The sequence below is a fragment of the Aestuariibaculum marinum genome (assembly GCF_014596975.1).
Classification (GTDB): domain Bacteria; phylum Bacteroidota; class Bacteroidia; order Flavobacteriales; family Flavobacteriaceae; genus Aestuariibaculum; species Aestuariibaculum marinum.
Window position 1 is genome coordinate 57672 of sequence record NZ_JACVXD010000007.1, and the last position, 101838, is coordinate 159509.

81 protein-coding genes and 2 tRNA genes (1 of these 83 cut by a window edge) are annotated in these 101838 nt (G+C 35.9%); 52 read left to right on the forward strand and 31 right to left on the reverse strand.

Annotated features, from left to right (window positions below):
* From ICJ85_RS12165 to ICJ85_RS12190, 6 genes are all read right to left on the reverse strand, one after another.
* Positions 1 to 489: the 5' end (the start) of a chloride channel protein gene (locus tag ICJ85_RS12165; protein ID WP_188224071.1), read on the reverse strand. 1305 nt of this gene lie to the left of the window's left edge; 489 of the gene's 1794 nt are visible here — the first part of the coding sequence; the start codon lies at positions 487 to 489; the stop codon falls past the left edge of the window.
* Positions 490 to 533: 44 nt separating this feature from the next.
* Entirely contained in the window at positions 534 to 2288 is a 1755-nt protein-coding gene (gene aspS, locus ICJ85_RS12170; RefSeq protein WP_188224072.1) for an aspartate--tRNA ligase, read from the reverse strand.
* Between the two features lie 114 nt (positions 2289 to 2402).
* Entirely contained in the window at positions 2403 to 5921 is a 3519-nt protein-coding gene (locus ICJ85_RS12175) for an efflux RND transporter permease subunit (RefSeq protein WP_188224073.1), read from the reverse strand.
* A 12-nt stretch (positions 5922 to 5933) separates the two neighbouring features.
* Positions 5934 to 7106, reverse strand: a complete 1173-nt coding sequence (locus tag ICJ85_RS12180; RefSeq protein ID WP_188224074.1) for an efflux RND transporter periplasmic adaptor subunit — start codon at positions 7104 to 7106, stop codon at positions 5934 to 5936.
* Between the two features lie 27 nt (positions 7107 to 7133).
* Entirely contained in the window at positions 7134 to 8480 is a 1347-nt protein-coding gene (locus ICJ85_RS12185) for a TolC family protein (protein WP_188224075.1), read from the reverse strand.
* A gap of 1 nt (position 8481) precedes the next feature.
* A complete protein-coding gene (locus ICJ85_RS12190) occupies positions 8482 to 9087 on the reverse strand; it encodes a TetR/AcrR family transcriptional regulator (protein ID WP_188224076.1) in 606 nt (201 codons plus the stop codon).
* 122 nt (positions 9088 to 9209) lie between these two features.
* On the opposite strand from ICJ85_RS12190, the gene ICJ85_RS12195 reads away from it, so the two are divergent.
* A complete protein-coding gene (locus ICJ85_RS12195; RefSeq protein ID WP_188224077.1) occupies positions 9210 to 10184 on the forward strand; it encodes a polyprenyl synthetase family protein in 975 nt (324 codons plus the stop codon).
* Positions 10184 to 10534, forward strand: coding sequence for a hypothetical protein (locus ICJ85_RS12200; RefSeq protein WP_188224078.1), 351 nt, complete (start codon positions 10184 to 10186; stop codon positions 10532 to 10534). The genes ICJ85_RS12195 and ICJ85_RS12200 overlap by 1 nt, the downstream gene beginning before the upstream one ends.
* Before the next feature lie 117 nt (positions 10535 to 10651).
* Here the strand turns inward: ICJ85_RS12200 and ICJ85_RS12205 are convergent, their stop codons facing one another.
* The 4 genes from ICJ85_RS12205 to ICJ85_RS12220 all read right to left on the reverse strand — a co-directional run bounded on the left by ICJ85_RS12205 (position 10652) and on the right by ICJ85_RS12220 (position 14703).
* Positions 10652 to 12649, reverse strand: coding sequence for a TonB-dependent receptor domain-containing protein (locus ICJ85_RS12205; protein WP_188224079.1), 1998 nt, complete (start codon positions 12647 to 12649; stop codon positions 10652 to 10654).
* Positions 12650 to 12705: 56 nt separating this feature from the next.
* Positions 12706 to 13548, reverse strand: a complete 843-nt coding sequence (locus tag ICJ85_RS12210; protein ID WP_188224080.1) for a hypothetical protein — start codon at positions 13546 to 13548, stop codon at positions 12706 to 12708.
* 142 nt (positions 13549 to 13690) lie between these two features.
* Complete coding sequence (locus tag ICJ85_RS12215) at positions 13691 to 14074, reverse strand: hypothetical protein (protein WP_188224081.1); 384 nt, start codon at positions 14072 to 14074, stop codon at positions 13691 to 13693.
* 104 nt (positions 14075 to 14178) lie between these two features.
* Positions 14179 to 14703, reverse strand: coding sequence for an alpha-ketoglutarate decarboxylase (locus ICJ85_RS12220; protein ID WP_188224082.1), 525 nt, complete (start codon positions 14701 to 14703; stop codon positions 14179 to 14181).
* Between the two features lie 163 nt (positions 14704 to 14866).
* On the opposite strand from ICJ85_RS12220, the gene ICJ85_RS12225 reads away from it, so the two are divergent.
* Positions 14867 to 17608 carry a 2-oxoglutarate dehydrogenase E1 component gene (locus ICJ85_RS12225; protein WP_188224083.1) on the forward strand — a complete coding sequence of 914 codons (2742 nt, stop codon included), beginning with the start codon at positions 14867 to 14869 and terminating at the stop codon, positions 17606 to 17608.
* 41 nt (positions 17609 to 17649) lie between these two features.
* Positions 17650 to 18861 (forward strand): 2-oxoglutarate dehydrogenase complex dihydrolipoyllysine-residue succinyltransferase, encoded by a 1212-nt coding sequence (gene odhB, locus ICJ85_RS12230; protein WP_188224084.1) that lies wholly within the window; start codon positions 17650 to 17652, stop codon positions 18859 to 18861.
* A gap of 779 nt (positions 18862 to 19640) precedes the next feature.
* Here the strand turns inward: odhB and ICJ85_RS12235 are convergent.
* Positions 19641 to 20273 (reverse strand): response regulator, encoded by a 633-nt coding sequence (locus tag ICJ85_RS12235; protein ID WP_188224085.1) that lies wholly within the window; start codon positions 20271 to 20273, stop codon positions 19641 to 19643.
* A gap of 48 nt (positions 20274 to 20321) precedes the next feature.
* On the reverse strand, positions 20322 to 20771 hold the full coding sequence (locus ICJ85_RS12240; RefSeq protein WP_188224086.1) for a retropepsin-like aspartic protease: 450 nt from the start codon (positions 20769 to 20771) through the stop codon (positions 20322 to 20324).
* A gap of 149 nt (positions 20772 to 20920) precedes the next feature.
* On the opposite strand from ICJ85_RS12240, the gene ICJ85_RS12245 reads away from it, so the two are divergent.
* The 8 genes from ICJ85_RS12245 to ICJ85_RS12280 all read left to right on the forward strand — a co-directional run bounded on the left by ICJ85_RS12245 (position 20921) and on the right by ICJ85_RS12280 (position 26260).
* A complete protein-coding gene (locus ICJ85_RS12245) occupies positions 20921 to 21688 on the forward strand; it encodes a TatD family hydrolase (RefSeq protein WP_188224087.1) in 768 nt (255 codons plus the stop codon).
* Between the two features lie 18 nt (positions 21689 to 21706).
* Positions 21707 to 22738: an asparaginase gene (locus tag ICJ85_RS12250; protein WP_188224088.1), complete on the forward strand. Its 1032-nt coding sequence runs from the start codon at positions 21707 to 21709 to the stop codon at positions 22736 to 22738.
* A gap of 229 nt (positions 22739 to 22967) precedes the next feature.
* Positions 22968 to 23055, forward strand: a tRNA-Ser gene (locus tag ICJ85_RS12255).
* A 72-nt stretch (positions 23056 to 23127) separates the two neighbouring features.
* Positions 23128 to 23901 (forward strand): MotA/TolQ/ExbB proton channel family protein, encoded by a 774-nt coding sequence (locus ICJ85_RS12260; protein WP_188224089.1) that lies wholly within the window; start codon positions 23128 to 23130, stop codon positions 23899 to 23901.
* A gap of 21 nt (positions 23902 to 23922) precedes the next feature.
* Positions 23923 to 24345, forward strand: coding sequence for a hypothetical protein (locus ICJ85_RS12265; RefSeq protein WP_188224090.1), 423 nt, complete (start codon positions 23923 to 23925; stop codon positions 24343 to 24345).
* An 11-nt stretch (positions 24346 to 24356) separates the two neighbouring features.
* Positions 24357 to 24947 (forward strand): ExbD/TolR family protein, encoded by a 591-nt coding sequence (locus tag ICJ85_RS12270; protein WP_188224091.1) that lies wholly within the window; start codon positions 24357 to 24359, stop codon positions 24945 to 24947.
* Between the two features lie 18 nt (positions 24948 to 24965).
* Positions 24966 to 25442 (forward strand): ExbD/TolR family protein, encoded by a 477-nt coding sequence (locus tag ICJ85_RS12275; protein WP_188224092.1) that lies wholly within the window; start codon positions 24966 to 24968, stop codon positions 25440 to 25442.
* 122 nt (positions 25443 to 25564) lie between these two features.
* Positions 25565 to 26260 (forward strand): porin family protein, encoded by a 696-nt coding sequence (locus ICJ85_RS12280; protein WP_188224093.1) that lies wholly within the window; start codon positions 25565 to 25567, stop codon positions 26258 to 26260.
* Here ICJ85_RS12280 and ICJ85_RS12285 read toward each other — a convergent pair.
* From ICJ85_RS12285 to rplM, 11 genes are all read right to left on the reverse strand, one after another.
* Positions 26255 to 26650 carry a hypothetical protein gene (locus ICJ85_RS12285; RefSeq protein ID WP_241739542.1) on the reverse strand — a complete coding sequence of 132 codons (396 nt, stop codon included), beginning with the start codon at positions 26648 to 26650 and terminating at the stop codon, positions 26255 to 26257. The genes ICJ85_RS12280 and ICJ85_RS12285 overlap by 6 nt on opposite strands.
* A 209-nt stretch (positions 26651 to 26859) precedes the next feature.
* Positions 26860 to 28320: an RNA polymerase factor sigma-54 gene (rpoN, locus tag ICJ85_RS12290; RefSeq protein WP_188224094.1), complete on the reverse strand. Its 1461-nt coding sequence runs from the start codon at positions 28318 to 28320 to the stop codon at positions 26860 to 26862.
* 68 nt (positions 28321 to 28388) lie between these two features.
* On the reverse strand, positions 28389 to 29825 hold the full coding sequence (gene asnS, locus ICJ85_RS12295) for an asparagine--tRNA ligase (protein WP_188224095.1): 1437 nt from the start codon (positions 29823 to 29825) through the stop codon (positions 28389 to 28391).
* Positions 29826 to 29890: 65 nt separating this feature from the next.
* Positions 29891 to 32281 carry an efflux RND transporter permease subunit gene (locus ICJ85_RS12300; protein ID WP_188224096.1) on the reverse strand — a complete coding sequence of 797 codons (2391 nt, stop codon included), beginning with the start codon at positions 32279 to 32281 and terminating at the stop codon, positions 29891 to 29893.
* Positions 32282 to 32328: 47 nt separating this feature from the next.
* On the reverse strand, positions 32329 to 33555 hold the full coding sequence (locus ICJ85_RS12305) for a hypothetical protein (protein WP_241739543.1): 1227 nt from the start codon (positions 33553 to 33555) through the stop codon (positions 32329 to 32331).
* Positions 33556 to 33659: 104 nt separating this feature from the next.
* The gene (frr, locus tag ICJ85_RS12310; protein WP_188224098.1) at positions 33660 to 34217 is read right to left on the reverse strand and encodes a ribosome recycling factor; all 558 of its coding nucleotides are present in this window, start codon (positions 34215 to 34217) and stop codon (positions 33660 to 33662) included.
* A gap of 48 nt (positions 34218 to 34265) precedes the next feature.
* Positions 34266 to 34973 (reverse strand): UMP kinase, encoded by a 708-nt coding sequence (gene pyrH, locus ICJ85_RS12315; protein WP_188224099.1) that lies wholly within the window; start codon positions 34971 to 34973, stop codon positions 34266 to 34268.
* Positions 34974 to 35123: 150 nt separating this feature from the next.
* Positions 35124 to 36098: a translation elongation factor Ts gene (gene tsf, locus ICJ85_RS12320; RefSeq protein ID WP_188224100.1), complete on the reverse strand. Its 975-nt coding sequence runs from the start codon at positions 36096 to 36098 to the stop codon at positions 35124 to 35126.
* A gap of 85 nt (positions 36099 to 36183) precedes the next feature.
* The gene (gene rpsB / locus ICJ85_RS12325; protein WP_188224101.1) at positions 36184 to 36945 is read right to left on the reverse strand and encodes a 30S ribosomal protein S2; all 762 of its coding nucleotides are present in this window, start codon (positions 36943 to 36945) and stop codon (positions 36184 to 36186) included.
* Positions 36946 to 37089: 144 nt separating this feature from the next.
* On the reverse strand, positions 37090 to 37476 hold the full coding sequence (gene rpsI / locus ICJ85_RS12330; RefSeq protein ID WP_188224102.1) for a 30S ribosomal protein S9: 387 nt from the start codon (positions 37474 to 37476) through the stop codon (positions 37090 to 37092).
* Positions 37476 to 37931 (reverse strand): 50S ribosomal protein L13, encoded by a 456-nt coding sequence (gene rplM, locus ICJ85_RS12335; protein ID WP_188217125.1) that lies wholly within the window; start codon positions 37929 to 37931, stop codon positions 37476 to 37478. Before rplM ends, rpsI begins: the two co-directional genes overlap by 1 nt.
* Positions 37932 to 38254: 323 nt before the next feature.
* Between rplM and ICJ85_RS12340 the strand changes: the two genes are divergently transcribed.
* Complete coding sequence (locus ICJ85_RS12340; RefSeq protein ID WP_188224103.1) at positions 38255 to 40201, forward strand: YgiQ family radical SAM protein; 1947 nt, start codon at positions 38255 to 38257, stop codon at positions 40199 to 40201.
* A 66-nt stretch (positions 40202 to 40267) separates the two neighbouring features.
* Here ICJ85_RS12340 and ICJ85_RS12345 read toward each other — a convergent pair whose 3' ends face one another.
* Entirely contained in the window at positions 40268 to 43057 is a 2790-nt protein-coding gene (locus tag ICJ85_RS12345; RefSeq protein WP_188224104.1) for an alpha/beta hydrolase family protein, read from the reverse strand.
* 161 nt (positions 43058 to 43218) lie between these two features.
* Complete coding sequence (polA, locus tag ICJ85_RS12350; RefSeq protein WP_188224105.1) at positions 43219 to 46071, reverse strand: DNA polymerase I; 2853 nt, start codon at positions 46069 to 46071, stop codon at positions 43219 to 43221.
* 146 nt (positions 46072 to 46217) lie between these two features.
* Here polA and ICJ85_RS12355 point away from each other — a divergent pair, with 146 nt between their 5' ends.
* The 3 genes from ICJ85_RS12355 (at position 46218) to ICJ85_RS12365 (ending at position 48775) form a co-directional block, all read left to right on the forward strand.
* On the forward strand, positions 46218 to 46949 hold the full coding sequence (locus ICJ85_RS12355) for a copper homeostasis protein CutC (RefSeq protein WP_188224106.1): 732 nt from the start codon (positions 46218 to 46220) through the stop codon (positions 46947 to 46949).
* Positions 46950 to 47049: 100 nt separating this feature from the next.
* Positions 47050 to 48285: a metallophosphoesterase gene (locus ICJ85_RS12360; RefSeq protein ID WP_188224107.1), complete on the forward strand. Its 1236-nt coding sequence runs from the start codon at positions 47050 to 47052 to the stop codon at positions 48283 to 48285.
* Between the two features lie 193 nt (positions 48286 to 48478).
* A complete protein-coding gene (locus ICJ85_RS12365) occupies positions 48479 to 48775 on the forward strand; it encodes a thioredoxin family protein (protein WP_188224108.1) in 297 nt (98 codons plus the stop codon).
* On the opposite strand, the gene ICJ85_RS12370 is transcribed toward ICJ85_RS12365, so the two are convergent.
* The gene (locus tag ICJ85_RS12370) at positions 48772 to 49425 is read right to left on the reverse strand and encodes a polysaccharide deacetylase family protein (RefSeq protein WP_188224109.1); all 654 of its coding nucleotides are present in this window, start codon (positions 49423 to 49425) and stop codon (positions 48772 to 48774) included. The genes ICJ85_RS12365 and ICJ85_RS12370 overlap by 4 nt on opposite strands.
* 3 nt (positions 49426 to 49428) lie before the next feature.
* Complete coding sequence (locus ICJ85_RS12375; protein ID WP_188224110.1) at positions 49429 to 52740, reverse strand: DUF2723 domain-containing protein; 3312 nt, start codon at positions 52738 to 52740, stop codon at positions 49429 to 49431.
* Positions 52741 to 52892: 152 nt separating this feature from the next.
* Here ICJ85_RS12375 and ICJ85_RS12380 point away from each other — a divergent pair.
* Positions 52893 to 52965 (forward strand) — tRNA-Gln (locus ICJ85_RS12380).
* A gap of 69 nt (positions 52966 to 53034) precedes the next feature.
* Here the strand turns inward: ICJ85_RS12380 and ICJ85_RS12385 are convergent.
* The gene (locus ICJ85_RS12385; RefSeq protein ID WP_188224111.1) at positions 53035 to 53865 is read right to left on the reverse strand and encodes a universal stress protein; all 831 of its coding nucleotides are present in this window, start codon (positions 53863 to 53865) and stop codon (positions 53035 to 53037) included.
* Between the two features lie 219 nt (positions 53866 to 54084).
* Here ICJ85_RS12385 and rimP point away from each other — a divergent pair, with 219 nt between their 5' ends.
* From rimP to infB, 3 genes are read left to right on the forward strand one after another with little or no spacing between them, the layout of a single operon-like run.
* Entirely contained in the window at positions 54085 to 54546 is a 462-nt protein-coding gene (gene rimP / locus ICJ85_RS12390; RefSeq protein ID WP_188224112.1) for a ribosome assembly cofactor RimP, read from the forward strand.
* Between the two features lie 13 nt (positions 54547 to 54559).
* Entirely contained in the window at positions 54560 to 55792 is a 1233-nt protein-coding gene (nusA, locus tag ICJ85_RS12395; protein WP_188224113.1) for a transcription termination factor NusA, read from the forward strand.
* Positions 55793 to 55823: 31 nt separating this feature from the next.
* On the forward strand, positions 55824 to 58649 hold the full coding sequence (infB, locus tag ICJ85_RS12400; RefSeq protein WP_188224114.1) for a translation initiation factor IF-2: 2826 nt from the start codon (positions 55824 to 55826) through the stop codon (positions 58647 to 58649).
* A 132-nt stretch (positions 58650 to 58781) separates the two neighbouring features.
* Here the strand turns inward: infB and ICJ85_RS12405 are convergent, their stop codons facing one another.
* On the reverse strand, positions 58782 to 59177 hold the full coding sequence (locus ICJ85_RS12405) for an SPOR domain-containing protein (RefSeq protein WP_188224115.1): 396 nt from the start codon (positions 59175 to 59177) through the stop codon (positions 58782 to 58784).
* Between the two features lie 215 nt (positions 59178 to 59392).
* On the opposite strand from ICJ85_RS12405, the gene ICJ85_RS12410 reads away from it, so the two are divergent.
* The 18 genes from ICJ85_RS12410 to ICJ85_RS12495 all read left to right on the forward strand — a co-directional run bounded on the left by ICJ85_RS12410 (position 59393) and on the right by ICJ85_RS12495 (position 87881).
* Positions 59393 to 60688 carry a c-type cytochrome gene (locus ICJ85_RS12410; protein WP_188224151.1) on the forward strand — a complete coding sequence of 432 codons (1296 nt, stop codon included), beginning with the start codon at positions 59393 to 59395 and terminating at the stop codon, positions 60686 to 60688.
* 34 nt (positions 60689 to 60722) lie between these two features.
* The gene (locus ICJ85_RS12415) at positions 60723 to 63830 is read left to right on the forward strand and encodes a TAT-variant-translocated molybdopterin oxidoreductase (RefSeq protein WP_188224116.1); all 3108 of its coding nucleotides are present in this window, start codon (positions 60723 to 60725) and stop codon (positions 63828 to 63830) included.
* Between the two features lie 28 nt (positions 63831 to 63858).
* A complete protein-coding gene (gene nrfD, locus ICJ85_RS12420; protein WP_188224117.1) occupies positions 63859 to 65307 on the forward strand; it encodes an NrfD/PsrC family molybdoenzyme membrane anchor subunit in 1449 nt (482 codons plus the stop codon).
* A gap of 9 nt (positions 65308 to 65316) precedes the next feature.
* The gene (locus ICJ85_RS12425) at positions 65317 to 65847 is read left to right on the forward strand and encodes a DUF3341 domain-containing protein (protein ID WP_188224118.1); all 531 of its coding nucleotides are present in this window, start codon (positions 65317 to 65319) and stop codon (positions 65845 to 65847) included.
* A gap of 7 nt (positions 65848 to 65854) precedes the next feature.
* On the forward strand, positions 65855 to 66403 hold the full coding sequence (locus tag ICJ85_RS12430) for a c-type cytochrome (RefSeq protein WP_188224119.1): 549 nt from the start codon (positions 65855 to 65857) through the stop codon (positions 66401 to 66403).
* Between the two features lie 20 nt (positions 66404 to 66423).
* The gene (locus tag ICJ85_RS12435) at positions 66424 to 67785 is read left to right on the forward strand and encodes a quinol:cytochrome C oxidoreductase (RefSeq protein ID WP_188224120.1); all 1362 of its coding nucleotides are present in this window, start codon (positions 66424 to 66426) and stop codon (positions 67783 to 67785) included.
* Positions 67786 to 67815: 30 nt separating this feature from the next.
* Positions 67816 to 68880, forward strand: a complete 1065-nt coding sequence (locus ICJ85_RS12440; RefSeq protein ID WP_188224121.1) for a cytochrome c oxidase subunit II — start codon at positions 67816 to 67818, stop codon at positions 68878 to 68880.
* Between the two features lie 34 nt (positions 68881 to 68914).
* Positions 68915 to 70705, forward strand: coding sequence for a cytochrome c oxidase subunit I (locus ICJ85_RS12445; RefSeq protein WP_188224122.1), 1791 nt, complete (start codon positions 68915 to 68917; stop codon positions 70703 to 70705).
* A 111-nt stretch (positions 70706 to 70816) separates the two neighbouring features.
* Positions 70817 to 71842, forward strand: a complete 1026-nt coding sequence (gene ruvB / locus ICJ85_RS12450; RefSeq protein WP_188224123.1) for a Holliday junction branch migration DNA helicase RuvB — start codon at positions 70817 to 70819, stop codon at positions 71840 to 71842.
* Between the two features lie 38 nt (positions 71843 to 71880).
* A complete protein-coding gene (gene queG, locus ICJ85_RS12455; RefSeq protein ID WP_188224124.1) occupies positions 71881 to 72804 on the forward strand; it encodes a tRNA epoxyqueuosine(34) reductase QueG in 924 nt (307 codons plus the stop codon).
* 120 nt (positions 72805 to 72924) lie between these two features.
* Complete coding sequence (locus ICJ85_RS12460; protein WP_188224125.1) at positions 72925 to 75222, forward strand: NADP-dependent malic enzyme; 2298 nt, start codon at positions 72925 to 72927, stop codon at positions 75220 to 75222.
* 53 nt (positions 75223 to 75275) lie between these two features.
* Entirely contained in the window at positions 75276 to 75857 is a 582-nt protein-coding gene (gene ruvA, locus ICJ85_RS12465) for a Holliday junction branch migration protein RuvA (protein WP_188224126.1), read from the forward strand.
* Positions 75858 to 75864: 7 nt separating this feature from the next.
* Complete coding sequence (gene sov, locus ICJ85_RS12470; RefSeq protein WP_194420848.1) at positions 75865 to 83130, forward strand: T9SS outer membrane translocon Sov/SprA; 7266 nt, start codon at positions 75865 to 75867, stop codon at positions 83128 to 83130.
* A gap of 69 nt (positions 83131 to 83199) precedes the next feature.
* Positions 83200 to 83580: a glycine cleavage system protein GcvH gene (gene gcvH / locus ICJ85_RS12475; RefSeq protein WP_188224127.1), complete on the forward strand. Its 381-nt coding sequence runs from the start codon at positions 83200 to 83202 to the stop codon at positions 83578 to 83580.
* Between the two features lie 58 nt (positions 83581 to 83638).
* On the forward strand, positions 83639 to 83950 hold the full coding sequence (locus tag ICJ85_RS12480; RefSeq protein WP_188224128.1) for a VanZ family protein: 312 nt from the start codon (positions 83639 to 83641) through the stop codon (positions 83948 to 83950).
* 62 nt (positions 83951 to 84012) lie between these two features.
* Positions 84013 to 84738, forward strand: coding sequence for an energy transducer TonB (locus ICJ85_RS12485; protein ID WP_188224129.1), 726 nt, complete (start codon positions 84013 to 84015; stop codon positions 84736 to 84738).
* Between the two features lie 175 nt (positions 84739 to 84913).
* Positions 84914 to 85663, forward strand: a complete 750-nt coding sequence (locus tag ICJ85_RS16695) for an energy transducer TonB (protein ID WP_188224130.1) — start codon at positions 84914 to 84916, stop codon at positions 85661 to 85663.
* Between the two features lie 118 nt (positions 85664 to 85781).
* Positions 85782 to 87881 (forward strand): gliding motility protein RemB, encoded by a 2100-nt coding sequence (locus ICJ85_RS12495; protein WP_188224131.1) that lies wholly within the window; start codon positions 85782 to 85784, stop codon positions 87879 to 87881.
* Between the two features lie 35 nt (positions 87882 to 87916).
* Here the strand turns inward: ICJ85_RS12495 and ICJ85_RS12500 are convergent, their stop codons facing one another.
* The gene (locus tag ICJ85_RS12500) at positions 87917 to 88423 is read right to left on the reverse strand and encodes a hypothetical protein (protein ID WP_188224132.1); all 507 of its coding nucleotides are present in this window, start codon (positions 88421 to 88423) and stop codon (positions 87917 to 87919) included.
* A 283-nt stretch (positions 88424 to 88706) separates the two neighbouring features.
* Here ICJ85_RS12500 and cyoE point away from each other — a divergent pair, with 283 nt between their 5' ends.
* From cyoE to tsaB, 14 genes are all read left to right on the forward strand, one after another.
* Entirely contained in the window at positions 88707 to 89600 is an 894-nt protein-coding gene (cyoE, locus tag ICJ85_RS12505) for a heme o synthase (RefSeq protein ID WP_188224133.1), read from the forward strand.
* Positions 89601 to 89603: 3 nt separating this feature from the next.
* Positions 89604 to 90185 (forward strand): cytochrome c oxidase subunit 3, encoded by a 582-nt coding sequence (locus ICJ85_RS12510; RefSeq protein ID WP_188224134.1) that lies wholly within the window; start codon positions 89604 to 89606, stop codon positions 90183 to 90185.
* Positions 90186 to 90323: 138 nt separating this feature from the next.
* On the forward strand, positions 90324 to 91304 hold the full coding sequence (locus ICJ85_RS12515) for a cytochrome c oxidase subunit 3 (RefSeq protein WP_188224135.1): 981 nt from the start codon (positions 90324 to 90326) through the stop codon (positions 91302 to 91304).
* Between the two features lie 19 nt (positions 91305 to 91323).
* Complete coding sequence (locus ICJ85_RS12520) at positions 91324 to 91704, forward strand: cytochrome C oxidase subunit IV family protein (protein WP_188224136.1); 381 nt, start codon at positions 91324 to 91326, stop codon at positions 91702 to 91704.
* A gap of 88 nt (positions 91705 to 91792) precedes the next feature.
* Positions 91793 to 92515, forward strand: a complete 723-nt coding sequence (locus ICJ85_RS12525; RefSeq protein WP_188224137.1) for a hypothetical protein — start codon at positions 91793 to 91795, stop codon at positions 92513 to 92515.
* Complete coding sequence (locus ICJ85_RS12530; RefSeq protein ID WP_188224138.1) at positions 92502 to 93245, forward strand: SCO family protein; 744 nt, start codon at positions 92502 to 92504, stop codon at positions 93243 to 93245. Before ICJ85_RS12525 ends, ICJ85_RS12530 begins: the two co-directional genes overlap by 14 nt.
* On the forward strand, positions 93238 to 93771 hold the full coding sequence (locus tag ICJ85_RS12535; protein WP_188224139.1) for a DUF420 domain-containing protein: 534 nt from the start codon (positions 93238 to 93240) through the stop codon (positions 93769 to 93771). Before ICJ85_RS12530 ends, ICJ85_RS12535 begins: the two co-directional genes overlap by 8 nt.
* A complete protein-coding gene (locus ICJ85_RS12540) occupies positions 93764 to 93994 on the forward strand; it encodes a hypothetical protein (protein WP_188224140.1) in 231 nt (76 codons plus the stop codon). Before ICJ85_RS12535 ends, ICJ85_RS12540 begins: the two co-directional genes overlap by 8 nt.
* Before the next feature lie 90 nt (positions 93995 to 94084).
* Positions 94085 to 94786: an ABC transporter ATP-binding protein gene (locus ICJ85_RS12545; protein WP_188224141.1), complete on the forward strand. Its 702-nt coding sequence runs from the start codon at positions 94085 to 94087 to the stop codon at positions 94784 to 94786.
* Entirely contained in the window at positions 94779 to 96008 is a 1230-nt protein-coding gene (locus ICJ85_RS12550; RefSeq protein ID WP_188224142.1) for an ABC transporter permease, read from the forward strand. Before ICJ85_RS12545 ends, ICJ85_RS12550 begins: the two co-directional genes overlap by 8 nt.
* A 1-nt stretch (position 96009) precedes the next feature.
* Entirely contained in the window at positions 96010 to 97254 is a 1245-nt protein-coding gene (locus tag ICJ85_RS12555) for an ABC transporter permease (protein ID WP_188224143.1), read from the forward strand.
* Between the two features lie 16 nt (positions 97255 to 97270).
* A complete protein-coding gene (locus ICJ85_RS12560) occupies positions 97271 to 98404 on the forward strand; it encodes an efflux RND transporter periplasmic adaptor subunit (protein WP_188224144.1) in 1134 nt (377 codons plus the stop codon).
* A 14-nt stretch (positions 98405 to 98418) separates the two neighbouring features.
* The gene (locus ICJ85_RS12565) at positions 98419 to 99747 is read left to right on the forward strand and encodes a TolC family protein (RefSeq protein ID WP_188224145.1); all 1329 of its coding nucleotides are present in this window, start codon (positions 98419 to 98421) and stop codon (positions 99745 to 99747) included.
* A 2-nt stretch (positions 99748 to 99749) separates the two neighbouring features.
* Positions 99750 to 100427: a tRNA (adenosine(37)-N6)-threonylcarbamoyltransferase complex dimerization subunit type 1 TsaB gene (tsaB, locus tag ICJ85_RS12570; RefSeq protein ID WP_188224146.1), complete on the forward strand. Its 678-nt coding sequence runs from the start codon at positions 99750 to 99752 to the stop codon at positions 100425 to 100427.
* Here the strand turns inward: tsaB and ICJ85_RS12575 are convergent.
* A complete protein-coding gene (locus ICJ85_RS12575; protein WP_188224147.1) occupies positions 100424 to 101254 on the reverse strand; it encodes a mechanosensitive ion channel family protein in 831 nt (276 codons plus the stop codon). The two genes, tsaB and ICJ85_RS12575, sit on opposite strands and share 4 nt — an antisense overlap.
* Positions 101255 to 101838: the final 584 nt, after the last annotated feature.

Here is a 101838-nt window from a genome sequence, read left to right on the forward strand (position 1 = left end):
ACAACCAATAAGAAGATTTCTCGAGGTTTGATTCATGTGAAACATCCTCGAAATGTTAGATCCAAGCGCAGCACCTGTTGCCACTGTTGGCCCCTCTAAACCTATCGACCCTCCAAAACCAACGGTAAGTGGAGCCGTTAAAATAGAGCCAAACATTTGATAGCGTTTCATAATACCTTTACGCTTGGCCATAGCGTAAAGGGTAGAAGGGATACCATGGCTCACTTTGTTCCTTATAACATATTTAATAATTAAATACACTAGGGCTAAACCAATGATAGGGAATAAGAAATAAAAAGCATGATGATAATCTGCGATAAGTTTCCCTTCTAATAAGTGCTGAATAAAGTGCGTTAAGTTTTTTAATACAACGGCGCCAACTCCAGATGTGAAACCTATTATAATACTTAGAATATAAATAAACTGCCTGTGAGAAATGTATTTGGCTCTCCAGATTAAAATCTGTTTTAAAATGGTTTTTTTGGGCATAGTATTATAAGCTATCAAAAAATCCTGCAAAAGCAGGATTTAGATTATTGATTTATATTTAGTTTTAAATTAAGCTCTGATAATTGTGTATCGTCAATTGGCGCAGGGGCATCGATCATCACATCGCGACCTGCATTGTTTTTAGGGAATGCGATAAAATCGCGAATGGTTTCTTGTCCGCCTAAAATAGACACCAATCTATCCAGACCAAAAGCTAACCCTCCGTGTGGTGGTGCGCCATATTGAAAGGCATCCATTAAGAAGCCGAACTGCGCTTTCGCTTCTTCAGGGGTAAATCCTAAATAGTCGAACATTAACGATTGGGTTTCTTTATCGTGAATACGAATAGAACCTCCACCGATTTCGTTTCCATTTAATACTAAATCGTAAGCATTAGCTTTTACAGCTCCTGGGTCGGTTTTTAATAATTCTAACTGACCAGGTTTAGGCGATGTGAACGGGTGGTGCATGGCGTGGTAACGCTCAGTATCTTCATCCCATTCTAATAACGGGAAGTCCATTACCCAAAGCGGAGCGAACTCATCTGGGTTACGTAAACCTAAACGTTCTGCTAATTCCATACGTAAGGCACTTAATTGCGCACGTACTTTATTTTTATCACCAGAAAGCACACAAATTAAATCGCCGGCTTTAGCTCCGGTAACTTCAGCCCATTTTGCTAAATCATCCTGATCGTAGAATTTATCTACTGAGGATTTAAATGTGCCATCTTCGTTACAACGACAGTAAACCATACCTAAAGCACCTACTTGAGGGCGTTTTACCCAATCGATTAATTTATCGATTTCTTTTCTGGTATAACTATTTCCTCCTGGAACAGCAATACCTACAACTAATTCGGCACTATTAAACACACCGAAATCTTTATGTTGAGCAACGTCGTTTAATTCGCCAAACTCCATACCAAAGCGAATGTCTGGTTTATCGTTTCCGTATAAACGCATGGCATCATCGTATTGTATTCTCGGGAATTTATCAATCTCAATACCTTTTACTTCTTTCAATAAGTGGCGTGTTAACCCTTCAAAAGCATTTAAAATATCTTCCTGCTCAATAAATGCCATCTCACAGTCAATCTGTGTAAACTCAGGCTGTCTGTCGGCACGTAAATCTTCATCTCTAAAACATTTTACAATCTGGAAATATTTATCCATACCACCTACCATAAGCAATTGCTTAAAGGTTTGTGGCGATTGCGGAAGGGCGTAAAACTGACCTTCGTTCATACGTGAAGGGACTACGAAATCACGTGCACCTTCAGGGGTTGATTTTATCAAGTAAGGGGTTTCTACTTCTATAAACCCTTCTTGAGATAAATAGTTACGAACCTCCTGTGTTACTTTATGTCTGAAAATTAAATTATTTTTTACCGGATTACGACGAATATCTAAATAGCGGTATTTCATGCGTAAATCTTCACCACCATCGGTTTTGTCTTCAATAGTAAACGGTGGTAATTTAGCTTCATTTAAAATGTTTAATTCTGAAACTAATATTTCAATATCTCCGGTTGGAATATTCGGGTTTTTAGAAGCGCGTTCAATAACGGTTCCTTTTACTTGAATAACAAATTCGCGACCAAGGTTTTGTGCCTGCTCCATCATGTCTTTCGATGTGCGCTCCTCATCAAATACCAATTGGGTAATACCATAGCGGTCTCTTAAATCTACCCAAACTATAAATCCTTTATCTCTAGACTTTTGAACCCAACCTGCAAGGGTTACTTCTTTATTAATATGCGATGCGTTTAACTCACCACAATTATGACTTCTGTACATAATGAAATTTTAGAGTTGCAAATTTAATGAAGTTTACTGATTAACAACAAAAAAAGCCCCGACATTTGTCGGGGCTTTTCTGCTATTAATTAAGGCTTAGAAATAAAACTTTAATTAATCTTCAATTTGAGTGTTAGTCACCACATTAAATTGCTCGTTAATATCTTCTGAACGCATTTTTTTGTGGAACCACATTTTAAGCTTCATACTTAAGAAGAATAAAACAGGAACTACAATTAGGGTTAAGAACGTAGCTACAAATAATCCGTAAATTACTGTCCAAGCTAATGGTCCCCAGAATACCACGTTATCACCTCCCATGTAAATATGTGGGTTGAATTCGCTAAATAAGGTAAAGAAGTTAATGTTTAATCCGATAGCTAATGGAACTAATCCAAAAATTGTTGTTATAGCGGTTAATAGTACCGGACGTAAACGTGCTTTACCTGCTTTTACAAGGCTTTCGTATAAATCTTCGGTTTGCAGATAATCTTTTTTATCGATATCTAGATCGTGTTTTTTTCTGTCAATTAAAAGTTGCGCGTAATCGAGGAGTACCACACCGTTGTTTACTACAATTCCAGCAAGCGAGATAATACCTACCATAGTCATCATAATAACGAAAGCGCTTCCTGTAATTACCAATCCTCCAAAAACACCTATTAAACTCAAGAATATCGCTAACATAATTATTGCAGGTTTTGATACTGAGTTAAACTGGAAAATTAAAATAAAGAAGATTAATCCAAGACCAGTAAAAAACGCGCCCATCAAAAAGGCCATCTGCTTATTTTGTTCTTCAATTTGCCCAGTATAATCTATTTTAATGTTTTCAGGTAAGCCTTCGTAACTCTTCATTTCGTTTTGAATTTGAGTTACAATAGCACCAGCATCTGTATAACCAGGTGATAATGCCGAGTAAACAGTAACAATTCGTTTGGTATCTTTATGTTTTATGGCACTAAACCCTGAGGTATTTTCATGACTTGCAACAGCCGATAATGGTATTTCCTTAAGCTGACCTGTATTGGTTCGGAATGTGATGTTTTGATTGAATAAAGCACTCGTGTTATATCTATTAGCTTCGTTGAAACGTACATAGATATCATAATCATCACCTCCTTCTTTATAAATACCAGCTTTAGATCCAAAAATAGAATTTCGTAACTGTTGGCCAATTTGAGCTGCGCTGATGCCTAATTCTCCGGCTTTTTTTCTGTCTATAACTACTTTCATTGATGGTTTATCTTTATTTACATCAATTTTAAGCTCGTCGATACCAGCAATGTTTTTACCATTAATAAACTGGCGCATACTTTCGGCAGTTGCGATTAATTCATTGTAATCGTCACCTTCAATTTCAATATTAATAGGAGCTCCAGCAGGTGGGCCATTGGCATCCTTTTCGACAGATATTAAGACACCAGGGAAAATTCCAACTAAATCTTCCTGTACTTTTTGACGTAGCAATTCACTGTCGGCACCACGGCGGTATTTGTATTCGCGCATGGAGGCTGTAATTTTGGCTTTGTGTGGCATTTCTGCCGAAGATCCTCCATCGGTTTGTGGGTTTCCGGCACCTTCACCAACTTGAGAAACAGCACTTTCTACAAGAAAGTTATAGTCGCCATCTTTATATTGGTTTTGGTCTAAAACTTTGTAAACTCGCTTTTCAATTTCTTTGGTTATTGCATTAGTTTTTTCAATGGCTGTACCTTGCGGATATTCTATGTAAATAATAATTTGATTTGGTCTATTGTCTGGGAAAAATTCCACTTTTGTACGTTGCGTTGCCAATGAAGCACCAAAAGCTATAAATGAAAGTATTAATGTTGCAAATGTACCAATACTTATAAAGTAAGGTTTTTTTCCAGAAAGAGCCCAACGTAATTGGCGTTCATACATGCGCTCTAATTTTGCCAATGTATGGTTTTGGAAGTGATTAGCAGCTTTACGTAAAAACAAGCGATAAATCCATAGTAAAAAGGCTGTTACAATCATTAGCGTGCCTAAACCTTTGTAATCGCCACCCACAATTAACACAATAATACCAGATACAACCATTATAGCTGTCATGGTGATAATACGTTTTAGAGGCATGTCTTTATCTTCTATGGTCATAAATTCGGATACCATTACCGAGTTAAAAAAGATAGCAACAAATAAAGATGAACCTAAGACTACCGAAAGTGTAATTGGTAAAATTTTCATGAATTCTCCCATAATTCCAGGCCATAATCCTAACGGAATAAAAGCGGCTACTGTTGTTGCTGTAGAAATTATAATAGGGAATGCAATTTCGCCAATACCTTCTTTGGCAGCTCGTATGCGGCTCATGCCTTCTTCGTCCATTAAACGATACACGTTTTCAACAACCACAATACCGTTGTCTACAAGCATACCAAGTCCCATGATTAAACCAAAAAGTACCATGGTATTTAAGCTGTAACCTATAAAGTTTAAAATCATTAAAGACATGAACATGGACATAGGGATGGCAAAACCTACAAAAATAGCGTTTTTAAACCCTAAGAAGAACATTAAAACGGTAACTACTAAAAGGACTCCAAAAATAATGTTGTTTACTAAATCGTCTACCTGACCAATAGTTTTTTCAGACTGGTCGTTAGTGATAGAAACGTTTAAGTCTGCAGGGAATACATTTTCAATAGCATCTTTTACAATAACCTGAATTTGCTCTGAAGCCGCTACCATGTTTTTGCCGGCACGTTTTTTAACGTCAAGCATGACTACAGGAGCGCCAAATTCTCTTGCAAAAGTGGTTTTGTCTTCTTCCTTAAATTTAACGACTGCTACATCTTTTAAATATATGGCGTGGCCGTTTTCAGATTTAACTACAAAGTTTTCAAGTTCTGAAGGTTTTTCAATCTCACCAATAATACGAATGGTTCTACGTTGACCACTGGCTTTTAAGTTTCCGGCAGACATGGTCATGTTCCCATTATTAATGGTATTGATGATGTCGCTAAAAGTTACTTTGGCCGCCATCATTTTATAAATGTCTACCGCAACTTCAACTTCTTTTTCCTGAGCACCGCGAATATCAGCTTTTTTAATCTCTGCTAAATCTTCAATTTCATCCTGCAGGTATTCGCCGAATTCTTTTAATTTTTCAATAGGGTAATCTCCCGAAATATTAATGTTAAGAATTGGCATTTCTTCCGAAAGGCTCAACTCAAAAACATCGGGCTCGACTTTGGCACCGTTAAAGGTTGGCCAGTCTTCGCTTGATGTTTCCTGATCTATTTCATCTTTTACCTTTTGTTTTGCGGCTTCAACCGAAATATTTTCATCGAATTCCACCATTAACATCCCGTAATCTTCCTGAGATGTTGAGGTAATTTCTACCACATTACTTACCGTTTTTAAGCGGTCTTCCAGTGGGTCGGTAATTAGTTTTTCTATGTCTTCGGCTGTGTTTCCAGGGAAAACAGAGCTGACGTAAATTTTAGTTTCATTAACCTCAGGGAAACTTTCTCGAGGCATATCGAAAAAGGCTGCAACTCCTAAATAGAAAATGACAAGAATAAGCACGTACATCGTGGTCTTATTGTTTATCGCCCAAGAAGAGAAACCAAATTCTTTATAGATGCTTTTTTTGTTTTTTGACATTATAGGTTTGGTTTAGTAGTTAATGATTTGAACCGATTGCCCGTCTTTAACGCTACGAGCACCTTCCTGAACAATTTCAGTTCCGTTTTCTATACCGCTTAATACTTCAATAACATCGCCTTGAGTTTTACCGGTAGTGATAATAACACGATTAGCGACGCCAATATTTTTATCGCTTTTATTAGAAATTACATAAACATATTGTTCGCCGTTAGCATTTTCTGAAATGATGCTTTGAGGAATTAATAAGGCGTTTTCGTTAGTGTAATCGTTAATTTTAAGTCTTGCTGTTAAGTTAGGCTTAATAGATTTATCCTTATTTGGAATACCAATTTCTACTTTAAACGTACGGTTATTAGGGTTGATATAATCGCCTGCCTGACGTATTTTGGTTTCAACAGTTGTGCCTAAAATAGGAAAATCTACAACCACGTTTTTGCCTTTGGTAACATCGGCAATGTAGCGTTCTGGGATGTCGGTTTCAATATACATGTCATCCAGATTTACCAAACGCATTAATTGCGATTGTCCAGCAGCAACAACACTTCCTTGTTCTGTAATTACATCATCAATAGTTCCCGAAAATGGAGCGGTTACCTTTGTTTTAGCAACTTGCTGCTCTAATTGGTTTACTGCTTCCTCTTGAGATTCGTAAGTGGATTTAGCTTGTAAAAATTGAATTTCGCTACCAATGTTTTGCTCCCATAAACGTTTTTGGCGCTCGAACGTGGTTTTAGCTAAATCGGTTTGAATTTTAAGTTGCGCTAATTGTTGGCTTAAACCACCATCGTCAATTTTAGCGAGTAACTGCCCTTTACTAACTTTTTGTCCTTCTTTAACGTAAACGTTTGTTAAAATACCATTGTATTCTGGGGTAATTACTAATAAGTTTTTAGTGGTAACATTACCTTGAATTTCTAATGTATGATTAAAAACTTCAGTTTTAGCTTTAAAAGCTGTAATTAAAGGGACATGTTTTACGGTATCTAATTTTGAAATAGCTTCGTCTAAAAGTTTAATTTTAGAGTTTAAAGTTTGCTGGTCACTAACCAACTCCGCACGTTTTGCACGAATTGTAGTTAGATTATTGCTCTCTAAAACTTTTTCAACAGAGTTTCTTTTCTTCTCGCCTCCACAAGAGACCAACAGAATACTTACTATGAATAATGAATATATGTTTTTCATTGGAAATTGAAATTTTCTTTTGATTGATTAATTGATTTGAACGGTGTTTAAGATGGTTTCTAACTCTGCTTTGGTATTTATTACGTCAAGCATGGCTTGTAGAAATTCTTGTTGTGCGTTGTATAATTGAGTTTGCGCCTGACGTAAATCGAAACTAGAGCCAATACCTTCAAAAAATTTGGTTTGGTTTTTACTTTCAATGCGTTCGGCAAGATTTAAGTTCAGTTTTTTGTTTTCATAATCTTCAATAGCGAACTGGTATTCACTTTTGGCAGAGGCGATTTGAAGTTTTAACTGCTGCTCGGTTTCCTTTAAGTCATTTTCAGCTTTTTCAAGATCGATTTTTACGCGCGCCGTAGCTGCAGTTCTTCCAAGTGAGCTAAAAATAGGAATGTTTAAACTCACTCCAAATAATGAAGAACCAAACCATCTTTGATCTTTATTGGTAAAGGTAAAAGAATCTGAAAATCCCGAGTATCCGCCGTTTAAAAAGGCATTAAGTGTTGGCAAAGCTTTACTTTTCTCAAGTTTTAAAAGTAATTCCTGCGAGACTTTAGAGTTTTCAGCAATTTTATAATCGATGTTGTTTTCAATATTTTCATCGGTGCTTAACAGTTCTAAACTGATGTTTTGAGCGGTTAGCATTTCTAACTTATCGGTTAACGTCGTGTTGGCGTTTATGTCTAAACCAAGTGTAATGTTTAGCATTTGGTAGGCTAACACTTTTAAACGTTCGGTTTTGTTTAAACTACTCATTAAACCCGATAAGGTAATTTGTAATTGCTCAACGCTTTCTTCTTCCTCTAAACCATTTTCAAACATTTTAGAAGTATCGTTAACGTTGTCTTCTAAAATTTTACGGTCTTTATTTAAAAGCGTTAAGCTTTCTTCGGCTAGAAGTACATTGCCGTAGGCGTTGATTACTGCTTTTCTGATTTCTAAATCGGTTTTTTGTTTGGCGTTTTTAGAAATATCTAAATACACTTTAGCCGATTGTAATCCCACAATATACGAACCATCGAATATTTTTTGTGTGATGGTTGCGGTTGCGGTCATGTTTTGTTTCGTACCAAAAACCACCTCTTCAAACTCTCCGGGATTTCCACCAAAAGCTTCTGCAGGAATTAAAGAAACCTGCTGTTTTAGGAAGTTCTGGTAGTCTACCGAAGCATTTAATTGTGGTAATCCGGTAGCTGTGGTTTCCCATTTTTGTTTTTCTGCAGCTTCAATATCTTTTGCAGCGTTTATGGCTGTTCTATTGTTTTCAATCGCGAAATTAATGGCTTCTTCTAAACTAAAAGCATACGATTGTTCCTGGGCAAACAAGGGTATAGAAAGCAATAAACTAAATAATAGTATTAGATGTTGTTTCATTTTATGATTGATTGTTGTTTAAGTATTCTGTTAAGTATTTAAGACCTTTTTGAGTGCATATACCACGTAAATGGTATTCTAAATAATTGTTCATTAAGGTTTGCATGGAGAAGTTGTTTAAAGGGAATAATTCTTTGTCCTTTAACGATATCATGCAGTTGAAATAAATTTTTGAGATAAACTCTTTATCTAAGTTGTCTCTGTATAATCCTAATTGGATACCGCGATTTAAGTTGCTAATTACACAATCGCCCATAACGCAGGATTGTTTTTGCATTAAATCGGCATAGATCTTCGGGTAATATTTTTGAAGTTGAAATTGAGGAGACGATTTTTCATCTTTAAGATGCTTCATAACAAATCGCTTAATTTCATAAAGCTCTTCAATAGGCGATCTGTCCTGCATGATAATATCATTGATTCCTGTTTGAATGGTATGATACATGTATAAAGTCGTCTCTTCAATTAGATCATTTTTGTTTGCGAAATATTGATAAAGCGTTTTTTTCGACATGCCAAGGGCATTGGCAAGCTCGTCCATTGTCACACTCTTAAACCCGTAGTTTAAGAATAAATCTGCTGCTGTTTTTAGAATATCGTCTTTCATAATCAGCGCAAAACTAAGCTAAGAAACTTTAAAAACAAAAAAAGTTTCCTAAGTTTTAACAGTTTTTTAATATTGAATTTAAATTGGTTGCATTAGTTAGAGCAATTACTTTATTTTGCTGAATGCAAAATGTACTATTTTATCAGGACGCTGTAACGTCGCACTTAGAGGGGTTTTCTAAACATCGCGAACCTGTTTCTCTGTATAATCCAATAAATTATATTTTACAATTAGGAGGTAAGCGTTTACGTCCGGTGTTGACATTAATGACGGCCGAAGCGTTTAATGCAGATTATAAATTGGCTTTAGATGCGGCTTTGAGTATTGAAGTGTTTCATAATTTCTCGTTAGTGCATGACGATATTATGGACGAAGCGCCTCTGAGACGCGGTCAGGAGACCGTTCATGAAAAATGGGATGTAAATACCGGGATATTATCGGGAGACGCCATGTTAATTATGGCTTACCAGTTATTTGAAAATTACGAACCAATGGTATTTCAGGCATTGGCGAAATTATTTAGCAAAACAGCGCTTGAGGTTTGTGAAGGTCAGCAATACGATGTGGATTTTGAAACTCGTGACGATGTGACAATTCCTGAGTATTTAAAAATGATTGAATACAAAACTGCGGTTCTCGTGGGGGCAGCGATGCAAATGGGTGCTATTGTTGCAAAAGCTTCAGAAGAAGATCAAAAAGCAATCTATGAGTTTGGTAAAAATTTAGGCATTGCATTCCAGTTACAAGATGATTATTTAGATGCGTTTGGAGACCCTAAAACGTTTGGAAAACAGGTAGGTGGAGATATTATCGAGAATAAAAAAACCTATTTATATATTAAAGCTGTAGAGTTTGCTTCTGAAGACAATAAACTGGAACTTCAGCATTTATTCAGTTTAAGTCCTAGTGATCCTTCCGATAAGATAGAAACTGCAAAAAAAATATTCCAATCTAGTGGTGCAGCCCAAGTGACCAGACAAGAAATTGAAAATTATACCAACAAGGCGTTTAAAGTTTTAGAAACACTTAATATTTCGGAAGATAATAAGGATGTGTTAAGGGCTTTTGGTTCAAGTTTAATGAATAGAAACGTATAATGCAGTTGCCTTCAACATTTGAGGATTTAATTGACGAAGCTAACAAGTTGGATTTGTATAGTAAGTTGGTGGTGCAGTTAAATAAAGATTTTTTACTGGCGAATATCGATTTAGATTTTCATGAAGATATTTTGCCTTCCAGTTTAAAGTTGATGCTCCACGAGACTGTTTACAAGCTTATTCAGGAAAAATTTGTCGATTATTTAAATCTGCTATATATCATCGATGTTTCTGAAAAACAAGTCAAGGAGCTCGATGGGAGTGATGTTTTAAAACTGTCTGAAGCGGTTATGTTTTTAATTTTAAAACGAGAATGGCAGAAAGTCTGGTTTAGACATAAATATCAGTAAATTTTCTTAATAAATAATTATTGTCAATCTGAACTCGTTTCAGATTCTAACTACGTCTGAAAACGAATGCTTTGGGATTCTGAAATAAATTCAGAATGACAATTTATCTTTTTATGTTTAATTGAAAACAAAAGAGGTGTTAATGTAAAAATTTCGTCCTTGCCTAGGGATGTTATTCCAATCGGCGTAAGTTGAATAATAGGCGTCTAAAATGTTTTCAATACCATATTTTAAAACCAGTTTATTACTTTTTAGATAAAACATATTTCCGAGATTTAAGTTTAAAACACCGTAAGTCGCGGTTTCGGTTTCGCCGTAAAAACTACTGTAGTTGCTTTGGTTGCCATTACCTTCTAATTGTAAAGCAGCATTAAAATGCTGTGTTGCATAGGTTAATTCAGCTAAATACGATAAAGGTTTAATGAGAGGTAGATGTTCGTCGTTACTCTCTTTTCCGTGGTTATAACCAATAGATGTGTTGATAGAAAATTGATTGTTAAACTGGAAACCGGTATTTAAATAGATATCGAAAATTGAAGCATAATCTAAAGTAGTATACAGCTTTACACCATTCGCTCCAATGGTCATAGAAGTTGAACTGGGATCAATTTCTCCAATGATATAGTCTTTAATATGAAAATACGATGACTCCAGACCTACTGTAAAATCACCAAAGTGGTAATTGGCTTTTATATTCGCTTCTATCGACTTTTCATTTTTTAGATTCGGATTTCCGATATAATCGAAATTGTCAAAACTATTATAAAGGAAAAAGCCGTAACCTTCGCTAACCGACGGGGCGCGTTCGCCATAACCCAAACCAAAAGATAACTGATAATCGTTTTTATGTAAGTGATAATTTGACGCGACCGATGTTAAGAATCGATTTTTAGAATCTACTGTATTCGGATAGAAAATTTTTAAACTTTCAACACCTTCATCTTTGGCAATGGTATTATTGTGAAACCCTAATCGAACCGATGTATTTATCGATTCTGAATCGTTTAATGTGTAATGATCTTTAATATAGAAACCACTGTATAATGTTCTAATATCTGGCCAGGTGTACATAAACATACTCGGTTGATTGGTGTCGTTTGGGTACATGGTCATTTCGGCTAAAGAGCGGTTGTAAAATCCGTTGAGGTTAAAATGCAATTGATGTTTGTTTTCAACGAGTTTTAATTTACTGTAAAAACCGTAAGTGTCGCTCCAACCAGGCATGTCCATACGAATAGGGACATCGGGGCGTTTAGAGTCGTCCATAATATGCGTAACGGTATTAAAATAAAGTTTTGTTTCCCAAGATTTAATATAACTTAGGTTGCTTTGGTAATTATATGTTAGGGATGTAATCAAAGCTTCTGCTAAAGAAACATCCATCGGGAGTGCCGGATAACCAATGTCTGTAGCTTTATCGTAAATAATGTTGGCATCGATACTTGTGTTGTTTGATAATTTATAACCTCCCTGAGCGGAAATATTATATTTTTCAAATTGTGAAAATTGAACTTTGGTATTGTTTCCTGCATCATAATTACCCGATTTACGGTAAATGCCATCGGTGTTGAGGTAGAATTTTTCATTTGAATATTCAAATTCTAGACCCGCAGTTTTGTAGTTGCCGTTGGTTTCGTAACCTAAGTCGAAACTCGATCTTAATCCCGAATTATTAAATTTAGATTCTGGTAATTGCAAATCGATGGCACCCCCAATATTATGTCCGTTTTCGGTGCCTTCCTGCCCTGAGTTTACAGTAACCAGTTTGAGGTTTGAAACATCGACATAAGAGGTTATAGGGTCCATTTTATCGGTGCAGGCACCAAAAATTTGCATGCCGTCAATGGTGATATTCAGGCGTTCGCTTGTCATATTATTTAAGGTAGGCTCCCAGGCATAGTTTCCACGTTTTATCATGGTTATCTTATTCGATTTTTCCAAGTAATCGTCAACGCTCGATAAGGTTTTTTCCTGGCGATAATTACTAAGGTTTCTGGTGCCTATTAATATGACTTCATTTAACTGCGTGGTGTCTTTTTTTATAATCGTGTTGTTTTCTTGGCTATAAGTAAACATGTATATAAAGCACAATAAAAGAATGATGAACTTTTTCATCTGTAAATTTTTTAAAGAATAGCATCGTGCTTCGTGAAACACGATGCTATTTGTATTTAAAATTCTAATTCGAGATATAAGCTGCTTTGTGTGTTTGTTTCGGTAACAGTTTCACCTTTTAAAACAGTGTCTTCAGAATCAATCAATTTTAAATTTAATATCCAATATCCTGTCATGGTTAAGGACAGGTCGGCATGGTACATACTATCTGTACTATTATATGTTAAATCGGTATTGTTAGGCGAACTATGGTTGCCCATACCTGGCATTCTAGGATCCAGGGCTAAGCTGTAATTTTCTACAGCTGGGAACGACATCATAGATTCCATATTATAAACACCAATAATCAAATCGTTAATGCCGATAATCGGAGTTGTTGGTTCAATAAAAGCAATAACATAGCGTTTATCATCACTGCCCATAAAGCTGCTTACATTTTGTAATTCGGTTTGTAAAACTGTAATAGAGTCGGTAACGCTATATAATTCATTATTTATGGTGTAATTGAAGGTTAACGACCAGCCGGAACCATCGGTATTGGTCATTTGATAAATGATGTAACCTTCGTAAAGTGTTGCTTTGTTAGAGCTTTTTGATACATCAGATTTAGGGCAGGAATGTTGCATGGTTGGCATTTGCATAACCGGCAACCAGTCAATGGAAGCATTTTCGATATACTTATTTGTAGCGTTATCTAAAATTCTAACACTAACAGCATTATAACCGGTGTGGAATGTCCCTGTTTTAGTATAAACTTCAATGGTATGTGTGTCGTTTGATAGGTCTTTAACTTTAATAAGATTATCTAATTCATTAATAATATTGTCGTCGTTATCAGTAGAACAACCAACAGAGAATAAGGTAATAAGGATAAGGGGGAATATATGTGTAAGTTTCATTTTTGTAATTCAATTTCGTGTATAGCAAGATGCTGTATAAACTTTACAGCTATACGGTAATAGTATTTTAATTTTTACATAGGAGGTTTGTCTAATTCGTCTTATAATGAAGAATTAGAAACTCGAAATATTTTTGAAAGAATTACAAAATGTTGGGAGGAGGTGTATCTACCGAAAGTGTATTTTCGTAAACAGCAGGTGTTTTATACAATAGCTTTTGTTGGGCTCTTGTATTAAAAGTATTTTCAGATGCAATGGTATTGATGTTGGAAATGTAAAATGCATCTAATACCGTACGTTTGTTTTCGGTTAAAGGAGTGTTTTTATCTGGGTTTGTCTCATTTTGAGCCAGTTGCTTTTGTAAATGACATTTACCATTACACCCTTGCTGATTATCCTTTTGAATACAAAGCGTTTTTGCAATAAAATCCTGGTTTGCAATAAAGTCAACTACAATAACCAACGTATTGATGTTGTGTGCTAATAGAATAACTATTAGTATAAATACAGTTGTTTTTTGTGCCATGCTTTTAATCACGCCGCAAAAGTAGTGATAAATCAAGGATATAAATGTGACAAAAATTACATTTTACATATTTATTTGAATAAGCTGTGGTTTGGAAGGGGTTTTTAAAAATACACTCTTACAAATGGTGCCCATGGATCGGCATAAATACTTTTGTTTCTGTCGTAAAGTACGTCGTAGCGAATACCAAAAGTAACGTTGCGATTTCTGTAACCAGCACCTAAAAACAGGGCAGGGTACCAATAGCTGTCGTCTGCAAAGTTAAGGTGATTGTCGTATTTTCTACTTACATAAAGTTCTTCAAATTCAGCAGACATTTGAATGGTGTTAATCGGACTGTATAAACTAATTAAACTACCGCCAAAAATAGTCGATTTATAAAAGTCTTTGCTTCTATTGTAGGTGCCATTTAAACCTACACCCATAGCAAAGTTGCTGGTGAATTCGTAAAGAGCACTAGGTGCAAGTGTTCCGCTAAAAAAGCCATTACCAAAACTTAAACCCACACCACCTCCAAACCTTACGTGTTTCCAGAAATCGTTTTCTAATTGTTGTGCAGTTATTGTGTTAAAACTCCAGATAATTGCTAATAAAATTGGTAGAGACTTTTTGTTTATTAAGGTAATCATACTTAGTTCTTTAGAATATATCAACAAAATAAAGTAAAAATTTAATTTTTAATTATTAGGGTGTTAGGATAATCATAAATATAGCAAATTAAACACCTAATATTCGCAAAAGTTGTATTTTTGCCGGTAAATTTGACTAATTGATAGTGAATTAAATATTATAATGGATAAATATTCCTTTTTAAACGCAGCGCATACAGCATACTTTGCTGAATTATACGATCAATATTTACAGAACCCAGATGCCGTAGAACCAAGTTGGAGAGCCTTTTTTCAAGGGTACGATTTTGGAAGCGAAAACTACGGTTTAGAAGGAGAGATTGTAGACGGTGTTTCGGCACAAATGCCAGAATATCTTCAAAAAGAATTTCAGGTTCTTCAGCTTATTGATGGGTATAGAATGCGTGGGCACTTGTTTACCAAAACAAACCCAGTGCGTGACAGAAGATCTTACACGCCAACTTTAGCTTTAGAGAATTTCGGTTTAAGCGAAAACGATTTAGATACTGTTTTTAATGCAGGTGATGTTTTAGGTATTGGAGCAAAACCATTACGTGAAATATTGGTGCATTTAGATAAAATTTATTGTAGCTCGGTAGGGGTTGAGTACATGTACTTACGTAACCCAGAAGTAATCGCTTGGTGGCAAGGTAAATTAAACTCTAATGATAACCAGCCAAGTTTTGATGCAGAAAAGAAGAAGTATATTCTTTCAAAATTAAATCAGGCGGTAACTTTCGAAAACTTTTTACAAACTAAATATGTTGGACAAAAGCGTTTCTCTCTGGAGGGAGGGGAGTCTTTAATTCCTGCTATTAGTAACGTGTTGTTTTATGCTGTAGAAAAATATGGTGTAAAAGAATGTGTACTAGGAATGGCACACCGTGGACGTTTAAGTACTTTGGTGAATATCTTTAGAAAACCGTTGCATGAATTGTTTAGTGAGTTTGATGGTAAAGATTTTGAAGATGAAAATATCGATGGAGACGTTAAGTATCACTTAGGTTTAACTTTAGATAAAACATACCAGAACGGTAAGAATATTAAAATGAACTTAGTGCCAAACCCATCGCATTTAGAAACAGTAGCGTCTGTTGCCGAAGGGATTACACGTGCTAAGATTGATAATGATTATGATGGTGACGACTCTAAAATCATCCCGATTGTAGTTCATGGTGATGCGGCTATTGCAGGACAAGGTATTGTTTATGAGGTTGCACAAATGAGTCAGCTAGCTGGTTACAAAACAGGAGGAACAGTACATATTGTTGTAAATAACCAGATTGGTTTTACCACGAATTATTTAGATGCACGTTCTAGTACTTATTGTACTGATGTGGCTAAGGTAACTTTATCTCCGGTACTACATGTAAATGCTGATGATGCCGAAGCGGTAGTTCACGCGGTAGAGTTAGCATTAGACTACAGAATGCGTTATAAAAAGGACGTTTATATCGATTTGTTAGGATATAGAAAATATGGTCATAACGAAGGTGATGAGCCACGTTTCACACAGCCTAAATTATATAAAGCTATTGCTAAGCATAATAATCCGTTTGATATTTATTCAAGTAAGCTAATTAATGAAAATACAATTGATGCGGCTTATAAAAAAGATATTGTAGATGAGTTTAAAGATACCCTTGAATCTGAATATACAAAGGCTAGAGAAGCTGAGTCTTCAAAAGTAAGAGAGTTTATGCAGGAGCGTTGGGAAGGTTTTGAGCGTTCTGAATTAGATGGCATGTTGGTGCCAACTGATACAACCTATGCTAAGGAAAAATTAGAAGGTATTTCTAAAGTGGTTTCAACCGTTCCTGAAGGCGTTAAATTTGTGCGTAAAGCTGAAAGAATATTAGAAGGTCGTGCAAAAATGGTTTTTGAAACCGATACTTTAGACTGGGGTATGGCTGAAACATTAGCTTACGGAAGTTTACTTGAAGAAGGTTTCAATGTACGTATTTCAGGTCAGGATGTTGAGCGTGGAACGTTTAGTCACAGACACGCTATTTTACGTGACGAGATATCAGAAGATCGTATCAATCTATTAAACACCAATCCAGAGAATAAAGGAGAGATGTTTATTTTCAACTCTTTCTTATCAGAATACGGGGTGTTAGGTTTCGATTATGGTTATGCTATGGCGAACCCGAATACCTTAACTATTTGGGAAGCACAGTTTGGTGATTTCAGTAATGGAGCACAAATTATTTTCGACCAGTATTTATCGGCTGCAGAAGATAAGTGGAAAGCCCAAAATGGTATTGTGGTATTATTACCTCACGGATACGAAGGTCAGGGGTCTGAGCACTCTTCGGCGAGAATGGAGCGTTATTTACAGTTATGTGGAGAGGACAATATGATTGTTGCAGACTGTACAACACCTGCAAACTTCTTCCACTTGTTACGTCGTCAAATGAAACGTAACTTCAGAAAACCATTAATAGTTTTCACGCCTAAGAGTTTATTACGTCACCCTAAAGCCATCTCAAGTATTAATGAATTGGCTGGAGGAACTTTCCAGGAGGTTATTGACGATACAGTAAACCCTGAGAATGTTAAAAAACTGGTGTTCTGTACAGGTAAATTCTACTACGATTTATTAGCAGAGCGCGAGGAGTTAGGAAAAGAAGATGTGGCATTAGTGCGATTAGAGCAGTTGTTCCCACTTCATTTAGATAAGATTCAGGAAGTTATTAACCGTTATCCAAATGTAACTGAGTATGCATGGGCGCAGGAAGAACCTAAAAATATGGGGGCTTGGATGCACATGGCGCAACGTATGGATTTGGTTAAATTAGCATGTTATGCTAGACCTTACAACTCGGTGCCTGCACCAGGATCAAGTACGCGTGATAAGAGTAGACAGCGACGCGTTATCAATGCTGTTTTCGATAATAACTAGTTATATAATAAAGTAAAAAATTCAATTAAAATTATAAGATAATGATTTTAGAAATGAAAGTGCCTTCGCCAGGGGAATCCATTACAGAAGTGGAAATAGCAACATGGCTGGTAGAAGACGGTGATTATGTAGAAAAAGACCAGGCTATTGCTGAGGTTGATAGTGACAAAGCAACATTAGAGTTGCCTGCTGAAGTAAGTGGAACTATTACCTTAAAAGCTGAAGAAGGTGATGCTGTTGCCGTAGGTGCAGTAGTATGTTTAATCGATACCAGCGCAGAAAAACCAGAAGGTAGTGATGCACCAAAAGCAGAAGTTAAAGATGAAGCTCCTAAAGCTGAAACTCCAGCTCCTGCTGCAGCTGAAACTAAAACTTATGCAACGGGTTCAGCGAGTCCTGCAGCTAAAAAGATTCTAGCTGAAAAAGGTATCGAGGCAGCTTCAATTTCTGGAACTGGTAAAGACGGACGTGTAACTAAAGAAGATGCAGTAAAAGCGGTGCCTTCAATGGGTACACCTTCAGGTGGAAACCGTGGTACTTCAAGAACTAAAATGTCTATGTTACGTCGTAAAGTAGCAGAGCGTTTGGTGGAAGCTAAAAACACAACCGCTATGTTAACAACGTTTAACGAAGTTAACATGACGCCTATTTTTGAATTAAGAAATGAATATAAAGAAGCCTTTAAAACCAAACACGGTGTTGGTTTAGGATTTATGAGTTTCTTTACTTTAGCTGTGGTTAGAGCATTAAAAATGTATCCTGCGGTAAACTCAATGATTGATGAAAAAGAAATGGTGTCTTACGATTTCTGTGATATTAGTATTGCTGTTTCAGGACCAAAAGGTTTAATGGTGCCTGTTATTCGTAACGCAGAAAACTTAAGCTTTAGAGGTGTAGAATCTGAAGTGAAGCGTTTAGCTTTACGTGCTCGTGATGGACAAATCACCGTAGATGAAATGACAGGAGGTACCTTTACTATTACAAATGGTGGTGTATTCGGTAGTATGTTATCTACACCAATTATTAACCCTCCACAAAGTGGTATTTTAGGAATGCACAACATTATTGAGCGTCCAATCGCTGTAAACGGTAACGTTGAAATTCACCCGATGATGTACGTAGCATTATCTTACGATCACAGAATCATTGATGGTAAAGAAAGTGTAGGGTTCTTAGTGGCAATTAAAGAGGCTATCGAGAATCCGGTAGAGTTATTAATGAATAACGACATCAAAAAAGCATTAGAGTTATAAGTTCATTGCTTTATCAAAATAAAAAAAAGTACTAGTGATCCACTAGTACTTTTTTTATTTAACTAAAAAACTAACTAAAATAAAACTAAAACGTTTATCGCGATTACGATTACTACTAGCGTGGCTAGACCAATGACGAAGTATTTGTTGAGGTATTCGTTTTTCTTTTCCATGTTTGGAGGTATTTAGTGATTTTTGTGTTTGGTTAAAAAACTCTGTATGCTAAGACACAGAGTTTATATGTAATTCCCTTTTACTTTTAGAGACTGATTAATAGCGGTATAAAATTAAAAACGAATTGTGAGAAAAAAAATACGCAGTTCTACTTATTTTTTTGTTGGAAAGTGGATTGTTTAAAACAAAAGAAGCTCTAAACAATAAAGTCCAGAGCCTTCTGTATAATCCTCCCTAAGAATTAATTAATAGCACTGTAAAGATAAACAGTGTTTTGCATATAAAAAATACGCAGTTCTACTTATTTTTTTGTTGGAAAGTGGGTTGTTTAAAACAAAAGAAGCTCCAAACAATAAAGTCCAGAGCCTCTCGTATAATCCTCCCTAAGAATTAATTAATAGCACTGTAAAGATAAACAGTGTTTTGCATATAAAAAATACGCAGTTCTACTTATTTTTTTGTTGGAAAGTGGGTTGTTTAAAACAAAAGAAGCTCCAAACAATAAAGTCCAGAGCCTCTCGTATAATCCTCCCTAAGAATTAATTAATAGCACTGTAAAGGTAAACAGTGTTTTGCATATAAAAAATACGCAGTTCTACTTATTTTTATAGGAATGTTTTATGATTGTTTGCCCAGATGCCTAGAGATGTGGGTTTATCATCTAACTCTAGTTTATTAATTGCATTGCTCCTGTGTTTATCTACTGTTCTAATTGATATAGATAGTTCGTTAGCAATGTCTTGGCTGGTTTTGTTTTCAGCAACCAGTTTCACGATTTTTAATTCCGATTTGGTAAGTAAATCTAAATTCTTAGGTCTCTGGCTGTGATTGTTTATGTTTAAATAAGATGCGATTTCTTCACTGAAATAAGGTTCGCCTTTAATAACATGAGAAATACAGGTTTCAATTTCTTCAACAGCAAACTCCTTTAAAATGTAGCCATATACGTTGAAGGCTTTGGCTTGATCGAAAAGTTCTTCTTCTTTGTCAAAAGTAATTAAGATAACTTTTGTTGGAAGGTTATTCTTTTTACAGGCCTCGGCAATTTCCAACCCTGTTTTATGAGGCATCCTTATGTCTAAAATAGCAATTTCTGGTTTTAATTTTACGATAAGGTTGTAGGCAGCATTACCGTCTTGCGCACTACCAACGATGTCAAATCCTTTGGAGGTTAAAAAATCAGACATACCTCTAAGCATAAGAGGATGGTCATCTGCTATAATTATAGATGGCGTCATTTAATAAAAGGGAGTATTCTCTGCTATTAGTTTGGTAACGTAAATATACTAATTTTCTAGTTTCAGATATATGTATTTTTTTTCATAATCTATTATAGCCTTCGATTTTTTTAAAATGTCTGCGCCAATAATTCCATCAACGGGTTTTGAGTTGTGATTAATTAAAGCAGTATTAACATGGCTAAGGTTGAAAAGTACCAAAACAACCTTGTTTTGTTTCCATCGTCCTATTTTAAGTTTATTCTTTTTAGACATTTTTGTTTCCATGTTTATAGCGCCTGCACCGGCGGCCATAATTTCAGAATCTTTTACTTTTAAGTTAAAGGTGTTTACGGCTTCAAACCCAACGCAGGAGTTAGAAGCACCAGTGTCTAAAATAAAACGACCTTTTACGCCGTTTAATGTCGCTTTAATTTCAAAGTGATTGGTTTTTGTAAACCTTAATTTTACTTTGGTGTATCCCTTATTAAGAAGAAATTCTCCTAATGTACCTTCCATAATCCATTATTATGGCCTAAAAGTACTATAAATAGTGGGATACTAGCGTTAAAATAGCTAAAAAACAAATTAAGGTATGATAAATCTCTATACCCTAAAATTAACTAAAAGACAGCTCTTAAAAGTATTGACTTTTTTATTTTTACCGCATGATTATTACAGATACACATACACATTTATATAGTGAGGCTTTCGATGATGATAGAAATGAGATGATAAATCGAGCTATTGATCGAGGTGTCTCACGTTTTTTTATTCCGGCAATCGATTCGACCTATACCGAATCTATGTTACAACTAGAAAAGGATTTTCCTAATCACATGTTTTTAATGACCGGGTTGCATCCAACCCATGTTCAGGAGAATTACGAAGAAGAATTAAAGCATGTGGAAGAGATGCTAGCTGCTCGACATTTTTATGCCGTAGGTGAAATAGGTATCGATTTGTACTGGGATAAAAGTACTTTGGACATTCAGAAGATTGCCTTTAAACATCAGATCCAATTAGCCAAACAATATAAATTGCCTATAGTAATTCATTGTCGAGAGGCTTTTGATGAAATTTTTGAAGTCTTGGAGGAAGAAAAGGGAGACGATTTATTCGGAATTTTTCATTGTTTCACAGGAACTTTAGGGCAGGCGCAAAAGGCGATATCGTATAATATGAAATTAGGCATTGGTGGGGTTGCTACCTTTAAGAATGGTAAAATTGATAAGTTTTTAAATGAAATTGAATTAAAGCATATTGTTTTAGAAACCGATGCGCCGTATTTGTCACCAACGCCATACCGCGGAAAACGAAATGAAAGTGCTTATATAATTAAGGTGTTAGAAAAGCTCTCAATTATATATAATAAGAATGAAGAAGAGATTGCAGATATTACCACGCAAAACTCTAAAGACATATTTGGTATTTAATTTAAAGGCTTCAATATAATGAGTACATCAAAACCAAACATATTACTTATTTATACTGGCGGTACCATTGGTATGGTTAAAGATGCTAAAACAGGGACACTTAAAGCGTTTAATTTTAAAAACCTGTTGAAGCAAATTCCTGAACTGCAATTGTTAGATTGTAATATCGATACGGTATCGTTTGACGAGCCAATAGATTCCAGTAATATGAATCCCATGTATTGGGTACAGATTGCCGAAATCATAGAAAGCCATTATAAAGCGTTCGATGGTTTTGTGGTGCTGCACGGGAGTGATACCATGAGTTACACCGCATCGGCTTTAAGTTTTATGTTAGAAAATTTAGCAAAACCAGTTGTGTTTACGGGCTCGCAATTGCCTATTGGAGATTTGCGTACCGATGCAAAAGAGAATTTAATTACGTCTATTCAGGTGGCTTCACTTCAAGAAAAAGGTAAAGCTGCTATTAAAGAGGTGTGTTTGTACTTTGAATATAAACTATATCGAGCTAATCGGACAACTAAAATAAATGCAGAACATTTTCAGGCATTTACCTCATTTAATTACCCGGCCTTGGCAGAATCGGGTGTTCATTTGAAAGTAAATAACGAATATTTATTTCAACCAAACTTAAAGAAAGCGTTTCAGGTGAATAAAAAGTTAGATACGAATATCGCGCTTATAAAGGTCTTTCCCGGAATGTCATCTAAAGTTTTTCAGAACATTTTGAATACAGAAGATTTAAAAGCTGTAATTATTGAAACCTATGGAGCTGGAAATGCGACTACAGAACCTTGGTTTTTACAGGCAATTAAAGATGCTGTTAAAAAAGGTATTCATATTGTTAATATAACACAATGTGCTGGAGGAAGTGTTATGATGGGACATTATGAAACGAGTAACGAACTTAAAAGCCTTGGTGTTATTTCAGGTAAAGACTTAACTACAGAAGCTGCCCTTTGTAAATTAATGTATATGTTGGGGCAGAATGTTTCAGGTAATGTTTTTAAAACTGCTTACGAAACACCTTTAAGAGGAGAAATGAGTTAAAGTGAAAAATCAATTTATGAACAGTTTTACTAAGGCGACTAATTATATTCTCACTTTTAAGACCCTAATTCGGGGTAAAACACTTGGGTTAATTAAGGTAAAGTCTTCAAAACTGTGTTCGAAACCACTTTTAGTGGAGAAATGACTTAAAATTAACGGTTAAAATTTTAAGGTTCAAAGAATTTTTTGTTATTTGACCCCCCGAAAAAAGTGCATCTAATAAAAACACAGAGAGGTGGCCGAGTGGTCGAAGGCGCACGCCTGGAAAGTGTGTATACGCCAAAAGCGTATCGAGGGTTCGAATCCCTTCCTCTCTGCTGAAATATATTTTTAAATTGTATTTTTTTTATATCTTTAACACTTTAACTAATAAAATTAAGATCTAGAACATGAAAAGATTATTTTCTATCCTTGCCATTACTGGAATGATGGCTTTTGGAACTGTTAATGCAACTACAAATGCAAGCACAACTGCAGTGACTACAACTACTGTAACAACTGCGCAAGCTGAAGAGGACGCTCCTGCTGAAGAGCTTACTTTTCATCAAGAATTAAAAAAGAGATTTATTGAGGGTGGTCCTGGATTTATGGGGATTGTACTTTTATGTTTAATCTTAGGTTTAGCAATTGCTATCGAGAGAATTATCTTTTTAAATCTTTCAACAACAAATACTAAAAAATTAACTCAAGAAGTAGAAGATGCTCTTAGCTCAGGTGGAGTAGAAGCTGCTAAAGAAGTTTGTAGAAATACTAAAGGGCCTGTTGCTTCTATCTACTACCAAGGATTAGATAGAACAGATGAAGGTTTAGACGCTGTTGAGAAAGCTGTTGTAGCTTACGGTGGTGTTCAAATGGGGCAATTAGAGAAAAACGTGTCTTGGATTTCATTATTTATCGCATTAGCACCTATGTTAGGATTCATGGGAACGGTAATCGGTATGATTGCAGCATTCGATAAAATTGAGGCAGCTGGTGACATGCAACCATCTCTTGTAGCTGGTGGTATTAAAGTAGCACTTTTAACAACAGTATTCGGTCTTGTTGTAGCGATGATTCTTCAAGTATTCTACAACTATATTATTGCTAAGATTGATAGCATCGTTAACAGTATGGAAGACGCTTCTATTACGTTAATGGATCTATTAATCAGAAACAAAAAGTAATAATAAAACAAAACTCGAATTATGAAATTACATACAATTCTAAAATATATAGCGTATGCTCTGGGGATCGCTGGTGCTATTCTGGCACTAATGATTATGACCTCAGACTCTGAAGGGCTAATAGATAACATTCTTTTTGTTACTTATACTGTGCTTTTCATTGTATTGGCATTAATCGTTATATACGTTGTAAAAGGTCTGTTCGCAGGCAATATTAAAAAGACCTTATTAACTGTAGGTTTATTTGTAGCTGTAATCGCAATCTCTTACGGAATTTCTTCTGGAACAGATTTAGATTTAGCTCAGTTTAACGCAAAAGGATTAGGTATAACCGAAGCGATCTCTAAAAATGTAGGTGCTGGTTTAATTGCTTTTTATATCCTTTCGGTTACTGCTATTGGAGCAACATTGCTTTCAACAGTTAAAAAATTATTACACAAATAAAAAAATAAGATATGGCAAAAAGAGCAGCTCCAGAAGTAAATGCAGGCTCCATGGCCGACATCGCGTTTTTACTGTTAATATTTTTCTTAGTAACTACTACTATTGAAACAGATGCAGGAATCAACCGTAAGTTACCACCTATGGAAGATGAAAACGTTCAACCGCCAACAATTAAAAAGAAGAACATCTTTGAAGTTTTATTAAACGGAAAAGATCAGTTACTTGTTGAAGATGAAATAATGGAAATTAAAGATCTTAGACAAGCAGCAATCGAGTTCTTAGATAATGGTGGCGACGGTTCTTGTAGTTATTGTAACGGTAAAAAGGATTCTGATTCATCTGATAATCCAGATAAAGCTATTATTTCTTTGAAAAACGAACGTGAAACCACGTATAAAACATATATCGCAGTACAAAACGAATTAGTTGCTGCATACAATGTTTTAAGAGATCGTAGAGCGAAATCTCAATACGGTATCTCATTCGCAGAAATGCAAGCTAATTATGACGATGTAAATTGGCCAGGAAATAAAACCAAGTTGAAAGAACAAATTGAGCAGATAAAGTTAGATTATCCTCAAAAGCTTTCAGAAGTACAATAAATTAAAATTTAACATTTTATGGCTAAATTTAATAAGAAAAAAAGCGGCGACATGCCGGCAATATCGACGGCATCGCTACCCGATATTGTATTTATGTTATTATTCTTCTTTATGGTGGCAACCGTAATGAGGCAAAATACATTAATGGTTGAAAATAATTTGCCATTTGCTGATCAGGTTGAGAAGTTAGATAAGAAAGATTTGGTAATGTATATTTATGCAGGTAAACCAAGTGAAAATTATTCAAAACAATATGGTACAGCGGCTAAAATTCAGCTGAATGATAAATTTGCTGATGTTAGCGAAATTGCGGCTTTTATTGCAGCAGAGCGCGCATCAAAAAGAGAAGAACTAGTTCCGTTTTTAACTACTGCTTTAAAAGTAGATAGTGATGCTAACATGGGATTAGTAAGTGATATTAAGAAAGAATTACGTAAAGTAAATGCGCTAAAAATTAACTACACTACTAAAAAAGGTAGCGTAGTAGGTGAATAGATTTTAATTCTTAATTTTATATTTAAAAGCGTTTTGAGTAATCAAAACGCTTTTATTTTTTTAGAGTATTGGATTTATCATAAATTTATAACTAATAAAATTTGAGGTCTAAATTGTGTCGTATGAGAAGCAGTATGTTGTTTTTTATATTTTTTGTTATCGGTTATCAGCAAATGTTAGCTCAGAAGCCTTTAGAAAAGGTTGTAGATTCGCATTACAAGGAAGATCAGTTTTATATTGGGGTAACATATAACCTTTTTGGTAATCGTCCCATAGACCTTTCTCAAAATGGATTTTCTAACGGAATTCATTTGGGTTTTATAAAAGACATGCCCTTAAATCCACGCAGAAATGTAGCACTCGGATTAGGACTTGGCTATTCTGCTAACTCTTTTTATCATAATCTGCATATTAGACAAGATGAAAATCAGATAACGACTTATGATATTATCTTAGAAAGTGGGTCGTACACCAAAAATAAATTTAGTAACCATCTCGTTGAATTACCTATTGAGTTTAGATGGCGATCATCAACACCTGAGGAATATAAATTCTGGCGAATTTATACAGGCTTTAAGCTGGGGTATATTTTTAGAAACCGGGTGAAGTACAGAGGTGATTTAGGTGATGTTTACTACACAAATGTAAAAGGATTCGAAAAGTTTCAGTACGGCTTTACCCTTAGTTTTGGATATAATACCTGGAATGCCTATCTGTATTATGCCTTGTCTCCTATTTTTGCCAAAGACAATCAAATTAATGGGCAAAATATTGATATGAATAACATTAAAATAGGCTTAATGTTTTATATTCTATAGCCAATAATTCACTAATAGCAATTGCGGAAGTGCTCCCACAAAAAGCCCTAAAATTAACTCCATATACGTATGTGCGTTTGCATGTAATCTAGAGGTGGCAATAGCACCGGTAATAACACTCATTAAAGCTAGAGTACCATTAATATTAATACTAAAATGAATACTTAGCGCGATAAAAAACATAAAAACACCTGAAATACCCATCATGTGGATACTGGCTTTAAATTTGAAGACCGCTAACATTAAACAGGTCATAGAGGAAATTAATATGCCTAAAAAGAAATAGTACAGTTCTATAATTTGATTAGGCGTTAAAATGCGTTGTAATATTACGATAACAACGATACAATTTAAAGCTAATGGTAAAATGCGTTCTTGTGCCGTAGGCATGTAAATGGACTCTACTTTACCGAGTGTCCTAAGTAAAAAATATAGAAGAATTGGTAGAATGATAGTTAAAATAAAAAGCGAAATTAACTTGGCTTGTATAATTTCATGTGGAATAAAACGTGGTGATTTTGAAAAGTAAAAAATAACACCCAGTACAGGCATTATTAGCGGATGAAAAACAAACGAAATACTTTTTAAAATCTTATCCATCATATCTTTTTGCGTAAGCGGGCAACGGGAATATCAAGTTGCTCTCGGTATTTTGCAACCGTACGCCTAGCAATAGGATAACCTTTTTCTTTTAAAATGGAGGCTAAGTTTTCGTCGGTTAGGGGTTTTTTCTTGTTTTCTTCTTCAATTACAGTTTCTAGTATTTTTTTGATTTCTCGTGTTGAAACATCTTCACCTTGATCATTTTTCATTGCTTCAGAGAAGAAATCTTTAATCAGTTTGGTGCCGTAAGGTGTGTCGACATACTTGCTGTTTGCAACCCTTGAAACCGTTGAAACATCCATGTTAATTTCGTCTGCAATGTCTTTAAGGATCATTGGTTTTAAGGTGCGTTCATCGCCAGTTAAGAAATACTCTTCCTGATAATGCATGATGGCACTCATCGTAACAAATAAGGTTTGCTGACGTTGTTTTATAGCTTCAATGAACCATTTGGCGGCATCTAACTTTTGCTTGATAAAAAGGACTGCATCTTTCTGAGATTTCGATTTCTCTTTAGATTCCTTGTAGCCCTTTAACATATCGTTGTATCCTCTTGATACATGCAGTTCTGGTGCATTTCGACCGTTAAGAGTCAATTCTAATTCGCCATCAACAATTCTAATAGCAAAATCGGGAACCACATGTTCTACTATACGGTTATTACCAGCGTAAGACCCTCCAGGTTTTGGGTTTAAGTGCTCGATTTCATGAATGGCATCTTTGAGTTGCAATTCTGTAACATCAAATTTTTGTAATAGTTTATTGTAATGTTTTTTCGTGAACTGTTCGAAAGCATTATCGATAATATCAATAGCCAATTCGGTATCAGGTGTTTTGTCTTTGCGATGCAATTGTATACTTAAACACTCTTGCAGATTTCTAGCGCCAACACCTGCAGGATCTAACTGGTGAACAATTTTTAATACGCTGTTTATTTTCTCTTCGCTAGTATAAACGTTTTGGGTAAATGCCAGGTCGTCCATAATATCCGAAAGAGAACGACGAATGTATCCACTTTCGTCAACGCTACCAACTAAAAATTCGGCAATATCACGTTCTTCGTCGTCTAATCTATAGGTATTAAGTTGATTGATTAAGTGTTGTGTAAATGACATTCCCGCAGCGTAAGGCATGCTTTTTTCTTCATCATCGCTACTGTAATTATTAGCCTGCATGCGATAATCAGGAATTTCATCATCACTTAGGTATTCATCAACATTTATCTCATCATTTCCAATGGTTTCATTATCGTTATACTCATCATTAGAGTTGTCGAAATCATTTTCAAAATCATTGTCACCAGAATCTTTACCACTGTCTAAAGCAGGATTTTCTTCTAATTCCTGTTTTACACGTTGCTCGAAAGCTTGCGTTGGCAACTGAATCAATTTCATCAATTGAATTTGTTGCGGCGACAGCTTTTGCGATAATTTAAATTGTAAATGTTGCTTGAGCATCTTGTGATTTGGTATATGATAAAAGTAAAAAAACTTTTACTGATGTGTAACCATTAAATTAATGTTTTCTAAAATTCGGCGTTTTGAGGTGTTCTAGGGAACGGAATTACGTCTCTAATATTGGTCATACCTGTTGCGAACATGACTAAACGCTCGAAACCTAAACCAAATCCAGAGTGTACGGCTGTTCCAAATTTACGAAGGTCTAAATACCACCAAAGATCTTCTTCAGGAATATCAATGGCTGCCATTTTTTGTTTTAACACATCTAGACGTTCTTCACGTTGAGCACCACCAACGATTTCACCAATACCAGGGAATAAAATATCCATAGCACGAACGGTTTTACCATCGTCGTTTAAGCGCATATAGAAGGCTTTAATATTGGCAGGATAATCGAATAAAATTACCGGACAGTTAAAGTGTTTTTCTACCAAGTAACGCTCGTGCTCACTTTGTAAATCTGCACCCCACTCGTCGATAATGTATTTGAATTTCTTCTTTTTATTTGGTTTACTGTTACGTAAAATATCGATTGCTTCGGTATAGCTTACACGCTTAAAGTTATTGTCGGTAACGAACTTTAATTTTTCAATTAAAGTCATTGGACTACGCTCAGCTTGTGGTTTTTTCTTGTCTTCGTCTTGTAAACGCTTATCTAAAAACTCTAAATCTTCTTTATTATTCTCTAAAACGTATTGGATAACCGATTTCATAAAGTCTTCGGCTAAATCCATGTTACCTGGTAAATCCATAAAGGCAACTTCAGGCTCGATCATCCAGAACTCTGCTAAATGACGAGATGTATTCGAGTTTTCTGCTCTAAACGTTGGACCGAAGGTATATACTTTACCTAAAGACATCGCATAGGTTTCAGCTTCTAACTGACCAGAAACCGTTAAGTTGGTCTCTTTACCAAAGAAATCTTTAGTGTAATCGACCTCACCAGCGTCGTTTAAAGGTGGATTTTTAGAATCTAAGCTCGTTACTTTAAACATTTCTCCGGCGCCTTCTGCATCACTACCTGTAATAATAGGTGCGTGCATATAATAGAAACCGTTTTCGTTAAAGTATTTATGAATGGCAAAAGATAAAGCCGAACGCAAACGCATCACTGCACTGAATGTGTTCGTTCTGGTGCGTAAGTGTGCATTTTCTCTTAAAAATTCGAACGAATGCTTTTTAGGCTGAATAGGGTAAGTTTCAGGATCTGAATCCCCTAATACATCAACAAATGTAGCTTGTATTTCAACAGTTTGTCCCTTTCCTTGACTTTCAACTAAGTCTCCTTTTATGTGAACGGCAGCACCAGTGGTAATGCGCTTCAATAAGGCTTCATCAAAATTTTCAAAATCAACTACACATTGAATATTACTTAAAGTCGATCCGTCGTTTAAAGCAATAAAACGATTCGCTCTAAAGGTTCTTACCCAACCTTTAATTTCAACTTCAGTATTAGGAGCTATATTTTGAGATAATAATTCTGAAACGGTATATGATTTCATAGGTATTAAAATTAATAATGTAAATATAAAATTTAGCCTGCTTATATTAAAACCAAGACGCGTGCTTATTCGTCGTTGTCGTCTTCTTCCGGAATAATATTTATTGAAGGCTCTTTTAAAACTTCTTTATTGGCAATACTGCGTTCTAACGATAATAATAACGAAGGCAGTAGTAATAAGTTCGATAACATGGCAAATAACAGTGTTGTCGAAACTAAAGCTCCCAAGGCAACGGTTCCACCAAAGCTTGAAATGGTAAAAACCGAAAATCCAAAGAACAGTACAATGGACGTATAAAACATGCTCACTCCGGTTTCACGCAATGCGCCATAAACCGAAGGTTTGATTTTCCAGTGTCTGGCTTGTAATTCTTGTCGGTATTTTGCCAGGAAATGTATCGTGTCGTCTACCGAAATACCAAAGGCAATACTAAATACCAAAATAGTTGATGGCTTTATTGGAACGCCTAAATACCCCATTAAACCAGCCGTAACTAATAGTGGTAATAAGTTTGGTATTAATGAAATAATAATCATTCTAAACGACCTAAACATATAGGCCATGAAAAGAGCAATTAAAATAATAGCCAGGGACAATGAAATTACCAGATTCTTAACCAGATATTTTGTTCCTTTTTGAAAAACCACCGCTTTACCAGTCATGGTAACGGTATAACGTTCTCCAGGGAATAGTTTGTCTATTTTGGTTTGAAGATTTTCCTCAATACGCTCCATCTTTTCGGTACCAATATCCTTCATAAACGTAGTAATACGTGCGTATTGCCCTGTGCTGTCTACAAAGTTTTTAAGTAAGTCGACATTCGATGATGAGTTTTTAGCGTACGATAAAATAAAACTGTTTTCCTGGCTTGTTGGTAACTGGTAATATTTCGTGTTGCCGTTATAGTAGGCTTGTTTAGAATATTTTACCAGGTCTACTACAGAAATGGGTTTTGATAGTTCAGGAATTTCATTGATGACTTCTTGTAATTCATCCATACGTTTTAAAGTCGCTAGTTTCATAACTCCTTTTTTACGTTTGGTGTCTATCATAATTTCAACAGGCATGATACCATTAAATTCTTTTTCGAAAAAACGAATATCGCTAACGAAATCGGAATCCTGAGGCATGTCTTCAATTAAACTCCCGGTAATTTTTATTTGGTAAATCCCAATAATACTTACAATAAGTAAAACTAAACCGGTACAGTAAATAGCAATACGTTCTTGCTTTACCATACGTTCCATCCAGTCTACAAAACCACCAATCCAGCGTTTATTTAAGTGTTCTAAATGGCGATCTTTAGGGAAAGGTAAAAAGGTGTATATAATTGGAATAATTAATAAACACAATACAAAAATAGCCAGAATACTTAACGAGGCTACAATACCAAATTCTTTTAATAAGGTGCTTTCGGTAAGTATAAAGGTTGCAAAACCAGAAGCCGTAGTAATATTTGTCATTAAAGTCGCATTACCAATTTTGGTAATGACACGTTGTAACGATTTTACTTTATTACCGTGTTTTTTTACTTCATTTTGGTATTTATTAATTAAGAAAATACAGTTTGGAATTCCGATGACAATAATAAGTGGCGGAATTAAAGCTGTAAGTACAGTAATTTCATAGTTAAGGGTTCCGAGGATTCCTAAGGTCCACATCACTCCAATACTCACCACGATAAGTGAAATAAAAGTAGCTCTAAATGAACGGAAGAAGAAAAAGAAAATAACTGATGTTACCAATAATGCAGCACCAACAAACCAGCCAATTTCACTAACAATAACTTGTGCATTTAAAGTTCGTATATAAGGCATCCCAGAAATACGAACGTTTAAATTATTAGCTTCAGAAAATGCTCTTACCGTTGGCTCTAAAGTGTTGGCAACAAAGTCTTTTCTAATAGAGGTGTTTACAATATCTTTTTTTAAGTATATGGCCGTTCTAATGGTTTTAGTTTCCTTGTTGAACAACACATTATCGTAAAACGGATATTTATTAAACAGTTCGTATTCCAGAGATTCAATTTGCTCGATAGATGAAATAGAATCTTTAATAAATGGTTCTAAGGTAAACTTTTCGTGTGTGGTGTCTTTAACTAACTTCTGTAAGTCTTTTACCGAAACAACAGTTTCAACCTCGTCGTATTTTTTAAAATCTTGAGCCAGATTGTTCCATGCGTTTAACTTTTCGACAGTTAAAAGCGTAGAATCTTTAACGCCAAGAATAATTAGGTTGCCTTCTTCTCCAAAGATGTTTAAAAACTCATTATACTTAACATTAACCTCGTGGTCATCTGGTAATAAATTAGCTTCGGTATTGGAAAAACGCATGTTTTTCCATTGGGTGCTAAATAAAACCGTAATAGCAACAATACTAACTAATATCCCTATTTTATTACGTAAAATAAGTCGGGCAACAACGTCCCAAAAGTGTTTTGTAAAAAGTTTAAGCATGCCTTAAATAAAAGTTGGGCAAAGGTAGGAAAAACAAGTGTATTACCTCATAAAGAGACGTTAAATGTAAACTTAAAAGCAATATTATCTGCGATATCCGGAAGGTGATATGCGCCATATCTGTAAGTAAAGCTTAAACCGAAACCAAAAAGTAATTTATTAAGCTCAAAACCCGATTCGGTATATCCTTTATCTAAGGTATTAAAGGTAATATTTTGATGACGGTCGGGGTTGTCCATATTTCCTAAAGCATATCGCATAATTAGCACCATTTGCGGTTTGTATTTTGGAGAAATATTAAAAGGTTTCAGGTAGTGTTTAAATTGAACCGTTGTGAATTTATCTGAAAAGAATTCGTTAAAATACATGGTTTCAAAACTATTAATACCAGCGACTGAAAACCGTTGTAAAATGGTTTCCTTGTTAATGTTGTTAGGGTAGGCGTGGTATAAGTGGGTTAAAGGAACATCTCCATTAGCCATACCGGCCACTAGTACGATTTGTGAGTAGCTTGCTTTCTCGTCGCCAAATTGATAGATGGTTCTGAAATCTAATTTTGAAAAATTGAAATCGCTTTTAAAAACATCTTTAAAACTTTTGGTGTATTGAACGGTAAACTTAGGAAACCCTTTTTTAACTTCTTTTAAACCTTGTCTTGAGTCTTCATAAATGCTAAACGGACTCCATTGTAATGCGAATTTAGTGGAACTAATATCGAATTCATTAAACGACGTGTCTCCAACAACGTATGTGTAATTATATGTTGGGTCTATATGACTGATAGAGAATACAGATTCTGATAAAATCTTTGGAGTTATTTGATGCTCTAAACCAATAGATTTTGTTACATGCGCATGAAATAAGCTTATGTTAAGTAGTCTCGGCTCAAAAAATTGAAAAAAACGTTTATCGGTTAAAAATTTGGTGCTTCCTGTTTCCTGTAAATCGTCTGTATATGAAGCACTAATCCAGGTATTTGTTTTTTCGGCTAAACGATAAGCACCACCGACACTATATTTAAATTTGTCGTCACCGAATCCGTAAACAAGATACCCGTTTACACGAAAAGATTCTGATAGTGCGTCGTTGGTAATACCTCCAAGTCCGGTTCGTAAGGCCTCGTATTGGTTGTACTTAATAAGGTAACGCAAATCGAAATTGAAGTATTTTGTCGGGAAATAGCCATTACCTAAATGCTCGATAAAAGCTTTACGTTTGAGCGAATCCTTTACCGTTTCTTTGGTATCTACAGATAACGATTGCGCCTGCAACATGGAGGAAGCATATAAACAAAAAATAAGAAAGAGATGCTTTAACATAGTTGCAGCTAAAAAGCTTCAAGTTTATAAAAAAAGCGACTTAATGTCGCTTTTTAATATTATACGGTCATGATTTCCTTTTCTTTCACATCGAAAATATCATCAATCTTTTTAACGTACTTATCGGTGATTTGTTGTACGTCTATCTCAGCATTTTTCTTAACATCATCAGAAACGTCGTCTAACTTTTTAATATCGTTGTTAGCGTCTTTTCTAGCCGTTCTAATACTAATTTTAGCATCTTCAGCTTCAGCTTTAGCTTGTTTTGCTAAATCGCGTCTGCGTTCTTCAGTTAAAGGTGGTACATTAATAATAATAGTATCACCATTGTTCATTGGGTTAAAACCTAAATTAGCAATCATAATACCACGCTCAATTTCTTGAAGCATATTTTTTTCCCATGGTTGTACAGTAATTGTTCTACCATCAGGAGTACTAACATTAGCTACCTGGCTTAATGGTGTTTGAGCCCCGTAGTAATCTACCATAACACTTCCTAACATGGCAGGACTTGCTTTACCTGCACGAATGTTTACAAATGCTTTTTCTAAGTGCTTAATAGCATTAGTCATGGACTCTTTTGCAGTGTCTAGTATAAATTGAATGTCTTCGTTCATGTTTTTAGCTTTTAAGTAAAATCAATGTTTCAAAAATTGCGCCAAATGTTATAGGTTAACCTCGGTACCAACTTTTTCGCCGGAAACGACTTTTAAAAGGTTTCCTTTTTTATTCATATCGAATACTATAATTGGTAACTGGTTTTCTTGACTTAAGGTGAAAGCCGTAGTATCCATAACTTTTAAGCCTTTTCTTAAAACATCATCGAAAGATATGAAATTAAATTTAGTGGCTTTGTCATCTTTTTCAGGATCGGCATTGTAAATACCATCAACACGAGTTCCTTTTAAAATTACATCGGCTTCAATTTCTATAGCGCGTAAAACGGCTGCAGAATCGGTTGTGAAATAAGGGTTTCCTGTACCTCCTCCAAAAATAACCACACGACCTTTTTCAAGGTGACGTATAGCTCTTCTTCTAATAAAAGGTTCGGCTACTTCGTTAATTTTTATAGCAGATTGTAATCTTGTAGGTATATCGGCATCTTCCAGGGCACTTTGTAATGCCAGACCATTAATTACTGTGGCTAACATTCCCATGTGATCTCCTTGTACACGATCCATACCGTTACTTGCTCCGGCAACACCTCTAAAAATGTTTCCTCCGCCAATAACAATGGCAACTTCTACACCTTTATCGGTGATTTGTTTAATGTCGTTTGCATATTCGGCTAAACGTTCTGGATCTATACCATATTGGCGATCTCCCATTAAAGCTTCGCCAGATAATTTAAGGAGTATTCTTTTGTATTTCATTTATTTGTTTACTCAGGTTGTGCAAATATAATCAATATCTTAAATTGCTAAAGTGAATTTTTTAGGCAATTTAAAAACTTAAGATTTGTGTATAAAAAAAACCATTGTACTAAAAAGCACAATGGTTTTATATTTTTGTTGTTAAATAGATTAACCTACAGAAGCTCTTTTGAAATCAACGATTTCAACGTCACCGTAAGAAGCTACATATTTAGCAACAGTAGATTTTTCATCTTTAATGAAATTTTGGTCTAATAAACATTTTTCTTTATCAAGAGTTGTGTTATCAGAAACAAAACGATCCATTTTACCTGGTAAGATGTTAGCCCAGATTTTTTCTGGTTTACCTTCAGCAGCTAATTGTGCTTTTGCATCTTCTTCAGCTTGCGCTAATACCTCAGGAGTTAATTGAGACATAGAGATGTATTTAGGTACGTTTTTAAGTGTTTTACCTAAACGTGCTAACTCTTCGTTATCTTTTTCGATTACAGCAATTCTAGCTTCAGTTTCAGAAGCAACATAAGTAGGATCGAAATCTTTGTAAGATAAAGTTGTTGCACCCATAGAAGCTACTTGCATAGCTACATCTTTTACTAAAGTTTCAGCGTTATCTACTTTTGCAGATAAACCAACTAAAGCAGCGATTTTGTTAATGTGAACGTAAGCACCAACGTAAGGAGCTTCTAGTTTTTCGAAAGACGTAATGTCTAACTTCTCACCAATAACACCAGTTTGCTCAACTAATTTATCAGCAACTGTAAGACCACCAAAGTCTGCCGCTAAGAATTCTTCTTTAGTGTTATAGTTTAATGCAAGCTCAGCTAAATCGTTAGCTAATTTTACAAAGTTTTCGTTTTTACCTACGAAATCAGTCTCACATCCTAAAACGATAGCAACACCTGCAGTTTGGTCTGCGTTTAATTTAGCAACAGCAGCACCTTCAGAAGAATCTCTGTCAGCTCTTTTTTCTGCTACTTTTTGTCCTTTTTTACGTAAAACTTCAATTGCCTTATCAAAATCTCCACCAGCTTCAACTAAAGCTTTTTTACAATCCATCATTCCTGCACCAGTAGCTTGTCTTAATTTGTTAACCTCTGCTGCTGTAACTTTTACTGTAGATTCCATATATTTTTTAATTTAAAAAAAGTCGTTTAACATATTTCAACAAAGAAAATAATTAAACGACTTAGTTATATTGTGTAATTGTTAATTATTCTTCCTCATTAGCTGCAACTGTTTTAGCTGCTGCTTTTTTAGCTTTAGGAGCATCTCCTTCTGCTTTCTCAGCTTTTCTTTCTGCTAAACCTGCAGAGATAGAAGCTGTAACATGAGTTAAGATTTTATCGATCGATTTAGAAGCGTCGTCGTTTGCTGGGATAACATAATCAACTTGACGAGGGTCAGAGTTGGTATCTACCATAGCAAAAATAGGAATGTTTAATTTTTGAGCTTCTTTAATCGCGATGTGTTCACGTTTAATATCAACTACAAATAAAGCACCTGGTAAACGCGTCATGTCGCTAATAGAACCTAAGTTTTTCTCTAACTTAGCTCTTAAACGATCTACTTGTAAACGTTCTTTTTTAGATAACGTGTTGAAAGTACCATCTTTCTTCATTCTATCGATAGAAGCCATTTTCTTAACAGCTTTTCTAATAGTAACGAAGTTAGTTAACATACCACCTGGCCATCTTTCAGTGATGTAAGGCATGTTGATAGCTCCTGCTTTTTCAGCAACGATATCTTTAGCTTGCTTTTTAGTTGCAACGAATAAAATTTTACGACCAGAAGCTGCGATTTTTGCTAACGCTGCTCCAGCTTCGTCAATTTTAGCTGCAGTTTTATATAAGTTGATAATATGGATGCCATTACGCTCCATGTATACGTAAGGAGCCATGTTTGGGTCCCACTTACGAGTAAGGTGTCCGAAGTGTACACCTGCTTCAAGTAATTCTTTTACTTCTACTGCCATTTTTGTAATAGTTTACGTTCTGTTGAATTAGCAATGATTAAGTGGTCATAGAATATTCGCCTTAACCATTTAGATGCTAAACTAAATCCTGTTTTGTAAACAAGGATAACAACAATAACTGTTATTAATTTTTTTAATTTAATATTAACGTTTAGAGAACTGGAATTTCTTACGAGCTTTCTTCTGACCGAATTTCTTACGCTCTACCATTCTTGGGTCTCTCGTTAATAAACCTTCTGGTTTAAGAGTTAATCTGTTTTCTGCATCTACTTCGCACATAGCACGAGAGATTGCTAAACGAATAGCTTCTGCTTGACCAGTAATACCACCTCCATATACATTTACGGTAATATCAAAGTTGCTTTCATTGTTAGTCAAAGCTAATGGTTGCTTAACTTTATACTGTAATGTAGCAGTAGTAAAGTAGCTAGCTAAGTCTTTTTTGTTAATAGTGATGTTCCCACTTCCAGCAGCAACATACGCACGAGCAACAGCCGTTTTTCTACGGCCAATTTTGTGAATTACTTCCATTAATTGAATTCGTTTAAGTTAATTGTAGCTGGCTTTTGTGCAGCGTGAGCGTGCTCTGTGCCAACAACAACTGTTAAGTTACGGAATAAATCTGCACCTAATTTGTTTTTAGGTAACATTCCTTTTACTGATTTTTCTACGATTCTTGCTGGATCTTTTCCAAACAATTCTGTAGCTGTTAAACTTCTTTGACCACCTGGGTAACCGGTGTGACGGATGTACGTTTTATCGTTCCATTTGTTTCCGGTTAAGTTGATTTTTTCAGCGTTGATAACAATTACGTTATCACCACAATCAACGTGAGGTGTGAAGCTAGGCTTGTGTTTACCTCTTAATAGTTTTGCAACTTTAGAAGCTAAACGACCCAAAGATTGTCCTTCGGCGTCAACTAAAACCCACTGCTTATCTGCAGTAGCTTTGTTAGCTGATACTGTTTTGTAGCTTAATGTGTCCACGTTTTTAATTAATTTTTATTAAACATTCCTCTCTCAAAAAGAGTTTGCAAATTTACGATTAATTATTTTATTACCAAATAGACTCCTAACTTATTTTTATACAGCTTTTTAAATTAGCAAAATATAGGATAATTATTATGTAAAGACATTATAATGAATTGTTTGTACTTATACAAATAAATTCAAGGACCGAAGTTTTAACAAATGGTAAAATTTTTAGTAACGTGTTAAGGCATCAAATTCGGGTTTCAGGGTGGTAAAAAAATCATAAAGCTTTAATAAATAAACAGCAAGACTTATAAATTGACTATTTTTGCAGCGTTATGCAAGAACTACAACTTTCAGATTGGTTACCTACCACTAACAAAGAGGTTAAGATACGCGGATGGGAAGAACTCGATGTTATCCTGTTCAGCGGTGATGCTTATGTGGATCATCCAACCTTTGGTCCGGCTGTTATTGGCCGTACTTTGGAAAGTTATGGGTTAAAAGTAGCTATTGTTCCACAGCCTAATGTTAACGATAATCTTCAGGATTTCGTAAAGCTTGGTCGCCCTCGATTATTTTTTGGGGTAACGGGTGGCTGTATGGATCCTATGATTAGTAATTATAACGCTAATAAAAAGCGTCGAGATAAGGATGCTTATACACCAAATGGAGATATAGGGTTTCGTCCAGATTATGCTACGACTGTGTATTCGAATATATTAAAGGAGAAATGGCCTGATGTTCCGGTATTGATAGGGGGTATTGAAGCCTCATTGCGCCGTGTCACCCATTACGATTATTGGAGCGATAAATTAATGCCTTCTATTTTAGAATCTTCTAAAGCCGATATGCTGGTGTATGGTATGGGGGAGCAGCCTATGCGAGAGATTGTACGTTTGCTGCAAAAGGGTGTGCCGTTTAGTAGTTTAAATACCATTAATCAAACCGCAGTTCTTGTTAAGAAAGGCGAAAGTATACCAAAAAATAGTAATTGGGAAGATGTTGAAATCGCATCGCATGAAACATGCTTAAAGGATAAAAAAGCCTATGCTTCTAACTTTAAAGTGATTGAACAGGAGTCTAACAAGTTAGCGGCGCGACGAATTTTTCAAAAGGTAGGCGATAAAACCTTAATGATTAATCCACCATTTCCAACAATGACGGAAGAAGAAATTGATGCGTCGTTCGATTTACCATACACCCGATTACCACACCCAAAATATAATAAGCGCGGACCAATTCCAGCATTCGAAATGATTAAGTTTTCCATTAATATTCACCGTGGATGTTTTGGAGGCTGTAGTTTCTGTACCATTTCGGCGCATCAAGGGAAATTTATTGCTTCTCGTAGTCAGGAGTCTATTTTAAAAGAAGTTGATAAGGTTGCCAATATGCCGGACTTTAAAGGCTACTTATCTGATATTGGCGGACCAAGTGCGAATATGTATAAAATGAAGGGTAAGATTCAGTCTATATGCGATAAGTGTGTGGCGCCTTCATGTATTTCTCCCGTTATTTGTAGTAATCTGGATACGTCTCATAAGCCGTTAACGGAATTGTATCAGGCGGTTGATAGTCATCCAAAAGTGAAGAAATCGTTTATAGGTAGTGGTATTCGTCATGATATGCTGGTGCCGGAATTCAATAAGAATGCCGATCCTAAAGAACTTGATGATTACACTGAAGAGGTGATGACCAAGCATGTTTCTGGTCGACTAAAAGTAGCGCCAGAACATACCAGTGATCCGGTATTGAAATTGATGCGGAAACCGTCCTTTAGTTATTTTCATAAGTTTAAGGAGCGTTTCGATAAGATAAATGTGAAGCACAAATTAAAGCTTCAGTTAATTCCTTATTTCATATCCAATCATCCGGCATGTGAAGCTGAAGATATGGCAAATCTGGCGGCGGAAACCAAAGATATGGGCTTCCAGTTAGAGCAGGTACAAGGCTTTACGCCAACACCAATGACGGTGGCAACGGTAATTTATTACAGTGGCTATCATCCGTATACCTTAAAGAAAGTAAGAACACCTAAAACCAGAAAAGAGAAAGACGAACAACATCGTTTCTTCTTTTGGTATAAAGATGAAAATAAAGCCTGGATTAGAAATACACTAAATAAATTAGGGCGTCAGGATTTATTAAAAGTATTACTGCCTGAAAATGATTCGTGGCGTAAAAATAAACCGGGGAAACCGAAGCATACCTTTAATGATGCTGTGCCATTTAATCAGCGTAAAAATAAAGCGAAGTTTAAATCTAAAAATAAGAAACGTTAATTCGTAAAACAAAAAGCCTTGTATTCAATACAAGGCTTTTTGTTGTCTATATGTTTAGAGGTATTGCTATTCCTCTATCAGTTCATACCCCTGATTAATTCCTTTTTCAACTGCAGGAACTCCGCGTTCCATCCAAAGGGGTTTAGGTGCACCTTGTAAGTAATAGTCAAAAAACTGAGATTTTCTCAAGGTAAAGTCCTTTCTGTTCTGGTATTTCAATGGCCAGTGTGGTTCGTCGTTATAATTTAAGAACCAGGCCGGTTTCCCTAAACGGCGTAAGCTCACGAAAAATTCAATACCTTGATACCACGGCACGTGTCCGTCAGCATCGTTATGTAGAATCAGTAATGGTGTATTGATTTTATCAATGTTGAAGATTGGTGAATTTTCAATATAACGCATAGGGTATTCCCAAGGGGTTCCGCCAATACGACTTTGGGTGTGTTCGTATTGAAATTGTCGGCTTAAACCGGTCCACCAGCGAATACCACCGTAAGCACTAATCATATTAGCAACAGGGGCGCCAGATTCGGCAGCTTTAAACATATCGGTTTTGGTTACCAGATAGGCGATTTGATACCCTCCCCAGCTATGGCCTTGTAAACCAATATTGTCTTTGTCTATAAATCCTTTTTTAATAATGGTATTGGTACCAGAAACCACACAACTTAAGGCGCTTTCGCCAGGGTAGCCTTCACGGTATTTTACATCCGGATTAAAAATAACATAACCACGACTTGTATAGTAGCTATAGCTAATGGTTGAACGCACAAACGATGGTGGTCGGTGTCTGTGGATATCATCAGAACTACGCTCATAGAAATTAACAATCATCGGGTATTTTTTGTTCGGATCGAAGTTTTCAGGTTTCGCTAGTAAACCTTCCATTTCTTCACCATCAAGAGAGGTCCATTTTACCAATTCAATGGTTCCCCAGTTGTAGTCTTTTTGTTGCGGATTCGCATCACTTAAAACTGTTTGCTTTTTGAAGCTAAAATCGGTGAGTCTTAAATTCGGAAACTCAACAAACGATTCCCGTGTAAATAATAGTTTGTCACTTAACTCTGCTTTTGTTGGTCTGCTGTAGTTAAAATCGCCTTCCTCAAGTTGCTTTAAAGAATTATTTCTGGGGTTAAATTCAGCGTAACCGCCAGCTTTTGTTGCTTCATTAAAAGTAGAAAGCAGCCATTTGTCTTTCGGGCTTATTGATTCTTCTTCCTTATCTAATTTAATGTAGCGGTATACTGTTTTGCTTTCACGTCCGTTTGTTAGGTTGGTTGCTTCTCCTGTCTTAGGATTAAATTTCCAGATGTCGTAACGGTCGTATAATAAGATAGAGTTGTCATCTTCTAACCATCCTGCAGCGCCATATGATCTAGGGAAATCAGGAGAGTCGTTTAGTTCGTCGTAAAAAGGCTTGTTTTTAGTTAATTCGAGATATTTATCGGTCTTTACATTGTAAGTAAACCAAGTGCTATCGATAGAATGGTAACCAAATACAAATTCGCCTTTCGGACTTAAAGAAGCGTTGGGTGTTTGTTTTAAGATGACTTTTTGTGTTCCGGTTTTGGTGTCAATAATGGCGTAATCTTTAAGCCGTCTTCCTGTCCACTGACTTTCTAAAGCATAAGGCATAGGTGTGTTTACTAATGTGATATTAGAGTTGCCTTTATCGGTAGTAATAGAATAAGGGAACGCTTCCGTTTCAATCTGAACTGTTTTTTTTGTATTGAAATTATAAACCGTTTCGTAGGATTTAATGGTGTCGTTTTTTACCTGTAATTCCTGAACTGTGTATAGCCTCGGTTCGTTATAAGTCCAGACTTCTACGTTAACAATTTCATCTTTTAATAAAGTTGTGTCCTTGATAATAGGCGGTTTTCTTAAACCGAAATATAATTTTGATTCGTCTTTAGAAAATGTAATAGCACCATCTTTAGATACCAAATAACCTTCAGGTGTTGTGTTGTTATCGTAAAGTTTAGTTGCCGTCTGTTCGCCGGTTTTCCAAATGTAAAGTTCGTTTGGTCTAATTTGTACCTTAGTAGTATCGGCATCGACTACGAAAGCAAAACGCGCTCCGGTTTCGCTAAAGCTTAATTTGTTGTATTTGGCTTTCTTACCAGAGTAGATATTGGTTAATTTCGATGTATTGAAATCATAGATATAAACGCCTTCACCTTCGTTATCTTTTTTACCAGTCGTTGAAAATGCTAAGGTTTTCCCTGTTTTGGCAAAGGTGTAATGGGTGACATATTTAAAAGTGTCTTGTGCTTTAGTGTTAAGGTTTCTAATCACTAAATGATAACCATTCGTTTTACTTACCTTTTTAGGTTTTGCTTCTTTTTTATCTTCTTTTGTTTCAGTGCTATCCGTTTTATTTTCTTTTTTAGGAGCTTTAATATCTTCTAATACATAAGCAATGTAACCCGACCATTTTTTGGGTAATTGATACGATTTTACATTGGCTATTTTATCTAGTTCTTTAGTGTCAAGATTATAAATACCTAAGGAATCTTTAGGAAGGTTATCTTTTTTAACCTTTTGGCGAAGCATTTTATCAACACTGTCTTTTAGAGGTTTTATGGTGAATGCTAAAAATTTAGAGTCGTAACTAAATTGACCTTGAGATGCTCGAAAGTATTCTAATAAAGTTTCTCCTTTACCGGAGTTTAAATGAAGGTGGCTATCGGAGTTGTCTTGTTCTAAATCGTAGGCTACAAAATCGCCGTTCGGGGAAATGGTTTCATTTTTTATGCTGTTCCATTGTTGGATGTCATCGAATTCTAATGTCTTTTTTTGTGCAAGTGCTGTAAAAGATATGAGAATAAGGAGGTAGGTAAAGCTTAATTTCATCTATTAAATATTAAGTTATAATGATTAGTTGTTAAAAATAGTTAATAAGATGAAGTTGAGCCAATTGTTAAATTAAGTTTAACACAATGGGTTAAGCAGATTTTGAAATGAAAAAGCCTGACGTAGTAACATCAGGCTTTAAAAGAATTTTGGTCAGTTTATTAATGCGCCTCTAACCAGTTGTCACCAGTGCCTAAATCGACATCTAAAGGCACAGCCAATTGGTAGGCGTTTTCCATTTCGGTTTTTACTAAGGTTTTAATGGTGTCGAGTTCTGGTTTGTATACATCGAATACCAATTCATCATGCACCTGAAGTAGCATTTTAGTTTTAAAATTGCCCGTTTCTAATTTCTTATGAATATTAATCATAGCGATTTTAATAATATCGGCAGCGCTACCTTGAATTGGTGCGTTTACGGCATTACGTTCGGCAGCACCACGAACCACAGCGTTACGTGAATTAATATCTTTTAAGTAACGGCGGCGTCCTAAGACGGTTTGTACATAACCATGGTCGCGAGCAAAATCGACTTGTTGGCTGATGTAGTTTTTTAACTTCGGATAGGTTTCATAATAGGTATCGATAAGTTCTTTGGCTTCGCTACGCGATAAATTGGTTTGGTTGCTTAATCCGAAAGCAGAAACCCCGTAGATGATTCCGAAGTTTACGGTTTTTGCATTGCTACGCTGTTCACGAGTGACTTCTTCAATCGGTACATTAAACACTTTTGAAGCGGTAGAGGCGTGAATATCTTCACCGTGTTTAAAGGCGTTAATCATGGTTTCTTCCTCACTTAAAGCCGCAATAATACGAAGCTCAATCTGACTGTAATCGGCAGCGAGTAACGTGTAATCTTCATTTCGAGGTACAAAGGCCTTACGCACCTGGCGTCCGCGCTCTGTACGAATCGGTATGTTTTGTAAGTTCGGGTTGTTGCTGCTTAAACGTCCGGTTGCAGCAACAGTTTGCATGTAATCGGTATGAACACGATGGTCGTTAGTGTCAACCTGAAGCGGTAAAGCATCAACGTAAGTACTTTTTAGTTTCGAAAGTCCTCTGAAATCTAAAATATATTGAATGATGTCGTGGTCTTTAGCCAGGTAGCTTAATATGTCTTCAGATGTTGCATATTGTCCAGTTTTGGTCTTTTTCGGTTTATCAACCAGTTTTAGTTTGTCAAATAAAATATCACCTAGCTGCTTTGGTGAAGCGATGTTGAATTCTTCACCGGCAATTTCGTAAATTTTACTTTCCAGTGTTTTAATATCGTTGTTTAACTGTTCAGCCAGACTGTTTAAGAAGTCTTTATCTAAGTTAATACCTTCAATTTCCATAGCTGCTAAAACACGGAGTAATGGAATTTCAATATCATCAAATAGTTTTTGCGTATTGGCTTCACCTAATTCTTTTTCAAAATGTTCTTTAAGCTGAAGGGTGATATCGGCGTCTTCAACGGCATATTCGGTTTGCTTGTCTAAAGCAACCTGACGCATCGATAGTTGATTTTTTCCTTTCTTACCAATTAGGGTTTCAATAGGAATTGGCGTGTAGTTTAAATAGGTTTCAGCCAGAACATCCATGTTATGACGCATATCCGGATTAATCAGATAATGGGCCAGCATAGTATCAAATAATTTTCCTTTAACCGTGATGTTGTATTTGGCTAAAACTTTAATATCGTATTTTAAATTCTGACCAATTTTTTCGATGGTTTCACTTTCAAAAAATGGACGTAATTGTTCGATTAGTTCCTGAGCTTCGTTTTTATCTTCAGGGAATGGCAGATAAAATCCTTTGCCGGTTTCCCATGAAAATGCAATACCAACTAATTCCGCAGCTAATGGGTTTAGGTCTGTGGTTTCAGTATCAAAACACACTGATGTCTGATTCATTAAGTTTTTAATGAATAGCTTGGTGGCCATGCCTGAAGCCACACTTTGGTAAAAATGCGAAGTGGTTTCAGCTGTTTTTCTAGTGTATTCTGTTGTTGTTTCAGTTTCTTCATCACCACCTCCAAAAAGAGAAAACTGTCCAGCACCAGCCGATGCCGGTTCTTTTTTGGTTTCTGTTGTTTTTGTAGTGGTTTCAGTATTAGCAGTTGCTTGAGGGGTAGTGGTTTCTGTAGTTGCCGAAAAGGTTTTTAAGAAATTAGTTAAAAGCTGTCTGAATTCTAAATCGTTAAAAATAGCTGTTACTTTTTCTGTGTCAGGTGTAGACATTTCAAAATCATGTTCATCAAATTCTACAGGAACATCCAGCATAATAGTGGCTAGTTTTTTAGAAAGTAAGCCGAGCTCTTTATTGGCTTCAACTTTCTCTTTCATTTTGCCTTTAAGTTCATGGGTGTTTTCCAGTAAGCCCTCCATACTTCCGTACGCTGCGATAAACTTTTTGGCGGTTTTGTCGCCTACGCCCGGTAATCCAGGAATGTTGTCGCTGGCGTCTCCCATCATGCCTAAGTAGTCAATCACCTGCAGCGGATCTGTCACTTCAAATTTCTTTTTAACTTCTTCAATGCCCCAGGTTTCATAACCGCCACCGAACGATTTTGGGCGGTACATAAAAATATTTTCAGAAACCAACTGAGCAAAGTCTTTATCTGGGGTTACCATAAAGGTTTGGTAGCCTTGTTTTTCGGCTTGTTTAGAAAGGGTTCCTATTACATCATCAGCTTCATAACCTTCTTTTACCATAATAGGAATATGCATGGCTTTAAGGATTTCCTGAATATAGGGTACAGCCACTTTAATAGCTTCCGGAGTTTCATCACGATTCGCTTTATAAGCCTCGAACATTTCCACGCGATCAGTGCTGCCGCCTTTATCGAAACAAACGGCTAAATGGTCAGGTCTTTCGCGTTTAATAACATCTAAAAGTGAATTCATAAATCCCATAATGGCAGAGGTGTCAATACCTTTGCTGTTAATTCTGGGGTTTTTTATAAATGCGTAATACCCACGGAAAATTAAAGCGTAGGCATCAACTAAAAATAGACGTTTTTGATCGGACATAATGTTTGTTTTGATAAGAAGTTCAAAACTACAAAAACTTACGAGATAATTGCCGTTTAAATAGGTTGAGGCGTGTTTTAAAATCAATTTTTAGTGTGACTGTTTAGTCTTTTTGAATCTCTATATTTGTTTAATAATTGAAAATTATGGTAGTAGAAGTTTGTGCAAACTCATTTGAATCAGCGCTGAATGCTGAAAAGGCCGGAGCGCATCGTATTGAGTTGTGTTCGGAACTGGCAGTTGGAGGAGTAACACCGTCCTTCGGACTTGTTAAAAAAGTGGTTGATACGTTGTTCATTCCCGTTTTTGTGTTAATTCGTCCAAGAAGTGGCAATTTTACATTTAGCGATGAGGAGGTGGAGATTATGAAACAGGATATTACTATGTGTAAGGAGTTGGGGTGTGCAGGCATTGTTTCTGGCGTTTTGACGCAAGGTCATTCTATTGATATTGAAAAGACAAAGGAACTCATTGAACTTTCAAAACCATTGGCTTTTACTTTTCATCGTGCCTTCGATTGGGTGCCTGATCCGCAAGTAGCATTAGAACAATTAAAAGCCTTAGGCGTCAATCGGATTCTAACTTCGGGACAGGAATCTTCTGCTGAAAAAGGATTGAATTTACTTCAAGAGTTAAAAGCGAAAACGGGAGATGAGCTAAATATTCTTCCTGGGGGAGGTATAAAACCTGAAAATGCTGCTAAGTTTAAAGCAGCAGGTTTTTCTGAGATTCATGTGTCGGCATCAACCATCGAGACTGTTATTAATGCACCAAAGGTCTCTATGAATAGTGCCAAGTTTTTTGATGAAACTATTAAATCCTATTCCGATATCGAAACCATCAAGAAAATTTTGAGGGTTACCAGTTCTGATGTTTAGTGTCTTATCTTGCTTACAGTTAATTCTTAAGGTGGCGTTAAAACCATTTTAAGGTTTATTTTACTGTTGAAATTCAGTTATATTTGATAAAAAAAGAACTATGATGCGTTGGCTCATCTTTATTTTAATATATATCATCGCCGATTTATATGCCTTCCAGGCTTTCAGAACGATTACAAAAAACAATTGGGTTTTGGGCTTGTATTGGCTGATTTCTCTATTAGTTATCGGTAATTTTGTTTACAATTACTATGGTTTTAATAGAAGTGATGGCTTTAGTCACAGGCATGCCTTTGCATTCGGATTCTTCATTGCTTTGTTAGTACCCAAAATGATTGTATTAATCGCTATGTTGGGTGAAGACATCTTTAGAGTTCCTCAAGCGATTTACAGGTATTTTACTGAAGGAAGCTCGGCAGAAGGAAATTATTTTGCTTCGCGTCGTGACTTTATTAGTAAGATTGCTTTAGGGGTTGCAGCGATTCCGTTTGCGTCTATCATCTACGGTATTTATAAAGGAAAATATAACTTTAAAGTTTTAAAATATACTTTAACATTCGAGGATTTACCCGATGCTTTTGATGGTTACAAAGTCACTCAGGTGAGTGATATTCATTCCGGAAGTTTTGACGATGTCAATAAAGTGGATTATGCTATTAACCTGATTAATGAGCAGGAGAGTGATGTTATTTTGTTCACGGGTGATATGGTAAATAACAAAGCTGAAGAGTTGAAACCTTATCTTGGGATCTTTGGAAAGTTAAAAGCAAAAGATGGGTTGTATTCTGTGTTGGGGAATCATGATTATGGTGATTATGTGTCTTGGAATTCTGAAGCAGCAAAGCATCAAAACCTTGAAGATTTAAAAGCACATCAAAAAGAAATCGGTTTCGATTTGTTGTTGAATGAAAGCCGATTTATAGAGCGTGGCGGACAGCGATTGGCTCTGGTTGGTGTTGAGAACTGGGGAACAGGAGGCTTTAAAAAAGCCGGTGATTTAAAGAAAGCTACAAAAGACGTGCATGCCAATGACTTTAAAATTTTAATGAGCCATGACCCGACACACTGGGAAAAGAAAGTAAAAGATGATGACTACCATTACCATTTAACCTTAAGTGGGCATACTCATGGTATGCAATTTGGAATTGAAATTCCGGGTTGGTTTAAATGGAGTCCAGCGAAATGGCGTTATAAATACTGGGCAGGTATGTATAATGAAATGGGGCAGTTTCTTAATGTGAATCGAGGATTTGGCTATCTGGCATTCCCGGGTCGCGTTGGTATTTGGCCTGAAATTACGGTTATTGAGCTTAAAAAAGGGACAGCTACAGCTTAACCTTAAGTTTTCCAGAAAACAGTACTAATTAGTATTGAAAACCCATTCTTCAGGAAATGTTGTGTTTCCTAAAGAAATTGCGTATTTTTATAATAAGGCATTGTTAAATGTGCTATAAAACTATACGAATATTCGTAATATGAAAAAAATGTGTAGGTTTGTAATCGTATATTTGACTCATAAACAATAAAGTATGTCAAAATTTGGGGAACTTATTGATGTGGAAATTCCAGTCTTGTTAGACTTTTTTACCGACTGGAATGAACAATCTTCTACAATGCACGCTGTTTTAAGAGATGTTGCGGCGGCACTAGGCGATAAGGCGAAAGTGATTAAGATTGACGTTGAGAAAAACGGAGAACTTGCCGAAGCCTTACGTGTAAAAGCCATACCAACATTAATTATTTATAAAAATGGCGAAATGAAATGGCGTCATAGTGGAGAACAGGATGCTAATACCATTATTGGAATTGTTCAGCAGTATATTTAATATGGAATCGATTCAAAGCGATATCCTTTTTTTGTAAAGTGTTCTAATACTTTTGGTAAGGCGTATTGCATGTTTTTTGCAGCTTTAAGGCTATCGTGAAACACAACCACACTTCCGTTTTCAGTTTTAGAAATAACATTATCTAAGCAGTCCTCTTCCCGGATGTTTTTATCCCAGTCGAACGAAATAATATCCCACATAATAATCTTATATCCTAAGTCTAATAATTGCTTGCCTTGCCTGGGTTTTAGTTTTCCGTAAGGCGCTCTAAACAGGTTTGTCGTTACAGGCTTGCCTTTAAATTGTTGGTTTTCAATTGTGGCTTGCGCTTGTTTTATATTCCCTAGATAATCCGGTGTTGCCGTTTTCCAGCCTTTAAGGTGATTATGTGTGTGGTTGCCGATAGCATGCCCTTCCTTTAAAATGTTCTGAAGGATTTCCGGATGTTTTTCTACATTATTGCCAATACAGAAAAAAGTGGCTTTGGCGTTGTAGGTTTTAAGTGTGTCTAACGTCCAGTTTGTAATGTCTGGTGTCGGACCGTCATCAAAGGTGAGGTAAATAATTTTGTCGGTAGTTGGGATGTCCCAAACATAGTTTGGGAACATCTTTTTTATAACTACCGGTATTTTTACAAAAGAGGTTGGCATCTTTTAATCTAAGATCTCTGCACTGCTATCCTGTGGACTGAAAGTTGTATCCTCTTCTTCTGGTGAATAGTAATCTTCATCGGTCTGGTCACCATAGAAGTGTTTGAACAGCATTAAGTGATTGTTAAAAATATCACCTTCGGTTTCAGCGAACTTAGGGTCGTATTGTACTAAAACATCTACTAAGGCTTTGTAACGCTGAATATCAGTATAAATCTCTTCGAACATTCTGTTCTGGCTGTCGACAGATAAACTGCTGTAATACGATAAATTTTCTTGGTATTTTTCAGCTACTTGTTTGAATAAGTTTTGGGCTTTTTCTTTGTTGCCTACTTCGTAATAAGCGCTGATATAAGGTTCTAATAACGTATAGTAACCAAAATAATCTACTGGCATATTAGTCATAGCAATATCGGCTATTTCTTCAGCTTTATCCAGTTTGTTTTCGTTTAATAACTGTTCAATTAAACGTGCTAAATTACTTCTGTAGGTAATAGAGTTTTTACGTGTTTCAGGGTCGTGGTAAATATCAGGGCTTCCACTGTTACCCCAATACCAGTTTTTCACTTTTTCGTACATCAATTCACTATCAACACGGCCCATATCAAACGGATTGGATTTATCGATAGGGGTTTTTATAGGAACTAACTTATAGCATAAACCGTCTAGCTGTAAGTAGTCCTTCATCCAGACATAGTCGTCGTCACCAAAACTTCCGCCAGTAAAGTAAATAGGGCGTTTCCAGTCATTATTGGCAATAACATCTAACATTAATAAACGGTTTTTGAATAGTGCGTTACCGCTTATGGTCAGGTCGATATAAGGTACAATCTTATCGGCATCTTTTGGTTTTACAATACCCGATTTTAAAGCATTTTCTTTATTTACCGGAAGGCGTAAATGACGCGTAGGTAAATAGCTTGCATTTAAATCTTGACGACGTACTTGAGAAAGGTCGATATTGTTTTGCTGTAAAACGTATTTGTATTTGGTTTTAGGATTATCGCTGGCAATAAAATCTAAAAACTGTTTTACCTGTAATGTGTCAGGAATAACCTCTTCAATAACAATATAGTCGTTAGTACCCCACTGATACAAGTTGTGTGTTAGCTGAGATGGAATTGGGTCACTCTCATATGCTTTACGTTTCATTTGGTCTATATACCAGTCGGTTTGGAATAAACTGGTATTTACTACGCGAACATCTGTTCTGTAGCCCTCGATTTCCTGAGCGTACCAAAGGGCAAACGTATCGTTATCACCAATGGTGAATAAAATCCCGTTTTCTTCACAGGAATCCAGATACATTTTAGCCATTGAATTTGCGGTGTATTTTCCTGAGCGATCATGATCATCCCAGTTATTGGCAGCCAAAATCCCTGGCACTAAAATTAAACAAGCAATAGTAATAGCTGGTGCCGTTAGTTTTGACGGTGCTAGTTTTTTAACGGCGTCGTAAATGGCATAAACTCCGAAGCCAATCCAAAGGGCAAACACGTAGAATGATCCTACGACGGAATAGTCTCGCTCTCTCGGTTCAAACGGACGAACATTGGTGTATACTTGAATGGCAACTCCTGTAAACAGGAAGAAAACCAACATAGTCCAGAATAATTTCTTGTCTTTATTGAATAAGAAGAAGAACCCAATTAAACCTAATATAAAAGGTAATAAGTAATAGGTGTTTCTGGCTTTGTTATTCTTAACATCGCTTGGCAGATTGTCTTGTGATAAACCAAGTAGTTTTTCGTCTATAGGTTTAATGCCGGTAATCCAGTTACCATGATTATCGTATCTTCCTTGAATATCATCTTGTCTTCCAGAGAAGTTCCACATAAAATAACGCCAGTACATGTAACCTAGCTGGTATTGGAACATATATTTAATGTTGTCGGCTAAACTTGGTTTTTCAATGTCAATATAGCTTTTAAATCGTTTTAAAAAGGTGTTATATCCTTCACGATCTACATTACCCTGAGCTACATCGTTTCTAAACTGATTAACTGCGCTGCGCAGCTGGTTGTCCATTTGGTAGTCGGGTTTTAGTTTGAAATTCAAAAACCCGGTAAACATCATGTAGTTTTCAGCATGCTCCGGACTCCACATACGTGGTAGGTAAGATGCGTGTTTTGAGTTGTAATTTTGTTTGGCGTTTTTATAATCGTTTACAACCACATATTTGCCTTTCTCTTCGTCTTTCTCGTACTTAGGTTTGTCGTCTATGTACGGATTGTTTTCATCTAAAAATGCATATTGATCGGTGAACTGTGGCCCATAAAATAAGTGGGTTTCAGGATACTGTTCTAAGTTATAGTACGCTAGAAGCTCTCGGGCACTCGATGGGTTATTTTCGTTAATTACTGTATTGGCGTTAGCACGTATAGGTAGCATTAACCAGGTGGAGAACCCGACAATAACAAAGGTTAAACAAAGAACAGTAGTGTTTAAATGTATATACCCTTTTGTTCTGGTATATTTTAAAGCGTAAAAAATAATAGCGACTAGTACAATGCCAGCGATAATGGTTCCGGAATTAAACGGAAGACCAATAGTATTGATAAAGAAAATTTCTGAAGCACTAAATATTTTAAGAATATTAGGTGCTAATAATTTAAATACAAATAATAAAACAGCTACTGAAGCGACATTGGCAATAATGAAGTTTTTAACTGTAATCGTTTTGTAGTTTTTAAAGTAGTAGATTAAACCAATGGCAGGTATGGTTAATAATCCCATAAAGTGTACTCCAAAAGAAAGACCAATAATAAAGGAGATTAAAATAAGCCAGCGGTTACCTCTTGGTTTGTCCATGTCCTGCTCCCAGCGTAACCCTAACCAGAACAAAACAGACATTATTAAGGTAGCCATAGCATATACTTCGGTTTCTACAGCGTTAAACCAAAACGAATCGGTGAAGGTGAACGCTAAACTACCCACTAAACCACTTCCTAAAATAGCTAAGCTTTTGTTTGCGCTTAATTCTTCGTCATGACCTATTAGTTTCTTTAATAATAGGGTGATTGTCCAGAACATAAACAGTATAGTGAAAGCACTGGAGATAGCACTCATCATATTCATCATAAAACCAACCTGCGATGGTTCTAAAGCAAACATTGAGAAGAAAGCACCTAGCATTTGGAACAAAGGAGCTCCCGGTGGGTGACCAACTTGTAATTTTGCAGAGGTTAAAATATATTCTCCGGCATCCCAAAAGCTTACAGTAGGTTCGGTAGTTAAGGTGTATGTGATTAGAGCAATTAAAAAAGCAAACCATCCTAAAATGGTATTCCACTTCTTAAAGTTGAAATTGGTCATGGATTTTTCTTTATTTTTACGAAGGCGAATTTAATAATAAATATGGTATTGAATACCTTTTTAAGGAAACCTTAAGTGAGGAATAAAAATTTTTTTGAAAAAAACTTGTGGAAACCAAACTTTGTTATAAATTTGCACCCGCAAACAGGTACTGGCCTATGGTGTAATTGGCAACACGTCTGGTTTTGGTCCAGAAGAGTCTAGGTTCGAGCCCTAGTAGGCCAACAAAATTGCAAAATCCTAATCTATATAGATTAGGATTTTTTTTGCTTTAAATTTAAATGTAAAAGGAATTTATTCTTTGATTTTGAATGTCATAATTGGTCGATTGGCATGGTTTACCAAATCTTCGCTAATGCTGCCGTTAAAAAAATGAGATAGACCTTTTCTGCCATGTGTACTGATGCTTACTAAGTCGGCAGAAACAGACTTGGCATAGTTTAAAATGCCGCTTTCTACACTGGCATCATTATATATTACCGTTGTGTAATCTTTAATATTGAAATCTTTGGTGAAGTTTTCTATTTTGGCTTTGGCCTCGTCGGTTGTTATAAAAAAGTTTGGTGTATTAACCATTACCAAATGAAGTTTGCTTTTAAAAAGTTTAGCAAAACCTACTGCGCTCTCAAAGGCGCTTTGGCTGTCGGTTTCAAAATCTGATGCGTATACCATATTTTCAACACTAAAATTGTTGTGTTCATTTTTAATAACTAACACGGGTACTTCTGATGTACGGACAACTTTTTCGGTATTACTTCCAATAAATATTTCTTTTAATCCGTTGGCACCACTCGATCCCATAACTACTAAATCGATGTTTTGTTTTTTGCAAACATGAAAGACACCTTTAAAGATTTCATGAAACTCTACGTGTTCCTGAATTTTGATATCCTTTAAGTAGCTTTTTTCTCTTAGCTCGGTGAATTGTTTGTGAGCCAGTTTCATGAAAAATATAGCTTCAGGTAATTCACTAAAACCGCTAATTGGGTCTACCTGATGTAAGGGTATTTCTAGAATATGTAGCAGGTGTAATTCGCACTTATGTTTTTTCGCTAGCTGGGCTGCAACCTTAAGTGCATTTTCAGATTCGGTAGAAAAATCGGTGGGGACAAGAATTCTTTTCATTGCTGTGTTTTATTTTGAGTTTAATGTTTGTTAAGATTGCGTAATTCTTAAAAATTATGATATGAATTTAGTGAATTTAATTTACTTCGTGCTCTTGTCGTATATATCTAAATTTATGAAATATTCCTTTAAAAATCAATAAAATGTTATATATTTGCACCGTTGAAAGGCGAAATTAAGAACGAGGGGACATAGAGTCCCCTCTTTTTATAATAAAAAATGTTTAAAGAGACCGTAAAAGATTTACTTGATGCTGCGTTGCAAGAACGTACAGACTTGTTTTTAATCGAGTTCACTATTGGTGGCGATAATCATATTAAAATTATTATCGACGGTGATAATGGTGTGTTGGTTGAAGACTGTATGTTTGTAAGTCGTGCTATCGAGCATAACATTGATCGAGAAGAGCACGATTTTTCTCTGGAGGTTATGTCGGCAGGTGCAGCGTCGCCATTAGTAAATGTAAGACAGTATAAAAAGAATCTGAATAGAGACCTGAAAGTAAGAACAGCTTCAGAAAAAATTGAAGGCACACTTACTCAAGCTACCGACGCAGATATAACATTAGAATGGAAAGTTAGGGAACCTAAACCAATTGGTAAAGGTAAAGTAACTGTAACAAAACAAGCGACTATCGCTTACGAGGAAATTGTAGAAGCAAAAGTTATGATTAAATTTTAATTCAATAAGAGTTATGGAGAATATCGCGTTAATTGAATCTTTTTCAGAATTCAAAGACGATAAGCTAATTGACCGTGTTACGTTAATGGCGATTTTAGAGGAAGTGTTTAGAAGTGCCTTAAAGAAGAAATATGGTGATGATGATAATTTCGATATTATTGTAAACCCTGACAAAGGAGATTTAGAGATCTGGAGAAACAGAGTTGTGGTAGCTGATGGTGAAGTAGAGGATCCAAATCAGGAAATTTCATTAACTGAAGCTCGTAAAATTGAACCAGATTTCGAGGTAGGTGAAGACGTATCAGAGGAAGTAAAGCTTATAGATTTAGGAAGACGTGCTATTTTAGCATTGCGCCAAAATTTAATCTCAAAAATTCACGAACACGACAATACAATAGTATTTAAGCAATTTAAAGACTTAGTAGGAGAAATATATACTGCCGAAGTGCACCATATTCGTCACAGAGCAGTAATTTTGTTAGATGATGAAGGAAACGAAATTGTTTTACCGAAAGACAAACAAATTCCTTCAGATTTCTTTAGAAAAGGAGATAATGTAAGAGGGGTAATTGACAGTGTTGAGCTTAAAGGGGCAAAACCAACAATTATCATGTCAAGAACATCACCTTCATTCTTAGAGAAATTGTTCGAACAAGAAATTCCAGAGGTATTCGATGGTTTAATTACGATTAAAAACGTAGTAAGAATACCAGGTGAAAAGGCGAAAGTAGCGGTAGATTCTTATGATGATAGAATCGATCCGGTTGGAGCTTGTGTGGGTATGAAAGGATCAAGAATTCACGGGATTGTTCGTGAGTTAGGAAACGAAAACATCGACGTTATTAACTATACTAATAACTTACAATTATATATTACAAGAGCATTAAGCCCTGCAAGAGTAACTTCAATCAAAATTGATGAAGAAAACAAACGTGCAGAGGTCATCTTAAAGCCAGAAGAGGTAAGTAAAGCGATTGGTAGAGGTGGTCATAACATCCGTTTAGCAGGCCAGTTAACAGGGTATGATATCGATGTGTTTAGAGAAGGTGCTGAGGAAGATGTTGAATTAACAGAGTTCTCAGATGAAATAGAAGGGTGGATTATTGAAGAGTTTAGTAGAGTTGGATTAGATACTGCAAAGAGTATTTTAGAAGAGGATATTAAGGATTTAGTAAAACGTACCGATTTAGAAGAAGAAACAATTAAAGAAGTTATTAGAATTTTAAGAGAAGAATTCGAAGAATAACATATATATTTGAGTATTTTAAAGGCAATTTATGGCTGAAACAATTAGATTAAATAAAGTATTACGCGAGCTGAATATTTCTTTAGATCGTGCCGTAGAATTTTTAGATTCTAAAGGTATCGAAATAGAGAAGCGACCAACCACGAAGATTTCCGAGGAAGTGTATAATGTGCTTTCTAGTGAGTTTCAAGTAGATGCAAATAAAAAAGTTGCATCTAAAGAGGTTAGTGAAGCTAAGCAGAAAGAAAAAGAGGAGCTGCGAGAGCAACGTGAGCGTGAACTTGAAGAAAAACAAAAGGAGGCAGCTAGAAAGGAAGAAATTGTAAAAGCCACTAAAATACTTTCTGGTCCTAAGCAAGTAGGTAAAATCGATTTAGATTCGAAAAAACCTACTGAAACTCCTCAGGCTGAAACACCAGAACCACCAAAACAGGAAGAACCGAAGGTTGAAGCGTCTAAAGAAGAGCCTGCAAAACCTGAAGCGCCAAAAGAGGTGGAACAACCAGAAGTTAAAGCAGAAGCTCCTAAGCAAGCACCAAAACAAGAAGAGAAAGCTAAGGTTGAATCTTCTAAGCCTGCAGCAGCGAAGAAGCCTAAAGAACATAAAGGTCCTGAAGTTGAGAAAAAACTTGTAACCAACGAGAATGGTGAAGTTGTTTCTGAAGAGAAAGTAAAAACACAGTACCAAAAGCTTACAGGTCCTAAAATTGCAGGAGACAAAATTGATTTATCTCAATTTAATAAGCCTAAGAAGAAGAAGGACGATAAGAAAGGTGATAATAAGCAGGGTGGTGATGCTTCTAATAAGAAAAAACGTCGACGTATAAGTAAATCCGGAGGACCTAACCAAGGTGGTCAAGGTGGAGATAACAGAGGAAACTCTAACAGATCGAACGACCGTTTTAACAAAGGAGGAAACAAAGGAAGACGCCCTATTATTAAGGAAGATCCTAGTGAAGAAGATGTGAAAAAACAAGTGCGTGAAACACTTGAAAAACTTCAAGGTAAATCTTCTAAAGGTAAAGGAGCGAAATACCGTAGAGATAAGAGAGATCAGCACAGAGATCAAACTCAAAAAGAGTTACAACAAGAAGCTGCAGATAGCAAGATTCTTAAAGTAACGGAGTTTGTTACCGCAAATGAGGTAGCAACTATGATGGACGTGCCGGTAACTTCTATTATCTCAGCATGTATGTCACTTGGTATGATGGTAACCATGAATCAGCGTTTAGATGCTGAAACATTGGCTATTGTTGCTGAAGAGTTTGGTTATAAGGTAGAATTTGTAACAGCAGATATTGAGGAATCAATTGAAGTTGTTGAAGATAAAGAAGAAGATTTAAAACCAAGAGCGCCGATTGTTACCGTAATGGGGCACGTAGACCACGGTAAGACATCGCTTTTAGATTACATCCGTAAGGAAAATGTAATTGCAGGGGAGTCTGGTGGTATTACACAGCACATTGGAGCTTATGGGGTTGAATTAGAGAACGGACAAAAAATAGCATTCCTTGATACACCAGGTCACGAGGCCTTTACAGCGATGCGTGCGCGTGGTGCCCAAGTAACCGATATTGCTATTATTGTTGCTGCGGCCGATGATGATATCATGCCACAAACTAAAGAGGCGATTTCGCATGCACAGGCAGCTGGTGTTCCAATTGTATTCGCGATTAACAAAATAGATAAGCCGACAGCAAATCCTGATAAGATTAAAGAAGGATTAGCAAATATGAACCTTTTAGTAGAAGATTGGGGTGGTAAAATTCAATCCCACGATATCTCTGCAAAAATGGGAACAGGTGTTAAGGAATTATTAGAAAAAGTATTACTTGAAGCTGAGTTATTAGAGCTTAAAGCAAACCCTGCGAAACCAGCTGTTGGTACAGTGGTTGAGGCTTTCCTTGATAAAGGTAGAGGTTATGTAGCAACGGTATTAGTTACCGGAGGTACTCTTAGGGTGGGAGATTACGTTTTAGCTGGTAAGAATAGTGGTAAAGTAAAAGCTATGCACGATGAGCGTGGTAATGATGTTGTTGAAGCTGGTCCGTCTACTCCGGTATCAATTCTCGGTTTAGATGGTGCACCACAGGCAGGCGATAAATTCAATGTATTTGAAGACGAGCGTGAAGCCAAACAAATTGCGGCTAAGCGTTCTCAGTTACAACGTGAGCAATCTGTGCGTACACAACGTCATATTACACTTGATGAAATCGGACGTCGTATTGCATTAGGTGACTTTAAAGAATTAAACATCATCCTTAAAGGTGATGTGGATGGTTCTGTTGAAGCGCTTACCGATTCGTTCCAGAAATTATCAACTGAAGAAATTCAGGTTAACATCCTACATAAAGGTGTTGGGGCGATTACCGAAAGTGATGTGTTATTAGCTTCGGCTTCTGATGCGATTATTATCGGATTTAATGTGCGCCCTGTTGGTAACGCCCGTGCAACAGCTGATAGAGAGGAAATCGATATTAGAACATACTCCATTATTTATGATGCTATTAATGACCTTAAAGATGCGATGGAAGGTATGTTATCTCCAGAGTTTAAAGAAGAGGTTACCGGTACCGCAGAGATTAGAGAAATCTTTAAAGTATCTAAAATTGGTAGCATAGCCGGATGTATGGTAACGAATGGTAAGATCTTAAGAAGTTCAGGTGTTCGTATCATTAGAGATGGTGTGGTAGTCTTCACTGGTGAATTAGCTTCTCTTAAACGTTTCAAAGACGATGTTAAGGAAGTAACTAAAGGTTACGATTGTGGTATGCAAATTAAGAATTACAATGATATTAAAGAAGGAGATATCATTGAAGCATTCCACGAAGTTGAAGTTAAGAAAAAGCTTAAATAATAGCTGGATAATAAAAAAAGGCGCTTGTATTACAAGCGCCTTTTTTGTTTGAAAAAATACACTATCTGCTTATTTAAAAGTATAAAAAAAGCGACCGGTTAAGGTCGCTTTTTGTGTGTTTTATAAATAGAATTAACTTGACTTTTTAGGCTTGAAAATAAATGCTGTCGGGAATTCAGCTTTTATTTTTTTTAATGCTCTATCGGCTTCTAAACGTGTTCTGAAATTACCCGCCCAAATTTTGAAATTAGGAGTTTCATATTGAAGGGTTGCGCGCCAGTCTGGGAAAAGATCGGTGAATTCTTCTTGTGTCGATTCTGCTTTGGCTCTGTTGCCCGAATAAATTTGTATTCTATATCTTTCAGAATCATTTTCACTACTGTTCATTTCTTTTTTTAACTTCAATAAAGTAGGAATGTTTCTATCCTGATTTATAGTAACCTTACCTTCTTGTGCATAACAAAAATTAGTTACAATAACAATGACAAAAGTTCTTAAGAGCTTGATTTTTAATTTCAAAGGTTTCATTTTGTATTGGGTTTATGCAAATGTATACGTAATAAAGTAATTTCGAGGCTATTTTTATTATTTAGAATCCCTCTAAATTAGCTATTAACGCTTGTCTAACATTTCTATATACGAGTTTAAATGTTACTTTTGCGAGAGATTTTATAACTGCGTTTTTTTTAAATTATTGTATGAAAAAACCATACCAAAGTTTAGAAGTTAATATAACCAACAATATGAAAAAGGTGATTCACCGTAAATTAAGCAAGAACATACTTGGTTTAGGTTTAATTATTTTATTAGTCTTTACCGCATCCCTTTCTGCTCAGGAAGGAGATCCAGCAAAAGGAAAATCATTATTTAACGCGAATTGTGCTGCTTGTCACCAATTAGATAAAAAGATGACAGGTCCAGCGCTTCGAAATGTTGAGGCGCGTCTAGCTGATGAGCAAGGATTAGATAGAGCATGGATTTATGATTGGGTTCATAATAGTGCTGGTGTTATCAAGTCTGGTGATGCTTATGGAAACAAAGTATACAATGAGTATGGTGGCGCAGCAATGACTGCTTTTCCTCAGTTGTCAGAAAAAGATATTGACGATATCTTAGCGTATACAGCAGAGGTTAAAAAAGAAGCGCCTGCTGCGGCTGCAACAGCTGCAACTGGAGCTCAAACCGGAGCTGCGACTGGAGGTGTGTCTAACGAGTTAGTGTTAGGGGCGCTTGCTGTTCTATTTATGTTACTAGCCATCGGTTTATTTTTAGTAAACAAAACGCTTCGTCGTTTTGCTGAAGCTCAAGGTGTAGAATTGCCTGAGGAAACTAAAAGAATGCCGTTATGGAAAGCATTTGTTAAAAATCAATTTTTAATGTTGGTTTCTGCAATCTTTTTATTGCTTGCTGGAGCTTACTTTATTTACGGATATTTAATGCAAGTTGGAGTTGATCAAGGGTATCAGCCAGTACAACCAATTCATTTCTCACATAAAATTCATGCTGGTGACAACGGTATCGATTGTAAATACTGTCACTCTTCAGCTCGTGTAAGTAAAACATCAGGTATTCCATCTGTAAATGTTTGTATGAACTGTCATAAATCTATTTATGAGTACAACGGTGAAACAAGTGCAGAGTATACAAAAGAGTTCTATGATGATCAAATCAAGAAATTGTATGCGGCAGCAGGATGGGATGATGCAAACCAAAAGTACACAGGTGATTCACATCCGGTAAAATGGGTTCGTATTCACAACTTACCAGACTTCGTTTATTTCAATCACTCTCAGCACGTTTCTGTGGCTGGTGTTGAATGTCAAACATGTCACGGTCCGGTAGAGGAAATGGAAGTAATGTATCAACATGCGCCATTAACAATGGGGTGGTGTATCGAATGTCACAGGACTACAAATGTTAAGGTAGAGGATAACGCTTACTACGAGAAAATTCACGCTGAATTATCTAGGAAGTATGGTGTAGATAAGCTTACAGCTGCGCAAATGGGTGGTTTAGAATGTGGAAAATGCCACTATTAATAAAATTTAATAAGAAGTAATTCAATTATATAATATGTCATCAAACAAGAAATACTGGAAAAGTGTTGAAGAGCTAAACGAGAATAGCTCTATTGTTGAGACGCTAAAACAAAACGAGTTTGTAGAAGAGATTCCTACAGATGAATTTTTAGGTGATAAAAATGCATTAGAGTCTAGTTCTACAACGCGTCGCGATTTCTTAAAATATGTAGGATTCAGTACGGCTGCAGCTTCATTAGCTGCGTGTGAGGGTCCTGTAGTTAAGTCGATTCCTTATGTAGTGCAACCAGAAGAAATTATTCCTGGTGTGGCTAACTACTATGCGACTACTATCGCTGATGGTTTCGATTTTGCTAGTGTTTTAGTGAAAACACGTGAAGGTCGTCCAATTAAGATTGAAAATAATACTTTGGCTGCTACTAATGGTAGCGCTAATGCCAGAGTTAATGCTTCGGTTTTAGGATTGTATGATAGTTTAAGAGTACAAGGTCCTAAAAAAGATGGTGAAGCCATCACTTGGGGTGATTTCGATGCTGATACGACTAAAAAATTAAATGAGTTAAAAGCGGCTAACAAGAAGATTGTTGTGTTAACACAAACTTTTGCGAGCCCTTCTACACGTAACTTAATCGCAGACTTTAAAGAAGAGTACGGGAATGTTCAGCACGTGGTATATGATGCTGTTTCAGAATCTGCTGCTTTAGATGCGTTCCAGGCTAAATATGGTAAGCGTGCTTTAGCTAACTACGACTTCTCTAAAGCGATGACTATTGTATCTGTTGGAGCTGATTTCTTAGGTGACTGGCAAGGTGGTGGATTTGATTCTGGCTATGCTAAGAACAAAGTACCTAACCACGGTAAAATGTCGCGTCACATTCAGTTTGAATCTAACATGTCGTTAACAGGAGCTAATGCTGATAAACGTGTGCCTTTAACACCAAGTCAGCAAAAAGTAGCTTTAGCTAAATTATATAGTTATGTGGTTGGTGGTGCCGTGTCAGGTGAGTTACCAGCACACATAGATGAAGCTGTTCAAAAAGCAGCTGCACAATTAAAGAAAGCCGGATCTAACGGGGTTGTCGTTACAGGGATTCAAGATGTAAATGCACAAACCGTTGTTCTAGAAATAAACGAATATTTAGCAAGTAAAGCATTTGATGCTAAAGCTGCTATTAAAACAAGACAAGGTAATGCTAAGGATGTGGCTAACTTAGTGGCTGAAATGAAAGCTGGTAAAGTGGCTGCAATCATTATGGCTGGTGTTAACCCAGTGTATACGTTACCAAATGCTGCGGATTTTGCTGAAGGATTAAAGAAAACTGAATTATCTATTGTTTTCTCAATGAAAGAAGATGAAACAGCTTCAGAATCTCAGTACATCGCGGCAACGCCTCACTATTTAGAGTCTTGGGGAGATGTTGAAATTAAAAACGGACACTATGCATTAATGCAGCCAACAATTCGTCCGTTATTCGATACAAGACAATTCCAGGAAGCCTTATTAATCTGGACTTCTAATAATGTTGCTTACAACGATTACATTAAAGAAATCTGGACTTCAGATATCTTAAACGGTGCATCATTTAACCAAGCGTTACACGATGGACAGTTTGTATCTGAGTCAGTTCATGAAATCGATAATATTGATGCTTTAGAAGGTTTAACGGAGAACAATGAAGTTGAGAAACCATCTAATGCTGCAGCCAGTGCTTTAGCCGCTTCTGCAAAAGGTTCAGGTTTACAGTTGTCGCTATATACTAAAACAGGTATGGGAGACGGACAGCAAGCCAATAACCCTTGGTTACAAGAGTTTCCAGATCCAATTACTAGAACCTCTTGGGATAACTACTTAACAGTATCTAAAGCAGATGCTGATGCCTTAGGATTAATGAACAAAAACGTTGCTAACGGTGCATTAAACGGTAGTTATGCAAAAGTTACAGTTAACGGTACATCATTAGTTGTTCCTGTGTTAATTCAGCCAGGTCAGGCTAAAGGTTCTGTTGGTTTAGCATTTGGTTATGGTAAAACAAAAGGAATCAAAGAAGAAATGCAAACCGGAGTTAATGCTTATGCATTATACCATAACTTCAATACCGTACAGGATGTAACGGTTGAAGCTGCCGAAGGAGAGCATGAATTCGCTTGTGTACAGTTACACAACACCCTAATGGGACGTGGTGATATTGTAAAGGAAACTACTTTAGAAGTATTCAATACAAAAGATAAGAAATACTGGAATGCGATTCCTCAGGTGTCATTAAACCACGAGGAAACTCCGGTAACATCACCAGATGTTGATTTATGGGATGAATTTGATCGTTCTATCGGTCACCACTTCAACTTATCAATCGACTTAAATGCATGTACAGGATGTGGGGCTTGTGTTATTGCTTGTCACGCAGAAAACAATGTGCCTGTAGTAGGTAAAACAGAAGTACGTCGTAGCCGTGATATGCACTGGTTACGTATCGATAGATATTATTCATCTGAAGAGTCATTCGCAGGTGATGATGAGAAGAAAGATAACATCTCTGGTTTAGGAAGCTCATTAAGTGAGTTCGGTGAAATGGAGAACGCTTCGGCAAATCCACAAGTTGCCTTCCAACCAGTAATGTGTCAGCACTGTAACCACGCACCTTGTGAAACTGTATGTCCTGTGGCAGCAACATCACATGGTCGTCAAGGTCAAAACCACATGGCGTACAACCGTTGTGTAGGTACTAGGTACTGTGCTAACAACTGTCCTTATAAAGTACGTCGTTTCAACTGGTTCTTATACAATGGTAATGATGAGTTCGATTATCATATGAATGATGATTTAGGACGTATGGTATTAAATCCAGATGTTGTAGTTCGTTCTCGTGGTGTAATGGAGAAATGTTCGATGTGTATTCAAATGACACAAAAAACAGTTCTTGACGCAAAACGTGACGGACGTATCATTAAAGATGGTGAATTCCAAACAGCATGTTCTGCAGCTTGTTCTAGTGGAGCAATGACCTTTGGTGACATCAACGATAAGGAAAGTGAAGTTGCGAAACTTAAGGAAGATAACCGTATGTATCACTTACTTGAGCACGTAGGTACAAAACCAAACGTGATGTATCAAACTAAAGTGAGAAATACAACTGAAGCATAAATCTAATTAAAGAATCAATTATATAATTATGGCGTCTCATTACGAAGCACCTATTAGAAGACCCTTAGTTACAGGAGAAAAATCATACCACGACGTTACTGTGGATGTGGCAAAACCTGTAGAAGGAAAAGCAAATAAACAATGGTGGATAGTTTTTGGTATTTCACTGGCAGCGTTTCTTTGGGGACTTGGATGTATCATTTATACCGTATCGACAGGTATTGGAACTTGGGGTTTAAATAAAACCGTAGGTTGGGCCTGGGATATTACTAACTTCGTTTGGTGGGTTGGTATTGGTCACGCAGGAACACTTATCTCTGCAGTACTTTTATTATTCCGTCAAAAATGGAGAATGGCAATTAACCGTTCTGCAGAAGCAATGACTATCTTCTCGGTAGTTCAGGCAGGTTTATTCCCAATTATTCACATGGGTCGTCCATGGTTAGGATACTGGGTATTACCAATTCCGAATCAGTTTGGTTCTTTATGGGTTAACTTTAACTCGCCGTTATTATGGGACGTATTCGCGATCTCTACGTATTTATCTGTATCATTAGTATTCTGGTGGACAGGTTTATTACCAGATTTCGCCATGTTAAGAGATAGAGCTATTAAGCCATTCCAAAAGAAAATTTACTCATTATTGAGTTTCGGTTGGACAGGTCGTGCAAAAGACTGGCAACGTTTTGAAGAAGTATCTTTAGTGCTTGCAGGTTTAGCAACACCATTAGTACTTTCTGTACATACTATTGTATCGTTTGACTTCGCTACATCGGTAATTCCAGGATGGCATACCACTATTTTCCCTCCATACTTCGTTGCTGGAGCGGTATTCTCAGGGTTCGCGATGGTAAACACATTACTTATTGTAATGCGTAAAGTATGTAACCTTGAAGATTATATTACAGTACAACACATCGAATTAATGAACATCGTAATCATGATTACGGGTTCTATTGTAGGTGTGGCATATATTACTGAGTTATTTATTGCTTGGTATTCTGGAGTTGAGTATGAGCAGTACGCTTTCTTAAACAGAGCAACAGGACCTTACTGGTGGGCGTACTGGGCGATGATGACTTGTAACGTATTCTCTCCTCAGTTCATGTGGTTCAAGAAACTTAGAACAAGTATTATGTTCTCATTCTTTATCTCAATTGTAGTAAACATAGGAATGTGGTTCGAGCGTTTCGTAATTATTGTAACATCGTTACACCGTGATTACTTACCATCGTCTTGGACAATGTTCTCACCAACGTTTGTTGATATTGGAATCTTTGTTGGAACTATCGGATTCTTCTTCGTATTATTTTTATTATACTCAAGAACATTCCCGGTAATTGCGCAGGCAGAGGTTAAGACCATTCTTAAGTCTTCTGGTGAACGTTATAAAAAAATCAGAGAGGCAGGAGAAAGTTTAGTAGGAACAGGAGCAGATGAAAGAACTTCTGGAAACGTTAACAACACTAAAAACTAAGCGTAAACAATGGAAGCATCTAAAGTAATTCACGCTATTTATAATGATGACGATATTTTAATGTCAGCTGTAAAAAAGGTTAAGGCAGCAAAATATCACATCGACGAAGTATATACCCCGTTTCCGGTTCACGGGCTAGATAAAGCAATGGGATTAGCACCTACACGTATCGCTATCGCAGCATTTTTATACGGATTAGTAGGTTTAACAGTGGCAACAGTAATGATGAATTTTATCATGATTGAAGACTGGCCACAAAATATTGGTGGTAAACCAAGTTTTAGTTATTTAGAAAACATGCCTGCTTTCGTACCAATTATGTTCGAGCTTACGGTATTTTTCTCAGCCCACTTAATGGTAATTACGTTTTACTTACGTAGTAGAATGTGGCCATTTAAAGAGGCTGAAAATCCAGATCCAAGAACAACAGACGATCATTTCTTAATGGAAATCTCTGTTAACGGTAATGAAGAAGCATTACAAAGTTTACTAAGCGAAACTGGGGCAGTAGAAATTAATCTAATTGATAAAGCGCATTAAAATAAAGATGAAAGGCTTAATTAAAATATTAGCAATAGCAGTTGTTTTAGTAGCGGTATCATGTAAAAAAGATACGGCACCAAACTATCAGTTCATGCCAAACATGTACGAATCTGTAGGGTATGAAACATATAGTGAATCGGCTGCATTTAAGAGTGGAGTAGAAGCACAATTACCAGTAGAAGGTACAGTGGCAAGAGGATTTATTCCTTTCGATATTGAGAATTCTACAGAAGGTTACGAATTAGCTAAAGCGACGTTAACAAATCCGTTAGATTCTACTCAAGTAGATTTAGAAAGAGGAAAAGTGCTTTACGATATTTATTGTGGAATTTGCCACGGTAACAAAGGTGATGGTCAAGGTAAGTTGGTAAAACGTGAAAAGATACTAGGTATACCAAACTACGCTGACAGAGAGATTACAGAAGGAAGTATTTACCACACGATTTATTACGGTAAAAATGCTATGGGTTCTTACGCGAATCAGATTAATGAAGAAGAGCGTTGGCAAGTAGTTTCATACGTGTTAAAATTAAGAGCTGATTTAGTAAAGTAAGAAGATAAGATTATATAGATATGTACACATTTTCAAATAAATTAAAGACATTTTCTATCATTCTAATGGTTTTAGGATTGTTAGGTGTTGGATATGGTTTTATGACATCTCATAAATCTTTAGACGAAGTAAAAACGATGCTTGCTGAAGAGGCTTCACACCACGGTGGGGGTCATGGAGAGGAAGCTACGCATGTTGTAGCTGATGCACATGATACGCATGGTGAAGCGACTCACGGAGAAGAAGTTCATGCTGAAGATGCACACCACGGTGATGCTCATGCAGAGCACGTTCAACACCAAATGGCTAACCGTCCTTGGTCAGCTTTATATGTTGGAGCATTCTTCTTTATGATGATTGGTCTTGGTGTTTTAGCATTCTACGCGATTCAAATAGCATCTCAGGCTGGATGGTCTCCGGTATTATTCAGAGTTATGGAAGCGATTACAGCTTACGTATTACCTGGAGCTTTAATTGTATTAGCAATCGCTATTGCATCTGGAACTATAGGTCACTATAATATTTTCATCTGGATGGATCCTGAAGTAGTAGCTCACGATGAGTTAATTCAAGGAAAATCTGGGTGGTTAAACTTACCAATGTTTGCTGTTAGAGGTTTGGTATTTATCGCAGGATGGGCGTTATACCGTCACTTTGCTCGTAAATTCTCAATCGCTCAGGACAACGCAAAATATAACACGAACTTTAAGAAATCATTCCGTATTGCTGCGGCATTCTTAGTATTCTTTATCTATTCAGAATCTATGATGTCTTGGGATTGGGTAATGAGTGTAGATCCTCACTGGTTCTCAACATTATTCGGATGGTATGTGTTTGCTAGTATGTTTGTAAGTGGTATTACTGTTATCGCTTTAATGAGCATCTACTTAAAATCTAGAGGATATTTAGAATTTGTAAATGAAAACCACTTACATGATGTGGCTAAGTTTATGTTTGCTATTAGTATTTTCTGGACATACTTATGGTTCTCACAATTCATGCTTATTTGGTACTCTAACATTCCAGAAGAGGTAACATACTTTATTTCTCGTATTAACGATTACAAATTACCATTCTTTGGTATGGTAGCACTTAACTTCATCTTTCCAGTATTATTACTGATGAATGCTGACTTTAAACGCGTGCCTTGGTTTGTTGTAATGACTGGTATTGTAATCTTATTTGGTCATTATATTGATATTTTCAATATGATTATGCCTGCTACCGTTGGAGACAGATGGTTTATTGGAATCCCTGAAATCGGTTCAATATTATTATTCGGAGGTTTATTCATATTTGTTGTATTCACAGCTTTAACAAAAGCACCATTATTAGCAAAAGGATATCCTTTAATCAAAGAAAGCGAAGATTTCCATTATTAATTAAGATATAAATAAAGACGAACGATAACAATGACTGCTTTATTAACAATTATAGTTTTAGTATTTATTCTAGTTGCCATCTGGCAAATGGTAAAGATTTTCGATTTAGCACAAGCTAAAGCGGATTGCGACCAGGTAGCCACCGATAAAGACAACAAGATAAATGCATATCTAATGATGGGCTTCTTAGCCTTCATTTATATCATTACCATTGTAAGTATAGTTAAGTGGGGAGATTTACCTTTACTATCTAACTCTGCTTCTGCACATGGTCCAACAATCGATAACTTAATGGCCATTTCATTAGTTATCATCTTTTTTGTTCAAACAGTAACACAATTCTTATTGCACTATTTCGCATTTAAATACAAAGGTGAAAAGGGTAAAAAAGCGTTATTCTTTGCTGATAACAATAAGTTAGAGGCAATTTGGACAATCATCCCTGTAATTGTATTAGCAGGTTTAATTATCTACGGATTGAATACTTGGGTAAATATCATGGGAGTTGACGAAAGTGACGATCCTATGGTAGTAGAATTATATGCACAACAGTTTAACTGGACAGCACGTTACGGTGGTCAGGATAATACTTTAGGTAAGTCTAACGTACGTTTAATTGATATCGACAGAGCTAACGTTTTAGGTATAGATGAAGCTGATCCTAATGCCCAAGACGATATCATTGTAAAAGAATTACACTTACCAGTTGGAAAGCCGGTATTATTTAAAATGCGTTCTCAAGACGTATTACACTCGGCTTATATGCCACACTTTAGAGCACAAATGAATTGTGTTCCTGGTATGATTACTCAGTTTGGGTTTACGCCAACGGTAACAAGCGAGGAAATGAGACAAAACCCTGATATGGTTGAGAAAGTTGCAAACATCAACAGAATCAGAGTAGAAAAAAGTGAAGCATTAGTTGCTAAAGGAGAGGATGCTTTAGATCGCTACGAATTTGATTACTTATTAATCTGTAATAAAATTTGTGGTAAATCTCACTACAATATGCAAATGAAAATTGTTGTAGAAACTCAAGAAGAGTTTGATGCTTGGATTAAAGAGCAAAAGGAATTTAAAAACTCTCTTAACTAATCAATTAATAAAAAGATAAATACGATATAAGATTATGTCAGCACACGCAGATACTCACGCTCACGACGACCACGGACATCATCATAAAGAGACTTTCATGACGAAGTACATCTTTAGTATGGACCACAAGATGATTGCTAAGCAGTACCTTATTACTGGTACCATCATGGGTGTTATTGGGATTTTAATGTCTATGATGTTCCGTATGCAGATTGCATGGCCTGAAGAGCCAAACGTATTGTTTGAAGCTTTATTAGGAAAATGGGCTCCTGAAGGTGTAATGGATGCCGATATATATTTAGCATTAGTTACTATTCACGGTACCATCATGGTATTCTTTGTATTAACAGCAGGATTAAGTGGTACGTTCAGTAACTTATTAATTCCGTTACAAATTGGTGCTCGCGATATGGCATCAGGATTTTTAAACATGGTGTCTTACTGGTTATTCTTTTTATCTAGTATCATCATGGTAATTTCTTTATTTGTTGAAGCTGGACCAGCTGCGGCAGGTTGGACTATCTATCCACCATTAAGTGCTTTACCAATGGCTCAAGGTGGTTCTGGTATGGGTATGACCTTATGGTTAGTAGCAATGGCTATCTTTATTGCTTCTTCATTATTAGGATCATTAAATTATGTGGTAACCGTATTAAACTTACGTACAAAAGGTATGACCATGACAAGATTGCCATTAACAATATGGGCATTCTTTATTACAGCTGTAATTGGTATCGTATCATTCCCGGTATTATTATCTGCTGCATTATTATTAATCATGGATAGAAGTTTTGGTACATCATTCTTCTTATCAGATATCTTTATTCAAGGTGAAGTATTACACTACCACGGTGGTTCACCAGTATTATTCGAACACTTATTCTGGTTCTTAGGTCACCCAGAGGTATATATCGTTATTTTACCTGCGATGGGTCTTGTATCAGAGATTATGGCATCAAACTCACGTAAGCCAATCTTTGGATACCGTGCGATGATTGCGTCTATATTAGCGATTGCATTCTTATCTACGATTGTATGGGGTCACCACATGTTCGTATCAGGTATGAATCCATTCTTAGGATCTGTGTTTACATTCACAACTTTATTAATTGCAATTCCATCAGCAGTAAAAGCCTTTAACTGGATTACGACCATCTGGAAAGGAAACTTACAAATGAACCCTGCCATGTTATTCTCAATCGGTTTCGTTTCTACGTTCATCACCGGAGGTTTAACAGGGATTATTTTAGGAGATTCTGCGTTAGATATTAACGTTCACGATACATATTTCGTTGTGGCTCACTTCCACTTAGTAATGGGTATCTCTGCACTTTACGGTATGTTTGCTGGTATTTACCACTGGTATCCTAAAATGTTCGGACGTATGTTAAACAAAAATTTAGGATACATTCACTTCTGGATTACTGCAGTATGTGCTTATGGTGTATTCTTTCCAATGCACTTCATCGGAATGGCTGGTTTACCACGTCGTTACTACACAAACAGTAACTTCCCATTATTCGATGATTTAGCAGACGTAAATGTTATTATCACAGTATTCGCTTTAGTTGGTGGTGTGGTTCAAATCATTTACTTATACAACTTCTTTATTAGTATTTTCTACGGAAAGAAAGCAACACAAAACCCTTGGAAATCGACTACGTTAGAGTGGACAACTCCGGTAGAACACATCCACGGAAACTGGCCAGGAGAGATTCCTCATGTATACCGTTGGGCTTACGATTATAGTAAACCAGGTCACGATGTTGACTTCGTTCCGCAAAACGTGCCTTTAAAGGAAGGTGAAGAAGAACTTCAACACTAAGACAAACAATATTTAAATACAAAAAAGCCTTTCTAATTTTAGAAAGGCTTTTTCTTTATATTTGCTTATGCCGAAGTGCTTTCGGTATCTTTGTATTACAGATTGATGATTATGAACGAAAATTTAGATCCTACAAGCGAACACTTTTCACCTGAAGAGCTAGATGTTGAAAAAAAGTTAAGGCCGCTTAACTTTGGTGACTTTACAGGCCAGGATCAGGTTTTGGAAAACCTTCAAATTTTTGTTCAGGCGGCCAATATGCGTAGTGAAGCCCTAGATCATACTTTATTTCACGGGCCTCCGGGTTTAGGTAAGACGACTTTGGCACATATATTGGCCAATGAGCTTAATGTGGGAATTAAAGTAACCTCAGGACCTGTGTTAGATAAACCTGGCGATCTTGCCGGATTGTTAACCAATCTTGACGAACGTGACGTGTTGTTTATTGATGAGATTCATCGTTTAAGTCCGATAGTTGAAGAGTATTTGTACTCGGCCATGGAGGATTATAAAATTGATATTATGATTGAATCCGGGCCCAATGCTAGAACGGTTCAAATTAACTTAAATCCGTTCACGTTGGTAGGGGCAACTACACGTTCAGGGTTGTTAACATCTCCAATGCGGGCACGTTTTGGGATTCAAAGCCGATTGCAATATTATAATACCGAATTATTATCGACTATAATAGAACGTAGTGCTTCTATTTTAAATGTGCCTATAACTATGGAAGCAGCAATAGAAATTGCTGGTCGTAGTCGAGGAACACCTCGTATCGCTAATGCTTTATTACGTCGTGTTCGTGATTTTGCTCAGATAAAAGGTAACGGTCGTATCGATATCAAAATAGCTAAGTTTGCTTTACAAGCGTTAAACGTAGATGCCCATGGTTTAGATGAAATGGATAATAAGATCTTAACCACCATTATCGATAAGTTTAAAGGTGGTCCTGTTGGAATTACAACTTTAGCGACGGCGGTGAGTGAAAGTGCGGAAACCATTGAAGAAGTTTATGAGCCATTTTTAATTCAACAAGGGTTTATAATGCGTACACCTCGAGGTCGGGAAGTTACTGAAGCAGCCTATAAACATTTAGGCCGTGTTCGTGGATCGGTACAAGGTGGTTTATTCGAATAGTAATGTCATCCTGAACTCGTTTCAGGATCCCTATACAAATGAGCATAAAAACAAAACATACACAATTGATAAAAACCGAAGCCAAACGCCTCGGTTTTTTATCTTGTGGAGTTAGTCAAGCTGGATTTTTAGAAGCTGAAGCACCCAGACTTGAACGTTGGTTGAATAAGCAAATGAATGGAGAAATGCATTACATGGAAAATCATTTCGATAAACGTTTAGATCCAACGAAATTGGTTGAAGGCTCTAAAAGTGTCATTTCCTTATTACTAAATTATTATCCGGAAAAGACTCAGGAGGATGCTAATGCACCAAAGATTAGTAAGTATGCCTATGGTACCGATTACCATTTTGTGATAAAAGATAAGTTGAAAGAACTTCTTAAGTTTATACAAGAAGAAATAGGTGAAGTTCATGGTCGTGCTTTTGTAGACTCCGCTCCTGTATTAGATAAAGCCTGGGCTGCCAAAAGCGGATTGGGCTGGATTGGAAAGAACAGCAATTTACTTACTCAGCAGGTTGGATCCTTTTATTTTATAGCCGAATTAATTGTCGATTTAGAACTAGAATATGATACACCAACGACAGATCATTGTGGTACCTGTACAAAATGTATAGATGCTTGTCCTACACAAGCTATAACGGAACCCTATGTTGTAGATGGCAGTAAATGTATTTCCTATTTTACTATCGAATTAAAAGATACTATCCCAACCGAATTTAAAGGGCAGTTTGATAACTGGATGTTTGGTTGCGATGTCTGCCAGGATGTATGTCCCTGGAACCGATTTTCAAAACCTCATAACGAGCCATTATTCAATCCGCATCCCGAATTATTATCCATGAGTAAAAAAGACTGGGAAGAAATAACTCAGGATGTATTTAGTAAAATCTTCAAAAAATCTGCCGTAAAGCGAACTAAGTTTTCAGGTTTAAAAAGAAATATAGACTTTTTAAAGTAAGACTGAGGGAGTTAATATATTATGTTTTTTAGCTAAAAAAGTACTATTAAAAACTTAATAGATTAAGAGCTTAGCTAACTTAGTATTACTATCTTTGCTTAGTACATAACTTATTAATTTATGAGCGAAGAAAGTAAACGTAGAGAGGCTCTTATATATCATGCAAAGCCTACGCCAGGAAAAATAAAAGTAGTTCCAACCAAAAAATATGCGACACAAAGAGATTTATCGTTGGCATATTCTCCAGGGGTTGCAGAACCATGTTTAGAGATTGAAAAAGATAAAAATAATGCTTATAAATATACCGCTAAAGGAAATTTAGTAGCGGTAATTTCCAACGGTACAGCAGTTTTAGGACTTGGTAATATTGGTCCTGAAGCGTCTAAACCGGTAATGGAAGGTAAGGGCTTATTATTTAAAATATTTGCAGACATTGATGTGTTCGATATTGAGGTAGATACTGAAAATGTCGATGAGTTTATTGAAACGGTAAAAAATATAGCGCCTACCTTTGGAGGTATCAACCTTGAAGATATTAAAGCTCCGGGTGCTTTCGAAATTGAACGTCGCTTAAAAGAAGAGCTTGATATTCCGGTTATGCACGACGATCAGCATGGTACGGCTATAATTTCAGCGGCTGCGTTAATCAATGCTTTAGAATTAATAGGGAAAAATATTGAAGATGTAAAAATCGTAATCAGTGGTGCGGGTGCGGCAGCGATTTCATGTTCACGTTTATATCAGGCTTTTGGTGCAAAACGTGAAAATATGGTCATGTTGGATAGTAAAGGTGTTATCCGTGATGATAGAGAAAACTTATCTTCTGAAAAAGCAGAATTTGCTACTCACAGAAAAATAGATACCCTTGAAGAAGCCATGGTAGATTCAGATGTATTTATCGGATTGTCGATGGCAAATGTACTATCTCCAGACATGTTATTGTCTATGTCAAATGATCCTATCGTGTTTGCCATGGCAAATCCTGATCCAGAGATTAAATACGACTTAGCAATAAAAACGCGTAAGGATGTGATTATGGCAACTGGACGTAGTGACCATCCTAATCAGGTAAATAATGTACTAGGTTTCCCATTTATCTTCAGAGGAGCGTTAGATGTTCGTGCAACAAAGATTAACGAAGCAATGAAGATGGCTGCTGTTGAAGCTCTAGCGCGTTTGGCTAAAGAACCAGTGCCAGAACAAGTTAATATAGCCTATGGAGAAACGAGATTGGCTTTCGGAAAGGATTATATTATTCCGAAACCTTTCGATCCGCGTTTAATAGCTGAAGTGCCACCAGCAGTAGCTAAAGCTGCTATGGAAAGTGGAGTGGCAAAAGAGCCTATCACCGATTGGGAGGGTTACCAAGATAAGTTACGTGAGCGTTTAGGGTCTGATAACAAAATGGTTCGTTTATTATTAAACAGAGCGAAACTGGATGCGAAGCGAGTGGTATTTGCTGAAGCAGATCAGTTGCCAGTATTAAAGGCAGCTCAAATTGTTTACGAAGAAGGTATTGCAATTCCAATTTTATTAGGAAGAAAGGAAGCGATTGAAGAATTAATGGCAGATATTGAATTTGATGCCAAAGATATTTTAATCATTGACCCTAAAACCGAAGAAGAAAACGACAGAAAAAATAGGTACGCTAAAGTATATTGGGAACAACGTAAGCGTCGTGGTGTAACTTACTATTCTGCTCAACGTTTAATGCGTGAGCGTAATTATTTTGCTGCCATGATGGTAAACGAAGGAGATGCCGATGCTTTAATAACTGGGTATTCTAGAAGTTATCCTTCAGTAGTAAAACCAATGTTAGAATTAATTGGTATGGCCGATGGCGTAAAGCGTGTAGCTACAACCAATATGATGATGACCAAACGCGGACCATTATTTTTAAGTGATACGTCTATAAATATCGATCCGGATACCAAAACGTTAACTAAAATTGCACAAATGACCTCGCAAGTGGTTAAAATGTTTGGGTTAACACCTGTAATGGCGATGACCTCATATTCTAACTTTGGGTCTTCATCAGATTTAAGAGCCTCAAAAGTTCGCGATGCCGTTGCGTATTTGCATCGTTATTACCCAGATATGATTGTAGATGGAGAATTGCAAACCGATTTTGCTTTAAATGGTGAGATGCTTAAAGATAAATTCCCATTTTCTAAATTGGTTGATAGAAAGGTGAATACCTTAATATTCCCAACCTTAGACTCTGCAAATATTACTTACAAATTGTTAAAGGAGTTAAACGAAGCAGATTCTATCGGACCAATTATGATGGGGATGCGTAAACCGGTTCATATTCTTCAGTTTGGAGCGAGCGTAGACGAAATTGTAAACATGACCGCCATAGCGGTTGTTGATGCGCAACAAAAGGAAAAATTCGAGAAGGAAAAGGAAAATTTATAGTGATTCCATTCTAAATAATTTTACTACATTTGGGATGAAACCTATTGCTATAAATGATTACACATATTCAAGGAAAACTTGTAGAGAAAAACTTAACCGATGTTGTTATTGATTGTAACGGCGTAGGCTATTTATTAAACATTTCTCTGCATACATATTCTGAAATTCCGGATAAAGAGTTTCTAAAATTATATACACATTTACAAATTAAAGAAGACGCCCATACCTTGTATGGGTTTTCTTCTTTGATAGAGCGTGAAGTATTCAGATTGCTGCTTTCTGTAAGTGGTATTGGGGCAAGTACAGCGCGTACCATGTTGTCATCTCTTACGCCTAAACAGGTTATTGAGGGCATCGCTGGCGAAGATGTCGCTTTAATTCAGTCTATAAAAGGTATTGGAGCTAAAACAGCACAACGGGTTATAATAGATTTGAAAGATAAAGTTCTGAAAATATACGATATTGATGAAGTTTCTGTCTCTAAAGACAATACCAACAAAGATGAAGCGTTATCTGCTTTAGAGGTTCTTGGTTATCTAAGAAAGCAGGCAGAGCGTGTTGTAGACAAGATTTTAAAAGCAGAACCAGAAGCAACCGTTGAAAGTATAATCAAGCAGGCTCTAAAAAATTTATAATTCGATTTTGAACATAACTAACCTTATTTTTAAAAAATCAAACTATACACGTTCGAGAGAGCGTTTAAAAAGCTATTTTTTAGCTGCTGCATTATTATTTTCATTAGCCCTTTGGGCACAAGAACCAGATTCTTTAAAGACTGGTTTTAATTTAGGAACCATTAAAACGGCCGACCCGGATAGTATAGAGTCTAAATATACTTACGATCCTGTTACCAATCGGTATATCTACACCGAAAAAATAGGTGATTATAATATTAAATATCCAGTAATCTTAACACCAAAGGAATATTACGATTTGGTGGCTAAAGAAAGTTTAAAGGAATATTACAAACAAAAGATTGATGCTTTCGATGGTAAAAAGGAAGGCGCTGAAGATGCTCAGAAAAACTTATTACCTGAGTTTTATGTGAAATCAGGCTTTTTTGAAACGATTTTTGGAAGTAATACCATTGAAGTGGTACCGCAGGGATCCGTAGAAATGGATTTAGGGGTGTTGTTTTCAAAACAAGACAACCCAACATTTTCACCAAGAAACCGGAGCAATTTCACGTTCGATTTCGATCAGCGTATCAGTTTAAGTTTATTAGGTAAAGTGGGAACGCGTTTGCAAGTTAATGCAAATTACGATACACAATCGACGTTCGATTTTCAGAATTTAATCAAATTAGAATATACACCTACCGAAGACGATATTATTCAAAAAATAGAAGTTGGTAACGTTAATATGCCATTAAACAGTTCTTTAATTACCGGAGCTCAAAGTTTATTTGGTGTTAAAACACAATTACAATTTGGAAGAACAACGGTTACCGCGGTGTTTTCTGAACAAAAATCTGAAGCTAACAGAGTGGTGGCTCAAGGGGGAGGAACTCTAGAGGAATTCGAGTTGTTTATTCGCGACTACGACGAGAACAGGCACTTCTTCTTAGCCCAATACTTTAGAGAAAATTACGATAGAGCTTTAGAAAACTATCCCTTTATCAATAATAAAGGTTTACAGATAACAAGGTTAGAGGTTTGGGTAACCAACCGAAGTAATAAAACCGATAATGTTAGAAACATTGTCGCGCTTCAGGATTTAGGAGAAACCGACAAAGTGGCGTCTACGGTTAATGTATTTGCTACGCCCGGTGCTTTTCCAGATAATGAGAACAATGCTTTCGATCCTACCAATATTGGAGGCGCTAACTCACAATTAAATTCAGGTATTCGAGATGTGTCATCGGTACAGTCTGGGTTCAATATTTCTGGAGTAAATGAAGGTTTTGATTATGCGAAATTAGAAAATGCCAGAAAGTTAATTAACGGTCAGGAGTATACTTACAATAGTCAGTTAGGGTACATATCCTTAAATCAACGTTTAAATAACGACGAAGTTTTAGCGGTTGCTTTTCAGTATACAGTCGGTGGTCAAGTGTATCAGGTTGGTGAATTTGCCAACGACGGTGTCGATGCTACCGATGTTACCACAAACAGTTCTGGACAGGTAACGAATGTGGTAAATACGAATTTGGTATTGAAATTATTGAAAAGTAGCATTACCAATGTAACGCAACCCATCTGGGATTTAATGATGAAAAACATCTACGATACCGGAGCGTATAATTTAAGCCAGGAAGATTTTAAACTAAATATATTTTATAACGAAGCGTCTCCGTTAAACTATATTAAACCGGTAAGCGGAAGTTTTGCTAAAGACATTTATGGAAATCCGGTTACGGGAAATACACCAGAAGAAGCACAACTTCAGAATATTCCATTATTACGAGTATTTAATTTAGATAAGCTTAATTATAACAATGACCCGCAAACCAATGGAGACGGATTCTTCGATTTTGTTCCCGGTATTACCGTTATTCCACAAAATGGTAAAATTATATTTACCAGTGCAGAGCCGTTTGGTGAGTACTTATTCAACGTATTAGGGGATGGGGATTATACTAATGAAGCTACTTATAACGACGACCAGAATAAATATGTTTATGACGTGCTTTATAATAGCACCAAGACAGCAGCTTTAGAAGAGGTTGAGAAGAATAAATTCAAATTAAAAGGACGCTATAAGTCAAGTGGAAGCGATGGTATTCCTATCGGGTCGTTTAATGTGCCTCGTGGTTCTGTAAAAGTTACTGCCGGCGGACGTGTGCTAGTTGAAGGTATTGACTATACGGTAAACTATCAGTTAGGTCGTGTTCAGATTTTAGATGAAGCTTTAAAAGCATCGAATACACCAATTGAAGTGTCTACTGAAAATAACGCTGTGTTTGGTCAGCAAACCAAACGTTTTACGGGTATTAATATTGAACATAAATTCAATGAGAATTTTGTATTAGGCGGAACGCTTCTGAATTTAAATGAACGTCCGATTACCCAAAAAGCTAATTATGGTTCAGAGCCTATTAACAATACTATTTTTGGATTCAACGGAAATTATGCAACCAAAGTACCGTTCTTCACCCGAATGGTAAATAAGTTACCAAATATTGATACCGATGTAGAGTCTAATTTGTCATTACGAGGCGAGTTTGCTTATCTGGCACCAGGAGCTCCAAAAGGAACCAACTTAAATGGTGAAGCGACATCGTATATTGATGACTTTGAAGGAACTCAAAACTCTATCGACTTAAAGTCGCAGCAATCCTGGTTTTTATCGAGTAGACCGCTGGAGCTGAATGTGGCTACAAACCCTAATGAGGATGAAAATGGCATTCAGAATGGATACCAAAGAGCCATGCTTAACTGGTATAATATAGACCCTATTTTCTATAGTGCACAGCGACCTGATGGTATTTCAGATAACGATTTATCAAGTTTATACACAAGTCGTGTGTTTATAAATGAATTGTATCCGGAAAGAGATTTGGTACAAGGACAAAATTCGGTATTAAACACTTTAGATTTGGCGTACTATCCAACCGAACGAGGACCTTATAATTTCGATCCAACCACGACTAATAATGTAATTAATAATCCGGAGGATTCGTGGGCAGGTATTACACGTCAGATAACATCAACGGACTTTGAGCAACAAAATGTGGAGTACATAGAGTTCTGGTTACAGGATCCGTTTCAGGAGAATACAGCGAACCCTGGAGGAACTTTAGTGTTTAACCTGGGTAATATTTCAGAAGATATTATTAAGGATGGTAAAAAGTTATATGAAAACGGTTTGCCAAAAGATGGTGATGTGAGTCTGTTGAATCCCACCGAATGGGGAACAGTGGCTCCATTAAATCAATCTTTAATTTATACGTTCGATACCACTGGTCAGGAACGCGATAATCAAGACGTAGGTTACGATGGTTATAATGATGCAGAAGAGTTGGCGGTTTTTGGATCTAACTTTGGTGATGACCCATCAAACGATAATTATACGTATTTCTTGAATGCCGAAGGAGACATTTTTGAACGTTATAAAAAATACAATGGTGTTGAAGGGAATACGCCTGATACCTTTACTAATACAGACCGTGGCGCTAATACACAACCAGATGTAGAGGATGTGAATCGTGATAACACGATGAATACCATTGATAGTTATTTCGAGTATGCACTTGAAATTACCAGACAAAATTTACCAGAATCGAAAGCAGATTTTGACAACCTTCCGAGTTCCAACCCGCTTAAGGAGTTTTTAAGAGATTTTAAAGAACGTCCAAGGTCACTACCTAACGGCGATAGTAAAAATGTGAGATGGTATCAATTTAGAATACCTATTAATGTGCCATTAGAAAAGTTTGATGATACCAATGTGTCGGAATATAAGCGTTATGGAGGTATAACAGATTTCCGTTCTATTCGCTTTACTCGTGTCTATTTAAAAGACTTCGTACAACCAACTGTGTTCCGTTTTGGTTCATTAGAATTAGTGCGTAGTGAATGGCGTCGTTATACTCAGGCTTTAGATAAAAATGATCCAACACCAGAAGATGCTCAAACCGATTTTTCTGTAGGTGTTATTGGAACGATTGAAAATGAAGGAAGTTACCAGCGTCCTCCTGGAATCGAGCCTGAACAGTTGTTTAATAACAATACAGTTGTTAATCAAAATGAGCAGTCGTTAGTGGTTAAAGTTTGTAATCTGGAGGCTGAAGATTCAAAAGCAGTTTACAAAAATATAAGTATCGACATGCGTCAGTTTAAGCAGTTAAGAATGTTTATACATGCTGAAGATGGTGAAGATGGTATTGGAAATTTATCCGATAACGATATTGTAGGTTTCATTAGGATGGGGAATGACTTAACTGAGAATTTCTATCAGATTGAAATTCCGTTACAGGTATCTACATCATCAACTAGAGAAGGATTGTGGCCTGAGGCCAATGAAATTAATTTACCTATTGAAGTATTAGGAAGAATAAAGGCGCAGGGAATCGCCGATATGACTTTAAGTAATGAAGATCCTGCTTTTTACGATGTGATTAACGGAGAAATTAGTGCAGTAACCGATCCGTATTCTGGTTATGTTGCCGGACAGCACCGTGTGGGTATTAAAGGAAATCCTAATTTCGGAGATATTAGAACACTTATGGTTGGGGTTAAAAATGCCACAAGCAGTAATGATGTGTGTGCCGAAGTTTGGTTTAATGAGTTGCGTTTATCTGATATGGATAACGAAGGTGGTTGGGCAGCTGTGGTTAGCATGGATACCAATCTGGCCGATTTCATGAATATCAGTGCAACAGGTAGACAAAGTACATCTGGTTTCGGAGGAATTGAGCAAGGACCAAGTCAGCGTAGTCTGGAAGATGTTAAACAGTACGATGTGGTTACGAATATTAACGTTGGACAGTTGTTGCCTAAAAAATGGGGTGTTCAGGTACCGTTTAACTATGCACAAAGTGAAGAGTTAATCACGCCTAAATACGATCAGTATTACGAAGATTTAACTTTAGATTCCAGATTGGATGCGGCTGAGACAGATGCAGATCGAGACCGAATTAAAGAACAATCTGAAGATTACACCAAACGTCAGAGTATAAACTTTATTGGTGTACGTAAGATTAAAACCAATGAAGAAGAGAAGCCGCATTTTTACGATGTGGAAAACTTGACCTTAAATTATTCGTATAATAAAGTAGAACATCGAGATTTTGAAATTGAAAATTCGGTAAATAAAACGATACGTGCTGGTGCGAATTATGCTTATAATTTTGAACCTTTCCGTATAGAGCCCTTCAAAAGGAATGATTCTTTATTTACGGGCAGATACTGGAAATTATTAAAAGACTTCAATCTTAATTTATTACCATCAAGTTTTACTGTAAATACAGATATTAACAGGCAATTTAATCGTCAGAAATATAGAGAGGTTGAATTAGGCGCCGGAAATATTGGAGTAGAAGAACTGTTTAGAAGAAACTACATGTTCGATTTTCAGTATACCATTAACTACAATTTAACCGATGCCTTGAGTTTTAATTTCACGGCAGCGAATAACAATATTGTTCGTAATTATTTTACCAATACCATTGCAGGCGAACAGTTACAGGACCCAAGTTTAGATGTTTGGGACGGGTTCTTCGATTTTGGAGATCCAAACCGTCAAATGCAAAACCTTGGCGTAACTTATGAGATTCCTATTAATAAAATCCCTGTGCTAAGTTTTATTAGTGCATCGTACCAGTATAACGCAAACTTCCAGTGGCAAAAGGGATCTGACTTATATGGAGAGCTTGAAGTTGATGGTGTGACTTACGATTTAGGTAATACCATACAAAATGCAAATACGCATAATATTAATTCAAGTTTCGACTTGAACAGGCTGTATAGAGAGATCGGGTTGGTTAAAAAACCAATTGCACGTACAGGAACATCTAATGCTAATAGAAATAACCCGCCAGGAACACAGGAAAATCAACCAAAGAAAAAGAGTCAGGCGGGAACAAAATTCTTAAATGCTGGTATCGATGTGTTAACCAGTGTAAAACGAGTTCAAATAAATTATTCTGAAAATAACGGTACCTTCTTACCGGGATATTTACAAACACCTGGTTTTATTGGAACTCTAAAGCCAACTGTAGGATTTACTTTTGGTAGCCAAAGCGATGTACGCTACATGGCAGCCAGAAAAGGATGGTTAACCGTTTTCCCGGAATTCAACCAGCAGTATTCTACAACGAATACAAAGCAATTGGATATTTCTGCCAGTTTAGAACCATTTAGAGATTTAAAAATTGACTTGGTAGGTAATCGTGCTTACTATGATAATTATACAGAAAACTATCGCGTAAATAATATAGGAGGGGAATACGAGTACGAATCATTAACACCTAACAATTTCGGGAATTTTAATATCTCTACCGTACTAATTAAAACTGCATTCAGCTCTAGCGATGAAAATTCTAGTGCTGCGTTCAACGATTTTAGAGCAAACCGTTTAACGATTGCCAGACGCTTGGCTCAGGAAAAAGGTGTTGATATTACCGATGTAGATGATGATGGGTTTCCTAAAGGCTTTGGGAAAAACAGTCAGTCGGTATTATTACCAGCGTTCTTAGCAGCGTATTCCGGTCAAGATGCGAGTAAAGTAAAAACAAGTGCTTTTAGAGATGTGCCGATTCCGAACTGGGATTTAAAGTATACTGGATTTATGAAGTTTGCCTGGTTTAAAAAGAATTTTAAACGTTTCTCTTTAACCCATGGATATCGATCTACGTATACTATCAATCAGTTTCAAAGCAATTTAGATTATGTACAACCTGATTTCACTGTTGCGTACGATAATCAGCCAACAGACGTTAAAAATCAATCAGGTAACTATAAGAATGAAAGATTATATAGTAACATCAACTTAACCGAGATGTTTAGTCCGTTGGTGCGTATTGATTTTGAAATGAAAAATTCTATTAAAATCTTAGCAGAAATTAAACGCGACAGATTACTATCCTTAAGTTTCGATAATAACTTAATGACCGAAGTGCAGGGTAAAGAATATGTAATTGGATTGGGATATCGAATTAAAGATTTAAGAATAAATTCAAATTTGGCTGGCCCGAGTAAGCGTATAATAAGCGACCTTAATATGAAAGCTGATATTTCGGTAAGAGATAATAAAACCATTATTAGATATCTCGATTTAGAGAACAATCAGGTCACTTCTGGTCAAACCATTTGGGGACTTAAATATTCGGCCGATTATGCCTTTAGTAAAAACCTAACAGGTATATTCTATTTCGATTATGCATTCTCCGATTATGCGATTAGTACTGCATTCCCGCAAACAACCATTCGATCGGGAATAACCCTTCGATATAATTTTGGGAATTAACACAATAAGTGTTTGAATTTATATTTTGAATAAATACATTTGCCGAAACTAAAACTTATAAATAATAAAATGAATATTCCAGCAGAATTAAAATATACTAAAGACCACGAGTGGGTAAGTATAGACGGTGATGTAGCAACAATTGGTATTACAGATTTCGCACAAAGCGAGTTAGGTGATATTGTTTATGTTGAGGTTGAAACTGTTGATGAAACTTTAGAAGCTGAAGAAATTTTTGGAACTGTAGAAGCCGTTAAAACAGTATCGGATTTATTTTTACCATTATCTGGTGAAATTATTGAGTTTAATGAAGGTTTAGAAGATGCTCCAGAAACGGTAAACAGTGATCCTTACGGTGAAGGTTGGATGATAAAAGTAAAATGTTCAGATCTTTCTCAAGCTGAAGGTTTAATGTCTGCAGATGATTATAAAGCCCTTATTGGTGCTTAAGAAACAGCTGTTTTTAATAAGTGTTCTTTACACATTGGCCTTAACGTTTGTGTGTTTAATGAAGCTTAAAGAACTTCCTGATGTTGGGATTTCTAATGCAGATAAGGTATTTCATAGTATAACTTATCTCATTTTAGCTTTGTTATGGTATGGCAGCTTTATAGTTAAGTTTAAGATGCCAAATGTTAAAGCTTTAATTTATTCCGCTTTATTTTCCACAATTTTTGGTATAATTATTGAGGTATTACAAGGGATGGTAACAGTGACACGAAAACCTGATTTAGAGGATGTTATTGCAAACTCGACAGGAGTTCTGTTAGCTGTATTAGTAGCGTTGGTATACAACAGAACACAGATTAAAAAATTATAAAGACTTGCTTTTTTGACAAATAAATGGTTATTTTAGCAATCCTGAAAAAACGAATTTAAATTATGGAACCTAAAAAGAATCCTAAAGCTAATGTTGGACGTAACAGTTCACTTTACTTTGCAATTGGTTTAGCATTATTGTTATTCTTAACAAATCTTGCTATTAACTATAAGACTTACGACGACAAAGAGATTGAAATCGGTATGGTAGCGATGGAACAAGAGATAGAAGAAGAAATTCCTCTTACTAACCAGTTAGCTACGCCACCGCCACCGCCACCGCCACCAGCAGCACCAGAAGTGATTGAAGTGGTAGAAGATGAGGTTGAAGTAGAAGAGACCGTTATCGAATCTACAGAGGTGACTCAAGAAACTGAAATCGTTGAAGTTGCCGAGGTAGAAGTTGCAGATGCTGTAGAAGAGGATATTGAGGTTCCGTTTGCAGTAATTGAAAACGTACCAGTATTCCCAGGTTGTGAAAAGGAAAAAACAAATCAAGCCAAGAAAGAATGTATGTCTAAAAAGATTACACAATTTGTTGGTAGAAACTTTAACACTGATTTAGCAAGTGATTTAGGTTTATCAGGAAGACAGCGTATCAACGTTATCTTTAAAATTGATAAAACAGGTAACGTAACAGGTATTCGTGCCAGAGCACCACACCCAGGTTTAGAAAAAGAAGCTACTCGTGTAATCGGAAAGCTTCCTAAAATGGAACCAGGTAAGCAACGTGGAAAAGCGGTAACAGTACCATATTCTTTACCAATCGTTTTTCAAGTACAAGACTAAGGTACCACGTTTAATAACAAACGTTTATAATATTAAAAACCCGTTACAATTTTGTAACGGGTTTTCTTTTTTGGTATGCTTATTGTGACTTTATCATAATATTAACATTTAACTTTTAATAATTATGAGTAATTCAAAAAACACTCACGATCTCATTCGGCAAAATGAGCAAATCGTGAAAAAATCACAAAAGCATGAGGCTAATTTACAAAAAAACACAACCCTGTATTTTCAAATTGGATTAATAGTTTGTTTGTTATCGGCTTACGGACTTTTAGAAATGAAGTTTGAATCCGAGCTTCCAAAGGATTATGGTGACATTCCAGCCATAGAAATTAATGAAGAAATCGCAATCGAAAATATTAAAGTTCTTGAGGAGAACATTACCGAGCCTGTTCAGAAAAATCAGGAAAAAGTAGTACTACATGAAGAACCTAACATTGTGGAGGATGATATCATTTTTGAAGAACCTAAAGAGATTGTTACTGCTGAACAGAATACAACACCAAACGAGGATTTGGCAATAGGAGATATAGATGTAGTAGAGGCTCCGGTAGATAATGCACCTGTAGATTTTATAAGAGTAGAACAAGTGCCTATTTATCCGGGTTGTGAAAAGGAAAAGGATAATGAAGGTAGAAAAAAATGTATGTCCGATAAAATCAATAAACTTATTCAAAAAAAGTTTAATACCGGCTTGGGTGGCGATTTAGGATTAACTGGTCGGCAGGTTATTTTTACCAGATTTACTATCGATAAAACAGGTCAATTAAATGATTTACAAATACGGGCACCTCACCCGGAACTAGAAAAAGAAGCGGAACGTGTTATCGAGTTTATTCCACAAATGGAACCTGGTAAGCAACGTGACAAGAGTGTAAATGTCATTTATAATTTGCCTATTGTTTTTCAAGTTCAGGATTAAGTTTATTTGGTTATAAAAAATAAAAGCCGGTATCTTCCAATGATATCGGCTTTTTTTAGTGAATGCATTGTTAAAAATATAGTATCTTTCTGCCAAATTCAACTTTAAATTGGTTTTCATGAAGCAATTCATTATCCTACTTTTTGTATGTCTTCAATATAGTGTATATGCCCAAAATGAATTGTATTACGAAAAACCGCCCGTGTTTTCAAGTTGTGATTCTGTTGCGGTTAGTGAATTGCAAAAATGTTTCGATGCCAATGTTTATAATCACATTTATAACACATTTCAGGTCCCTCAAAAGGTTACAGATGATGCATACAAAGGAGATATCGTGGTGTTATTTGAAGTGGACACCCTTGGCGCTTTTAAAGTTGTTTATGTTGATGCGATGTACGAGGAGCTAAAAACGGAAACCAAACGCGTGTTTTCTCAATTTCAAAAAGTACTACCTGCAACTTATAACGGCAGAAAAACGTTTAAACAATATTCAATAAAGGTGAAAATTCCTTTAATTGATCAGGCCGAACTTCAAAGTCAGAGAGCTAAAACAAACAAAATTATAACCTTAGAGGAACAAGCTAAAACGGAGTTTGATAGTGTTAATGCGAATTTGGTTGCGTTTGAAAATAAGGCCTATTCCAGTCAGTTAAATATTCCGTTTACACATGCCGATTATGCAAAATTCGATAGACAAATTAATGTAGTTGGAACGAATAGTCATACCGCATCTAAACCTTTTGTGTATAGAGATGTAGCCAAATACTACGATTTTAAAGCAGAAACAGCAAAACTTCAGCAGAATAGAGAAACCTGGTTTGGTAGAAAATTATGGAACGAACATTTGGTACAGCTACAAGGAAAAGATTATTGGTTTACCATCGATCCGATTTTAGATTTAGAAGTCGGTAAAGATACGGATGCCGATTTTAGTTCAACCTATAATAATACCCGAGGGTTACGCGTACAAGGTGGGTTAGGTAAGAAATTTAACTTTTTTACAACCGTTTATGAAAGTCAGGGGAGATTTGCACAGTACTTTAACCAGTATGCTGAGAGTTTAAAAGCTTTTGGGCCAGATCCGGCCATTATACCCGGGCGTGGTATTGCGAAACGTTTTAAAACAGATTCGTATGATTATCCGGTAGCCGAAGCTTACTTGTCTTATGCCCCGGTCGATTTCTTAAATATTCAGTTTGGGCATGGTAAGAATTTTATAGGTGACGGATACCGTTCTTTATTGTTAAGCGATGTGGCTAGTCCGCATCCGTTTTTAAAATTAAACACCCAATTCTGGAAAATAAAGTACACGAATACCTGGATGTGGTTACGAGATGTACGCCCTGAAGTGACTGAAGATGGTGCTTTTTTAACCAAGTATATGGCTAATCACTATCTAAGTTGGAATGTATCGAAACGATTAAATTTAGGTTTCTTTGAATCTGTAATGTGGACCGATGCTAATAGTCGTGGGTTTGATATTAATTATTTAAACCCCATTATTTTTTACAGAGCCATAGAGTTTGAAACTGGGCAAGACGCTGGAAATGCTATTTTGGGAGCTTCTGGAAAATATAAAGTGAACGATAATATTAATGTTTACAGTCAGTTTGTGTTAGATGAATTTAAACTTAGTGATGTAAAAGCTGGTGAAAGAAGTTGGACAAATAAATATGGTTATCAATTAGGAGTAAAATATTTCAATGCCTTTAAAGTTGAAAACTTAATGCTTCAAGCAGAATACAATCGTATTCGTCCGTATACTTATTCGCACAATACAGTCGCTACCAACTATGGGCATAATAACCAATCTATGGCGCACCTGTGGGGTGCTAATTTTAGTGAGTTTATTTTAATTTGTCGTTATCATTATAATCGATGGTTTGCAAATGCTAAGTTTATTTTAGGTACACGTGGATTAGATTTTAACGATGGAACCGATAATTACAGTTATGGAGGTGATGTGTACCGTGATTATGATGACAGGCCTTTTGACAAGGGTGTTGAAGTGGGGCAAGGAAATAAAACCAAAGTGTTTAACGGAAATCTTCAGGCAGGCTATTTAATTAATCCGGCATCGAACTTGAAAATTTTTGCAGATGTAACTTTCAGAGATTTTAATCCGGAAGCGGAAACGGCATCAACGTTTAATTCGAATACAGTTTGGATAAACTTTGGTATTCGTACTGATTTATTCAATTGGTATTTCGATTTTTAAAATTTAGCATTTTGACTATAAAGGTTTATGTGATTTTATTGGATGAATATTTGAGTAAATTGAATTTCTTTTGGCTGTTCGTTTTCAAATAAAGGTGTGGTTTCAACATTTACAATTATTTTCCATTCATTTTCCGATAGTTTTTCACCTTTAATTGTTCCATTTTTTACTTGATATTGATTATGATTAACCCATGCTCCGAGCTGTTGATAATAACAGTTTGTTAAAAGAAGATCATTATCTATATATTCAAAAGCCACACTGGTATTTTCAATTTGAAAAACTAAATTCTCTTGCCACTCATCGTCAATTATATGGTCACATTGGGCTCCGATGTGATTATATTCAAATAATAATTTATTTCCATCAACTATATTGTAGTTGTTTCTGTTAAATTCAGTGTCGAACTCAATTACTATTTCTTTTTGAGTATTCCAATTAGATAGGATTGTTTCAGGATGGCAATCATTTTCATCGTCATCATTATTACAAGAAAGAAAACAATTTGTAAGTATGAAGAGTAAATAGATATATCTTTTCATAAGTTTTATTTCATAGATGCAAAGTTTGATAGAAGGTTGCGTTAAATTACGTACAATTTAATTCGATGTGATTTTGCTTCAACTTATTCATGCTCAACCAACTTTTTTAAATACCTGTAAAAAGCATTGGTCAAATTGGTATTAAAAAGTATCTTTGCACTCGCAAAAGAAAGGCGTGTAAGCGAAACTCATTAAAGAGTGCTTATAAAGCTTAAGAGAGAATGGTTTAATTTCGAGCTAAACTTCGGAGTATTAAAATCTCGATTATCGAGTAAAAAGAACATTGAGTAACTCAAAAACTTCATTAACAGCCCCTTCGGTTATTTCAGATTTTAAAGAAATCACGAAAATGCGCTTAGCATTAAGCGTGGTGTTTTCATCACTTGCCGGGTATTTATTAGGGGTTGATACGGTAAGCTATAAAACACTTTTATTACTGGCTTTAGGTGGGTATTTTATGGTGGGAGCATCGAATGCGTTTAATCAGATTATAGAAAAAGATTTAGATGCTTTAATGAATCGCACCAAAAACAGACCGATTCCTTCAGGGCGTATGTCTGTAACAACTGCATTTATTATAGCCTGTGTATTTACGTTATTAGGTATCATTATTCTGTATGCTATTAACAAACAAACGGCCATGTTTGGGGCGATATCTATTTTTCTATATACTTGTGTATATACGCCGTTAAAAACCAAAACCCCATTAGCGGTCTTTGTTGGAGCTATTCCAGGGGCGATTCCATTTATGTTAGGATGGGTGGCAGCGACTGACGATTTTGGTATTGAACCGGGAACCTTATTCGCGCTTCAGTTTTTCTGGCAATTCCCGCATTTCTGGGCCATAGGCTGGTTTTTATATGAGGATTACAAAAAAGGAGGTTTCTTTATGTTACCAACAGGAAAGCAGGATAAAGGTACTGCGGTACAAATTATAATGTATACCATCTGGACTATTTTAGTGTCTATTATTCCAGTATTTGGTTTTACCGGAAAATTAGAGTTGAGTATTGTATCGGCGGTAATTGTATTCTTATTAGGGTTATGGATGCTGTATTATGCGTTCCGATTATTCAAAATAATGACCGAAAAGGCAGCCAGACAATTGATGCTGGTTAGCGTATCGTATATATCGCTAATACAAATTGTATACGTAATTGATAAATTTATTAGATAAACCATGGATTTAACACAGGGTACAAGAGAAGAAAAAACAGGAAGAGCTAAAAAAATGATGCTGTGGTTTGGTATCATTTCCTTAGTGATGTCGTTTGCTGGGTGGACGAGTGCTTTTATTGTGAGTAGTTCACGACCAGATTGGTTAAAAGACTTTCAATTACCAAATGCTTTTATAATAAGTACTGTTGTTATTGTGGCTAGTAGCGTTGCTTTTCTTCTGGCAAAGCAAGCTTTAAAAAAGGATAACAGAACTGGTACCATGCTTTGGTTAGTGGTAACGTTAGTGTTGGGTGTGGTTTTTATCTACAACCAGTTTGCAGGTTTTCAGCAAATCATAGAATTAGGGTATAACTTTACAGGGCCAACTAGTAATGTAACCATGTCTTACGTTTATGTTATTGCAGTAATGCACATATTGCACGTTGTGGCCGGGTTAATTTGTTTATTGGTGGTAATTTATAATCATTTTAAACAGAAGTATTCATCTAGCAATATGCTTGGCTTTGAGCTAGCTGCAACATTTTGGCATTTTGTTGATATACTGTGGGTATATCTATTTCTCTTTTTATATTTCGTAAGATAAAATAATTCAGTTTTTTATAAAATCGTTGTAAACATCGGTAAACATCGGCATTTAAGCACTTAAAAATTAAGTTTGATGTTTTATTACATGAATAAAATACTTATTTTTGTCCAAATTTTAAAATAATAACCAACATATATGAGTACTACAGTTGTAACTACTGAGACAGGAGGTAAAACTTGGGGTGGTGGTAATGAGCCACTTAAGGCAAGTTACGGTAAGATGATGATGTGGTTTTTCATCGTTTCTGATGCCTTAACATTTTCAGGTTTTTTAGCGGCCTATGGGTTTTCAAGATTTAAATTTATTGATGCGTGGCCAATAGCCGACGAAGTATTTACTCACGTACCGTTTTTACACGGGCAAGAGTTGCCAATGATTTATGTGGCATTTATGACTTTTGTACTTATCATGTCGTCTGTAACTATGGTGTTAGCTGTAGATGCAGGGCATCACTTAAATAAAGCGAAAGTTACTTTATATATGTTCTTAACCATTATAGGTGGTTTAATCTTCGTAGGATCTCAAGCATGGGAGTGGGCGACATTCATTAAAGGAGATTTTGGAGCAGTAGAAACTAAAGGTGGTAACATTCTACAATTTGTAGATGCTGAAGGTCACCGTGTGGCATTAAAAGATTTTGTAGTTGCAGGAGAGCACGACCGTGTTCAGCAAGAGCGTAAAAACGGATTATGGTTCGTAGGTGAAGGGTCTTTACCAAGCTATACTGTAGAAGACGTTATTCATGGTTTTGAAGCAAACGATAACCTTTTAATCAGAACTCAGGAACTAACTGAAGATGGTCAGAAAACAGTTTTAACAAGAGCTGAATCTTTAAACCAATTAAAAACTAACGGAAAATTAGTTGTAGAAGGTGCTAACTTACAGCACAACGAATACGGTTCGCCATTGTTTGCAGATTTCTTCTTCTTTATTACTGGTTTCCACGGATTCCACGTATTCTCTGGAGTTGTTCTTAACATCATTATTTTCTTTAATGTTGTTTTAGGAACTTACGAAAAACGTAAGAGTTACGAGATGGTTGAGAAAGTTGGTTTATACTGGCACTTTGTCGATTTAGTTTGGGTATTTGTATTTACATTCTTCTACCTAGTTTAATATTTAAAATAGCATTAAAATGGCACAAGATCATAAATTAGAAATATTTAGAGGATTAGTTAAGTTTAAATCCAATACTCAAAAAATTTGGGGTGTTTTAATTTTCTTATCTATTGTTACTGCAATTGAAGTTATTTTAGGTATTTACAAACCAGAAGCTTTAATGGCAAAAGTGTTAGGTATGAAATTACTTAACTGGATATTCATCATTTTAACCATCGTAAAAGCATATTATATTACATGGGACTTCATGCACATGCGTGATGAAACCAAAGGCTTAAGACGTGCTGTTGTTTGGACAACCATTTTCTTAATTCTTTATTTAACCTTTATCTTATTACAAGAAGGTGGATATGTATTTAACGTTTACGATAAAGGATATATAAAATCAGATTTTTAACTATTATAATTTAGTTAAATAGAAATATAAAGGCGGTTATTAAACCGCCTTTTTTTATTTTTGCACCGCAATACACAACAGGTATTTAATGAATTACAAGAAAATAAGTAGATACGTCGTTTTAGCAGTTTTATTCTTTCTGCCTGTAACCTTTCTATTGTTTTTATATCCGGCAACACATAACTACACGCCGCTAGATATTGTTAATAAATCGGTAATAGATCTTGAAGGGTTTACCTCTGAAGACGAAGAAGACATTCTTTTAAAAGATCACATTACGGTTTTAGGGTTTTTAGGAATCAATCCAATGGATAATGCGGTTGAAGCTTCAAATTTAAAGGAGTTGGTTTACGATAAATTTAAAGGCTTTAAAAGGTTTCAAATTGTGTTGGTTGTACCTAACGGAACAGAACAATCTGTTGAAAAATTAAAGGAAGAAGTCTTTACTTATGAAGACTTAAAATTCTGGCATTTTGTGTATGGTACACCTGAACAAATTGAAAAAGTGTATGCAAGTTTAAAAAGTGAAGAAGCTTTAGGGTCGAGATTAGAAACCAATAAAATTTTTATCATCGATAAAGACTTATACCAACGAGGACGATTCGACGATAGAGAAGACCGTGAGAAAGAAAAGAATAATCCGGTTTATGGTTTGTATGCATACAACACGATTGAAGTTGCCGAGATTAAAAATAAGATGAGTGACGATTTACGTATTTTGTTTACCGAATACAGGCAGAAGCGTAAAGGCGAATTCGATTCGTCAAGCCGAAGAGAAAACGATTTAAAAAACAGTCATGAAGAAGAATAATTATTCATACATAGGTATTGCATTTATCATTTTACTGTTTGGTATTTTGTTTGTGCCAAAAATTATAGATCGCATTCAAAATGGCGATGTGGTTCGTGATGAAAGCCGTAGTGATTTTGCAAATGAAAATAGAGACCATACATCCGATTTAGCTTTTATTGAAGTTGATGGTGTGCCTAAAAAAGTGCCAGCATTTTCATTTACCGACCAAAATGGGAAAACCGTAACCAATGAAGATTATGTAGGTAAGGTGTACGTTGTAGAATTCTTTTTTACAACGTGTCCAACCATTTGCCCAAGGATGAGTAAAAACCTAGTTCAGATTCAGAATACTTTTAAAGATTTTGAAAACTTTGGAGTAGCATCATTCACTATAAACCCTGCTTATGATACGGTTGAAGTGTTAAAGGAATATGCAACCCAATATGGTGTTACAAACCCACACTGGCATTTAATGACTGGTGATCGCGATGCGATTTATAAATTATCTAACGAAGGGTTTAATTTGTATTCAGCCGAAGACGAAAATGCAGCTGGAGGTTTCGAACATTCGGGTAACTTTGCATTAATTGATAAAAACGGATTTATAAGATCTAGAAAAGACGATTATGGAAATCCAATTATATATTACAGAGGTATTGCTTCAGAAGAAGAACAGTTAGACGAAGACGGCGCGCCTCAGGAAATCACAGCATTAAAAGAAGATATTAAAAAGTTACTTGATGAATAATTCAGAGCAAATTATAGACGATAAAAAGTATAATAAGTTAATTGTTATTTTGTCGGTGGTTATCCCGGTAGTGGTTGCTGTTTTATTTGGTGTTAAAATCGATGCTACGCTTCCTGTATTTTTACCACCAATTTATGCAACGATTAATGCGATTACGGCCTTGGTTTTGGTATTGGCTTTTATGGCAGTACAAAATGGGAAAATTAAATTGCATGAACAACTAATGAAGTTTGCTATTATTTTATCCTTACTATTCTTAGTGATGTATGTGGCTTATCATATGACGAGCGATTCTACCAAATTTGGAGGAGAAGGCGTATTAAAGTATATGTATTATTTTGTTTTAATCACGCATATTTTAATGTCTATTATTGTAATACCGTTTGTGCTTATTACTTACGTGCGAGGGATTACTAATAATATTGAAAAGCATAAGAAAATAGCAAAAATTACATTCCCTTTATGGTTGTACGTTGCTATTACCGGTGTTGTAGTTTATATTATGATTTCTCCGTACTATGCATAATTCAGTAAAATATAAAATTGTATTCAGTGTTTTTGTATTAGTTTCTTTTTTAGAAACCAATGCTCAATGTGCTATGTGTCGTGCCGTTTTAGAAAGTGAAGAAGGACAATCTGCGGCGCAGGGAATAAATGATGGTATCGTATATTTAATGGCGCTGCCTTACATTTTAGTGGGAGGTATCGGCTATCTTATTTATAAGAAATTTAACACATCAAAAAAGTAAAGTGTAAATTTTTTAAACTATTTTGTAACATATTCTTACTTGGTGAGTCTAACTTCCAAACGACCCTAAGTAATCAAACTTTCTTAGTATATGTTACAAATTCATGAATTGCACAAATCCTATCCTATAGGTGACTCCAGTTTACACGTATTAAAAGGTATCGATTTATCGGTTGAAGAAGGCGAAATGGTGGCTATCATGGGGTCTTCAGGTTCAGGTAAGTCTACTTTGTTAAATATTATTGGAATGCTTGATGAAGCAGATTCTGGTGATTATATTCTTGATGGGTTAACCATTAAAGATCTTACCGAAAAAAAGGCAGCTGTTTACCGAAATAAATTTCTGGGCTTCATTTTTCAATCCTTCAATCTCATTAATTATAAAACGGCACTTGAAAATGTAGCACTACCTCTATACTACCAAGGAATGAAAAGAAAGGAACGTTTAGAGCTGGCATTGTTTCATTTGGAAAAGGTTGGATTAGCCGAATGGTCTCACCATTTACCTAAGGAACTTTCCGGAGGGCAAAAACAACGTGTAGCGATTGCCCGTGCATTAGCTGCAAATCCTAAATTATTACTCGCCGATGAGCCAACGGGAGCGCTCGATACCAAAACATCTCACGAAATTATGGCATTCATTCAGCAGTTAAATGATGAAGGGAAAACTATTTTAATGGTGACCCATGAAGAAGATATTGCCAATATGTGTAAGCGTATTATTCGTTTAAGAGATGGTGTCATTATGGAAGATACTAAAGTAAATCAAGTAAGAGCTGAACAGTATGTTTGATTTAGATCTTTGGCGAGAAATATTTCAAAGTATAAATAAAAACAGAACCCGAAGTCTACTTTCTGGGTTTACTGTAGCATTTGCTATTTTACTATTTGCCATTCTTTTTGGTATTGCCAATGGTTTAAAAAACACATTTAAAGAAGCTTTTGGTGATGATGCTACAAATGTAATTTTTATCAATTCAGGTACAACAACTCGGGCAAATAAGGGACTTCAAGCTGGAAGAAAAATTCAATTCAAAAACGAAGATTTCGATTTTATTAAGGACGAATTTGGTGAAAAAGTTGAATTCATTACTGGTCGTATATATCGAAATGTAAATGCATCCTATAGAAGTGAGAAAAATAGTTACAGTGTTAGGGCTGTTCACCCAGACCATCAGTTTTTGGAAAAAACTAAAATTAAAGAAGGAAGATATATTAATCAAAACGATTTAAACAATCTTACAAAAGTAGTAATAATAGGTCGTTTGGTTGAAGAAGATTTGTTTTCTAAAACCACGGCTATGGGAAAATACATTAATTTAAGTGGTATTCCGTATAAAGTGGTTGGAGTTTTTACAGACGACGGTGGTGATAATGAAGAGCGATTAATTTATATGCCAATTTCTACAGCGCAACAAGTTTATGGTAATAATGACTATATCGACCAGATAAATTTGTCTTATAATCCGGAATTAAATTATGATCAGGCCTTGGCTTTCGGAAACGATTTAACACGGGAATTAAAAAAGCGGTTTTCAGTAGCTACTTCAGACCAGCGAGCCATCCGAATTTTTAATCTTGCCGAAAGCTCTAAAAGAGTAGATATGATGACCTTTAGTTTAACGGTAATTATTTTGGTTATTGGTTTTGGTACATTGGTCGCAGGTGTAGTGGGGATTAGTAATATCATGATTTTTATTGTTAAAGAACGTACTAAGGAAATTGGAATTCGTAAAGCATTAGGTGCTTCACCTCGATCTATAGTTTCTATAATTTTAATAGAATCTATTTTAATTACCGCTATTGCTGGCTATGTAGGATTATTGGTTGGTATTGGTGTATTAGAATTGGCAGGTCCTAGTTTAGAGGCTTACTTTATAAAAGATCCAGGTGTTAGCAATAGCTTAGTGTTTGGTGCAACAATTACCTTAATTATTGCCGGTGGTATTGCTGGGTATGTCCCAGCAAAAAAAGCATCTCAAATAAAACCAATTGTAGCTTTAAGAAATGATTAATATGTTTAGATTTTTATTCGACAGAGATACTTGGCAAGAAGTTTTAGATAGTTTAAATAAAAATAAGCTTCGCTCTGTATTGACTATGGTTGGTGTTTGGTGGGGTATATTGTTACTTATTGGTTTGTTAGGCTCGGCTAGAGGTTTGGAAAATTCTTTTAATCGATTATTTGGGGATTTTGCAACTAATAGTGTTTTTATCTGGGGACAAAAAACAAGTAACCCATTTAAGGGGTTTCAAGAAGGTAAGAGTGTGCAATTGTCTTTAACTGACGCAAAAAAAATAGAAGAGAACATAGATGGTATTGAATTTGTTTTGCCTCGTAATCAAAAACAGGTAGCGGCAACTCGAAATTTTCAGACAGGTAGTTTTAGTATGGCGGGTGATTATCCGTTATTAGATAAGCTTCAAAAGAAAGATTTGCTTAATGGGCGTTTTATTAACGAAAATGATATTAAGGATAATAAAAAAGTAGTAGCAATTTCAGATGATGTTTATAAACAACTTTTTGAAAAGGATGAAAATGCTATAGGTGAATATGTTGAATTGAACGGTATCAATTTTAAAGTTATTGGTGTTTTCGATGTTGGAGATATTAGAATGGGTCCTACTCAGGATATGCATATTCCTTTTACTACCTATCAACAAATATATAATCAAGGCGACCGCATTGGCTGGTTAATGATTACTGGTAAGTCAGGATTCAATATCAAGCAAATAGAGCTTGATACAAAACTCTTGCTGAAAAATTTAAATAGCATTCACCCCGATGATAATCGAGCTTTCGGAAGTTTTAATCTGGGGAAAGAATTTGCCAAGTTTACCGGATTTTTAACCGGAATGCAATTTTTAACATGGTTTGTTGGCATAGCAACACTTATCGCGGGGGTTTTCGCGATTGGAAATATTTTATTAATTACCGTTAGAGAGCGTACCAAAGAGATAGGGGTTAGAAGAGCTTTGGGAGCGACACCTTTTGAAATTAAGAGACAAATTGTTGTTGAAGCAGTTTTTATAACCTTAATCGCAGGAATTTTAGGAATTATTTCCGGAGGATGGATTTTAATTTTGTTAGACCATTTGTTCGGACAAGGAGAGGATGCAGCATTGGTAAATGCCTCTGTATCTATCGCTGTTGTGTTTATAGCATTAGTCATATTAGTTATTCTGGGAACTTTAATTGGGCTTATTCCTGCCTTTAAAGCCACCAGTATAAAACCTATAGAAGCATTAAGAGAAGAGTAATAATCAAAAAAAGAACATGAGTAATACAGTAAAAATTATAATTGGAATTGTTGGTTTAATTTTACTATTGGTGGTTTTAAAATATTTTAAAGATGCCAACTCCAAAGCTATTGAAGATTTTAAGGTAGAGGAACCTTTTTACACATCTATTAATACGCAGGCCGTAGCCACGGGAAAATTAAATCCGGAAGAAGAAATTGAATTGAAGCCGCAAATTTCAGGAATTATAGATGAGATTCTGGTGGAGGAAGGTGATAAGGTAGAAAAAGGAGATTTAATCGCTAAAATTCGGGTAGTACCTAACGAGCAAAGTTTGGTAAGTGCCAACAGTCAGATAAAAACGGCGCAATTGGCTTTTAACAATGCAGAAACCTTATATAACAGAAATAAGGCGCTATTTGAAAAAGGTGTGATTGCTCAGCAGGATTTTGAAAATAGTGAGTTATCGTTTAATCAGGCAAAGGAAACGTTACGACAGGCACAAAATAATTATCAAATTATAAAAAGAGGTTCTATTTCGGGAGGTGCATCGGCCAATACCAATATTATTGCGCAAATATCAGGGACTATTTTAGAGATTCCGGTACGTGAAGGAGATCAGGTGATTGAAAGTAATAACTTCAATGATGGAACAACCATTGCAACGGTTGCCGACATGAGCCAAATGATATTTGAAGGTAAGGTTGATGAGGCTGAAGTTGGTAAAATTTCAGAAGGTAAGGAAATAAAGGTAGTGTTAGGAGCTATAAAAGATAAAGATTTTCCTGCAACATTAATTTTTATTGCCCCTAAAGGGATTGAAGAGAATGGTGCCGTTCAATTTACCATTAAAGCTAACGTAACAATCGATGAAGGTATAAATGTAAGAGCCGGATATAGTGCCAATGCCGAAATAGACATTGAAAGTAAAGATAGTGTATTTGCAATCCGCGAAGCATTACTTCAGTATAACCGAATAACCGAAAAACCTTTTGTTGAAATATTAGAAGAAGAAGAAGAAGGTAAATACAAAAAAGTAGATGTGGAGTTAGGGATTTCAGATGGTATTAATGTTGAAATTACAGAAGGTTTAAAAGAAGGAGATAAAGTTAAAGTCTGGAACAAGGCTTCGGAAGATGAAAAGGAAGAAGGCAGAGGTCCTAGACACTAAAAGATAAATTGATTATGTTTAAATTAAAGAACTATATAATTTTAACACTGCTTTTTGGAGTGGCGTCTGCTTTTGCTCAACAAAAAACATGGAGCTTACAGGAGTGTATAGATTATGCTTTAGAGAATAATATTAGTGTACAAAAGTCTAATAATTCTATTTTAACAAGCGAACAAGATGTAATAGCTGCAAAAGGTAATTTGTTACCTTCTTTAGGAGCAAGTGCTGGCCAGTCTATGGGGTTTGGTAATCAAGAGTTATTTCAAGGGCAGTTTGTTAATCGTACATCTCACCAAACCAATTTTGGAATACAGGTGTCGCAGAATATATTTAACGGTTTTCGCAATACAAATATTTATAAACAGTCGTTACTGTCGCAAGAGGCGAGTGAATTGCAATTACAACAATTAAAAGACGATATTTCGCTAAATGTAGCTAATGCTTATTTAAATGTTTTATTTAATAAGGAAAATTTAGAGGTTGCAAAGGCTCAAATTGAATTTTCTAAAAGCCAATTAGAGCAGGTTAAAAGTTTTGTAGAGGCAGGTGTTCAGCCCAAAGCAAATATTTTCGATGCCGAGGCCACTTTAGCTTCAGATGAGCAAAGTTTAACCACGGCCGAGAATAATTATAATTTATCCTTGCTAACATTATCTCAATTGCTTCAAATTCCATATAAAGGATTTCAGGTAGAAATGATAAATATCGATGTGTCTTATTTTGCCTTGTTCTATAATGATGTCGATTCTATTTTAGAATATGCTTATGGTAATAGAAATGAAATTAAACTGGCAGAAAAAAATATAGAAGTAGCCGAGCTGGGTACCGAAATTAATAAAGCAGGGTATTGGCCAAGTGTAAGTTTTGGTTATGGTTTTGGGTCTAATGTTTTTTATTCCAATTTAACCGAAAATGAAGATTCATTTTTTAATCAGCTTAATAATCAAAAATCACATTCGTTTAGATTAGGAGTAAGTATTCCTATTTTTTCACAGTTTCAAAATAAAACAGCAGTAGCTAGATCTCAAATTCAGGAATTGAACTCTAAATTAGATTTACAGCAGGCTAAATTAGATTTAGAAGGTAATATTCAAAGAGCATTTACCGATGCTCAAGCAGCTTTAAAAACCTACGAATCTGCAAAAAAATCTATTGAATCTCAAAAACTGGCCTTCGAAAATGCCGAAGAACGTTATAAATTTGGGAACATGACGGCTTTCGATTTAGAGCAAACCAGAATACGATACCTGAATGCACAAAATTTATTAATAAATGCGAAGTATGATTTTGTTTTTAAGACAAAAGTTTTAGACTTTTACATGGGAAAAACATTAACAGATTAAAATTGGCATTAATACTTAATATAGAGACGGCTACAACAAATTGTTCGGTAGCCTTGTCAAGAGACGGAGAAACGATCTTTTTAAAAGAAGATAACAGCAAAAATTATTCGCATGCCGAAAGTTTACATGTATTTATCGATTCAGTTTTAAAGGAAGCTAATGTTCATTCGAAAGATTTAGATGCTATTGCTATAAGTAAAGGTCCGGGGTCTTACACGGGTTTACGTATCGGGGTTTCTGCGGCTAAAGGGTTGTGTTTTGCTTTAGATAAACCTTTAGTCTCTGTGCCAACATTACAAGCTTTGGCTCGCCAGGTAAAAATTACCGACGGCGTTATTGTCTCGATGCTAGACGCCAGACGTATGGAAGTGTATTCGGCAATTTATGATTTTAATTATGCTGAGGTAAGAGCAACTGAAGCCCAAATTTTAGATGAAAACGCGTTCGCGGAATATTTAAATAGGGGTAAAGTATACTTTATAGGTAACGGTGTGGAAAAGACCAAGACCTTAATTCAGCATCCTAATGCCATTTTTGTACATGAGAAATTACCTTCTGCAAACGAAATGGGAGTAATAAGTGATGCTAAGTACAAAAAAAGCGACACCGAAGATGTCGCTTATTTTGAGCCTTATTATTTAAAAGACTTTGTGGTTACAAAACCAAAACCGAAGTCTTAAGCATTTTTGTGTATTTCTACTTGATGTGGGTAAGGAATTTCAATACCAGCAGCATCAAGAGCTAATTTAATGTTTTCCATACATTCAAAGTAAACGGTCCAGTAATCTTCAGAGTTACACCATGGCCTTACAGCAAAGTTTACGGAGCTATCAGCCAATTCTAAAACATTAACAGTTGGAGCAGGCGTATCAATTACTTTCGGGTGCGATGTTAACACATTCATTAAAACGTCTTTGGTTTGTTTAATGTCTGAGTCATAACTAACACCAATAACTAAGTCAACACGACGTGTGCCTTCAGTAGTGTAATTAATAATGTTTCCGTTTGATAAGGCACCATTTGGAATAATAATTTCTTTGTTTGAAAGTCCTGTTAATTTTGTAGTGAAAATTTCGATGTGTTTTACAACACCTATTTCACCTTGAGCTTCAATTAAATCACCAAGTTTAAAAGGTTTAAAAATCATAATTAAAACCCCCCCGGCAAAATTACCTAACGATCCCTGTAAAGCCATACCCACAGCTAAACCAGCGGCGGCAATAATGGCAGCAAAAGAAGTGGTTGGTACACCAAGGGTTCCTAACAGGGTAATAATTAAAAGGATTTTTAAGCCCCAGCTAAAAAGGTTTAATAAAAATCTTTGCAGACTTTCCTCATAATTACTTTTCGACATAATTTTTCGAGATGCCTTCAGGATGTTTTTAATAATCCACGATCCAATAATCCAGATTAGAATCGCTCCGATTACTTTCAGCCCGTATTCTGTAATAAAGTCCATTAACTTCGATGAGTCAAAACTTTCAAAATCAATTTCTGCTAAATTCATAATGTGTTTGTTTAAATTTCATTCAAAAATATTAACTAATCTAGACTTTACCCCGAAAAACTGGTAAAAAAATAGTTAAATCCTACAAAAGTCATAATTAGTTAAGTGTGTTTACGCTGCATAAGACCCTTAAATTTTGTTCAGGTCACATCTATATAGAATGTTTTGGGCGTTCCCCTTCGTTTTACTTCGGGTCGGGCTATCCATTTTATGCTTCTATATATTTATAGAGTAAAAAGTGGTATTTATTATACATATATATAACAAAGAAAGTAGGATGCAAGCATAAAAAGGATATCATTACTATCCCTAACTCAGAAATCAACTTTAATAAAGTATTATGGTAGAGACGTTATTATATATAGATACTATAAAGCTGAAGGTTTTGCATTTAAATAGGGCATTTAAAAAGCATAACTTAAAAATAATTTAGTGTAACCTCTTGATAATAAGCTTGGGATATAAAACTTCAAAAAAAAGGTTTAAAAAAGTTTGTTAGTTAGAGAGAAAGGGTGGTATATTTGCAGCCCGTTAGCGGCGAAGCTGCTAGGGTAAGTTCATAAAAAGATAGCGATACGAGGTTT

Coding starts and splice junctions, on each gene's coding strand:
- ICJ85_RS12405 (WP_188224115.1), bottom strand. CDS start 59,177: ATGAAACCTTTGAAATTAAAAATCAAGCTCTTAAGAACTTTTGTCATT.
- rpsB (WP_188224101.1), bottom strand. CDS start 36,945: ATGGCAGTAGAAGTAAAAGAATTACTTGAAGCAGGTGTACACTTCGGA.
- ICJ85_RS12190 (WP_188224076.1), bottom strand. CDS start 9,087: ATGAAAGACGATATTCTAAAAACAGCAGCAGATTTATTCTTAAACTAC.
- ICJ85_RS12525 (WP_188224137.1), top strand. CDS start 91,793: ATGAATTACAAGAAAATAAGTAGATACGTCGTTTTAGCAGTTTTATTC.
- ICJ85_RS12360 (WP_188224107.1), top strand. CDS start 47,050: ATGATGCGTTGGCTCATCTTTATTTTAATATATATCATCGCCGATTTA.
- ICJ85_RS12175 (WP_188224073.1), bottom strand. CDS start 5,921: ATGTCAAAAAACAAAAAAAGCATCTATAAAGAATTTGGTTTCTCTTCT.
- rimP (WP_188224112.1), top strand. CDS start 54,085: ATGTTTAAAGAGACCGTAAAAGATTTACTTGATGCTGCGTTGCAAGAA.
- ICJ85_RS12225 (WP_188224083.1), top strand. CDS start 14,867: ATGGATAAATATTCCTTTTTAAACGCAGCGCATACAGCATACTTTGCT.
- ICJ85_RS12430 (WP_188224119.1), top strand. CDS start 65,855: ATGAAAGGCTTAATTAAAATATTAGCAATAGCAGTTGTTTTAGTAGCG.
- queG (WP_188224124.1), top strand. CDS start 71,881: ATGAGCATAAAAACAAAACATACACAATTGATAAAAACCGAAGCCAAA.
- ICJ85_RS12520 (WP_188224136.1), top strand. CDS start 91,324: ATGGCACAAGATCATAAATTAGAAATATTTAGAGGATTAGTTAAGTTT.
- ICJ85_RS12410 (WP_188224151.1), top strand. CDS start 59,393: ATGAAAAAGGTGATTCACCGTAAATTAAGCAAGAACATACTTGGTTTA.
- ICJ85_RS12500 (WP_188224132.1), bottom strand. CDS start 88,423: ATGAAAAGATATATCTATTTACTCTTCATACTTACAAATTGTTTTCTT.
- ruvB (WP_188224123.1), top strand. CDS start 70,817: ATGAACGAAAATTTAGATCCTACAAGCGAACACTTTTCACCTGAAGAG.
- ICJ85_RS12365 (WP_188224108.1), top strand. CDS start 48,479: ATGTCAAAATTTGGGGAACTTATTGATGTGGAAATTCCAGTCTTGTTA.
- ICJ85_RS12480 (WP_188224128.1), top strand. CDS start 83,639: ATGAAGCTTAAAGAACTTCCTGATGTTGGGATTTCTAATGCAGATAAG.
- ICJ85_RS12560 (WP_188224144.1), top strand. CDS start 97,271: ATGAGTAATACAGTAAAAATTATAATTGGAATTGTTGGTTTAATTTTA.
- ICJ85_RS12185 (WP_188224075.1), bottom strand. CDS start 8,480: ATGAAACAACATCTAATACTATTATTTAGTTTATTGCTTTCTATACCC.
- ICJ85_RS12285 (WP_241739542.1), bottom strand. CDS start 26,650: ATGCCTACGGCACAAGAACGCATTTTACCATTAGCTTTAAATTGTATC.
- aspS (WP_188224072.1), bottom strand. CDS start 2,288: ATGTACAGAAGTCATAATTGTGGTGAGTTAAACGCATCGCATATTAAT.
- ICJ85_RS12370 (WP_188224109.1), bottom strand. CDS start 49,425: ATGCCAACCTCTTTTGTAAAAATACCGGTAGTTATAAAAAAGATGTTC.
- ICJ85_RS12575 (WP_188224147.1), bottom strand. CDS start 101,254: ATGAATTTAGCAGAAATTGATTTTGAAAGTTTTGACTCATCGAAGTTA.
- rpoN (WP_188224094.1), bottom strand. CDS start 28,320: ATGCTCAAGCAACATTTACAATTTAAATTATCGCAAAAGCTGTCGCCG.
- nusA (WP_188224113.1), top strand. CDS start 54,560: ATGGAGAATATCGCGTTAATTGAATCTTTTTCAGAATTCAAAGACGAT.
- ICJ85_RS12510 (WP_188224134.1), top strand. CDS start 89,604: ATGGATTTAACACAGGGTACAAGAGAAGAAAAAACAGGAAGAGCTAAA.
- tsf (WP_188224100.1), bottom strand. CDS start 36,098: ATGGAATCTACAGTAAAAGTTACAGCAGCAGAGGTTAACAAATTAAGA.
- ICJ85_RS12200 (WP_188224078.1), top strand. CDS start 10,184: ATGCAGTTGCCTTCAACATTTGAGGATTTAATTGACGAAGCTAACAAG.
- ICJ85_RS12235 (WP_188224085.1), bottom strand. CDS start 20,273: ATGACGCCATCTATAATTATAGCAGATGACCATCCTCTTATGCTTAGA.
- ICJ85_RS12535 (WP_188224139.1), top strand. CDS start 93,238: ATGAATAATTCAGAGCAAATTATAGACGATAAAAAGTATAATAAGTTA.
- ICJ85_RS12275 (WP_188224092.1), top strand. CDS start 24,966: ATGGCTAAATTTAATAAGAAAAAAAGCGGCGACATGCCGGCAATATCG.
- ICJ85_RS12495 (WP_188224131.1), top strand. CDS start 85,782: ATGAAGCAATTCATTATCCTACTTTTTGTATGTCTTCAATATAGTGTA.
- infB (WP_188224114.1), top strand. CDS start 55,824: ATGGCTGAAACAATTAGATTAAATAAAGTATTACGCGAGCTGAATATT.
- ICJ85_RS12515 (WP_188224135.1), top strand. CDS start 90,324: ATGAGTACTACAGTTGTAACTACTGAGACAGGAGGTAAAACTTGGGGT.
- ICJ85_RS12445 (WP_188224122.1), top strand. CDS start 68,915: ATGTCAGCACACGCAGATACTCACGCTCACGACGACCACGGACATCAT.
- ICJ85_RS12220 (WP_188224082.1), bottom strand. CDS start 14,703: ATGATTACCTTAATAAACAAAAAGTCTCTACCAATTTTATTAGCAATT.
- ICJ85_RS12345 (WP_188224104.1), bottom strand. CDS start 43,057: ATGAAATTAAGCTTTACCTACCTCCTTATTCTCATATCTTTTACAGCA.
- ICJ85_RS12300 (WP_188224096.1), bottom strand. CDS start 32,281: ATGCTTAAACTTTTTACAAAACACTTTTGGGACGTTGTTGCCCGACTT.
- asnS (WP_188224095.1), bottom strand. CDS start 29,825: ATGAAATCATATACCGTTTCAGAATTATTATCTCAAAATATAGCTCCT.
- ICJ85_RS12205 (WP_188224079.1), bottom strand. CDS start 12,649: ATGAAAAAGTTCATCATTCTTTTATTGTGCTTTATATACATGTTTACT.
- ICJ85_RS12425 (WP_188224118.1), top strand. CDS start 65,317: ATGGAAGCATCTAAAGTAATTCACGCTATTTATAATGATGACGATATT.
- ICJ85_RS12555 (WP_188224143.1), top strand. CDS start 96,010: ATGTTTAGATTTTTATTCGACAGAGATACTTGGCAAGAAGTTTTAGAT.
- ICJ85_RS12305 (WP_241739543.1), bottom strand. CDS start 33,555: ATGTTGCAGGCGCAATCGTTATCTGTAGATACCAAAGAAACGGTAAAG.
- ICJ85_RS12460 (WP_188224125.1), top strand. CDS start 72,925: ATGAGCGAAGAAAGTAAACGTAGAGAGGCTCTTATATATCATGCAAAG.
- ICJ85_RS12545 (WP_188224141.1), top strand. CDS start 94,085: ATGTTACAAATTCATGAATTGCACAAATCCTATCCTATAGGTGACTCC.
- ICJ85_RS12340 (WP_188224103.1), top strand. CDS start 38,255: ATGCAAGAACTACAACTTTCAGATTGGTTACCTACCACTAACAAAGAG.
- rpsI (WP_188224102.1), bottom strand. CDS start 37,476: ATGGAAGTAATTCACAAAATTGGCCGTAGAAAAACGGCTGTTGCTCGT.
- ICJ85_RS12195 (WP_188224077.1), top strand. CDS start 9,210: ATGCAAAATGTACTATTTTATCAGGACGCTGTAACGTCGCACTTAGAG.
- ICJ85_RS12440 (WP_188224121.1), top strand. CDS start 67,816: ATGACTGCTTTATTAACAATTATAGTTTTAGTATTTATTCTAGTTGCC.
- ICJ85_RS12415 (WP_188224116.1), top strand. CDS start 60,723: ATGTCATCAAACAAGAAATACTGGAAAAGTGTTGAAGAGCTAAACGAG.
- ICJ85_RS12565 (WP_188224145.1), top strand. CDS start 98,419: ATGTTTAAATTAAAGAACTATATAATTTTAACACTGCTTTTTGGAGTG.
- ICJ85_RS12180 (WP_188224074.1), bottom strand. CDS start 7,106: ATGAAAAACATATATTCATTATTCATAGTAAGTATTCTGTTGGTCTCT.
- ICJ85_RS12385 (WP_188224111.1), bottom strand. CDS start 53,865: ATGAAAAGAATTCTTGTCCCCACCGATTTTTCTACCGAATCTGAAAAT.
- ICJ85_RS12550 (WP_188224142.1), top strand. CDS start 94,779: ATGTTTGATTTAGATCTTTGGCGAGAAATATTTCAAAGTATAAATAAA.
- ruvA (WP_188224126.1), top strand. CDS start 75,276: ATGATTACACATATTCAAGGAAAACTTGTAGAGAAAAACTTAACCGAT.
- pyrH (WP_188224099.1), bottom strand. CDS start 34,973: ATGAAATACAAAAGAATACTCCTTAAATTATCTGGCGAAGCTTTAATG.
- odhB (WP_188224084.1), top strand. CDS start 17,650: ATGATTTTAGAAATGAAAGTGCCTTCGCCAGGGGAATCCATTACAGAA.
- ICJ85_RS12210 (WP_188224080.1), bottom strand. CDS start 13,548: ATGAAACTTACACATATATTCCCCCTTATCCTTATTACCTTATTCTCT.
- ICJ85_RS12265 (WP_188224090.1), top strand. CDS start 23,923: ATGAAATTACATACAATTCTAAAATATATAGCGTATGCTCTGGGGATC.
- ICJ85_RS12530 (WP_188224138.1), top strand. CDS start 92,502: ATGAAGAAGAATAATTATTCATACATAGGTATTGCATTTATCATTTTA.
- ICJ85_RS12375 (WP_188224110.1), bottom strand. CDS start 52,740: ATGACCAATTTCAACTTTAAGAAGTGGAATACCATTTTAGGATGGTTT.
- ICJ85_RS12485 (WP_188224129.1), top strand. CDS start 84,013: ATGGAACCTAAAAAGAATCCTAAAGCTAATGTTGGACGTAACAGTTCA.
- ICJ85_RS12435 (WP_188224120.1), top strand. CDS start 66,424: ATGTACACATTTTCAAATAAATTAAAGACATTTTCTATCATTCTAATG.
- ICJ85_RS12240 (WP_188224086.1), bottom strand. CDS start 20,771: ATGGAAGGTACATTAGGAGAATTTCTTCTTAATAAGGGATACACCAAA.
- ICJ85_RS12355 (WP_188224106.1), top strand. CDS start 46,218: ATGGTAGTAGAAGTTTGTGCAAACTCATTTGAATCAGCGCTGAATGCT.
- ICJ85_RS12215 (WP_188224081.1), bottom strand. CDS start 14,074: ATGGCACAAAAAACAACTGTATTTATACTAATAGTTATTCTATTAGCA.
- ICJ85_RS12270 (WP_188224091.1), top strand. CDS start 24,357: ATGGCAAAAAGAGCAGCTCCAGAAGTAAATGCAGGCTCCATGGCCGAC.
- ICJ85_RS12280 (WP_188224093.1), top strand. CDS start 25,565: ATGAGAAGCAGTATGTTGTTTTTTATATTTTTTGTTATCGGTTATCAG.
- ICJ85_RS12540 (WP_188224140.1), top strand. CDS start 93,764: ATGCATAATTCAGTAAAATATAAAATTGTATTCAGTGTTTTTGTATTA.
- ICJ85_RS12250 (WP_188224088.1), top strand. CDS start 21,707: ATGAGTACATCAAAACCAAACATATTACTTATTTATACTGGCGGTACC.
- frr (WP_188224098.1), bottom strand. CDS start 34,217: ATGAACGAAGACATTCAATTTATACTAGACACTGCAAAAGAGTCCATG.
- ICJ85_RS12260 (WP_188224089.1), top strand. CDS start 23,128: ATGAAAAGATTATTTTCTATCCTTGCCATTACTGGAATGATGGCTTTT.
- gcvH (WP_188224127.1), top strand. CDS start 83,200: ATGAATATTCCAGCAGAATTAAAATATACTAAAGACCACGAGTGGGTA.
- nrfD (WP_188224117.1), top strand. CDS start 63,859: ATGGCGTCTCATTACGAAGCACCTATTAGAAGACCCTTAGTTACAGGA.
- polA (WP_188224105.1), bottom strand. CDS start 46,071: ATGTCCGATCAAAAACGTCTATTTTTAGTTGATGCCTACGCTTTAATT.
- ICJ85_RS12245 (WP_188224087.1), top strand. CDS start 20,921: ATGATTATTACAGATACACATACACATTTATATAGTGAGGCTTTCGAT.